Source organism: Ancylobacter lacus, assembly GCF_018390635.1.
In the GTDB taxonomy this organism is placed as follows: domain Bacteria; phylum Pseudomonadota; class Alphaproteobacteria; order Rhizobiales; family Xanthobacteraceae; genus Ancylobacter; species Ancylobacter lacus.
Genome location: NZ_JAHBGE010000007.1, coordinates 1 through 112948, shown reverse-complemented (window position 1 = coordinate 112948; position 112948 = coordinate 1). Strand labels below are relative to the sequence as shown.

The following is a 112948-nucleotide window of genomic DNA, read 5'->3' as shown; positions in this document are numbered from 1 at the left end:
TCCGCTACCGTCCTGGCGCTGAGCAGGTTGAAGTGCTGGAACACCATGCCGATCTCGCGGCGCAGCTTCAGCAGCTCGCCGCCCGTGACGGTGCCGCTGTCGCGGCCATTGACCCGGATCGCGCCGCTATCGGGTCGTTCCAGCAGGTTGATGAGCCGCACCAGGGTCGACTTGCCGGCGCCGGACGCGCCGATGATGCCGAAGATGTCGCCGCGGGGAATGTCGAGCTCGACCGCGTCCAGTGCCACATTGGCGCTTCCACGCCCCGGCGCGCCGGTGGCGTAAGACTTGGTGACGTGACGAAGCGAGATGATCGGCGGGGTCATGAGGGGCACGCATCGGTCAGGTGGTCCTCGCCGCGCCCGGCGGGGAGGGCAGCGAAGCCCGCCGGCGTCTCCCTGGGGAAGAGCGTCGGAGGGTGTTGTTATCATTGTCTATAGAAATTATATAAAACTACCGTTGTCAATGTCTCGTTCGATCGAACGCCGGCGCACGGAGCCGGCGGGGAGTAAACCGTGAGCCGCGAAATCCGTCTGAACGCCTTTGCCATGAACTGTGTCGGCCACCAGTCGCCCGGCCTGTGGCGGCACCCGCGCGACCGCTCGTCGCACTACACCGATCTATCCTACTGGCTTGATCTCGCACGCCTTCTTGAGCGCGGTCGGTTCGACGGCATTTTCCTCGCGGATGTTCTCGGCGTGTACGACGTCTTCGGTGGCTCGCCGGATGCGGCGTTGAGTAACGCGGCGCAGGTGCCGGCCAATGATCCCATGCTGCTGGTTCCCGCCATGGCGGCGGTCACGGACCATCTGGGCTTCGGCATCACCTCGACGCTGACCTATGAGCCGCCCTTTCCGTTCGCCCGCCGCCTGTCGACGCTGGATCATCTGACGAAGGGGCGGGTGGGCTGGAACATCGTCACCGGCTATCTCGACAGCGCGGCCCGCGCCGCCGGCCGCGAGCGGCAGGTCGCCCATGACGACCGCTACGACATCGCCGACGAGTACATGGAACTGGTCTACCGGCTGTGGGAGGAAAGCTGGGACGACGACGCCGTGCGCCGGGATCGTCACGCGGGGGTGTTTACCGATCCCGCCAAGGTACGGGCGATCCGCCATGCCGGCACGCATTATCGCCTCGATGCCATCCACCTCAGCGAACCCTCGCCCCAGCGCACCCCCGTGCTTTACCAGGCCGGCTCCTCGCCACGCGGGCGAAGCTTTGCCGGCCGCCATGCCGAATGTGTCTTCGTCTCCGGGCCCTCGGCGGCGGTGATCGCGCCGCGCGTGCAGGCGATCCGCGAGGCGGCGCGCGCACAGGGCCGTTCGCCCGACGCCATCAAGGTCTTCAGCATGATGACGCTGGTTCTCGGCGAGACCGACGCAGCGGCGGCGGCACGGCTCGAGGAGTACCGCACCCATGTCAGTCATGAGGGAGCGCTGGCGCTGATGTCCGGCTGGACAGGGGTGGATTTCTCGCAGCTTCCGCTCGATGCGCAGGTGCGTCATGTCGAGAGCGAGGCGGGCCGCACCGCCATGGACAACATCACCCGCGCCGACCCCGGCCGGGTCTGGACGGTGCGCGAGGTGGCTGCGCATGTCGGCATCGGCGGCATCGGCCCGGTGATCAGCGGCGGCGTCGAGCGTGTGGCGGACGCGCTGGAGGATTGGGTCGACACGACCGGCGTCGATGGGCTCAACCTCTGCTACGTCGTCATGCCCGAGAGTTTCGAGAGCGTGGTCGACCTGCTGATACCTGAGCTCACCCGCCGCGGCCGCTACAAGCCGCGCTACGCGGAAGGCACCCTGCGCGAAAAGCTGTTTGGTGCGGGAGACGCCCGCCTTGTCGCGCCGCACCCGGCGGCGTCCTTCCGTTCATCGCGGCGGTAGCGCCGCCGCGACCACATTCCAAGGGGCGCCGGCATCTCCAGCATCGTCAGCGGTTGGTTCACCCACGCGTTCGACGTGCTCGGCGCCTCGTGGCTCGATCACGACGGGCGCTACCGCCGCTCGACCGAATTCATCAAGCTCCTCGAGGGCGTCTGGATCGAGGAGGTGCGCGGGCTTGAATCCGGGACGGCGCGCCGTGCGCCGGTGCCGGCATGACCGCGCCCCGCCCGCTCGTTTCCGCCCATCTCCCGGACGGCCACGCGCCCGTCACGGCAGATACATGCCGCCATTCACATGGATGGTCTGGCCGGTGATGAAATCGCCGGTGGGCAGGGCGAGGGTGCGCACGAATTCGGCGACGTTGCGCGGGGTGCCCTCGTGGCCGACGACCAGGTGCCCGCCGCCGGGGAAGGCGCCGCCGGCCCCGGAGGTCTTCGAGCGGGCGCCGCCGATCCGGCCGGGCACCACGATGTTGGCGGTGATGCCGTGCTCGCCCAGCTCCACCGCCAGTGCCTTGGTGAAGCCGACCAGCGCCGCCTTGGCGGTGGCGACATGGACGCGGTGGAACACCCCGGCATGCGCGCTCACCCCGCCAATGGTGATGATGCGCCCGAAGCCGCCGCGGATCATCCAGGGGACCGCCGCACGGGTGACGAGGAAGGCGCCCTCGACGGTGACCGAGTAGACGGCGCGGAAGGTGGCGAGATCGAGTTCCGTGAACGGCTTCTCGCCGCGCACCGCGGCGTTGTTCACGAGAATGTCGAGGCTGCCGCTCTCGTTGACGATGCGCTCGACCAGATGCTGCGCCTCGGTCTCTACCGAAACGTCCGCCAGAAGCGCCGAGGCGCTGCCGCCCTCGGCGCGGATCTCGGCGGCGACGGCCTCGATCTCATCCCTGGAAGACCGGGCATGGACCACCACATGGGCACCCTCCCGCGCGAGGAGAAGCGCGCTCTCGCGACCGATGCGGCGCGCCGAGCCGGTGACGAGGGCCACCTTGCCGGTGAGCGGGCGCGGTGTCGGGATGGAGGTCATGCGTGGCCTTTCGCGTCAGAGGCGGAACGGGACGGTGCCGTCGCGGCGGACCTGCGCGACGAGATCGAGTTCCCACTGCAGATAGTCGCGCATCGCGTCCTCCCGCTTCTCCCGACGCTCGAACGCCTTGAGCAGGACATCTTCCGGCGGGGAGGCGAGATGCTCGGGCGTGGCTGCCAAGGGGAGGCCCGCGGCTTGCCAGCCCGTCGTTCCGCCGGCGAGCACCTTCACCGGCGTTCCCGTCGCCGCCGCGAGCTCGCGCGCCGCGAGGCGGGCGATGATCCCGTCCGGGGAGGTCAGCACGATGAGGGGTGCGGCGGGAAGGGCGGCGGCGTCCGTGCCGAAGCGCGCGCGGATGGCGAACCAGGCGCCGGGAATGTGGCCGGCCCGGTAGTGGCGGGTGGAGCCAAGATCGACCACGAGCGCGTCGCCCCGCGCCAGCAGCTCCGCCAGCGCGGCGGGCTCGATCGTCTCGGCCTCATCATCGGCCAGACCGATCACCGTCTCCGGCGCGTCGCCCACCTCGATCACGTCGAGCGGCGCCGCCTCGTCGAGCACGAATACATGGTCGAAGCCCATGCGGTGCAGCCACGCGGCGGCGGTGCGGGCGCGCACGCCGTCGGTGTCCCCGAGCACGATGCGCCCCTGCCGCACGGCGATGAAGGTGTCGGTCGCCTGGACGAGCTGCCCGCCGGGCGCGGAGAGGAAGCCGGGACGGTGGCCGGCGCGGAACTCGGCGGGGTCGCGCACATCGAAACGGTAGAGCGTGACCGTATCGCGCTCGGCCTCGAAGCGTGTCAGTGTCGCGGCATCGATGGTCGGGATGTCGTAGCGGCTGGCGAGCGTCCGTGCCGCCTGCCGGGCCCAGTCATGCGCGGGGGATGAGGGCGGCGGCGCCACGCGGTTCGCACCGCGCTCGACCTCCAGCCCGGCGAGGTGCCAGCCCTGGGTGCCGTTCTTCAGCGACACCACGGGGTTGGGCAGCCCGGCGTCGATCAGGATCTGCGCACCGATGATCGAGCGGGTGCGCCCGCCGCAATTGACCACGACCAGCGTGTCGTCCGACGGCACGCTCTCGCGCACGCGCAGCACGAGTTCCCCGCACGGGCAGTCGACCGCGCCGGGTATGGTGATCCAGCTATATTCGTCGAAAGGCCGGCTATCGAGCAGCACGATGTTCTCGCCGGCCTTGCGGCGCGCCTCGAACGCATGGGCGTCGATATGCGGGGTTTCGTAGGTGACCTCGACCACCTCGCCAAAGGCCTTGCTCGGCACATAGACGCCGGCGAACAGTTCGAATCCCGCCGCCTTCCAGGCGGAAACGCCGCCGGCCAGAATGGCAATGTCGGTATAGCCGCCAGCGGCCAGCACCCCCGCGGCGCGCGCGGCCAGCGTCTCGTCCTCATCGACCAGCACGATGGGGGTCGCGCGCCGCGGCACCAGCGGCGGCACCAGCCTTTCGAGACGGCTCAGCGGCGCGTTCGAGGCGGCGAGCAGATGGCGCTCGGCGAAGACGCCTTCCTCGCGCACATCCAGAAGGGCGATCTCGGCGCGCGCGGTCAGGCGCGCATGGAGAGTGGCGGCGTCGAGGCGCGCAAAGGCGGTGGTCATGCGTCACGCTGGGGAGTGAAGGAGGGAAGGAGCCGGCCCTGCCTGCAACAGGGCCGGCAGGCATGTCACTGGCGGTTGAAGACCGCGTCGAACTGCTCGAGGAACTTCTGCGAGGCCTCGCCGCCAATGTCCTGATCGGCGACGATGATCTTCAGCTCCGAGAGCTTGGGCAGGCCGGCCGGGATCTTCGAATCCGGGTGGGTGGGAATGTAGGAACCGGCCTCTGCCACCAGTTCCTGCCCTTCGGCGCTGGTCAGCACCTCGATCAGCAGCTTGGCGGCGTTGGGGTTCGGCCCGCCCTGGAAGATCGCCAGATAGTTCTCGTTCGTCACGACGCCCTCCTCGAGAATGTAGGGCTCGATGCTCTGGCCGCGCTCCTTGGCGGTGACGACGTTCTGCGAGGAGATCAGCGGCGAGAGGTCTCGCTCGCCCGCCACCAGCAGCCGCACCGATTCCGCATTGCCGCGGGTGAACAGGAAATCCTGCGCCGCGAAGCCCTTGATGGTGTCCCAGGTGATGATGTTGTGGGCCAGCAGGGTCTGGAACCAGGTGAGCTGCGAGGCGGCCGAGCGGGGGTCGGAGAAGACGATCTTGCCCTTCCACTTCGGGTCGAGGAAGTCGCTGATCCTCTTCGGCAGCACCGACGGATCGGGGAAGACCTTCGGATTATAGGCGGCCGAAAGCAGGGTCGCGGCGGTGGCGATGTAGTTGCCGTCGGCGTCCTTGTAATTGCCGCCGATCTTGTCGAAGTCGCGCACCTTGTAGGGCGTGAGATAGCCACGCTTCTTCCAGTCGTCGAGAATGAAGCGCTGGCTGATGAACACCACGTCGAGATTGGTGCGGCCCGCCGCCTTCTCGGCCTCGATGCTGGGAATGAGGTCCAGCGTCTGCTTCTGGAGGATGTTCAGCTTCACGTCGGGAAAGGTCTTGCGCCAGAACTCCAGCACCGCCGTGCTCGTCTCCTGCCGGTAGGAGGTGTAGAACACCACCTGGCCTTCCTTCTTCGCCGCCTCATAGAGCGGAGCGAGGCGTTCCGGCAGAGTGTCGGCCCGAGCCGAGGTCAAGGGAGCGGCGAGGGTCGCCGCGAGAGCAAGGCCCGCGGCACCCTTCAGCAGGCTGCGCTTGTCGATGATCATGGTGGTCTCTCCAAAGTCGAAGGACGTCACGCAGCCGCCGGGGAGGCGTGGGGCGTCGCGCTGGGTTTGTGGTGCTTGTGACGGCGCGCCGGGCGCGCGAGGCCGAGATGCTCGCGCAGCGTGCGGCCCTCATACTCGGTGCGGAACAGGCCGCGCCGGCGAAGCTCGGGAACGACCAGCTCGATGAAGTCGTCGAGCCCACCGGGGAGATAAGGCGGCATCACGTTGAAGCCGTCCGCTCCCTCGTTGAGGAAGCGCTCCTCCATCGCGTCGGCGACCTGTTCGGGGGTGCCGACCACCTGCCAGTGGCCGCGCGCGCCGGCCACCCTCAGGCCGAGCTGGAGGATGGACAGGCCCTCGCGTTCGGCCAGTTCCACCAGAAGGGCCTGCCGGCTCTGCGCGGCATTGGTGAGGGGAATGTTCCTCGGCAGCGGGCCGTCGAGCGGCAGATGGCGCAGCGGGACGCCGAGCCGGTGTTCGAGGATCGACAGCGCCACATCCGGGTGGATGAGGTTCTGCAGCTGCTCGAACTTCGCCGTCGCCTCGGCCTCCGTGCGGCCGACCACCGGGAAGATGCCGGGCATGATCTTCACATCGTCCGGCGAGCGGCCATGGGCGCGGGTGTGCGCCTTCACGTCGCGGTAGAAGGCCTGCGCGTCGGCCAGCGTCTGCTGGGCGGTGAACACCACCTCGGCGGACGCGGCGGCGAGGTCCTTTCCGGCCTCGGACGAGCCGGCCTGCACCAGCACCGGATAGCCCTGCGGCGCCCGCGGAATGTTGAGCGGGCCGCGCACCTTGAAGAACTCGCCCTGGTGATCGAGCGTGTAGACCTTGTCGGGGTCGAAGAAGACGCCGCTCTCCTTGTCACGCAGGAAGGCATCGTCTTCCCAGCTGTCCCAGAGCCCCTGGGCGACGGCGAGGAACTCCGCCGCGCGGCGGTAGCGCTCGTCATGGTCGAGCAGCCGGTCGCGGCCGAAATTCAGGGCTTCCGCCTCATTGGCGGAGGTGACGAGATTCCACGCCGCGCGACCGCCGCTGATATGGTCGATGGAGGCGAATTTGCGCGCGAGAATATACGGCTCGTTATAGGTGGTGGAGGCAGTGGCGACGAGGCCGATGCGCTCCGTGACGGCGGCGAGCCCGGCAAGCAGGGTGAGCGGCTCGAACTGGGCGACATAATGGGTCGAGAAGCGCGCCAGCGCCCCCCAGTCCTCGCCCCGCGCGCCCGCGCTGTCGGCGAGGAACAGCATGTCGAACTTCGCCGCCTCCGCCGCACGGGCGATCTCGGAGTAATGGCGGAAGTTCACGCCGGCATCGGCCTGCGCGTCCGGATGGCGCCAGGCGGCGGCGTGGTGGCCGGTGGGGTAGAGGAAGGCGCCGAGCGCCATCTGCTTGGTCATTGTCCTGTCCCTTGTGGCCATCAGGCGGCCGTCTGCCCGGCGGAAAGGCTCCACGGGCTCTGCTGCGCGGCGTCCCGGCCGGCGATCTGGCCGGTGACAAAGCATTCGGCGAGGTTCCCGGCGCCGAGATAGAGAAAGCCCCAGATCGAGCCGAGCTCGCCGGCCTCATAGAGGCGCGGGATCGGCGCGCCATGGGCGTTCACCACGCGCTGACGGGCGTCATGGGCGGGGCCGCCCTGGGTGTTGCTGACCACCGGCCAGAGCTCGCCGACATAGAAGGGCGGGTTCGCCACCGGAAAGAGCGAGCCGGAGGGGCGGGCATGGTCGCGGTCCTCGCCGGCCGCCACCGCCGCGTTCCACCGCGCGAGGCTGTCGGTGACGGTCGCGACATCCGCACCGATCAGGGCCGCCAGCTCCTCGACGCTGTCCGCCCGCTTCAGGAGTCCGTTGCCGACTTCCTTCAGATTGTCGTCGCTCCACTCATAGGGCTCGACCGTGCGATCGTTCAGGACGGTCTGGCCGAGGGGGTAGAGCTTGCGACCCTCCTCATCGAGCACGAGGAAGGCCGGGATGCGCGGAAAGCGCTGGGTCTGCGCGTCATACTGGTCGAGCGGGCGGTGGCCGGTGTCCTGCAGATAAGGCTGGTACTCGTTCATGAAGCGCCGGCCCTGCCGGTCGAGCACGATCCAGGACATGCGCACATCCGGCTCTTTCACACCGGGCGTCCAGTCCGGCATCTTCTTGACGCGCAGGCCATAGGGATAGGCCGGGTCGGGGTGGCGGAAGCCGTAGGACCCGTGGAAGTGCCACATGTGCCAGAGGTCGGCCCCGGCCGCCTGCGCCATGCGGATGCCGTCGCCGGTATTGCCGGTCGTGGCGACCGGCAATACCGGGCGGATCTGCCAGTATTTGCGCTGGAGCTCGGGCGAGGCCTCGAAGCCGCCGGAGGCGAGGATGACGCCGCGCCGGGCGGCGATGCGTTTCAGCGTGCCGCCGCTGCGCACCTCGGCGCCGAGCACAGTGCCGTCCGCGCCGAGGATCAGCTTCTCCGCGGCCGCGTTCAGCCGCACCTCGATGCCGCGGGCGCGGACATTGTCGTGCACCAGCTTGAACACGTTCGGCCCGCGCAGCCGGCCGCGCACCTGCGGGTATTCGGCGCGCGGGTCGAAGCCGGGGATGGAGAGCACCTCCACCGTGCCGAAGGCGTCATAGCCGGGGAAGGGGTAGTTGGCCGGGCGCCGATGCACCGCGATCTCCGCGCCATTCACCCTGGCGAGGTCGCGGAAATAGCCTTCCAGACCGGCCATGCCCTCCGCCACCGCGTCCAGCACATCGTCCGGCACGTCCGGCCCGACGGTCTCGCGCAGATAGCCGCGCGCCCCCGCCGGCTCGACGATGGTGCGGATGCCGCCGCCGGCGCAGATCGAGATCCCACCGGGATCGGGCTGCTTCTCGATCAGCAGCACGCGGGCCCCGGCATCATGCGCCGCGATGGCCGACGCGCCGCCGGCGAAGCCGAAGCCGACGACGAGGACGTCCCAGACCTCGTCGAAGCGGTCGGGAGAGGAAGAACGGGTGGTCATGGCGGCTCTCGGCTAGCTGATGGTGGCCGTCTTCCGGGCGGTGACGAGGCGGATGAAGGCAAGCATCGACAGGCTGACCCCGACGATGATCACCGCCAACGCGGCGGCGAGCTCGACCGCCCCGTCCTCGATGAACTGGAGCACCACGGTGGGCATCACCTGTGTGTCCGACTGGGCAAGGATCGCCGACATGGAAAGCTCACGCAGGCTGAGCGAGAAGACGAGCACCCAGGCGATGCCGACCGAGCCGCGCACCAGCGGGAAGGTCACGTCCTTGATGGAGCGCAGCCAGCCTGCGCCGGAGATGCGCGCGGCTTCCTCCAGATCGGTGGAGAGTTGCTGGATGCCGTTGCGCACCAGCACGAAGGCGATCGGCAGCAGCTTGCCGGCATAGGCGATGAGGATGAGCGTCAGCGTGCCGTAGAACAGGTTGACATAGCCCATCAGGATTCCCACCGCATAGGCGATGGAAGGGAAGCCATAGGCGATCATGACGAGGAAGCCGATCAGCTCCCGGCCGAAGAAACGGAAGCGTTCCACCACCCAGCCAAGCACGAGGCCGAGCGTCGCGCATACCGTCGCGGCGGCCAGCGCCAGCAGCATGGAGTGCAGGATCGAGGCGCGGGCGGCGAAGTTCTCGTCGAAGATCAGCGCGTAATGTTTGCCGACGAGGTTGGCGAGGCTGATCGGCGCGCCGAAGGAGGACAGCACGGAGAGCAGCAGCAGCGCGCCGACCGGGAGGACGGCCGTGATGAGCGCGACGACGATGCAGAAGCCGCCCGCCAGCCAGCGCCAATGGCCCAGCTTGACGATCTGCTCCGGCGTCGCCTTGCCGGTGAGGGTGCGGAAGTTCTCGGCCCGCACGGCGTATTTCTGGATCAGCAGGCTGATGGCGGTGAAGATCAGGATCGGCATCGCCACCGCCGCCGCATAGTTGAACTGCGGCGGGAATTTCAGCAGGTCGTAGATCTTGGTGGTGATGACCGAGAAATTGGCCATCGTGCCGATAGCCGCCGGCGCGCCGAAGGAGGAGAGCGCGTCGAGCATCACCAGGATGACGGCGGAGAGAATGGCTGGCCGCACCATCGGCAGGGTGATGGTGAGTGTGGTACGCCAGCGGTTGGCGCCGAGGATGCGGGCGGCCTGCTCGTGGCTGGCGTCGATGTTGTTCAGCGCCGCGTTCACCGCGAAGAACACCAGCGGGTAGACACCGACGATCTCGATGAAGACGAGGCCGGTAAAGCTCATGATGTTGAGCGGGGCGCTGCTGAAGCCGAGATAGCCGGTGGCGAGCCTGTTGAGGTAGCCGGAATTCGGTGCCGCCAGGAAGATCCACGAGATCACCGAGATGAAGGTCGGGATCACGAAGGAGATGCCGGCGGCGAGCGTCACCAGCGACTTGCCGGGCGCGTCGGTGCGGGCCACCAGCCAGGCGAGGGGAATGCCGAGCGCGCAGGCGCCCGCGGTCACGAAGAACACCAGCCAGCCGGAATTCACCGTCGCTTGCCACATGCCTCGGCGGGCAAACGCCTTCTCGAAGGTCTCGAAGGTCAGGTGGCCCTGGGCGTCGATCAGGCTGTAGCCGGTCAGCAGTGCCAGCGGGTAGGCGATCAGCGCCAAAAGGATGGCGATGGACAGGCCGATGACCAGCAACCGCACCGGCTGGAGCGCGGAAATCCGGCGCAGCAGGCGGGCATCGGCGGAGGCGCCATGCGCCGCGCGGCGGTCGGTGACGGCGGTGCCGGGGAAGCTGATCTCGCTCATGCCACCACCCACGCGCTGCCGGGGCGGGCCCAGAGCTGGGCGCGCCCGTCGGCGAAGGTGCCGCGCCGGCGCGACTGGACGCGCAACAGCGCCTCGCCGGCCGCGAGCTTCAGCTCGTAATGCTCGCCGAGAAAGGATTCGCTGAGGAACGCCGCGGCAATGGGCTGCTCGGCGCCCGGATGTTCCGCCGCCTCCAGCTCGATGTCCTGCGGCCGCAGCAGCACGGTCGCGCGCCCGCCCGTGACCGCGCCATCCAGCCAGGACCGTGGTGCCCGGCTCCAGACCCGTCCGCCGATGTCGAGCGCCACGAGAACCCGCTCGCCCGCCCGATCCACCGTGGCGATCTCGCCCTCCAGCAGGTTGGCGATGCCGATGAAGCTGCCGACGAACCGCGTCGCGGGGGTGCGGTAGACCTCCTCCGGCGTACCGATCTGCTCGATGCGACCCTTGTTCATCACAACGATGCGGTCGGCGAGAACCAGCGCCTCGTCCTGATCGTGCGTGACGTACAGCGTGGTGATGCCGAGGTTCTTCTGCAGGGCGCGCAGTTCGAACCGCATTTCCTCGCGCAGCGACGCGTCGAGATTGGACAGCGGTTCGTCGAGGAGCAGGAGCGAAGGCTTGGTGGCGAGCGCGCGGGCCAGCGCCACGCGCTGCTGCTGGCCGCCGGACAGCTCGGCCGGGAAACGATTGGCCAGCGCGCCGAGCTGCACCAGGTCGAGCACGGCGGCCACCTCGGCCCTGATCTCCGCGCGGCGCCGCCCGGCGACTTCGAGCCCATAGGCGACATTGTCGGCCACGGTCTTGTGCGGCCAGATCGCGTAGGTCTGGAACACCATGCCGAGGCGGCGCTTCTCCGGCGGCAGCGCGAAGGTCGCGCTGGAGGACAGCACGCCGTCCAGATGCACCTCGCCGCCATCGGGCTGGAGAAAGCCGGCGACCATGCGCAGCGTCGTGGTCTTGCCGCAGCCGCTGGGGCCCAACAGCACCACGCTCTCACCCGGCGCGACCTTGAGGTCGATGCCGTTGACGGCAGCGGTTGCGCCCAGGCTCTTGCGCAGATTGCGCAGTTCGAGGCGTGCCGGCGCCTGTGGCGCGGCGGCGGGCTTAGCTGCGGCGGCTTCATGGGCGAAGGCGGTGGCGGGCACGGCAGTCTCCGTCGTCTCGGGCGCGAGGCCGGTTCAGGCCGAGCGGGCGTAACGGCTCTCGGGGCGGGCCAGGCCGTAATGGTCGCGCAGGGTGCGACCGGCATAGGCGGTGCGGAACAGGCCGCGCTGGCGCAGGATCGGCACCACCTCGTCGACGAACTCGGCCAGACCCGTGGGGATCACGGCCGGCATGATGTTGAAGCCGTCGGCCGCGCGATTCTCGATCCAGAGCTGGATATGATCGGCCACCGCCTTCGGCGTGCCGGCGAGCACCTTGTGCCCTCGCCCCCCGGCGAGGCGGCGCAGGAGCTGGCGCAGCGTCGGGCGCTCACGCTCGACCAGGGTGAGGATCACCTGCGAGCGGCTCTGCGCCCCCTGCACGGTCTCGGGCCTGGGGAACGCATCGAGGGGGATTTCCTCGTCGAGCGGAAAACCGCTGAAGTCGAAGCCGTCGAAACGCTGCGAAAGGTGCTTGAGACCGACCACCGGGAGGGTCAGGTCGTTCAATGCCTCCTCATGGGCGCGCGCTTCCGCCTCGGTGGAGCCGAGGATGGGGGACAGGCCGGGCAGAACCTTGACGCTGTCGGGGTTGCGGCCGAAGGCAAGGGCGCGGCTTTTCACATCCGCGCAGAAGGCCTGCGCGTCGGCGAGATCCTGCTGCGCGGTGAAAATGGCCTCGGCGTAACGGGCCGCGAAGCTGCGCCCGCTCTCGGACGAGCCGGCCTGAACGAGCACCGGCCGGCCCTGCGGCGAGCGCGGCAGGTCGAGCGGCCCGCGCACGCGGAACTCCTCGCCGGCATGGTCGATCGGGTGGATGCGGTCCGTGTCGGCATAGACGCCCCGCGCACGGTCATGCACCCGCGCATCATCTTCCCAGCTGTCCCACAGCTTGGTCGCGACCTCGACGAATTCCGTCGCGCGCCGGTAGCGGTCGGCATGGGCGTTGCGCTGGGCGAGGCCGAAATTGCCCGCGGCTTCCGCCGACCACGAGGTGACGATGTTCCACCCGGCGCGACCCTGGCTGATGTGATCGAGCGAGGCGAACTGCCGGGCGAGGTTGTAGGGTTCGTTATAGGTCGTGGAGGCGGTGCCGATCAGTCCGATGCGTTCGGTGGAGCCGGCGAGGGCGGAGAGCAGCGTCAAGGGCTCCAGCTTGCCCTGCGCGACATGCTTCACGCTGCGTCCCAGCGCCAGCTGGTCGGCCAGGAACAGCGAATCGAACCCGCCGCGCTCGGCGATCGCCGCCGTCTCGCGATAATAGGCGATGTCGGTCAGCCGTTCGGGTTGCGTCGAGGGGTGCCGCCACGAGGCCTCGTGATGGCCGGTGGTCGGCACGAAGACGTTCAGATGGATGTCGGTGCGTGTGGTCACCGTGAGATCCTGGTCAGCGGAAACAAACGGGGCTCGGCAGCCGGAGCCTGGGAACGGCGACTGTGGCCGACCTGTTCGAGCTATCCTAGGGAAATTATTCTAATTGTCTATCGATATAATATATATTGAGGTTTGGGGCTGTTGGGCGGACATGGCAGCAGGTCTCGCCGCAACCATTCGGCGGCGTAGCGGCAGCCCGGCGAGGAGGCGAGAAAGCTGGCGACACGCACGGAAGGTATGCCCGCGACGGCAGAGGCATGCCGGAATCCGGCGGGCCGACGATGAGTGCGTCCGGCATGGAAAGGGCGCGGGGTGGGAGCCCGGCTCCGGAAAGGCGGAGGGTGGTGCGAGGCGCCCGTCTTCGGCTGACGCGGCCACTGGCCCGCCTACACCGTGCCGGCGAGGTTGACGGCCGGCACGCCGACCGTGTTGCCATACTCGGTGTTGATCGGGAGAGGTGGCCTGCGATCCTTTCAGCGCGGTGAGGCCGCTCGCTTTGACCGGTGGTCAGCCGCCGCGGGCGCGGATCACCGCGTCCGCCGCCTCGACGAAGCCGCTGCCGCCGGGCCCTTCGGTGATCCAGGCGGGAGGCGTCGGAATCTCGTGGAGATATCGGGTCACCGTGCTGACCCCGACGCTCTGGCGGAAGAAGCTGAACATCGGCGCGTCATTGGTGGAATCGCCGACATACAGCACCGCCTCATTGCTGGCGGCGATATCGAGCCCATGGGTCTGCGCGAGCACGCGGCGCGCCATGGCGAGCTTGTCATAGGCGCCGATCCAGCCGAGCACCCACAGATTATTGACCGTGGTGGTGGCGCCGGCCTTCCTCAGGCCAGCGACGAGCGCGGCGCGTTGCTCTTCGCTGTCCGGCTGTGCAAAGGCAAGGCTGGTCAGCCGGAAGGGCTGGTCCTCGGCAAATCGGGCGAAGCGCAGCCGCGCCTGCACCTCGTCTCCAATCCGCACGAGCTGGGCGGTGACCGCCGCGCGGCTGTCGGTGCCATGCCAGAAGTCGCGCACCAGGCCATGGCCTGTGGCGTCGCGCCGGAAATGCAGCCCGCCATTCTCGCCGATCACCCCGTCGACCGGCCACATGCGGGCCATCTGGTCGCACCAGCCGGCCGGCGCCGCGGTTACCGGGATGACGGTGACGCCCGCCTGTTGCAGCCGTTCCAGTGCGTCATAGGTCGCCGCACCGAGGCGGCCGTTGAAGGTCAGGGTTTCGTCCATGTCGGTGAGGACGAAGCGCACCCCGCGGAAATGGTCGGTGGCGGCACGGTCCAGTGGCTGCATTCCGGTCTCGCATGGTGTTCGTGCTGCTCAGCATGACGAAAGGCCGGGCGGGGGATGCCCGCTCGGCCCTGATTCCGCGGTGATGGTGACGACTCCATCCCCGGGCGCTCATCCGGCCTCACCAGGCGGGCAGCACGGCGCCCTTGAATCGGGTTTCGAGGAAGTCCTTCACCTCGGGCGACTGATAGGCCTTCACCAGCTTGACGATGACGGGCTTGTTCTCGTCTCCGGCGCGCACGGCGATGAAGTTGCCATAGGGATTGTTGGTGCGGCTTTCCTGCACCAGGGCGTCCTTGCGCGGGTCGAGCTTGGCGCCGAGGGCGTAGTTGGTGTTGATCACCGCGCCGTCGAGATCGGGGAGCTGCTTGGGCAGCAGCGCGGCGTCGAGCTCGCGGAACACCACCTTCTTCGGGTTGCCGGTGACGTCGAGCACGGTGGGCAGCAGGCCCTTGCCGGGCGCCAGCGTGATCAGCCCGTTCGCCGCCAGCAGGTTGAGCGCCCGCCCGCCATTGGAGGGATCGTTGGGGATGCCGATCAGGGCGCCTTCCGGCAGGTCCTTGAAGTTCTTCAGCTTCAGCGAATAGAAGCCGATCGGCTCGACGATGGTGAAGCCGGCGGGGACGATCCTGTAGCCGCGGGCGGCGATCTGGGAATCGAGATAGGGCTTGTGCTGGAAGGCGTTGGCGTCGAGATCGCCGCGCGAGAGCGCCTCGTTCGGCAGGGTATAGTCGGAGAAGGCGACGATCTGGATGACGAGGCCATCCTTTGCGGCGACCTTGCTGGCGACCTCGGCGATTTCCTCTTCATCGCCGCCGATCACGCCGAGCTTGATCGTGTCGGCGGCGTGAGCCGGCAAAAGGCCGATGGCGGCGAGCGCAGCACCGAGGGCAGCGCCCAGCAGGCGGTTGGACAGAGTCATAGGGTACTCCTCGAAGGGTGGGGCGCAGCGCGCCGGGGGAGCAGGAGAGCCATGGCGCGGGCATTAGTCTATTAAAGAAATAGAATACTAGATATGCATATTTCGCAGGCGTCGTGCGCATGGAATGTGCAGGCGCAGGCGCAGGCGCCGTGCGCCGTGGGCATGGGCGCACTGGCGCATTAGTCTATTAATTTGCTTTACAATTGGTGCGTGCCCGGCTAGAACGTTCGCGCGGGTGCCCTTGCCGCCCGCCGCGGGATTTGACACCCGGCAGCTTGCGCCGCGTCACCAATGCTAAAGCGCCACGGAGCGACGTCGTGGTCGGGCAACGCGCTTGAGGAGCTGAGCCATGACCATGTGTTGTCGACGTCTCGTACGGCCCTGACCCACCCCTTCGCGTTTTCAGGACAGTGTCCGGCGGACGGCGTCCCGCCGCGGCCGGCCCCGGGGATGAATGAGATGAGCTCCGTTTTCGATGCGGGCGCCGCGGCGCTTCCGTCTGCCGATGAACCCACCTTGGACGAGATCCTCGCCGATCCCATCGTCGCGCTGATCCTGCGCCGCGACGGTCTGACGGCCGGTGCCGTCCGCGCCAGGCTCGACCGCGAGCGCCGGCGCCTGGCGGCCCATCGCGGCGCGCCGGTGCTGCGCTGCGCCGCCTGAGGCCGCGGGCGACCAGGATTGATGCTCAGAGAATGATGCTGCACGACACCATCGCCGCGGCCCTGGATGCGCCGCTCTTCCCCGAGGCGGCCGCCGCCCCGCCTCCGGCGCTTCAGCCGGGAGCGGCGGCGGCGGAGAGGCCCGGCACGCCGGGCGCCCCCTCCGGTGGCGGCGGGGCCTCCATCGTGCTGCGCGATGTCTCCAGGGTCTTTCCCGCGCGGGGCGGCGATGCGCCGGTCGCGGCGCTGGACAGCATCTCCATCGCCATCCCGCAGGGCGAGATCTACGGGGTGATCGGCCGCTCGGGCGCGGGCAAGTCGACGCTGATCCGCACCATCAACGGGCTGGAGCGTCCCACCGGCGGCGATGTCGTGGTCGACGGCGTCGCGATCAACCGCCTGGGGGATGCGGCGCTGCGCGACCAGCGCCGGCGCATCGGCATGATCTTCCAGCACTTCAACCTGCTCTCCTCGCGCAGCGCCTTCGACAATGTGGCGCTGCCGCTGGAGCTGGCGGGCCTGTCGCGGAAGGCGATCGGCGAGAAGGTGCTGGGGCTGCTCGATCTCGTCGGGCTCGCCGACAAGAAGGACCGCTATCCCATCGAGCTCTCCGGCGGGCAGAAGCAGCGCGTGGGCATCGCCCGGGCGCTGGCGACCGACCCGCGGGTGCTGCTGTCCGACGAGGCGACCAGCGCGCTCGACCCCGAGACCACCCGCTCCATCCTGCGCCTGCTGGCCGAGGTGAATGCCCGGCTCGGCGTCACCATCGTGCTGATCACCCACGAGATGACGGTCATCAAGGAGATCTGCCACCGCGTGGGCGTGATCGAGGCGGGCCGGATCATCGAGGAGGGGCTGGTCTGCGAGGTGTTCGCCCATCCCCGCACGACCACCGCCCGCGCCTTCATCGGCAGCCTGCCCGGGCGGGAGGTTCCGCCCGCGCTGGCGGGGCGGCTGCGCGCGGACCCCGCGGGCGCCGCGCAGACCGTGCTGCGGCTCACCCTCACCGGCGCGGCGGCGGGCCAGCCGCTGGTGACCCGGCTGGCGCGCGAGCTGGGCATCGACATCTGCCTGCTCGGCGGCCAGATCGACAGCATCGGCGCGCTGCCTTTCGCGCTGCTCTATGTCGGCGTTCCCGCCGGCGCCTGGGCCGGGGGGCCGCTGCGCGCCCGGCTGGAGGCGGCCGGCGCGACCACGGAGGTGATCGGCCATGTCTGACTGGATCTCGCCCGCCATTCTCAACCTGATCGTCGGATCGACGCTCGAGACGCTCTACATGGTCGCGGTGGCGGCGCTGATCGGCACGCTCGCCGGGCTGCCGCTCGGCATCTTCCTCGCCACCAGCGGCAAGGGCGAGCTGTTCGAGGCGGTGGCGGTGAACCGCGTGCTCGGCGTGGTGGTGAACGCCACCCGCTCCACCCCGTTCATCATCCTCGTCGTCGCCATCATCCCCCTCACCAGACTCATCGCCGGCACCTCCATCGGCACGACGGCGGCCATCGTGCCGCTCGCGCTGGCGGCGACGCCCTTCATCGCCCGCATCGTCGAGGCGGCCATTCGCGAGGTCGACCAGGGGCTGGTCGAGGCCTCGCTGGCGATGGGCGCGACGCCGCTGCAGATCGTGCGGAAAGTCCTTATTCCCGAGGCGCTTCCGGGTCTCGTGCTGGGCGTCACCCTCGCCATTGTCAGCCTGCTCTCCAACTCCGCCATGGTCGGCGCGGTGGGGGGCGGCGGGCTGGGCGATCTCGGCATCCGCTACGGCTACCAGCGCTTCATGCCGGAGGTGATGCTGCTGGTCGTCGTCGTCCTCATCATCCTCGTCCAGGCCGTCCAGTCCCTCGGCGAAACGCTCGCCCGCCGCGTCAACCGCCGCGTGCGTCGGCTCTGACAGACATTCCATTGGAGAAACAGCATGTTGCTGCGTTCGTCGTTTGCGGTTGCCGTCGCCCTGGCCGCCCTGTTCGGGGGCGCTGCCTCGGCGGAGACGATCCGCATCGCCGTCACCCCCGGGCCGCACGCCCAGATCCTCGAGGCGGTGAAGCCCATCGCCGCGGCGCGGGGGCTCGACATCAAGATCATCGAGTTCTCCGACTATGTCGTGCCGAACCAGGCGCTGGATGCCGGGGAGGTCGAAGCGAACTCGTTCCAGAACCAGCCCTATCTCGACAACCAGAAGAAGGATCGCGGCTACAGGATCGAGCCGGTGGCGCTGACGGTGAACTTTCCGCTCGGCGTCTATTCCAGGAAGTGGAAGGCCTGGGATCAGGTGCCGGATGGGGCGATCGTCGCGATCCAGAACGACCCGACCAATGGCGGGCGCTCGCTGCTGCTCCTGCAGGACAAGGGCGTCATCAAGCTGAAGGACGGCGTCGGCTTCAAGCCCACCCCGCTCGACATCGTCGCCAACCCGAAGAAGCTGACATTCATCGAGCTGGAAGCCGCGCAGACGCCTCGCGCGCTGGATGATGTCGATGTGGCGGCGATCAACACCAACTACGCGGTCTCGGCCGGTCTCGATCCGGTGAAGGACCCCATCCTCAGGGAGGAGGCCAAGGGTCCCTATGTGAACCTGATCGCGGTGCGGGCGGGCGACACCGGCAAGCCGTGGGTGAAGACGCTGGTCGAGTCGTATCGCTCGCCGGAGGTGAAGGCCTTCATTCTCGACACATTCAAGGGTGCGGTCCTGCCGTCCTGGTGAGGAACGCAAGGCCACTCGCCGACGCCCCGGACGCGTTCACGCCGCGCCGGGGCGCATGTGCATGAGCGGGGACGGACATGCTGACGAACAAGGGGAAATACGGCCTCAAGGCCATGCTGTTCCTGGCGCGGCAGCCGGATGGCGCCACCGCGGCGGGACAGGATATCGCCGTCGCCAACGGCATTCCGAAGAAGTTTCTCGATGCCATCCTGCTGGAACTGCGCAATGCCGGCATGGTGCGCACCCGCAAGGGCCCCGGTGGCGGCTATGCCCTGGCAAAGCCTCTCGGCGAGATCCGGGTCGGCCACATCATCCGCGTGCTGGACGGGCCGCTGGCGCCGATCAACTGCGCCAGCAAGAGCGCCTATGTGCCCTGCGCCGACTGCCGCGATGTCGAGGGCTGTTCGGTCCGCATCACCATGACCAAGGTGCGCGACGCCATGTCCGACATTCTCGACCGCATGTCGCTCAAGGACATGATCGTCTTCGCCGAGCATCCCGACAATGATTTCATGTATCAGATCTGAGCCTTGGCGACCGGGGGGTGGCGCGGCCTGTCCATGACGGGCGGAGATCCCGGCAAGCGACACTGGAACGATCAGGGCCTCGCCCGCCAATCACCGAGGCGCGTGCCGATCATGTGCATTCTGCCCGTCCGGCACCGGCTTGCCTCACGCGATACCGTACCCCGTACCCCGTACGCCGGAGACGGCAAAGCCAACCGCCTGAGCGAGCTGAAAACCGGATAGACGTCGTGGCCACCGCCGCACAGGCGCAGGGACGGCGGCGGCCGTCGGGGCGGCCGCCGGGGTGGGAGCCGGGGTGGGTGTCAGTCGCCGATGTGCTTGTAGACGGTCGTCCGGGATATCCCGAGTCGGCGGGCCGTCGCCTGGATGTTGCCGCCGCTCTGCGCGTAGGTCTCCCGAATGCGACGGCATCTGGAACTGTCCAGTGGACTGCCGGCACACTGCGCGCAGGTCTGCGCCACCTCGCACGCGGCGTCCTCGCACGACGGCTCGGTGATGCCTCCGGCATCCGCCTCGATCAGGGCGCGCCGCAACCAGGACTGCAGTTCGCGAATGTTGCCCGGCCATGGCCGCCGTCGCAGGCGCTCCAGAACGACGTCGCTTATGGAGGCACCCGGCGCATGCCGGGCCAGCAGATGACGGACGATGGCGCTGAAATCGCTGCGCTCGCGCAGGGGCGGGATCTCGATCGAGAGCCCGTTCAGCCGGTAATACAGATCGGCGCGGAACTGCCGCGCGGCGACGGCGGCGGCGAGGTCGCGATTGGTGGCGGACACGATCTGCACATCGAGCTTCGCGGTTTTCGCGCCGCCGAGCGGGCGCACCTCCATGGTGTCGAGGAACCGCAGCAGCGCCGTTTGCGCGGTGAGCGGAATGTCGCCGACCTCGTCGAGAAACAGCGTTCCCCCGTCGGCCAGGCGGAGGAGACCCGGCGCGCCTTCGCTGCGTGCATTGGTGAAGGCGCCCCGGTCATGGCCGAACAGCTCGGCGATGAACAGCGATTCCGGCACGCCGCCGCAATTGATGGCGACGAACTCGCCGCCACGGCCACTGAGCGCGTGGACGTGGCGGGCCATCAGTTCCTTGCCGGTGCCGGTCTCGCCATGGATATGGATGGCGAGGCGATCGCCGGCGGCCGCCGATAGGCCACGCATCCGCCGCCACAGCAGCGGGTCCTCACAGACGAAATCGGCGGAAGGTGTCGCGGTCGGGGCCGGCAGGCGGCGCACCGCGGGCGCGGGGCTGGACATGACCGGCGGCGCGGCAAAGCGCCGGCACGCGATGTAGAGCATGCTGCCGGCGCGGTCGCGGACACGGGCGATGCCATGGCCGCGCAATTCGTCCACAACGCTGCCAAAGCCAGGCTCGAACAGGGCGTCGAAGGTCTGCCCGGCACCGGCATCCAGCCCGGCGAGCAGCGCGCGCGCCGCGCGGTTGATCGAGACCACCTCGCCCTCCGGCGACAGCGCGACCAGGCCGGCCGACAGGGTGTCGAGATATTCCGCGCGCGGATGCAGGGCCAGCAGCAGCACATCCGACCGGCCATTGGCGATCAGCCCGTTCTCGACCGCCGCCGCCGCCATGCGCACCAGCGCGTGGGTATGTTGCTGGCGCGCCTCGTTGGAGCTCGACGCGTCGAGCAGCCCGACCAACCGATCCTCCGGATCGAAGACCGGCACCGCCATGCAGCTGAGATGACCGTGGCAGGCGAAGAAGTGTTCCCGCCCATAGACCGCGACCGGGCCCCGCTCCACGAGGGCGAGGCCGAGCGCATTGGTGCCGCGCCCACCTTCCAGCCACACGCTGCCCGGCACGATGGAGCGCCCCGCCTCGCTCTCGGCGAAATGCGGGTCGCTCAGCGTATCGAGCAGGACACCGCCGGCATCGGCGAAGGCGATCATGAAATTCGAGCCGGCTATCTGTTGATGCAGAAGCTGCATCTGCGCCAGCGCCAGCCGACGCAGCAGCGCCTGCTCCTCACGCCGCACGCGGACCTCGGCGAAAGGAATGACGGCCTCATCGGGCCGCCGCGTGGGGTCCAGCCCGCCGGCGAGGCAACGTTCCCAGCTCCGCGCCACCTCGGGCGAGAGCGCACCGGCGGGCACGCGCTCCCCCGCTTCCAGCGCGGCGCGCGCGACCGTGGAGGGCGGGTGAGAGAGCGACCGCATGGGCACATCCTCCGTGTGTTCTTGTCGTTTTGCCGCAGGGTCGACGTAAAGCGCGTGGAAAGCAATATCCAGAAACTGGACAGTATTTGACGTACCATGTTCAGGCCGTGCACGCGTAAAACCGTTCGCAACTGCAGTAAGACGTTGGCGAGATGAAGGAATAGCGCGTGGCACGCTTGCTGCGATGGAGTCTCCGACGGCGCCGGGGCCGGTGCTGAAAAAAGGGAGGACGCCATGAAGGCGCAGGTGCTGAAAACCTACGACACGAGTCTCTCCGCCGACCTCTGGGTCGCGGAGGAGAACGTGCCCGATCCGAAGATCGTGAAATCCACCGACGTCATCGTGCGCATCGGCGGCGCCGGGGTGTGCCGCACCGACCTCCACATCATCGAGGGGGTGTGGAAGCCGCATATGGACCCCAATGGCGACCAGCTGCTGCCGCTCATCATGGGACATGAGAATGCCGGCTGGATCGAGGAGGTCGGCAAGGAGGTCGAGGGCCTGAAGAAGGGCGATCCGGTGATCGTGCACCCCAAGATCACCGGGGGCACCTGTCTCGCCTGCCGCCGCGGCTTCGACATGCACGGACCCGGCACGTTTCCCGGTCTCGACTGCGATGGCGGCTATGCCGAGTTCATCTGCACCTCGGAACGCAACATCGTGCCGCTGCCGCGCTCGCTGGCGCCGAAGGACGTGGCGCCCTACGCCGATGCCGGCCTCACCGCCTATCGCGCGGTGAAGAAGGCCACGCGGCACCTGCTGCCCGGCGAGAGCTGCGTCGTCATCGGTGCTGGCGGTCTTGGCCATATCGGCATTCAGTGCCTGAAGGCCATGTGCGCGGCCGACGTGATCGTCGTCGACAAATCGGACGCTTCGCTGGCGCTGGCGAGCAAGAGCGGCGCCGACCAGACGGTGAAGGCCGATGGCAACGAGGTCGAGGCCGTGCTGGCCCTGACGGGCGGCGTCGGCGCCGAGGCCGTCATAGACTTCGTCGGCGAGAAGGGCACCACGGCCAAGGGGCTCGCCATGACGCGCCCGATGGGCAGTTACTACATCGTCGGCTATGGCGAGGACATCAAGATCCCCACCGTCGACCTGATCATCTCCGAGCGCAACATCATCGGCAATCTGGTCGGCACCTGGGCGGAACTTACCGAGCTGATGGCGCTGGCCGATCGCGGCCTCGTCGAACTCGCGACCGCGGAATACAGGCTCGCGGATGCGAACCGGGCGCTGCACGACCTCAACGCGGGCAAGATCCACGGCCGCGCCGTGCTCGTGCCCTGACAGGGGACCGTCGGCGTCTGGTATTCCAGAAGTTATATGATGTGCGCTGCAGCATTCGTGTCGCTTAGGTAAGTAAGAATTACCGACTATTCCGCGACGCAGCATTTTCGCAAAATGAAACACTTTCCGATACGCGATTCGCAAAATAGTTCAGTTCCGTTAATCGCGACGTGACTGGCCGTCGACAAGTCGTTGAAATAGCTGTTGCGACGAATTGGCACGGCACTTGCTACATTACCATTAGAACAATGCTGACATGCCCCACGGGGCAGGCCGCGACAAGAACGAAGGGGAGAAGTCCGGGGAGGCTGCCGAGACGGCGATGAGCCGCTTCGGCGGGTCATGGGGCGGTCAGGTCAGGATCGCCGTCCCGAACCCGTTACGCCAACAGCCGAACCCGGTGCCTTGCACCTTTGCCCAGGCCTTCGACGCCCGCCGCATGCGCGACAGGCGAAGGCCCGCTCATGTCTGAAACCCGGCCGGCCGGGCCGCGCAAAGCGCTGTGCCACGTCTGACGGGAGGAAATTGACCGAGGACTCCGCTCCAGGAGAGGATGGCAAAAATGACAAGTACACTGACCCTCAACAAGATCACGGCGCAGAAGGGCATCTCCGTCGCCGAGGCCGCGAAGAAGATCGCCGATCTCGGATGGAACCCCTCCTATGTGCAGGAGGCGATGACCTTCCCGACCGACTACAAGATCACCAAGGCGCCCAAGGACCCGATGAAGCAGGTGCTTCGTTCCTACTTCCCCATGCAGGAAGAAAAGGACAACCGGGTCTATGGCGCGCTCGACGCGGCGCTGCGCGGCGACATGTTCCGCAATGTGGAGCCGCGCTGGGTGGAATGGATGAAGCTGTTCCTGGCGATCATCCCGTTCCCGGAAATCTCGGCGGCGCGCTCCATGGCCATGGTCGGCCGGCTGGCGCCCGGCGAGGACCTGCGTACCGGCTTCACCATGCAGATGGTCGACGAGTTCCGGCACTCGACGATCCAGATGAATCTGAAGAAGTGGTACATGGAGAACTACATCGACCCGGCCGGGTTCGATATCACCGAGGAGGCGTTCGGCAAGTGCTACGCCACCACCATCGGCCGCCAGTTCGGTGAAGGCTTCATCACCGGCGACGCCATCACCTCGGCGAATGTCTATCTGACCGTGGTGGCCGAGACGGCGTTCACCAACACGCTGTTCGTCGCCATGCCCTCGGAAGCCGCCCGCAACGGCGACTACGCCCTGCCGACCGTGTTCCTTTCGGTGCAGTCGGACGAGAGCCGGCATGTCGGCAATGGCCATTCGATGCTGATGTCGATGCTGAAGGAGCCGGAGAACCATCTCCTGCTGGAGCGCGACATGCGCTACGCCTTCTGGCAGAACCACGCCATCGTCGATGCCGCCATCGGCACCTTCATCGAATACGGCACCACCAACCGCGACAAGAACAAGGAGTCTTACGCGGAGATGTGGCATCGCTGGATCTTCGAGGATTACTACCGCACCTACATGCTGCCGCTGGAGAAGTACGGCATCAAGATCCACCACGACGACGTCCAGACGGCGTGGAAGCGCATCACCGAGAAGCACTATGTACACAAGATCGCGCAGTTCTTCTCGGTCGGCTGGCCGGTGAATTTCTGGCGCATCGAGGCGCAGACCGACAAGGACTTCGAGTGGTTCGAGCATAAGTATCCCGGCTGGTACGCCCAGTTCGGCGAGTATTGGAAGTGGTACGACAAGCTCTCGCACCGCGGCCAGACCAACATGCTGTTCAATACCGACACGGGCTATGTCTACCCGCACCGGTGCTGGAGCTCGATGGTGCCGTGCGTGGTGCGCGAGGACATCGTCACCGACACCATCGACGGCAAGCTGCACACCTTCGCCCATGAGCTCGACCGCTGGACGGCGGTGGAAGCCTTCGCCGGCGAATATCAGGGCCGTCCCACCCCGGCGATGGGCCGCTTCAGCGGCCGCCGCGAGTGGGAGAGCTGCTACCACGACTGGGACCTGGCCGACGCCATCCAGGATCTCGGCTTCGTGCGCACCGACGGCAAGACGCTGGTGCCGCAGCCGCATCTGCGCTTCGAGGAGAAGGAGATGTGGACGCTCGACGATGTGCGCGGGAACATCATCAAGAGCCCGCTCATCACCCTGCGCGAGATGAACCCGGAGCAGCGGGAGAAGCATCTCGCCGACTACCGCGCCGGCTTCACCATCAACCCCTGCAACTGAACATCGGGCGGGACCGGCCTCGCCGGTCCCGCTCGTCCCGATGCTCCAGAACCTAACGGGGAGGTCGCACGATGGGCGACGTCTATACCGTCCGCTTGAATCCGGTCGGCGTCGAATTTGAGGTGGAGGAGGGCGAGACTGTCCTCGACGCGGCCTTCCGGCAGGGCATCGCCTTGCCGCATGGCTGCAAGGAGGGGCGGTGCGCGGCCTGCAAATGCGTGCTGAACGAAGGTGAGGTCGAGCTGAAGCCCTACTCCACCTTCGCGCTGAACGAGATGGAGAGGGACCAGAACCACGTCCTGCTGTGCCGCACACTGGTCTATTCGGACATCGAGGTCGATCTGCTCAACTTCGACGAGGAGATCCTCTCGAAATCCATACCTGTCCGAACCTTCGGTGCGGAAGTGACGCGGGTCGGCGGCGATGCGCGCATCGCCGCCGTGTGGAACCAGCTCGACGGTGTCATGGACCCCGAGCTCGACGAGTCGATCGTCGATCTCGGCTTCGTGGAAGACGTCGTCATTGGCGCCGAGGGCCGCGTGGATGTCGCGTTCCGCCTGCCGACCTACTGGTGTTCCCCCAACTTCGCCTTCCTGATGGCGGACGATATCGGCCAGGCGGTGCGGGCATTGCCGTGGGCGCGGGAGGTTCATCCCCAGCTCAGGGACCACATGTTCGCCGAAGAGGTCAATCGCGGCGCCCATCTCGGCCTCTCCTTCGCCGAGGCGTTCCGCGCGTTCGAGGTGGGCGCCACGCTGGAGGGTCTGCGCGAGACCTTTCTGCGCAAGGCGTTCCAGCGGCGGCAGGAAGCGGTCATTCTCGGCCTGCGGCGCGCCGGCTGGTCGGATGCCGCCATCGTCACGGCGGATCTCGCGACGCTGGATCGCGCCGTGATCACCGACCCGGAAGGCCTGCGCCAGAAGCCGCGCTATTGCGAGATCCTGCTGGCGCGCGGTCTCGCCACCGGGCCGTCCGACCTTGCCTTCGTCACGCTGGAGGGCGAAGCGATTCCGGCCGCCGGCCTGCCGCTGCATCTGCGCGCCCTGCGCGCCGTCCGCATCAACATGGAGGCCAATGGCGCGCTGTGCCGTGGGCTTCTCGACGCGCGCTACGACGAGGGGCCGCGCGAGGCGATGGCTTCGTCCCGTCCGGCTTGCGGTGGCCATGGTGCGTCCGCGGGAGGCTGCGGCAGCTGCGCCCTCCAGACCGCCCCGGCGCCGGCCGCCAGGGACGCCGGCGCATCGCTGGCCATGTGAACGAGGCGGTGACGCCTCGTTCCGATCCGACCTGAACAAGCAAACAAGATGACGAGGAAACAGCCATGGCAAAGATGATCCTGCATGACGGCGAGGCGCGCCGCGCGCTCGCCCGCGGCGTTGGCAAGCTGGCGGCGGCGGTCGAGGCGACGCTCGGCCCCAAAGGCATGAACGCCATGGTCGACAGGCCGATCGGCACGCCCATCGTCTCGCGTGACGGCGTGACGATCGCTTCGGAGATCGAACTGCCCGACCGCTTCGAGAATATGGGCGCGCAGGTGGTGCGCGAGGTCTCGATGCAGACGAACGAAGTCGCCGGCGACGGCACGACCACCGCCATGGTGCTGGCCAACGGCCTCATCCAGAACGGGGTCGCGGCACTGGAGCGGGGCGTCAAACCCGTGGACCTGTGCCGGGGCATCGATACCGCCGTCGACCTTGTGGTCGAGACGCTGAAGGGCCGCGCCCGTCCCGCCTCCGAACGCTCCATGCTGGAAGCGGTAGCAACCATCGCCGCGACCGACCCGCATCTGGGAGGTCTGGTGGCGGAGGCGCTGGACCGGGTCGGCGTCGACGGTATCGTTTCCTCCGATTACGGCCTCACCATCGAGACCACGCTCGATGTCGTGGAGGGGATGTCGTTCGACCGCGGCTACATCTCCCATCACATGGTGACCGATGTGGAGAAGATGGAGGTGGTGCTCGATGAGCCCTACATCCTTCTGACCGATCTGAAGATCCGCACGCCGCAGGAAATCGCCGGCATCCGCAAGGCGGTGGCGGAGACCGGGCGTACGCTCGTCATCATCGCCGAGGAAATCGCGCCGGATGTGGTCGTCACCCTGCTGGGCGACGGCAACCGCGGCAAGGTGCTGGTGGTCAATCCGCCGGATTACGGCCACTGGCGCAAGGCGATGATGGACGATCTCGCCATCATCACCGGCGGCAGGGTCATCGCCCGCGATCTCGGCGGCCGGCTGGAGGAGGTCGGGCTGGACGAACTCGGCACCGCCCGCCAGGTCCGCGCCAGCGCCCGTGAAACCGTTATCGTGCGCGGGGGAGGCAATGCCGAGCAGGTCGCAGCCCGCCGGGCGCAGGTAGCCCGTCAGCACGAGCTTGCCCCGCCCAATATCGAGCAGGACAAGCTGAAGGAGCGCCTTGCCAAGCTCTCCGGCGGCACGGCGGTGATCTATGCCGGCGGCGTGACGCCGGTGGAGCAGAAGCGCACCATCCAGCTCATCGACGATGCGCTGAGCGCGACCCGCGCGGCGGCGGAGGAGGGTATCGTCGCGGGCGGCGGCACGGCGCTGCTGCAATGCGCGCCCGTCGTCGCGGCCCGGCTCGGCAATCTCAATGGCGATGTCGGCGAAGGTATCCGGCTGGTTCGCGAGACCCTGGCCCGCCCGGCGGCGTTCATTGCCCGCAACGCCGGCTACGATCCCGAGACGATCGTCGCCAAGCTGATGGCGGCGTCGGAGGGCGTCGGTTTCGATGCGGCGACCGGCGAGATGGCGGACATGATCGCGGCCGGCATCGTCGATCCTGTCCGTGTCACCTACACCGCGCTGCGCAACGCCGCCTCGGTCGCCACGCTGGTGCTGACCACCAACACGCTGGTCGCCGACATCACCGACTATGTCGACCCGACGGCCGGCCCTGCTCTCGGCGGCGGCGCCGAAAGGCTCGGCCGCGCATGATCATGGCCTCCCGCCGGCGGTCCCCGCCCGACCGGCGGGGCGCCTTCCCGGTGCGCCCGGGAACCCGGAGTACCGACATCAAGCCGGCCCCGTTCTGGCGAGGGCCGACACCATCGCCATCAAAGGAAACGACTATGCGGAAGTATATCGCCGAATTCATCGGCACCTTCACACTGGTGTTCTTCGGTTGCGCCACGGTCATCTTCATGCGCGAGGAGGTCGGGCTGCTCGGTGTCGCCTTTGCGTTCGGCTTGTCCGTCGTGGCCATGGCCTATGCGGTCGGGCCGATCTCCGGCGCCCATCTCAATCCCGCCGTCAGCCTTGGCGCGGTGGTGGCGGGCCGGCTGCCGATGAGCGACTTCCTGGGTTATGTCGTCGCCCAGTTCCTTGGCGGCATAGCGGCGGCAGCGGTGCTCTATGTCATTGCCTCGGGCCGTGTCGGTGGCTTCGACGCCGCCGCCAACGGATTCGCGCAGAATGGCTGGACCAAATACGGCATGCTGTCGGCCTTTCTCTTCGAGGCGACCGCGACCTTCCTGTTCCTCACCGTGATCCTCGGCGCGACCCAGCAGGGCGCTTCCGCCATCTATGCGGGTCTGGTCATCGGCCTCACTCTGGTCGCCATCCATCTCGCCGGCATCGCGGTGTCGGGCGCCTCGGTGAATCCGGCGCGTTCCTTCGGGCCGGCCTTGTTCGCCGGGCCCGCGGCCATGTCGCAGGTGTGGCTCTACTTCGTCGCGCCCTGCCTGGGCGCGGTGCTTGCCGGCGCCCTGTTCCGAATGGGTGTGACGCGGCACGCGCCCGTGCCGGCGTGACCCTGGGTCCCCCGGTCGGCGCCCGCCCTCCGGGGGTAGTCAAGTGACGCTCGATTGGAAGCGTGCTAAAATGGCGCAAACGAAACGAAGCAGATCCCAGACGCCAAAAATCGGGATTTGAATGTCGTATAAAAATAAAGGGGAGGGTGCTTTGGTGTATGTCTTCACCAAGAACGACGGACCTCGGAATGAGGACGTCGCCGCCAAGCAGATGATCGAAAAGAACTGGGGGACGATTGATCGTCTCGCCAATCAGATTTCCGGCGGCCGCTGGCAGGACATAAAGCAGGCGCGCGCTGCCAAAACCTCCGTGGCCGAATACGATCGAAAGAGCTTTGTGGGCTATGTCCCGACTGCACGCCGCGAGGCGATGCAGCCCTACATACGCATCAGCCTGAACAATCGCGTCGTCGTGGTCGATGGGGACACCAACCGGCAGGTGCTGTTCCTTGGCGAGATCCGGTACCGGCCGCACGGGCGGGTTTTCTGCCTCGCCACCCGCGCCAACGGCTTCTTCGATCCGGCGGCGGACGAGGTGCTGGAGGCGCTGGCCGATCTTGATGGGTGTGTGCTCGACGCGAGCGAGGGCGACGAGCCGTTCAAGCAGGAACTGGCACATCGCCTCGGTTTCGCCGAGCCACGGACCGCCTGAGTGACCCCCGCGGGTACGCTTCGCGGTCTTTCGCGCGCGCATATCACTCTGGGCGCGGTTACGGGGCATCGGGATGCAGACGGAAGCGCCTATGAGCAAGCCGCCGCTTGAGCGCCGTTCGCCCGCCCTTCTCTCCCGTCCGAAAGAGGGGGAGGAGGCGGCCGACTACGCCGCCGACGGAGCCGCCTACGACGCCTCGGCGACGATGAAGGCCTGGGAAAGTTTTCTCGACAGGGGGCGGGCGGTCGCGCCCGGCGGGCTGGTCCGCGGTGTCATCGAACGGTCCTGGCAGCGCAGCGCCGTATCGGGCGTCGACCCGCGTGGGCGCGGCAGCGATTTCATCGTCTCTCCCGACGAGGTGGACGGGCTGCGGCGCCACCACGGCGGCCTGCTGCAGGCGGCGGGGAAGACCTTCGAACGTCTCGCCGACATACTCGGCGAGACTGCGACCATGGTGGTCGTCACCGACAACCGCGGCGTCATCATCGACACCGCTGGCGATCCCCATATCGTCGACGCCGCCCACGACATACGTCTGGAGATCGGCGCCAACTGGGGCGAGACCGTCACCGGCACCAACGGCATCGGCACTGCGCTGGTGACCGGCAAGCCGGTCTATGTGCGCGCGGCCGAGCATTTCTGCGAAGGCGTGAAGTCCTGGACCTGCATCGGCGCCCCGATCCGCAACCCGCTCGACGGCAGCGTGATCGGCGTCGTCGATTTCTCGGGTCCGCAGGACATCTTCCGGCGCCACAACATCGCGCTGGGCGTCATGGCGGCGAGCCATATCGAGCTCGCCCTCGCCGACCAGCTGCGGATCGAGCGCATGCACCTGCTCGAACTCTGCCTGTCGCGGCTGCAAGGGGCCGGGCGCGGCGATGGCTATGTCATCCTCGACCGCCACGGCCGGGTGGTCCACCACAGTGACATGGCCGCGGCACGCTGGAGACAGATCAATCCCGGCGGCGAGCTGCGGCTCGGCGAGCAGCTGGTGGACTTCAAGGGCGGCACCTGGCCCGACAATATCGCGGACGTTCCGGGCATAGATACCCGGCGCATGGAGCCCCTGGTGCAGGACGGCACCTTCTCGGGCGCCGTCCTGCTGCTGGGGCCGGCCGGTCACCCGGCGCCGGCGGTTCGGGCGAGCGCGGGTGCGGCGCGGCTCGCACGGACGGCGGCGCGGAAGGCCATCATCGGCGAGAGCGCCGTGCTGCTCGAGGCGGTCGAGCGGGCCGAGCGGGCGGCGCAGGGGCGAAGCACGATCCTGCTGGAGGGCGAAACCGGCGTGGGCAAGGAGCTGTTCGCCAAGCTCATCCACGCGGCCGGGCTTCACACCGGCAAGGAGCCTTTCGTCACCTTCAACTGCGGTGCGGTGTCCAGGGAATTGCTGGGCGGTGAACTGTTCGGTCACGCCCCGGGCGCCTTCACCGGCGCCACCCGCGAGGGACGGGCCGGCCGTTTCGAGATCGCCGATGGCGGGGTCCTCAGCCTCGACGAGATCGGCGAGATGCCGCTCGATCTCCAGCCCTATCTGTTGCGCATTCTCGAGGAGAGCGCGGTGTACCGTCTTGGCGAGGGCCGGCCGCGGCCGATCAATGTGCGGCTCGTCGCCTCGACCAACCGCAACCTCAAGGCAGAGGCGGCGGAGGGACGTTTCCGCAAGGATCTCTATTTTCGCATCGGCGCCGTGAAGATCACCATTCCCCCGTTGCGCAACCGCCATGGCGACATCGGCCTGCTGATCCACCATTTCAACCGGCAGATCGCTGACGCCCACGGGACCGAGCCGCTGCGCTTTCGGTCGGCGGTGCTCGATCTGCTGGAGCGCTATGAGTGGCCGGGCAATGTCCGGGAACTCCGCAACCTGGTCGAGTCGATGTCGCTGATGGCGGTCGACCGTACCGTGGAGCTTCACGATCTGCCGGAAGATTTCGTCGAAGACGCCGTGCGTCTGCATGATCCGGGGGGCGGTCCGGCGGGAACGGGCGATGGCGACGACGAGGTCGCACGGATCGACGATGCCGAGCGACGGCTGATCGAGCGCACGCTCGCCGCCTCGGGTGGCAACACCTCGGTCGCCGCCGATCGGCTGGGTATCTCGCGCAGCACGCTCTATCGCAAGCTCCAGCAATACCGGGCGAGGCACTAGCCGTGGCTGTGGAAGGCGGATGGAACCGAGGGGGGCGGATCAGATGACAAAACGACCCTATAGCCCCGGCGGCGTGCCCCGCTCGACGGAGCTTGCCTCGACCATTCTCGACAAGGCGGAGCGGGACGTGGTCTTCACGCTGCGCATCCGCGGGGAGAGCCTCGACCTGCTCTCGCGTCACTTCCTGGGCTTCATCGAGCGTTCGCTGGAATCCAATGGCGTGCGCTATGGCGATCATCCGCTGCTACGGCTGTTCATCGAGACGCATGGCCGCGAGCTCACCGACTTCGTGGTGAACGGGATGGCCCTGTCGCACCAGATGGATCTCAAGGCGTTCGAGCGGTTCGGCGGGGACGCCACCCATCTGCTGCGGGCCGATGTCTGGGACAGCCTGCGCGGCTATATCGAGAGCGCCGAGCTGCATTTCATGTCCGGCCTCGGCGGCCTGAACGACATCCTCGCCGAAGTCGACGCCCATCGGCCGGACGCCGCAGGAGGCGCCGATGGCTAGGATCGCAGGGGTTCAATGCAGCTTGCCGCGCGGCCCCATGGCGTCGAGCACCCCCAACAGGCTGGCCGGGTTCTCCCGCAGGACCCTGTGCCCGGCGGCCATCAGCGCCTCGCGCGCCTCGTCCGGCAGTGCCCTCAGCGCGTCCTCGGCGATGGCGACGTCCTCACGCGCACCGCTCGCGGCCGCTTGCCGCAGCGCCTTCGTGCAGGCATGGCCGCTGCCGAGCTGGTGGTCGGCGCAGGTGGCGAGTGCGGCGAAGAGTGGCTTGCCGACGATGTCGAACATGGCGGCCATCATCATGGATAAGCGGGGCGGCATTATCCGGTCCGACAGGGTGCCATGTCCAGCCGGTCGGCATCGGGCGGAGGGGGCGTGGTGACGGACTCGCAACAACTGCGCTCCCTGCTCGGAGAGCGCCTGGAGATCGTGCAGGAGATCGCTCGCCTGAATGCGCGCCAGCTCCAGAACCGGCAGATCTTCAGCGGCTTCGAACTGGAGGTGATGCTGTGCGAGCGCGACCTGTCGCAGGCCGGGGATATGGCGGCCGTGGCGGACCGTCTCGAACGCGCCCGCGCGCAGCGCGACACGGCCGAAGCTCGGCTCGCCGAGGACGATAGCGAACTCATGGAATGGCATAGGCGGCTCGACGCCGTGGACCGCCGGATCAGCGCAAGCTGAGCCGGTTGGCCGGGCATCGCCAAGGGAGCACAAGCAATGAGCACGACGGAAGCCGAGGCATCGCCACTCTTCGCACTGCTGGCGCGGCAATGGGGTCTGGAGGTGGAGGTGCACGCCGGCGCTTTCGCCCGGGATGGCGCCAGCCTTGCCTTCGCGCTGGCGGACGGCACGCTCGCCCTCGTCTCGATGGACGATCCTGAAGCGGCTGGAACGCGCTGGCGCATGTCGATCGAGAACGGCCGCTCCACGATCTCCCCGCGCGCCCGCCCGGTGGCGGCGCCGACAAGGCTCTCGGTGGGCGAGGGGCCGTTGCGTCTGGCGGCCTTCGGTCCGTCAGGTTTCCTGGTTGGCGATGCCAACGGACGGCTGGTGCGCGTCGCGGCCGATGGCGCGCCGCGGGTGGTGGTCGAACGCGGCAGCACGGGGGTCGACGCCATAGCGCCCTCCGCTGCGGGCGACGGCACCGCCTGGGTCGCGGCGGGCGGCAGCGTCGCGCGCCACGATCCCGATGGCGACACGGCGCGGGTAATGGCGCGCTATGAGGGCATCGCGCGGGTGGTCGCGCCCTCGCCCGACAGCGGAAGGGTGGCGCTCGGCTTCGAGGCGAGCCTGTCCATCGTCGACGTGCACGACACGGCCGGCGAGCGGTTCGAGATCGAGGTCGGGCCGGTCGAGGCCCTGTCCTGGTCGCCGGACGGCCGCCGGCTGGCGGCGGGCTTGCTCGATGGCGGCATCGCCCTGATCGGTACGGCGGACCGGCGCGTGCTCCGGCTGCCGGACTATCCCGCGCCGGTGCGCACGCTCGACTGGAGCGCCGATTCCCGGCACCTCGTCACCGGCGGCGCCTTCCGCGCCATCGTCTGGACGATGGGGGAGGGCGGCGCGCGGCCCAGGACCCTCGAGACCGGCCGTTCCGGTTTCGTCGCGGTCGAGGCGGCGCGGCTGAATCCCCAGTTGCCGCTCGTCGCTGCCGGCTATGAGAACGGCATGATCGTGGTCATGGCCCTCGGCCATCGCGACGAACTGGTCGTCCGCGCCCCGGCGCCGGGCGGCCTGCGCGACCTCGGCTGGTCGTCCGACGGCGAGCACCTCGCCTTTCACACGGCTAAAGGCTGGGCGGGGGTGATCGACCTGCCCGCGCACATGTTCAAACAGATCGACAGGAGGACAGCATGACGTCGCCCGACACGACCGCCGAAAGCAAGGACAGGTTCTTCGAGGAAATCGCCGCCCTTGCCGAGCGGATGATCGCCGAGCACGGCCGCGAGTTCACCATGGGCGCCTTCGTCCTCGCCGCCCGCTTTATCGCGGAGAAGAAGGATTTTGGCGTTGCCCAGTTCAAGCCTGCGAACTGACTCCGGCGTGTCGGACCGACCCCTCGGCAGGCGGTGTCGGCAAGTCTGGAGTTTCGCCCGCCTTCGACGGGGGAGATGACGATCGACCGGGTGGTCTGTTGCCAACCCGCTTGCCGTGATCGACCATCCCGAACTCCCGGCTGCCTCGGGCGAAGCCGGGCTGCCTCGGGCGCGCCCTTCGGCGACCGCATCATGCATCTAGTGCAGCGCGGCTGCGCGACCTCGCCCGGCAGCGTGCGCACGCCGAGCAGGACGATCAGCGCGGCGACCACCAGAAGCAGGCAGGCGGCGGCAAAGGTGCCGGTCACCCCATCGACCGCGAGGATCGCACCGCCACCGGCCGCTCCTACCGAGATCGCCAACGGGACGGACGCGCCGAACAGGCCGCCGGCGGTCTCGGTCTGGTCCGGCACCGCGCGGGTGCGCCAGCTTGACCATGCGACCGGAACGCCGCCGAAGGCAAAACCCCAGAGGGCGAACAGCAGGGTATGCACCGCTGGATCCGCCTGAAGAGTGACGAGGGCGAGACCCAGCGCTGCCATCAGCAGCGGGGTGCCGAGCAGAGCCGCTTTCAGGCTACGCTCGATCAGCGTGCCAGCCGCCGGCGTGCCGAAGAAGTTCGCCAGTCCGAAGCCGATCATCCTCGGCTTCGTGCTCGGCAAGGTGATGGCGGTGAACCTGCGCAACGCGCTGGCAATTGGTGGCGGCGAACCCAGCATCCTGTTCCAGAGCCCTATCTCGCTCATTTTGTGGGCGCTGGCGATCGTCGTCGCGGTGGGGCCGTGGGCTCTGCACCGGGGGGCTCGCCGGAGCAGGTCGCCGGGCATGATCGAGGGACCGGTTCAGCCCCTGCTTCCGAGGAGCGTCGATTTCCCGACCACCGCAGAGGCCGTGCCGTGCTGCCCCGCGCGCCGGCCGAGGTTCGGAACGGGTTCACCTGCGGCGGTTCGGGCCATTCCGGCAACAGCGCCCGGCGGACATCGTGTTTGATCGGAAGGACGTAGGCCTCGGGAGTGTAACGTCGCCCGGGGCCGACCGGCGTGCCGGTCTGGCCGTCGGCGGTTCCTGCTGCGGCAATGGCGTATTGTCCACGGCGCGGGCAAGGGGCCACTCGGGTACGCGGCAGGCGGCGCGGCTATTGGTCGGCCGGGCCGCCCGCGCTATCGTTCGCCCATGGGCCTCATCCGAATTCTCTTGGTCGACGATCATCCGATTGTGCGCGAGGGCTATCGCCGCCTGCTCGGACGCCAGCCGGGGCTATCGGTGGTGACCGAGGCCGGCGATGGCGATGCGGCGCGGACCGCTTTCTCCGAGCACCGGCCGGACATCGTGCTGATGGATCTCTCCATGCCGGGCGGGGGAGGCTTTCCAGCGGTGGAGTCGATTCTCGCCGACGACCCCCAGGCGCGGATCATCATCGTTTCGATGCATCAGGGGGCCGTCTTCGCTCAGAAGGCCATGGCTGCCGGCGCGCGCGGCTTCGTCTCGAAGTCCAGCCCGCCGGACGAACTCGTCCGCGCCATCGCGACGGTGATGGGCGGGAGGCGCGCCCTTTCCACGGACGTGGCACAGGAATTCGCGCGCACGGTGGTCGAGGACGACCCGACCGCCGGCCTCACCCCGCGTGAGCGTGATATTCTTCTGATGCTGATGCGGGGCATGAATGGGCGGGCCATCGCCCGCGACCTCAACCTCTCGTCCAAGACGGTCCAGAACAACCTGTCGCACATTCGTGCCAAGCTCGGCGCGTCGGGCGATGCCGATCTGGTGCTCAAGGCGCAGCGCGCCGGCCTTGTACCCGTGCTGTGATGCGCGGCCTTCTCCCGCAGCTCGTCATGCGGGTGCTGGCCGCGGGGCTGCTCACCGTCCTCGTCGCCGCGGGGTGGGTGTTGTGGGACACGGCGAGCGCCGCGCGTCGCGACGCACAGACGACGGCCAGCCTCGTTTCCGACGCCATCGCCGCCCGGCCCAGCTTCGAAGGGCTGGCCTTCGGCGGCGTGGCACCGACGCCGGTTTTCCGCGACTGGCAGCAGTTTCCGGCCTGGAGCTTGATCGCCCCGGGCATCTGCGTCGAACTGGGGCCCCGCGACCAGCCGATACAGCGACGCTGCGGACCGTATCTGGCGGCAGCCACGCCGCCAGCCTGGTTCGTCTGGCTGGCGGATCGCGTCGGCCTGGTGCCCGTGCCGGTCGCCGTGCCGGTGCGCACCCGCTACGTCTCGGACGCCTATGTGACTGCCATTGCCGATCCCGGCGTCATCGTCACCCGTGCCTGGGCCCGCACGGGCGACCTGATGCGGGTGGCCGTCGGGATGGCCATAGGCGGCGCGGTGCTGACCGGCCTGCTCATGATCCGCCTGCTGGCGCCGTTCGGCCTGTTGTTGCGCGGCATCGAGCGGCTGCAGCGCGGCGACTTCAGTGCCCGCCTGCCGCATCTGCGGGTGGCGGAATTCGACCGGCTGAGTCGCGCCTTGAACGAAACGGCGGCTGTGCTGCAGGAGGCGCAGGCGGCGCGTGCCGAGCTGACGCGGCGGCTCTTCTCGGTGCAGGAGAATGAGCGGCGGGCGCTGGCGCGCGAGCTGCACGACGAGTTTGGCCAGTGCCTCACGGCAACCCGCGCCATGGCGGCGGTGATTGCCCAATCGGGCGAAAGCACGGCGCAGGACGGGGCTCGCATTGCCGAGATTTCCGGCCAGATGATGGACAGCCTCAGGGCCGAGCTGGCCCGGCTGCGACCGCCGGACCTCGACGATCTGGGCCTGCGCCCGGCATTGGAGCGCATGGTTGCCGACTGGCGCGCGCGCATGCCCGCGGTACGTTTCGAGCTGAAGCTCGCCGGCCCCGTCGAAGCGGTGCCGGACGACCTCGCGCTCAGCCTCTACCGCATCGCGCAGGAATGCGTGACGAATGCTGTCCGGCACGGCACCCCGACCCACATCGCCCTGCACATCGAGGTCGGCGACGCCCTGACGCTGACCGCCGCCGATGACGGCTCTCCCCGCCATGACGGCGCGATCAACAGCGGCTACGGCCTGCTCGGCATCCGCGAACGGGTCGACGCGCTCGGCGGCAGCTTTGTGCTGGTCCCGGCCGAGGATGGCATGCGCGCCGTCGCCCGCCTGCCCCTGTGACCCGGGCGATCTTCCCGGATGGGGAGGGAAACCCTCTCTGGCGGGCCACGCCGGGCTATCCCATGCTCGCCTGGAAGTCCCTGGCACGGAAAGCCCTCCGCATGAACGAGATGAGCCATCCGGTTGCGCAGCTCGGCGCCGCCGTCGCCGCCGGGCTGATAGGCCATGAAGAGCTGGTGGAACGGCTGCTGATCGCCCTTCTCGCCGGCGGCCATGTGCTGATCGAGGGGCCTCCGGGCATTGCCAAGACGCGCGCGGTCAAGCGGCTCGCCGCTCACCTTCCCGGCAGCCATGCGCGCATCCAGTGCACGCCGGACCTGCTGCCCTCGGACCTCACGGGGACGCAGGTGTTCCGCGCCGAGAGCGGCAGCTTCGATTTCGTGCCCGGCCCCCTGTTCCACGCGCTGGTGCTGGTCGACGAGATCAACCGTGCCCCGCCCAAGGTGCAGTCGGCACTGCTCGAGGCGATGGCCGAAGGCCAGGTGACGAGCGCCGGCGTCAGCCGCCCTCTGCCCGAGCCTTTCATGGTCGTCGCCACACAGAACCCGATCGAGCACGAGGGAACCTTTCCCCTTCCCGAAGCACAGATGGACCGGTTCCTGCTCCATCTCTCGCTTGGCCTTCCGCGGGCGGAGCAGGAGCGCGCCATCCTTGATCTCGTCTCTGCCGAGCGGATGGAAGTCCCTGCCTTCGTCGCCCTTCCGCTCTCGGCCGACGCCCTTCTGGTCGCGAAGGATGAGGTCGCACGGGTGCATCTGGCGCCCGCGCTGAAGGACTTCATCGTCCGGCTGGTCATGGCGTCGCGGCCCGACGGCGCGGTTGCGCAATGGGTGGAGCATCCCGTCTCGCCGCGTGGGACGCTGGCGCTGGCCGTGGCCGCTCAGGCGCGCGCCTGGCTCAGGGGGCGTGACTATGTGCTGCCGGAAGACGTCATCGCTCTCGCGCCTGACGCGCTGGCCCACCGGCTGGTACCGAGCTGGTCGGCCATCGGTGAGGGACGCACCGGGCGCACGCTCGTCGCCGATATCCTGCGGGTGGTCGAGCCATGGTGAGCCCCGCGCTCGAGGCGCCGGGAATTCGGCTCCATGCCCGCGAACTGCTGGCGCTGCGCGAGGGGACTCCAGCCGCCGGGCGAACGCAACCGGCGTCCCGTCGACCGGGTGCCGCGCCGACCCGGGCACCGGGTACGGGAATGGATCTGCGTGAGATCCGCACCTTCGCCGAGGGCGATGACGCCCGGCGCATCGACCCTTCCGCCACGGCCCGGACCGGCATTCCCCATATCCGCACCTTTCACGAGGATCGCGACGATACGCTGTTGCTGGTCGTCGACTACCGGCCGCCGATGCTGTGGGGCACCGGCACATCGCTGCGCTCGGTGCGCGCGGCTCGGCTGGCGGCACGGCGAGGATGGCAGGCGGTGGCGCGGGGAGCCTCGCTGGCAGCGATCAGCGTTACCGCCGAGGGCGTGGCCGCGGTCTCGCTGGCCGGCGGCGTCCCGCAGATGGTCCGCATCAGCCACATGCTCGCGAGCCGCCACGATCAGGCGCTCAAAAGTGGTGTCAAGGCACCTTCACTGGAAGAGGCGCTCGTCCGCGCCGCGCGCCTTTCTCCGCCCGGTGGCGACGTCCTTGTCGCCACGTCGCCCGAGGGCCTCGCGCGGGAAGACGAGCCGGCATTGGCGCGCCTCGCCCGCCGCCGTCAGGTCCGGGTCATGCTGCCGCTGGACACGATCGAGACGGCGCCTCCCGCATTTGCGCTCCCCATACAGGCCGGTGCGCTCGCTTGCCTCGCGCAGTTGCGCCCGTTCGACCGTGCGGCGCTGGCGCAGCGTCTCCGCGCGCTGAATGTCGGCCTCGAGGTGGTCGATCATGACGCAGGCTGAGCTCATCGCGGCCTTGCCGGAAGGCCGCCTGCCGCCGTCGCTGATGCAGGTGAATGCGGCCGACCTGCTGCTGCTGTTCGGCGCCGGACTGCTGCTGGCGGTGATGCTGTCGCTGCTGGCCAGCCCCTTCCTCGCGCACCGCCCGTCCCGCCGTGCGCTCATCCGCGCCACGCGGGGGATGCCGCCGCAGGAGCGGGTGCTGGCGATAGGCCGCCTTCTCGGCCATCTGCCGGCAGAACTGCGCGCCATGGCCTATGGCAGCGCACCGCCCCTTTCACCGGAAGCCATCGAGCGCATCGCACTCAAAGCGAAGTGGGCACGGCGATGATTCCATTCATGACTCTCGCTTTTCCGATGGCCCTTCTGCTGCTTCCGCTCCCCGTGCTCGCGCGCTTCCTTCCCGGCGTGCGGGCGCAGGGGGCAACCGCGCTGCGCGTCTCGCCCGGCGCGTTCGCGGCGGCGCTGCCGGCGCGCGGCGCCGAGGACCGCGGCCGACAAACGGTTCTTGTCGCTGCCTGGATCGCGCTGGTGGCGGCGCTTGCCGGTCCGCAGGTCGCGGCAACGCGCGAGCTGGTAACGGCCTCTGGCCGGGAGATCCTGCTGGCCCTCGACCTTTCCGGCAGCATGCTGAAAGAGGACTTCGTTCTCGACGGCAAGCCGCTCTCGCGGCTGGATGCGGTCAAGCGCGTCGCCACGCGCTTTGTGGCGGCGCGGCAGGGCGACCGGATCGGGCTCGTGATCTTTGGCGACCGGGCCTATGTCGCACAGCCGCCGACCTTCGACGTCGCTTCCGTGGCTCGGGCCATCGACATCGCCCAGATCGGCATTTCGGGCCGTTCCACCGCCATATCCGACGGGCTGGGGCTGGCGACGCGGCGGATCATGGGGAGCGAAGCCACCACAAAGGTCGTCGTCCTGCTCTCGGACGGTGTGGACACATCCGGCAAGGTTCCGGCGACGGAGGTCGCGCGCCTGGCGGCCAGCCATGGGGTGCGGGTCCACACCATCGCGCTTGGCCCCGCTGATCTCGAGGATCAGCCCGCGTCGCGCGATGCCGTCGACGCCGCGGCCTTGAAGGAGATCGCCGCCGTCGGCGGCGGCACCAGTTTCCGGGTGCGCAGCATGGCGGACCTTGAAGCCATGGCCGCGACGTTGGATCAACTTGAGCCGAACCCGATGAAGCGCCCACCGCTACGCTACTGGCGCCCGCTCTGGATGTGGCCCGGCGGCGCGTCGCTGGCTCTGGTGCTGCTGCTCGCCGGCTGGAGGCGGAGGTGAACGAGCTCGTTCTGCTGCGTCCATGGTGGCTCCTTGTCGTGCCGCTGCTCGTCGCTCTTGCCTTGTGGCACTGGCGGCGTGGCCCTGAGGCCGACCGGTGGGGACGGGTGATGCCGCCGGCGATGCTGAAGGCGATGCGGGAGCTGGGGCACCTGCGGGAAGGGACCCGCCGCCAGCGCATCGCCCTGCTTGCGTCGGCCGCACTGCTCGGCCTCGGCCTGAGCGGTCCCGCCGTGCCGCGGGCGGACGCGCCGGTGCTGGCGGGGAGCGGAGCCGTCCTGATCTCCCTCGACATGTCGCCGTCGGTAGCGGAAGGCCCGGCCCTCGCCGATGCGCAGGCCGCCGCCGCCGCTCTGCTGACGGCCGCGGCCGGCCGGCCGGTCGGGATGCTGCTCTATTCCGGCGAAGCGTATGAAGTGGCCGCGCCCACGGCCGACCCCGCGACGCTGGAGAGCCAGATCGCCGTGCTCGCCCGCGACACCATGCCGGACGGTGGCAGCCGGCCCGCCAGTGCGCTGGCGCTGGCGCGGCAGATGCTGCACGACAGCCGGGACGCCGATCTCGTGCTGATCTCCGATGGAGGCGGCGTTGACGGAGCCGCCCAAGCGGAGGCGGAACGTCTCGTCGGCGATGGCGTTCGGCTTTCCGTCCTCACCTTGACCGGGTCCGCCGGGGGCTCGGCCGATGCTGCGGCGCTCGAGGCGCTTGGAAGCCTCGCCGCTCCGGCCCGGGCGCCCTCGGCGGTTTTGCGCCGCCTCGCGCAGAGGGGCACGCTGGAGCGGGATCCGGCCCTCGCGACCTTGGCGTTCCTCGATCTCGGCCCCTGTCTCGCGGCGCTGGCGGGAGTGCCGCTGCTGGGCCTGTTCCGGAGGCGCGCATGAATTCGGCCGTGCGCCTGCGTCTCGCGCTCGTCGCCGTGGCGGGGCTCGCCTGCGTGCTCGCCGCCGGCCCCGCCGCCTGGGGGCGCCTTCTGCTGCGCAGCGGCGCGCCTGGCGCGGCCGCACGCGTGCTGGACGACGCGGCGACACGAGGGCTCGCACTGTACCGGGCGGGCGACTACGCCGGGGCGGACGCCGCCTTCGCCGGGGCGGGGCGCAGCCAAACCTTCAATCGCGCGCTGACGCTCGCCGCCACGGGGCGGCACGCGCTTTCGGTCGCCTATCTCGACGCCGTGCTTTTCGCCAACCCAGCCGATGACGAGGCGCGCCGGGTTCGCGATCTGGTCGACGCGATGGTGCCGAAGACGACGGGCGAGTCGACCGTGCCGGGCCGATTGCCGGGCGCGGGCGGTCTCGGCCCCGGCGCATCGACGGATACACCGATCATGGCCGGCACCCCCGATCCCGCCTGGAAGAAGCCGATCGAGGCACGCGGCTTCGCGGCCTCCGATGCGTGGCTCGAGACGCTGGCCGACGATCCCGGCGAATTCTTGCGCCTGCGTCTGCGCAAGGAGTATGAGCGGCGGGCGGGTCTCGGCCTGCTGCGGCCCGAGGAGGGTGAGAGATGGTGAGGTGGGCGAGCCTGTTCCTCCTTCTGTTCGCCGGGGACGCTTATGCGGATGGCCTGCGCCTGCTGCTGCCGGAGGGCGTGCGTCCGGTCGTCGGCGAGATGCTGCCGGTGACGCTGAGGGGCGAATACACCAGCCGGATTGCACTGGAGACGCTGACGTTCCCCGGCTCGGACAGCTACGACTGGATGCAACTGGCGCGCGACCGGTGGCGCGACGAGGAGATCGGAGGGCGCACCGTCCGGGTGTTCGAACGGCACCTCGCTCTCTTCCCGCGTCACGCCGGAACGCTCGCGATCGGGCCGGTGACGCATCACCTCACCGTGGTCGATGAGAAGAACCTGCGTGTTCCCCTCGACGTGACCGCAGCGCCGGTCACTCTTGATGTCGTCCCTTATCCCGCCGGGGGAACGCCGCTGTCGGCGCGCAACCTGACGATCAAGGACGAGCTCTCGGCCGCGCCCGGCGCGCTGCGCGACGGGGAAACCCTGGTCCGTCGTGTCACGCTGACAGCCGATGGCGCTCTGCCGCATATGCTGCCGCCGCGCCCTGTCCTTCGCGAGCCCTGGCTGATCAGCTTCGCCGCACCGGAGCAGCGCGAGATGCTGGCGACACCTAACGGCCCGGTGACGACGCTGGTTTGGGAATGGCATCTGCGCCCCAAGACCGGAGAGCCCGGGGTGCTGCCGCCCGTTTCCTTCCCGTGGTTCGACACGGCGACCCGCGAGATGCGCACGGCGGAAATCCCCGCTCTGCCCTTCGGCTATGCCAGCTTCCACGACAATCGCAGCGGCACCGTCAGGCTCCCCTCCCGGGAGGCGGCGATGGGGGTGATCGCCGTGGTGCTCGGGATCGCGGCCGGGCTCGGCCTGTGCGTCTCCGGGCTGGCTCCTCGGCACAGGGCGGACCTTCGGCGCTTGCTTCGACGTCTCTCTCCCCTCGATCCGACGCGACGGCGGCTGAAGCGCGCGGCCCGCTCCGGTGATCTCCTCGCCCTTCGCCGCGCGACCGAAGCCTATCTCCGCCGCCGCCGTGAACTCGGCCTGCCGGTGAGCGGGTGCGAGACAGCCGCGTTGGATGCCGCCCTGTATGGACGGAATGCCGGAGACGAAGAATATGACCGGTCGGCTGGAGTAGATGCCCTTCTCGCCGGGAAAGCATCGCTCGCGCTGCGGCCATAGAGGCTGAGGATCAGGGCCGCGGGATGCCGATCCCATATCCCGCCGCCGCAGGTCGCGCCGACGTGTCAGCGCGACCTCTTCATGGCGCCACGGGCAGCCGCGGTCGCCTATGGCGTGGCGGGGCGTGGAAGCCAGACGGACATGCCGGGGTCGAGTGTGTCCGTGGCGGCCGTCGGCTCGGCACGCAGGCGGAAGCTGTTGAGGTCGTGGTCGCCCACCGCCCGCGCCGCGCGCCAGGTCGCGAACTCGCCGAGCGGACGAAGTTCCGTCACCTTGGCGGGGATAGGATGGCCATCGGCAGCGGTCAGTGTCACGTCGCTGCCGACGCGGAGCGGACCGAGGGCATCCTCGCGCAGGGTGAAGCCGAACCACCGTTCGCCGCCGGGCTCGAGCGTCATCGCCGGCTTGCCGGGGACGAGGATTTCACCGGGCTCGGCGATCTGTATGCCGACCGTTCCATCCGCCGGGCTGACCAGCGTGAGTTTGCCGAGCTCCGCCTCCAGCGTGGCGAGGCCCGCCGCCGCCAGCGCGACTTTGGCCTCTGCCAGAACCCGCTCTTCCTGGGTCGGGCCGGCCTCAACCTCATCATGCCGGGCGCGCTTGAGATCGAGATCGGCCTTGGCCTTGGCGAGCGACGCGGCGTCTTCGTCGAGCTGCTGACGGCTGGAATAACCCTGGGGCGCCAGCGTGGCGGCACGGTCGTACTGAGCCTGCGCCAGCACCAGATTGGCCTGCGCGGTCTCGACCGCCTGGGCGGCGATCGCCACCTCCTCCGCGCGCACGCCTGAGAAAACGCGGTCGCGTTCGGCCCGGGCGCTGGCGAGCGCGGAGCGCGCCTCCTCGACCGAGGCCGCGAGCTCCGGATTGCTCAGCACGGCCAGCACGTTCCCGGCCTTCACCTTCTGACCGGGAGCCACGGTGAGCGAAGCGAGCCGGCCGGTCGTCTCCGGCGCGATGCGGATTTCGGTCTGGCGCACCATGCCGATCGCCGGCGGCGGCGCGCCGGTGTGGCCCCCGGCAAGGAGGGCCGCGCTGGCCATCGTCCCGGCGATTGCAGCCACGATGACACGTCGGCGTGCCGCGCTCATCGGCTCCTCCCGGCAGTAGAAAGGCGGGTCGCGAGAACCGCGAGAAGGGCATAGACCGCGGCGAGCACCCAGAGCCGATGCCAGTCGTGCGCGACGTCGGCGAGCGAGGCACCCATCTGGTTGAGCCGCACCAGCCCGTCGATCCCGGAGGTGCTCGGCAGGGCAAAGCTGACCCGCCTCAACAGCTCGGGTATCGCCTCGGGCGGCCAGGCAACGCCGACCAGGAAGAACAGCGGCAGGCTGAAGGCGATGATCATCAGCAGCGCGGTCTCGCGCCGGGGGAACCAGGCGCCGACGAACTGGCCGAGGAAACTGACCGACAGGATGAACGGTACCGCCAGCGCCAGCATATCGAGCAGCCGCCCCTCGGCCGAGAAGCCGTAGAGCCGCGGCAGGACGATGAGGTAGAGCGCGAAGCCGGGCAGCGCGAGCATGAGATGGGCGAGCGCCTGTCCAATCACCGCCGCCATGCCGCCCCGCCGCCGGCGGGCGGCGGCGCCGCCGCGCTCATAGGTGATGCCGCCTACCGTCGCGGCGCCGAGCAGCAGGGTCTGCTGCAGGATCAGCACGAAGGCTGCCGGCACCACATAGCTGCCATAGCCGCCGGTCGGGTTGAACAGCGGCTGGCTGAGTATCTCCACCGGCGAGGTTGAGCTCAGCGAGGCCCGATAAAGGCTGCCATCGCTGCGGGCGCCGCGCGAGATCAGGTCGGCGCCCACCGTGCCGGCCGATTCCAGAAGGCCTTGCAGCGTACGGTTGTAGAGCAGGAAGTAGGCCGAATCGACGAAGGCCGGCAGTCGCGCCTCGTCGCCCTTGAGGATGTCGCGCTCGGTGCCGGCGGGAATGGAGAGGATGCCGAACACCTCGCGCCGTCCGAGCGCCGCCTGCGCCTCGGCGAGCGTGGTCGGCCTGAGAGCCACCTCCACCGCCTCATGCGCGTTCAGCGTCTCGATAAGTCTGCGGCTCACCTCGCTGCCGTCATCGTCGACCACGGCGATCGGGATGTCGCGGATCAGTTGGCCGACATAGGGCTGAGGATAGAGCGCGCCATAGAGGATCGGGCCGACCACGACGAGGCTGAACACGCCGCGGTCGCGCAGAACGCGGCCATATTCGGCGGCGAAGGCGGAGCTCACCCCGCTGCGTGCGGCGGGCTCTTCCGGCTCCTCACGTACCGGCGGCGCCGGCACCCGCGCGATGGCGCGCAGCCGCAGCCAGCCGAGGCCGAAATAGACCAGCGCGAGGCTCGACAGCACCGTGAAGGGTCGCGCGGAATCCGCCACCGGCACGCCGCGCGCGGCCTGATCGAACAGGACCTGTATGTACCAGCGCAGCGGCAGCAGCGCGCCCCAACCCTGCGCGAACGGGCTCATGGCGAGCACCGGAAAGCCGACGCCGGCAAAGCCGAAGGCGGGCGAGCAGACGATACTGGTGAGCGACAATCCCGTCGCCAGGTTGCGGGTGACGAGCTGGAACAGTGCGCCCACCGAGAGGTAGGCGATGATCAGCAGCACGCCGGCCGCGCCGACCATGAGCGCGTCGCCGCGGAACGGCACGCCGTAAAGGCCGTGGATGATGAACAGACCCACCACCGCCATGACAGCGTAGATGGCGAAATAGGGCGCCAGCTTGCCGGTGAGCGCCAGCACCGGGCTGCCGCCGGCGCTGGCCAGCCACGCGTCCTTGCTGCGTGAGGAGAATTCCGAGCCGACGGCATAGCCGCCGGTGAGTGCGACAAGCACGTGCAGCACGGTGGGCAGGATGGCGCGCAGCAGGAACTGGGCGTAGTTGAGGGCGGGATTGCTGAGCACATATTGTTCGACCACCAGCGGGCCGGGTGTCGCGGCCGCCGTGGATGCCGAGCGGCCGGCGAGCTCCTTCGCCGCAGCGGAGACGGCGGCCTGCAATGCATTGCCGGCGATATTGCCGGGCGAGAAATACTGCTTGTTGTAGAAGATCACCACCTGCGGCCGCCGGCCGCCCATCACATCGCGCTCGAGGTTGCGCGGCAGATAAACCGTGGCAATGGCGTTGCCGGCGCGGACCGCGTGCATGGCGCCGTCAAGATCGGTCGAGCGCTCCGCCACCTCGACCCCCGGCGCCGACTGGATCGCCTGCACGAAGAGGGTCGAGGTCGGCGTGCGGTCCTCGTCGACCACATCGACCCGCAGATTGCGCACCACGGCATTGCTGAAGGTGGCCGTGAGCAGCGTGAAGGCGAGCAGCGGCACGACGAGAACGAGGATCACAGCCACCTTGTCGCGCCAGATCCAGGCGACCTCGCGCGCGGCGACCGCGACGAAGCCGGGCGGCGTCATCGGCCTGCCCCTGGCCATTCGGCATAGACGCTCATGCCGGGCCGCAGCCCCGGCAGGGGCTCGACGGGATAGGCGCGCACCTCGAAGGTCCGCAAATCGAAGTCGCCGGTTGCCCGGGTCGCCCGCCAGCCGGCGTATTCGCCGCGTGTCGCGATGGTACGCACCGCCACGGTGACCTTCCGGTCGCCGAGCGCGGGAAGGCGGGCATCGAAGCGGTCGCCGGCTTTCAGGCCCTTTACCAGGTCCTCACGCAGATCGAAGCGCAGCCAGACATCGCCGAGATCGACCAGCGTCAGGAGAGGCACGCCGGGCGAGACATATTCGCCGGGCTCGATGCCGATCTGGTAGACCTGCGCCGCGCCGGGGGCCTTCACGGTCAACTCGGCCACCTGTGCCCGCAATGTCTCGATAGCCGATGCCGCCTTGGCGACGCTGGCCCTGGCAACGCCGCGCTCTTCCGCCGTGTAGCCGGCCGTTGCCTCATCATAGGAGAGCTTCGCCTGCTCCAGGCTGCGATTGGCGACGTCGAGCGAGGCCGTCACCTCGTCGAGCTTCTGCACCGAGGCGAAGCCGCGCTGGGTCAGCTCCCTGGTCCGGTCATAGGTCTGCTGCGCCAGCCTGGCGTTGGCGTCCGCCGAAGCGATCGCGGCCTTGCGCGCCGCCACCACCTCAGCCCGTGTGCCGACCTCGATGCGGGCAAGGTCGGCGACAGCAACGGCCTTCGCGGCCTTCGCCTCGGTAAGCTTCGCCAATAGTTGCGGATTGTCGATGGTGATCAGCACCTGCCCGGCGGCGACCGTGTCTCCGCGCTCGACCGGGCGCGTGGCGATGCGTCCATCCACCCGCGCCGCCACGTCGATCCGCGTGGCATCCGCCTCCCCCTGCACAATGAGAGGCTGCGGCTGGACCAGAAACCACAAGGACAGCCCGACGATGGAAGCGACGCTCACCGCGACGATACCCGTCGCCAGGCCGGCGCCGGCAGGCGGTGGGGTGGGCGGAACCGGCGTTGCCGAACTGTCAGGCCGAAGAGGATCGGCAGTCATCTTGTGCTGTCCTCAGATGAGTTCACAGGCGCGGCGCGCACATTCTTTCACGGATCGTCCCGCGGACGTCCGTCCTGAAGGGCTATTCGTAAATTTCTCCCGCGAAACAAGATTTTATATTCTATTGATATTTATATTGAGCATCGTACAGATAACATCTTGTTTTAATGGCTACTTTTCAACGAATGACCGCAGCATCTTCCATATGTGCTGAATATGATGGAATGAATACATCATTCTTCATAAGAATTGCAATATAAAATAATTGAATATTTGCTCCGAATGAAGGCAATTCTATCATAGATCGAGCAATATCTGAAAAGACGTCGACGTTTCGATGTGCATGGGCCCGATAAGGAGTCGGGGCCGGCCATTCTCGTCGAGGGGCGCCCCCCGATCACGGCATCCTCGCAGCTGAAGGGTGCCGCGCGGGCATATCGAGGCCGGTCCCGGGTTCTGTCGACGATCAGCCGGCGGTGCCGCCTGCCGGCGTTGCCGAACCCGGCGGGCTCGTTCTAGTGTCGCGTCGTCAGCGACATTGAAGATGGCATGTCCAAACAATCCAAGGGCGCGCAAACAGAGCGGGATTTGGCTCTGCCGAACGGGGGGCCGATCGCGCCGTTCGTCGGCCAGACGGACGAGGCGTGGATCGCCGTCATCCAGAAGATGGACGAGACCTACGCCGAACTCGTCGCCCAGCAGGTCGCGCTCGAGCGGAAGAACGCCGAGCTCGAGGAAGCGCAGATCTTCATTGCCGGGCTGATGTCGTCCATGACCGACGTGCTGATCGCCTGCGACCTCGCAGGCCGGATCGAGCAGGTGAACCTGGCCGCCGAGCGTGCCTTTCAGCGCCCGCTGAGCGATCTGAGCCGGCTCGCTCTGCGCGACCTGCTGGCGGCGGATTCGCCTACCTCGTTCGATGACATCCGCGCCATCATCGACCGGCGCGAGCGCATCAGTGACCGCGAACTGACCTTCTCCACGCCGGCCGGCGCACTCCCGGTCTCGGTGAACGGCGCGGTGCGTTTCGATGCGCGCGGCCGGCCGGTGGGCATCGTGCTGGTCGGCCGGCCGATCGGCGAACTGCGCAAGGCCTATAGCGACCTCGCCTCCGCGCATGACCGGCTGAAGCAGGCGCAGCAACAGCTCATCCATTCCGAGAAGATGGCCTCGCTCGGCCGCCTCGTCGCCGGTGTTGCCCATGAGCTGAACAACCCGATCTCCTTCGTCTACGGCAATGCCCACACGCTGCAGCGCTACAGCGACCGGCTGACCGCCTATCTCGCCGCGGTGCATGCCGGCCGGCCCGCTCCGGCGCTGGCCGAACTGCGCGCGGAACTGAAGATCGACAAGACGCTCGCCGATATCGGCGGCACGCTGGACGGCATGCTGGAAGGCGCCGAGCGCGTGCGCGACATCGTCGCGGACCTGCGGCGCTTCTCGTCGGAGCAACGGCCGTCGGCCGATGCCTTCGATATCGCCCCGCTCGCGCGCTCGGCGCTCGACTGGGTGGTCAAGGGGCAGTCGCCGGAGATCGAGGCGCGGATCGACATCCCGGACGGGCTCGCCGCCATCGGCCATTCCGGTCAGATCCACCAGGTGATGATGAACCTGGTGCAGAACGCGCTCGATGCCATGGAGGGCCAGCCGCGCCGCCGGCTCGACATAACGGGCCGCGCGGCGGACGGGCATATCGTGCTGAGCCTGCGCGACACGGGATCGGGCATCGCCGCCGACATGGCTTCGCGCATCTTCGACCCGTTCTTCACCACCAAGCCGGTTGGCAAGGGCACCGGGCTTGGCCTGTCGATAAGCTACCGCATCGTGCAGGAGCATGGCGGCACGCTGGAGGCGGGGAACCATCCCGAAGGCGGGGCGGTCATGACGCTGACCCTGCCGGCGGCGCAGGGAGGGTAGGCCGATGTCGGACGGTTTCAACGTGCTGTGGATTCAGTCGGGCGGCTGCGGCGGCTGCACCATGTCGATGCTGTGCGCCGAGGCGCCCGACCTCGCGACCACGCTGGAAAGCGCCGACATCAGAATGCTCTGGCACCCGACGCTCTCCGAAGAGACGGGAGCGGAGGCGCTTGCGGTGTTCGAGCGCGTCCTTGCCGGCGACATCCGGCTCGATGCGCTGTGCGTCGAGGGGGCGATGCTGCGGGGGCCGAACAATAGCGGACGCTTCCATATCCTCGCCGGCACCGGCGTCCCGACCATCGACTGGGTGCGTCGTCTGGCCGCCGTGGCGCACAACGTCGTCGCGGTCGGCACCTGCGCCGCCTATGGCGGCGTCACCGCCGCCGGCATCAATCCGACCGATGCCTGCGGGCTGCAATATGACGGGCGTCGCGAGGGCGGGGCGCTGGGCGCCGCGTATCGCTCGCGTTCCGGCATGCCGGTCATCAATGTCGCCGGCTGTCCGACGCACCCGAACTGGGTGACGGAGACGCTGATGCTGCTCGCCAGCGGCCTGCTGGATGCGGGCGATCTCGATGTCTACCGGCGTCCGCGGTTCTACGCCGACCACCTCGTCCATCATGGCTGCCCGCGCAACGAGTACTACGAGTACAAGGCGAGCGCGGAGAAGATGTCCGATCTCGGCTGCATGATGGAGCATCTCGGCTGCCTCGGCACCCAGGCCCACGGCGACTGCAACACGCGGCTGTGGAACGGGGAGGGCTCCTGCACACGCGGCGGCTACGCCTGCATCAACTGTACCGCGCCGGAATTCGAGGAGCCGGGCCACGCCTTCGTCGAGACGCCGAAGATCGCCGGCATCCCTGTCGGCCTGCCCACCGACATGCCGAAGGCCTGGTTCGTCGCGCTGTCCTCGCTGGCCAAGGCGGCCACACCCGAGCGGTTGCGGCTGAACGCGACCAGCGACCATGTGGTGGTGCCGCCGGCCGTGCGCGACATCAAGCGCCGATGAGCGCGAACAGCGCGCCGGAGGGCACGACCCGCCTCGTCGTCGGTCCGTTCAACCGGGTCGAGGGCGACCTGGAAGTGCGGCTGGAGGCGGCGCAAGGCAGGGTCGAGGCGGCCTTCGTGTCCTCGCCGCTGTTCCGCGGCTTCGAGCGCCTGTTGGAAGGACGTGATCCGCGCGACGCGCTGGTGATCGCCCCGCGCATCTGCGGCATCTGCTCGGTATCGCAATCGCATGCGGCCGCGCTGGCGCTGGCCGGCGTGCAGGGGCTGGCGCCGACCGAAAACGGGCGGGTGGCGACCAACCTGCTGGTCGCGACCGAGAATGTCGCGGACCACCTCAGCCATTTCCACGTCTTCTTCATGCCGGACTTCGCCCGCGCGCTCTATGCCGACCGGCCATGGTTTCCGCGCGCCGAGGCGCGCTTCAAGGCGGCGCGGGGCACGGCGGTGCGCGCGGCCCTGGAGACCCGCACGACGCTGCTGCACATTCTGGGCCTGCTCGCCGGACGCTGGCCGCACACGCTGGCGATCCAGCCCGGCGGGGTGACGCGCGGGGCGGATTCGCGGGACAAGATGCGGCTCGCGGCGACGCTGCGGGCGGTGCGTGGCGCCCTGGAGGAGCGGCTCTTCGGCGCGAAGCTGGAGCGTGTCGCCGAGCTGGACTCCGTCGCCGCGCTTGAGCGCTGGCGCGCAACGGGGCCGGAGGGCGACTTTCGGCTGTTCCTCGAGATCGCCGCGGACCTCGCGCTGGACAGTCTCGGCCGCGCCTATGACCGTTATCTCAGCTATGGCGCCTATCCCGGCACGGAAGCCCCCCTCTACGCGCGCGGCATCTTCACCGGGGAGGGGCTGGGGGACGTGGACACCTCGGCCATTGCGGAGGATCACACCAACGCGCGGATGGAGGGTCGCACGCGGCCGCATCATCCCTTCGACGGCTCGACCTTTCCCGATGCCGAGGACGACACCGGTTACAGCTGGTGCAAGGCGCCGCGGCTCGGCGGCCTTCCGTTCGAGACCGGCGCCGTCGCCCGGCAGATCGTCGACGGCCATCCGCTGATCCGCGACATGGTGCGGCGCGCCGGAGGCAGCGTACAGGCGCGGGTGGTGGCCCGGCTGGTGGAGACGGCGCGAACCTTGATCGCCATGGAAGGCTGGGTCCATGCCCTGCGGCCCGGCGAACGCTGGTGCGCACAAGGGTCCATGCCGGGCCACGGCCGCGCGGCGGGCCTCACCGAGGCCGCCCGCGGCGCGCTGGGCCATTGGCTGCGGGTGGAGAATGGCCGCATCGCCGGCTATCAGATCATCGCGCCGACCACCTGGAATTTCTCCCCGCGCGACGCGGCCGGGGTGCCGGGGCCGCTCGAACTCGCGCTGGTCGGCGCGCCGATCCGGCCGGGCGAGTCGACGCCGGTGGCGGTGCAGCACATCGTGCGCTCCTTCGATCCCTGCATGGTCTGCACGGTGCATTGAGCGACGACATGCCCACCGAGGAGATCATCGTCCGCGGCGTCGTGCAGGGCGTGGGTTTTCGTCCCTTCGTGTGGCGGCTGGCGCAGCGCCTTGGAATTGACGGCGCGGTCAGCAATCGCGGTGATGCCGTCGTCATCGTGGCGTCGGGCACACCGGCGGCGCTGGAGGCGCTGGTCCACGCGCTGAGGGCGGAAGCCCCGCCGCTCGCACAGGTTGACAGCGTCAGCCGCGAGATCGTCCGGCCTTTCGCGGGGCACGGCTTTGCCATAGCCGCGAGCGCTCCGGGCACGGTGTCCGTCGGCGTGGTGGCGGATATCGCGACCTGCCCCGCCTGCCTCGCCGAGATGCGCGATCCTGACGCCCGCCGCCATCGCTACGCCTTCACCAACTGCACCGATTGCGGACCGCGCTTCTCCATCGTCGAGGGGCTGCCCTATGATCGCGCCACCACCACCATGCGCGGTTTCGCGATGTGTCCGGACTGCCGGGCGGAATACGAAAACCCCGCCGACCGGCGTTTCCACGCCCAGCCCATCGCCTGTCCCGCCTGCGGGCCTCGCCTCGTGCCGGACGGTGACGACGATCCCATTCTCGCCGCGGCGGCCCGGCTGGAGCGTGGTGAGATTCTCGCCATCAAGGGCATTGGCGGTTTTCACATAGCCTGCGACGCCACCAACGCGGCAAGCGTGGCGGAGCTGCGCGCCCGCAAGTCCCGTCCCGCAAAGCCGCTGGCCGTCATGGTCCGCGATCGCGCCATGCTGGAGGCGCTGTGCGAGGTGAGCGCGGCCGAGCATGCCGCCCTTGCCCGGCCCTCCGCTCCCATCGTGCTGCTGCGGATGCACCCTGGTGCCGCGATCGCGCCCTCGGTCGCCCCCGGCCAGAACCGGCTCGGCGCGATGCTGCCCTATACGCCGCTGCATCACCGGCTGATGGAGGCCATGGGCCGGCCGCTGGTCATGACGAGCGGCAACCGTTCCAGCGAGCCGCAGATCTTTCGCGACGCTGACGCCTTGTCCGGCCTGGCGGGCATCGTCGACGCCTTCCTCACCCATGACCGTCCCATCGCTCGGCGGCTCGATGACAGCGTCGTGCAGGTCGCTGCCGGCCGTCTGCAGGTGATGCGACGCGGACGCGGACTGGCGCCTGTCCCTCGTGATCTGCCGTCCGGCTTCGCCAGCGCCCCGCCCGTGCTGGCGATGGGTGGCGACCTGAAGAGCGCCATATGCCTCACCCTCGGCGGGAAGTCGCTGCTCTCCCATCATCTCGGCGATCTTGAGGAGCCGGCGACGCAGGACGAGTTCGAACGGGCACTGGCCGATCACGCGGCCCTGTTTGCGCACCAGCCCGCCGCCATCGCCATCGACCTGCACCCCGGCTACCGCCCCAGCCGGATCGGTGCGGAGATGGCCGCCGAGCGGGGCCTGCCGCTGATCGCCATCCAGCACCATCACGCCCATATCGCCGCGACCATGGCGGAGCACGGTTGGCCGCTCGACGGCGGCCGCGTGATCGGGGTGGCGCTCGACGGGCTGGGGCTCGGCGAGGACGGCGCGATCTGGGGCGCGGAAATCCTGCTCTGCGACTATCGCGGCAGCCGGCGGCTCGCGGGCCTGCAGCCGATCCCGCTGGCCGGGGGAGACGCGGCGAGCCGTGAGCCGTGGCGCGTGCTGCTGGCCCATCTCGATGCCGTGCTCGGCCCGGACGAAACGCCCGGCGACCTGTTCGAGGGGCTTCCCGCCGCGACGCTGCGTATCATGATCGCGCGTGGCCTGAACGCGCCGCTGGCGAGTTCCGCCGGCCGGCTGTTCGACGCCATGGCGGCGCTGCTCGGCCTCGCGCCGGCGCGGCTCGGCTTCGAGGGGCAAGCGGCGATGGCGCTGCAGGCGGCGGCGGAGACGGCGCCGGATCCGCAGCCGCCCTATCCCTTCGCTACGCGGACGAGGAACGGCCTGATCGCGATCGATCCCGCGCCGATGTGGCGGGCGGCCTTGGCCGACCGGGCGGCGGGCACGGACGTCGCGCTGATCGCCCGGCGCTTTCACGAGGGCGTGGCAGCGGTCTTCGTCAACCTCGCGGCGTCGCTGGCGGCGGAACATGGAGTCCGCGCGGCCGCGCTCTCCGGCGGCGTGTTCCAGAACACGCTGCTGCTCGAAAGTGTCGCCGCGGGGCTCGCGCGTGGCGGCCTGGAGGTCCTGCTCCCCGAACAGGTGCCGGCCAATGATGGCGGGCTCGCCTTCGGTCAGGCGGCGGTCGCGGCGGCGCGGCTCCTGCCGGTCTGAACGGGCGGAAAGCAGCTTTCCGCCTGCATTGGAAAGCGCATGTCCGGCTTCCGGCCGCGGCTCCCTTAATTTCGATCAAGTCATTGTTTTTATTGTATTTTTAGTGATGGCACGAGCGTTGCTGGACATCTTCTCCAGCCGGCCGCCTCGACGCGCCCGGCCTTCGACAATCTGGAGGGAGGTCGCATGCAAGGGCTCGAAACATTCTACGAGGTGATGCGGCGGCAGGGCATCACCCGCCGCTCGTTCCTGAAGTACTGTTCGCTCACCGCCGCCGCGCTGGGGCTGGGGCCGGAATTCGTGCCGCAGATCGCCCATGCCATGGAGACCAAGCCGCGCACGCCGGTGCTGTGGCTGCACGGGCTGGAATGCACCTGCTGCTCGGAGAGCTTCATCCGCTCGGCGCATCCGCTGGCGAAGGATGTCGTTCTGTCGATGATCTCGCTCGACTACGACGACACGCTGATGGCCTCCGCTGGCCACCAGGCGGAAGCGATCCTCCATGAGGTGATGGAGACGTACAAGGGCAACTACATCCTCGCGGTGGAGGGAAATCCGCCGCTGAACGAAGACGGCATGTTCTGCATCGTCGGCGGCAAGCCCTTCCTCGACCAGCTGCGCTTCGTGGCGAAGGACGCCAAGGCGATCATCTCCTGGGGCTCCTGTGCCTCGCATGGCTGCGTGCAGGCGGCGCGGCCGAACCCGACGCGGGCGACGCCCGTGCACGAGGTCATCACCGACAAGCCGATCATCAAGGTGCCGGGCTGTCCGCCCATCGCGGAGGTGATGACCGGTGTCATCACCTACATGCTGACCTTCGACCGCATTCCCGAACTCGACCGGCAGGGCCGGCCGAAGATGTTCTATTCCCAGCGCATTCACGACAAATGCTACCGCCGGCCTCATTTCGACGCCGGGCAGTTTGTCGAGGCCTTCGACGACGAGGGCGCGCGCAAGGGCTACTGCCTCTACAAGGTGGGCTGCAAGGGACCGACCACCTACAATGCCTGCTCCACCGTCCGCTGGAACGACGGCACGTCCTTCCCGATCCAGGCCGGCCATGGCTGCATCGGCTGTTCGGAAGACGGCTTCTGGGACCGAGGCTCCTGGTATGCGCGCCTCACCGACCTGCATGGGGTCGGCTTCGGCATCGAGGCCAATGCCGACAAGGTCGGCCTGACCGCCGCCGGTGTGGTCGGTGGCGCGGTTGCGGTGCATGCCGCGATCAGCGCGCTCAAGCGCGCCCAGCACAAGGAAGATAACGGCTCCAACGGTTCGAGCCGCACGGGAGACGCGGCATGACCCTCCAGACACCGAACGGCTTCAGCCTCGACACCTCCGGCAAGCGCATCGTGGTGGACCCTGTGACCCGCATTGAGGGGCACATGCGATGCGAGGTGAATGTCGATTCCAACAACGTCATCCGCAATGCCGTCTCCACCGGCACCATGTGGCGCGGACTGGAAGTGATCCTGAAAGGACGGGACCCACGCGACGCCTGGGCCTTCGTCGAGCGCATCTGCGGCGTCTGTACCGGCTGCCACGCCCTGGCCTCGGTGCGCGCTGTGGAGGACGCGCTGGACATCAAGATCCCCTACAATGCCCACCTGATCCGCGAGATCATGGCGAAGGTGCTGCAATGGCACGACCATGTCGTGCATTTCTACCACCTGCATGCGCTCGACTGGGTGAACCCGGTCAATGCGCTGAAGGCCGATCCGAAGGCGACCTCGCAGCTTCAGCAGATGGTCGGGCCGGATCATCCGATGTCGAGCCCCGGTTATTTCCGCGACATCCAGAACCGCCTGAAGAAATTCGTCGAGAGCGGCCAGCTCGGCCTGTTCAAGAACGGCTACTGGGACAACCCGGCCTACAAGCTGCCGCCCGAGGCGGACCTGATGGCGGTGGCGCATTATCTGGAGGCACTCGATTTCCAGAAGGAGATCGTGAAGGTCCACACCATCTTCGGCGGCAAGAACCCCCACCCGAACTACATGGTGGGCGGCGTTCCCTGCGCCATCAACATGGACGGCAACATGGCAGCGGGTGCTCCGCTGAACATGGAGCGGCTGAACTTCGTCCATCAGCGCCTGACCGAGGCCTATGCGTTCTCCAAGAACGTCTATGTGCCGGACGTCATCGCCATCGCCTCCTTCTACAAGGACTGGCTCTATGGCGGCGGGCTCTCGGCCACCAATGTCATGGACTACGGCGATTACGAGCTGGTGCCGGGCGACAAGAAGACCGACCAGCTGCCGGGCGGCGTGATCCTCAACGGCAATTGGGACGAGGTTCTTCCCATCGATCCGCGCGATCCCGAGCAGGTGCAGGAATTCGTGGCCCATAGCTGGTACAGCTATGGCGACGAAACCCGGGGGCTGCATCCCTGGGACGGTGTCACCGAGCCGAAATTCCAGCTTGGCCCGAAGACGGTCGGTACAAGGACGGATATCCGCGAACTGGACGAGGCGGCGAAATACTCCTGGATCAAGGCGCCGCGCTGGCGGGGCCATGCGGTGGAGGTGGGCCCGCTCGCGCGCTACATCCTCGCCTGGGGCCACAACGTCACCTTCGTGAAGGACCAGATCAACGACGCGGTCGGTCGGTTCAACACGCTTGCAGGCACGAGTCTTACGCCCAAGCAGGCTCTGCCCTCGACCATCGGCCGCACGCTCGCCCGCGCGCTCGAGGCGCATTATTGCGCCAAGATGATGCTGGACGATTTCGAACGACTGATCGGCAATATCAAGGCCGGCGACAGCTCCACCGCCAATGTCGAGAAATGGGACCCGGCCACCTGGCCGAAGGAGGCCAAGGGCGTCGGCACCGTGGCGGCGCCGCGTGGCGGCAATGCGCACTGGATCAAGATCCGGGACGGGCGGATCGAGAATTACCAGTGCGTCGTTCCCACCACCTGGAACGGAGGACCGCGCGACCCGCAGGGCAATATCGGCGCCTTCGAGGCCTCGCTCATGAACACACCGATGGAGCGCCCGGAAGAGCCGGTCGAGATCCTGCGCACGCTGCATTCCTTCGATCCGTGCCTTGCCTGCTCGACGCATGTGATCGCGCCGGGCGGCGAGGAAATGGCGCGCGTGACGGTGCGTTGAGGAGGGATGCGACATGGCCAGCCTCGACCACACGCCCGCTGACGCCGGCGCCGAACGGCCCAGCCGGGTGACCGCCGTCTATGTCTATGAAGCGCCGGTGCGCCTCTGGCACTGGATCAACGCGCTCGCCATCACCGTTCTCACCGTCACCGGCTATCTGATCGGCACGCCGCTGCCGACGATGTCGGGCGAGCCGAGCGCGCATTATGTGATGGGAACGATCCGCTTCCTGCACTTCGCCGCCGGCTACATCTTCGCCGTCGGCTTCATCTTCCGAATCTACTGGGCCTTCGTCGGCAATCACCACGCGCGGCAGCTGTTCGTGCTGCCCTTCTGGCGCCGCTCCTTCTGGGCGGGGCTGATCGACGAGGCCGAGTGGTATCTGTTCATGAAGAGCCGGCCGAAGAAGTATATCGGCCACAACCCGCTGGCGCAGTTCGCCATGTTCTGGGCGATCGGCCTCGGGTCGGTGTTCATGATCGTGACCGGCTTCGCGCTCTATTCGGAAGGCGCCGGGCCGGGAAGCTGGCAGGACCACCTCTTCGGCTGGGTGATCCCGCTGATGGGGGGCAGCATGGCGCTGCACACCTGGCATCATCTGGGCATGTGGGCCATCGTGATCTTCGTGATGATCCATGTCTACGCGGCGATCCGCGAGGACATCATGTCCCGGCAGTCCATGGTGTCGACCATGATCTCGGGCACGCGCACCTTCAAGGATGACGACCCGGACTAGTCCGGTCCGGCGCGCGGGGTGGCGTGCGGTCGCGATGCAGCCCCGTGCTTATCGAAATCCGGCGGGAGCCGTCCGCCGGAAGGAGGTCCGGTTCTCGTGACCGCGGCCGGCCAGGGGGAGTGGCCGTATGGGGCGCGACGTCGGTCGCGCCCCTTTTTTATGTGATAAGAACCTATCCGTTTTAGCGGCCAAATGGACACTATCTTTCCAGCCGTCCGGAGACGCGCAAGGTCGCTGTGTGGATTCCATTATATTTATCAATGAGATGACAATCTATCGCCATCTGGCACGAGACTTGATCTAAGAACAGTTCGAAACGAAGCGGCAGCAGACCGCTCGGCGAATATGTCAGGGAAGAACGTGCCAGGAGGGCGTCGCATGAGCGACGAACGCATTCTCGTGCTCGGGATCGGCAACATCTTGTGGGCCGATGAAGGCTTCGGCGTCCGCGTGGTCGAGGAGCTGGAGGCCCGCTACGAACTGCCTGATCATGTCAGGGCCCTCGATGGCGGCACGCAGGGGCTCTACCTCCTGCCTTATCTGGAGGAGGCCGATGCCGTCATCATCGTCGATGCCATCGACTACGGCCTGCTGCCCGCATCGCTGAAGCTGCTGCGCGACGAGGAGGTGCCCGCCATACTCGGCGCCCGCAAGGTGAGCCTGCACCAGACCGGCTTCCAGGAGGTGCTGGCGCTGCTGCGGTTCCGCGGCTGCGCGCCGTCCCGGCTGTGGCTGGTCGGCGTTCAGCCCGAGCGGCTCGACGATTATGGCGGCGGCCTCACGGAGGCCATCGCGGCGCAGGTGGAGCCGGCGCTGGCGCTGGTGATCGACCTGCTCACCACCGAATTCGGGGTGACGGTGGGCCGGCGCCGTTTTGCAGCCGGTTTCACCGCGCCGGCCATCAGCCGCGCGAAATATGAGGCCGAACGACCGGCGGCCGAGGAGGCGTGCCGCATCGGCGATGCCCGCGTCCTCGCCGGCTGGCGATAGGAGCGGCGCCATGTGCCTGGGAATTCCCATGGAGATCGTCAGCCGGGATGGCCATGCCGCGCTGTGCCGGGTGGATGGGGAGGTTCACCTCATCGATCTCTCGCTGCTGCCGGAGGCGCGGCCGGGCGACCATGTCCTGACCTTCCTCGGCACGGGCCGCCGGCTGCTCGATGCGCAGGAAGCGCGCCTCATCGCCCACGCGCTGGAGGCCGTCGCTGCGGCGATGAACGGCCTGCCGGCGGACATTGAGCACGCCTTCGCCGACCTCATCGGCCGCGAGCCGGCCCTGCCCGCCCATCTGCGCCCACTTCTTCCGCCCCGCTCGCCCGCCCGCCTGGAGTCCGACGCATGACCTCCGAAACGCTCCACCCGCTGGTCGCCCGCCTGACCACCGCGCATGGCTACCCCCTTCTCGACAGCGAGGAAGAGGCGGCGGCCCGGCTTCCGGCCGGCGACAGCCTGCTGTTCCTGCCGGCCCACGGAAAGGGGCACATGGAGACGCCGGACATTGCCGCCGTGCTGCCCGAGCTGGTCGGCGCGCTGGCCGGCTCATCCGGCATGGCCGGCGCCGTCGCCGGACCGGCCTATGAAAAGCTGCTGCGCGAGCAGCTCGGCGGCATCGCGCTTCCCGCCATCGTCGTGGTGCGAGGTGGCCATCCACTCGGCTCGCTGTCGCGCATGCGGGACTGGGACGAGTTCCTCGAGCGCCTCACCGCCATTCTCACCCGCCCCGCCGCCGCCAGCCATTGAGGTCCGCCATGTCGTCCATTCCCTTCGCGACGATGCCGCCGATCGGCTACGGGCCGGGCAGCCAGCCGGACGACGGTGTCGACGGGCTCGCCTATCTGCCCATGCCCTCCGGCATGCGCGTTTTCGAAGCGCATCTGCCCGAGATCGAAGACCCCGCACGCGTCGCGGCGGCGCTGGCGACGCTGGAGGATGTCCGCGCGGCGCTGGCGGGCTGGATGGCGGGGGGCTCGACCACGGTGAGCGTTGGCCATCTCGACCCCGCCAACCGGGCCCTCGTCGACGAGACGCTCGGCGAGGGCGAGGTCGCCATCGTGGTTGAGGCTCCCGGCGAGCGCATCGAGATACAGGAGGCGACCTGCGCGGGCGTCTGGCGCGTGCGGGCAATCACGGCGGGGGCCGGCAAGGAGCCGGCCGTGCGCGAGCGCATCGAAGTCGCCGCCTTCCCGCGCGGGGCCCTGCTGCGGGCCTTTCCGCGGGAATGGCCGGTGGATCTCGATCCGGCGAGCCTGGCGCGGCCGGGTGTGGTCAATGCCCCCGCCATCCTGACGGAGATCGTCCACAAGAGCCGTGAGCACGGCGCGGACAGGATGCCCCATGTGGTCAATCTCAGCCTGCTGCCGCACACACCGGAAGACCTCGCGCTGATCGAGTCCTGTCTGGGACGGGGCGGCATCACCATCCTGTCCCGCGGCTACGGCAATTGCCGGATCGAGGCCACCGCCACCGCCCGCGTCTGGCGGGTGCGCTATTACAACTCTGCCGACACGCTGATCCTCGATACGTTCGAAGTCACGGAGGTGCCCGAGGTGGCCTGCGCCGCCGCCGAGGACATCGCCGACTCAGCGGCGCGCCTTGCCGACATTCTCGCGGCGCTGCGCTAGGAGCCTGTCATGCTCACCCGGCGTTTCGAAGGTTCGTTCCTCGGCGACACCGCCCGGCTTCCCCCCGGCGCGGTGCTGGAATGCAAGATCTGCTGGCACGTCTACGACCCGGCGGAGGGCTGCGAGCACTGGCAGGTGCCGCCGGGCACCGCCTTTGCCGATCTTCCCGAGGACTGGCGCTGCCCCCGCTGCGACGGTGCGCGCGACCAGTTCATGGTGATCGACGCGCGCGGTGGGGTCGGCTTCTCCGGTCATGTCGTCGCCCCCGAGCCGGATGCCGCCGCACAGCGGCTGAACGCGCTGGCGGCCGAGCTGCCAAAGCGGCTGGAGGCGGCATTCCGGGAAATCCACATCGGCCAGATGCGCGGCGTGCCCCTCCTCAACGAGACGCTGGAGGTCAAGGCCGTCGGCTTCCGGGTTCACGAGGGCCGGGTGCTCGGCATGCTCATCACCCCCTGGTTCATGAACATCGTGCTCGCGCCCGGACCCGGGGAGGACTGGTCGGCACTGGTACCCGGGACGAAGGAACGGATCGCCTTTCCCTCCGGCGATTACGAGTTCGTCGGCGCCAACCGGCCGGAGACCGGACCCTACCGGGCGTGCTCGCTGTTCTCGCCGATGTTCGATTTCACCTCGATGCTGCAGGCGACCGAGACCGCCCGCGCCGCGCTCGCCGCTCTGTTCGACCCGGCCAACCGGGAGGAGGGGGACCGTTCCGGCGATATCCGCCGGGCGCGCGAAGAGGCCATACGTGGGCAGGCTCAACCCGACGCCATCGCTCCCGGTGCCGGGGCGCCCCGCGGAGAGGTGGGCGGCGTTGCCGCGCGCTCCGACGCCCCCACGCGGCGCGCGCTCATCTTCGGTGTCGGGCTCGCTTCCGATGGCGCGGCCACGCGGGAGAGCGCGGGCTCATGATCGGGACCCTCGATATCGCGCTGGATTCCGGTGGCCACCGTCCGGTGTGGCGGGCGACGGTCAAGCAGGCGTCGAATCCGGTCGTGTGGCTGGTCGGGCGGCCGGCGGACGAGGCGGCTATGCTCATCCCGCGCGTGTTCAACCTCTGCGCGAGCGCCCATGCGGAGGCGGCGCGCCGTGCGCTCGGGCTGCCGCCCGGTCCGGACGCGGACGCGTCCGCCCGCCAGGAGCGGCTGCGCGACCATGCGGTGGCCGTGTTCTGCGACTGGCCGGTCCTCCTCGGCGGCGCGGCGGATCGCGAGGCCCTCAAGGGCCTGGCGGGGGGCTTGCCGGATACGATGCGGGCCTTGCGGCGGCACCTTCTGGGCGACGAAACCGATCTGGTGGGTGGTGGCGTGCGGACACTGGAGCGTTGGCTGAGCCAAGGTGCTACCCCCACGGCGCGCCTGCTCGCCCGGCTGCATGGCCTGCTCGATCCCGCCTGGGGGCGGGCCGAGCTGCCGGTGCCGGAGCCTGCCGACATCGTCGCGTCGCTGGAGACCGGCCGCGCGCCCGAGCCGCGCGAGACCACGGCGGCCGACCTGTGGCGGGGCACGCCGCTTTTTTCGGAGTTGACGGCGCGCGAGGGCATGAGCCTGTTCGTGCGGATGCTGGCGCGCCTGATAGACCTTGTCGCCTGCCTCGATGCCACGGGGGCACTACCGGGTGCGTGCCCCCGTGTGCCGGCCGCCGGTATCGGCCTTGTGCGTGCCGCCCGCGGGCTGCTGGCGCACCGGGCGACGGTCAGCGCCGGTGTCGTGACCGACTACCGCGTCCTCTCCCCCAGCGCCTGGAACCTCGCGGAAGGCGGCTTGCTGGGGCGCATGCTCGCGGCCCTGCCGCTCGGCGACCGAAACCCTATGCTGGCGCGGCTCGTCCTCACCTGCGTCAATCCGTGTGTGCCGGTGCGGCTGCGTGCGGGAGCGGCGGAGGTGATGGCCCATGCATGAGATGGCGCTGTGCGAAAGTCTGCTCGACTCGCTGCGGGAGGCCGCTCGCGAGCATGGCTTCACCCGGGTGACCAAGGTGCGGCTTGCGGTCGGTGCCTTCGCCGGGGTGGAGGTCGAGGCGCTTCGCTTCGGTTTCGACGTGGTTATGCGGGGCTCACTGGCCGACGGCGCGGAACTCGACATCCTCGGCGAGCCGGGCACCGCCTGGTGTTTTGACTGCGGAACCACCGTCGAGCTTGCCGACCGGCTGGCTCCCTGTCCGGGCTGCGGAGGGGAGAGGCTGCGAGCGAATGGCGGTACCGACATGCGGATCAGGAATCTGGAGGTGGTTTGATGTGCGTCTCATGCGGCTGCGGATCCCACGATGTCACCATATCCGGCGCGCATGGCGAGCATCGCCACCATGCGCATGGCCACGATCATTCCCACGTCCACGGTGACGAGCATCATCATCACGGCGAAGGCGCCGGGACCGATGCCACGCGCACGGTCGAGATCGAGCGCGGCATCCTGGCCAAGAATGACGCCTACGCCGCGCGCAATCGCGCCCGCCTGAACGCCGGCGGCATCGTCGCGCTCAATCTTCTGGCAGGGCCGGGTGCCGGGAAGACGACGTTGCTGGTCGAGACATTGCGTATCCTCGGTGCGCGCGTGCCGGCCGCCGTGATCGAGGGCGACCAGCAGACCGCCAACGACGCCGAGCGCATCCGCGCCACCGGCACGCCCGCCGTGCAGATCAACACCGGCAAGGGCTGCCATCTCGACGCGCACATGGTCGGGCATGCGCTGGACGAACTGCCCCTGCCGCCCGGCGGCCTGCTGTTCATCGAGAATGTCGGCAACCTCGTCTGCCCCGCCGCCTTCGATCTCGGCGAGGAGGTGCGGGTGACGCTGCTCTCGGTCACCGAAGGTGAAGACAAGCCGCTGAAATACCCGGATATCTTCCAATCGGCCGATCTCGTCCTGCTCACCAAGACGGACCTGCTGCCCCATCTCGACGTCGACATCGACGCGATGGAGCGCAACATCGCGCGGATCAATCCCGTGGCGCCGGTCCTCCATGTCAGCACCAAGACGGGCGGCATCGGCCTCGCCGCCTGGCTCGGCTGGCTCGGCGACATCCGGCGCCGGCGGCTCGACGGCCTCGCGGCGGCTGCGGAAAGCCGGGCCAAATCCCTGCGCGCCGCGGCGGAGGCACTGCCGTGAGCCAGACGCTTCCCGGCATTCTCGTCGTCGACGACGAGCCGCGGTCGGCCGAAGTGATCGCCCGCGTGCTCGGCGAGGATTTCGTTGTCCACACCGCCCTGCGGGCTTCCGGTGCGCTGGAGATTCTCGAAAAGGAGTGGATTCAGGTCATCTTCTGCGACCAGCGCATGCCCGAGCGATCAGGGGTCGACCTGCTCACCGAGGTTCGCCGGCGCTGGCCGGACGTCGTACGCATCATCGTCACCGGCTACACCGACCCGCAGGACATGATCGGCGCCATCAACGAGGCTGGAATCTACCAGTTCATCACCAAGCCGTGGCACCCCGACCAGCTCCTGCTGGCGGCGCAGGGAGCCGCACGGCTCTACCATCTCCAGCGCGAACACGACCGGCTTTCGCTGGAGCTCAAGCTCGCCGTGCCCGCGGCCGAAGTCCGCTTCGCCGAGCAGCACGAACGCGTGCTGCGCAGCTATCATTTCGATGCGCTGGTGCGCGCGCCGGGCAGCCCGCTGGACGAGGTCTGCCGCCGGGCTGCGCAGGTCGCGGCCTTCGACATACCGGTATTGGTGCTGGGAGAGACGGGCACCGGCAAGGAATTGCTGGCTCGCGCCATCCATTATTCGAGCCTGCGCTCCGAGCGTCCGTTCTTCGCGGTGAACTGCGGCGCCATCCCGGACGAACTGCTCGAATCCGAACTGTTCGGTCACCGGAAGGGCTCCTTCACCGGCGCTTATGCCAACCGCATCGGCCTGCTCGATCAGGCCGATGGCGGCACCGTCCTGCTCGATGAGATCGGCGACGTCTCGCCCGCTTTCCAGGTCAAGCTGCTGCGCTTCCTGCAAGAGGGGGAGATCCGGCCGGTCGGCGCCAACGAGACCAGGCGCGTCGATGTCCGCGTGGTCGCCGCCACGCACCGCGACCTCGCCGCCGAGGTGAAGGCCGGCCGCTTCCGGGAGGATCTGTATTACCGGTTGTCCGCCATGGTGCTGACGCTGCCGCCGCTGCGCGAGCGCCGGGGCGACCTGCCGGTGCTCGCCCTGCGTCTCCTCGACAGCCTGTCGGGCACACATGGGAAGCGCACCAAAGGCTTCACCGAGGAAGCGCTGGCGTGCATCAAGGCCTATGACTGGCCCGGCAACGTGCGCGAACTGCAGAACGAGCTCACCCGCATGCTGGTGCTGGGGGGCGGCGAGCGGCTGGGAGCCGACCTTCTGTCGCCTCATGTGCTGCGCGGAGCCTCGGCCTCCGCCGCCGAGACAGCGCCGTCCGATCTCGCGATCCGCGACACCGGTCCGCTCAAGGACCGCATCGAGCGGATGGAGGCCTTGATCCTGATGGAAACGTTGCTGCGCTGCCGCTGGAACAAGAGCCGCGCGGCCGAAGAACTCGGCCTGTCCCGCGTCGGGCTGCGCGCCAAGCTCGACCGTTACGGCATTGCCCGCGACGGCACTTTCGGCCGCAGCCACTAAGGAGAAACCGTCATGTGTCTCGGTATTCCCGGCCGCATCGTCGCCATCGTCGACGAGGACGCCATGCTCGCCAGCGTCGATGTCTCCGGCGTGCGACGTACCGTCGACGTGGTCTGCGTCGCCGAACCCGGGCGAAGCCTCGATGCGCTGGTCGGCGCGTGGGTGCTGGTCCATGTCGGCTTCGCGATGAGCGTCATCGACGAGGAAGAGGCCGCCGCCACGCTCAAGGTGCTCACCGAGATCGGCGAAGCGGAGGGCGAGATCGAGGCGATGCGCACCAGCAGCGCCGAACCCTTCCATCCATCCCTCGCGCCGCGCGCGCAGTGATAGGGAGTCCCGGCATGCGTTACGTCGATGAATTCCGCGACCCCGCTCTGGCGCGCGGCCTGATTCGCGAGATCGAGACCCTCGCCGCGCGCATGGAGCGCGGTCGCGACCGACCCTTCTCGATCATGGAAGTCTGCGGCGGGCATACCCACGCCATCTTCCGTTACGGGCTCGAGGGCCTGTTGCCGGACATCATCGAGTTCGTGCACGGTCCGGGCTGTCCGGTCTGCGTCCTGCCCATGGGGCGCGTCGACGACTGCGTGACCATCGCCGAGCGCCCGAACGTGATCTTCGCCACCTTCGGCGACGCGATGCGCGTGCCGGGTTCGCGCAAGAGCCTGCTCGCCGCCAAGGCGGACGGCGCCGATGTCCGCATGGTCTATTCGCCTCTGGACGCGCTGGCGCTCGCCCGGCGAAATCCCGATCGTGAGGTGGTGTTCTTCGGTCTCGGCTTTGAGACGACCATGCCGTCGACCGCGCTCACCGTGCTCCGCGCGGCGCGCGAGGGCATCGCCAATTTCTCGATCTTCTGCAACCACATAACCATCATTCCGACCCTGCGCTCTCTCCTGGAGATGCCCAATCTCGGCATAGACGGGTTCATCGGTCCGGGCCACGTCTCCATGGTCATCGGCATCGAACCCTACCGCTTCATTGCCGAGGAGTTTCTCAAGCCGATGGTGGTGGCCGGTTTCGAGCCAATCGATCTGCTGCAGTCGCTGCTCATGGTGCTGCGCCAGCTCGACGAGGGCCGGGCGGCCATTGAGAACCAGTATGCCCGGGTGGTGCCGGACGCGGGCAATCCGCGGGCGATGGGCGCGGTGGACGAGGTTTACGAACTGCGCCCGACTTTCGAATGGCGCGGACTGGGCTCCATCGCGCATTCCGGCGTGCGGCTGCGCGAGGCCTATGCCTCGTTCGATGCCGAGCGGCGCTTCGCGATGTCGGAGATCCAGGTCGCCGATCCCGAATCCTGCCGCTGCGGCGAGGTGCTGACCGGGCAGTTGAAGCCGTGGGCATGCCCGATGTTCGGCACCGCCTGCACGCCGGAGACGCCGCTTGGCGCCCTGATGGTGTCGTCGGAAGGTGCGTGCGCGGCCTATTACCAGTATGGCGGCCTGCGCCAGCCGCAGCTGGAGGGCGCAGCATGAACCCCGTTGTCCCGCGGCCGTTCCGGGCGCCACGCCGCACCCTGCCGAAAAGCGTCACGCTGGCGCATGGCGGTGGCGGCAGCGCAATGCGCGACCTCATCGACGAGGTGTTCATCGACACCTTCAACGCCACCGGCGGCGCACCCGAGGACCAGGCCCGCTTCGACCTTGCCGGGCTGATGGCGAAGGGCGACCGGCTCGCCTTCACCACCGACGGATTCGTCGTCGATCCGCTGTTCTTCCCCGGCGGTGACATCGGCAAGCTCGCGGTCTGCGGCACGATCAACGACCTCGCCGTCGGGGCCGCCCGGCCCGTCGCGCTGTCCTGCGCGGTCATCATCGAGGAAGGTCTGCCCCTCGACACCCTGTGGGCGGTGGCCCGCTCCATGGCTGACACGGCCCATGCGGCGGGCGTGCCCATCGTCACCGGCGACACCAAGGTCGTGGCGCGCGGTGCCTGCGACAAGCTCTTCATCACCACCACCGGCATCGGTGTGATCCGCGCCGGTATGGAGGTGGGTATAGGCCGGGCGAGGCCGGGCGACGTCGTCCTGGTCAACGGCCAGCTCGGCGACCATGGCGCGGCGATACTCAATGCCCGCGGCGATCTCGCGCTTGACGCGGAAATCCGGAGCGACTGCGCGGCGCTGCACGACCTGATCGACACGCTCGTCACCGCGGCGCCCGGCGTGCGCACGCTGCGTGATGCCACCCGGGGTGGTGTTGCGGCGGTGCTCAACGAACTGGCGTCGGCGAGCGGCGTCGGCGTGTGCATCCGCGAACTCGACACGCCGATCCGCAGCGACGTGCAGGGCTTCTGCGAGATTCTCGGCCTCGATCCGCTCTATCTCGCCAATGAGGGCAAGATCGTCGCCATCGTGCCGCCAGAGCAGGCCGAGGCGGCGCTCCGCGCGCTGCGCGGGCATCCGCTCGGGCGCGACGCGGCAAAAATCGGCACCGTGACCGATGGCCGGCCGGGGCGCGTCGTCATGGAAACCCGCTTCGGCGGCGAGCGCATCGTCGACATGCTGGTCGGGGACCAGCTTCCGCGCATCTGTTGATCCAGAATAAACTCCAGGAGGAACACCCATGGGCATTTACCGCCGCCGCGTCGCAACCTTTGCCGCCGCGCTCCCCTTCGTCGTCCTCAGCCCGGCGCTTGCCCTCGCGCATACGGGGGTTGGGGTGACGCATGGCTTCGTGCATGGCTTCACTCATCCCATCATGGGGCTCGATCACGTCATGGCCATGGTGACGGTCGGTATTTTTGCCTGGCAGATGGGCGGCCGGGCGCTCTGGGCGGTGCCAGCGGCCTTCCTCGGCGTGATGGCGCTCGGCGGAGCCATCGGAGCGATGGGTATCGACATCCCCTTGGTCGAACTCGGCATCGCGCTGTCGGTCGTTGTGCTCGGCGCCGCGGTCGCGCTCGACATCCGGGCGCCGCTGGTGCTCGCCACAGCGCTGGTCGGCTTCTTTGCCCTGTTCCACGGGCATGCCCATGGCGCGGAGATTCCGAAAAATGCGGGCGGCCTCGCCTATGGCGCCGGCTTCATGCTCGCCACCGCTGCCCTGCTCCTCGGTGGCCTCTGCACCGGCTTGGTCCTCGACCGGGCGGCGGAGGTGCGGGGGCGGGTGTGGACCCGCGCCCTCGGCGCGGTCGCCTGCCTGATCGGCGTGGGCCTCGTGGCGGGGACCATGTGATTTGGCGGCGGCACCGGCCTCGCCGACGGTCGGCGACATCCTGAGCAAAGTCCGCTGTCCTCTCGTCGAGGTGGGGGTCGACGAGCCTCTCGAGTCGATCGCCTGCCTGCTCGCCTTCTGCGGCCTCGATGCGGTTCTGCTGGTGCGCTCCTGCGGCGGGGCCGAACGGGTCGTCTCGACGCGACACCTGATCGATTCGTTCTCGGCGGTCGAGCGGGCAGGCACGCCGGCCCCCGATCTGCTGCGATGCAGCCCCGACGATCCCGTCTTCTGCATCGCCGGAACGATGCTTCACGGCGATCACGACGCCCTCGTCGTTGAAAAGGATGGCAAGAGGCTCGCGCTCATCACGGTCGAGAATCTGGCGGAATATCTGATGATGAGAGGTGACGTTTCGGAATGATCGGGCCGGCGCATCGACAGATGCACGTTGCGGCAACCACGACGCGAAAAGTGGCGCCGGCCTGAGAAAGTGACTAGATTAGTGATCACAAAATAGCTTACCCCTGTTCATGACGTAGGCACGAAAGCGCAGGGCGCCTGTCGAAACGCATGACCGAACAGCTCGTTTTTGAGAAGATGGAGAGGGACCCGCTGCATGAGCGGGTCCATCGCGAACTGCGTGCCGCCATCATCGCCGCTCGGTTCGAGCCCGGCCAGAAGCTGACGGTGCGTGCCATCTCGTCGGCCTTCGGGGTCAGCACCATGCCGGTGCGCGCCGCTTTCGCCCGGCTCGCCGCGGAGAAGGCCGTCACCGCGCTCGCAAATGGAACGATCTCCATTCCGCTGCTGACACGCGAGCAGTTCGACGAGTTGATCGAGCTGCGCATGCTGCTCGAAGGCATCGCCACCGAAAAGGCCGCGCGTGTCATCTCCGGCGAGGAGATCGAGGCGCTTCAGCAGATCGCCGGCGAACTGCACGAGGCGGCCCAGGCGAACGATGCCGACGCCTATTTGCGCCTTAATCAGCAGTTCAAGTTCACCGTCTTCAAGGCGGCGCGGGCGCCGGCACTGGAAGACCTGATCGAGCGGCTGTGGCTGCAGATCGGGCCCTTCATGCGCCATTACGCGGCCGATATTCGCGGCCAGCTCGACACCGACCGGTATGACGCGGTGATCGCCGCGCTGCGCCGGGCGGATGGCCGGACGGCCCGTGCCGCGATGGAGGAAGATGTCGCCGGCGGCGCCGCCTTCCTCAAGCGCGTGGCGGTGTTTGCCGAGACATCGGCGGAGCCGCCGGCCGGCAAGTGAGCCGGCCGGCGCGCTGCGCCGGGTCAGCCTTCCGGCAGGTATGACGTCTTGGTCTGGGTGAAGAAGTCGCGCGCGGCGCGGCCCTGCTCCTTCGGCCCGTAGCCGGAGGCCTTCGCGCCGCCGAACGGCACATGGTAATCCACGCCCGCCGTTGGCAGGTTCAGCATGGTCATGCCGGCCTTCACGTTGCGGCGAAAATGGTGGGCGTATTTCATCGTCGTCGTGCAGATGCCGGCGGAAAGGCCATAGGCGGTGTCGTTGGCGACCTCGAGCGCTTCTTCATAGTCCTTCACCCGGATCACCGACGCCACCGGGCCGAACACTTCCTCCCGGTTGATGCGCATGTCGCGATGGGTGTCGGCGAAGAGCGCGGGCGACAGGTAGAAGCCCTCGGTCGCGCGGTTGAGCCGCTCACCACCAACGACCAGCCGCGCCCCCTCGGCGCGCGCAATGTCGATGTAGGACATGTCCTTGGCGAGCTGGCGTTCGTCGATCACGGGGCCGACCTGGGTGCTGGCCTCCAGCGCGTGGCCGACCTTCAGGCCACGCACGCGTTCTGCCACCGCGGCGACGAAGCGGTCATGCACCCCCTCGGTGACGATGAGCCGGCTCGAGGCCGTGCAGCGTTGGCCGGTCTGGTAGAACGCACCGTTCACGGCACATTCGACCGCGATGTCGAACGGGGCGTCGTCGAGCACCACGAGCGGGTTCTTGCCGCCCAGCTCGAGCTGCACTTTCGCGCCGTTGCCCACCGCATGGGCTGCCACCTTGCGGCCGGTAGCGGTCGAGCCGGTGAAGCTGATGCCGTTGATCTCCGGCGAGGTGGCCAGCGCTTCGCCGACATCGGCGGCGCCAATGACCAGGTTGACCAGCCCGGCGGGAAGCCCCGCCTGTTCCATGATCTCGAACAGGGCCACGGCGCTCGCCGGTACAAGCTCGGAAGGCTTCAGCACCACCGCATTGCCGTAGGCGATCGCCGGCGCGATCTTGTTGGCCGGAACGGAGGAGGGATAGTTCCAGGGCGTGATCAGCCCGACCACTCCGATGGGCTCCGGCATCACCTCCACCTCGACGCCGGCCCGGATCGAGGGCAGTCGTTCGCCGGCAAGGCGAAGCACCTCGCCCGCGTAGAACTTGAAGAGCTGGCCGGCACGCGTCACCTCGCCAATGCCGTCGGCGAGCGGCTTGCCTTCCTCGCGCGACAGCAGCCGCCCGAGCACCTCGCGGCGGGCCAGAATCGCGGTGCCGATGGCATCCAGCGCCTCGCTGCGGGCCTGCAGCGTCATGGCTCCCCAGACCGGAATCGCGGACCGCGCGGCCGCGATCGCGTCGCCGACCTGGGCGGGCGTCGCGAGGGAGAACTGGTCGATCACATCGGAAACGTCCGACGGATTCACGTTCTGCAGGGCGCCGGATCCCTCGACCCACGCCCCGCCGATGAAATTGCGCTGCACGTTCAGCTTCCCTTCATTGCGAGATCAGTGATCACACTTTATAGTGCTCCGCGACCTGCTTCAACACGCCGTCCAGTCGGAGAGCCTGCGCATGAGCCTCGAACCGCACCACAACATGTCACTGGAAGAGATGGACAAGCGCAGCCTGTTCCATCCCTTCACCAGCATCGGCGATCATCTCGCCAATGGCCCGCGCATCATGAGCTCGGCGACTGGCGTGCATGTCACCGACAGCAAGGGGCGGCGCTATCTCGACGCCGCCGCGGGGCTCTGGTGCGTGAATGTCGGCTATGGTCGCCAGGAGATCGTCGAGGCGATGACGCGGCAGGCCGAGGCGCTGCCGTTCTTCCATTCGTTCACCTCGATGGCGAACGAGCCGTCGATCCGCCTCGCCGACCGCGTGCTGCGCTGGGCGCCGGACCATATGAGTAAGGTTTTCTTCGGCAATTCAGGTTCGGATGCCAACGACACCAACATAAAGCTCGTCTGGTACTACAATAATATGCGAGGAAAGCCGGCAAAGAAGAAGATCATCTCCCGCAACCGTGCCTATCACGGCGTCACCATCGGCGCTGGAAGCCTCACCGGGTTGCCCTATTGCCACCAGTTCTTTGATCTTCCGCTGCCGCAGATCCTGCGCACGCATTCGGTCGACCAGTATCGCGAAAAGCCCGATGGCATGAGCGAGGCGGAATTCACCGCCTATCTCGCCAGCGAGCTGGAAGCTCTCATCCTCAAGGAGGGACCGGACAACGTCGCCGCCTTCATTGCCGAGCCCGTGATGGGCACGGGCGGCGTTCTCGTCCCGCCGGCAGGCTACTTCCCGGCGCTTCAGGACGTTCTTGACCGCTACGACGTGCTGATGATCGCGGATGAGGTGATCTGCGGCTTCGGCCGCCTCGGAGCGCCGTTCGGCACGACCCATTTCGGCATCCGGCCCGACATCATGACCATGGCCAAGGGGCTATCCTCCGGTTACCAGCCCATTTCGGCAAGCGTCATATCGAATCGCATGTGGGACGTGCTGAAGGAGACCTCGGGTGAGGTCGCCTCCTTCGCCCACGGCTTCACCTATTCCGCCCATCCGATTGCCGCTGCGGCCGCGCTCGCCAATCTCGACATCGTCGAGCGCGAAGATCTCGTCGGCAATGCCGCGAAGGCGGGCGCGGAGCTGAAAGACGCGCTCCGCAAGCGGCTCGGCGATCACCCCATGGTCGGCGACATCCGCGGCGTCGGGCTGATGCTCGGCATCGAGATGGTGGCCGATCGCGCCAGCAAGCGGCCCTTCGACCTGTCGCTCAAGGTCGGCGCCCGTATCGTGGCCAAGGCCTATGAGCAGGGCGTGATCGTTCGCCCGCTGGGCAACCTCATCGCCATGTCGCCGCCGCTCACTCTGTCCAGCGCACATATCGAGGAGCTGGTCACGGGTCTCGGTCGCGCGGTCGACATCGTGGCGGACGAGCTGGCGCGCGAGGGTGCGTTCTCCCGCAAGCACTGAACGGCTGCGCCTGCCCCGTCGAGGCGAAGGCCCCGGACACAACTGTCCGGGGCCTTTTTGCAGCGGTCTTCAGGGGAGCGGACCGGCCGGCGGCCGCCCTGCCTTCAGTGCAGTTCGAGGCGATAATTGCCGTCGCTGTCGGCCGTAGCGTTCCAGCGCGGCAGCACCATGATCGTCGTCGTCGGTTCCTCGATCACGGCGGGACCCGTCACCCGCGCGCCGGCCCCGAGATCGGCGCCGCCATAGACCGGGCAATCGATGATGCCGCCGGCATCGCGCACATAGACGCGCCGGTGCGCCTTCGGGAGCGGCGCTCCCTGTTGCGCGGGGCGGACGACACGCACCGGCCGTTCCGGCGCGAGCCCGATCGCCCGCACCTTCCAGGTGGTGAACTCCACCACGTCGGTCTCGGCCTTCACCGAATAGATGCGCTCATGCATGGCGTGGAAGGCTGCCACCATGCGCGGGAGATCCGCCGCGTTCAGCCCCGCCGCCGGCAGGTCGAAGGGCACCTCGATCTCCCAGGACTGGTACCGATAGCGTCCGAGATAGACGGTCGCGAAGCGCTGGCGCTCCGCCGGTATGCCCGCCTCGGTCAGGAAGGCGCGTCCGCGCGCGGTGAGGCGTGCAACCGCCTCGTTGATGCGCGCGGGATCGAAGGCGGCCGAGGAGGTCAGCGCCGTCGCCTGCTCCTCCCAGCGTATATCGGAGATGAGGCCGCCATAGGCGGAAAGCCCGGCGGCAAAGCGCGGGACCATCATCCGGCCGATGCCGAGCTCCTGGGCGATCTCGCAGATGTGCGCCGCCGTCGCGCCGCCGCCGACCACCATGAAGCTGTCGCGCGGGTCGATACCCTCCTTCACCGTCATGTCCTCGATGGCGCCGACCATGATGTTGTTGCTCGTCGTGTAGATGGCATAGGCGGCCTCCTCGAGCGACACCCCCAGCCCGTCGGCGATCTCGCCGACCACCCGTTCCGCGGCCGCCCGATCGAGCTTCATCCGTCCCCCGAGGAAATAATCCGGGTCGAGAATGCCAAGCACGACATTGGCGTCGGTGACGGTGGGACGCTGCCCCCCGCGCCCGTAGCAGGCGGGGCCGGGGCGTGCTCCCGCGCTGTGCGGCCCGACATGGAGCATGCGGCCCGCGTCGATGGAGGCAATGGAGCCGCCGCCGGCGCCGACCGAGCGCACGTCGATCTTGGGAATCCCCAGAATATCGTCGCCAATCATCGCCTCCTGCGAGACGATGAAATGCCCGTCGCGGATCGCCGAGACGTCGAAGGTGGTGCCACCCATGTCGACGACGATAACATTCGGCTCCGGCGTGAGCTGCTGGGCGGCAACCGGTGCCAGCGTCGGGCCCGACATGACCGAGAAGATCGGCCGCGCGATGAGATCGTCCGGTGGCATCATGCCGCCGACGCAGTTGGCGAGCAGCAGCTCATCGCGGAAGCCCGCAGCCTCCAGCGCACCCGTGAGCTTCGTCACATAGTCGCTGACGATGGGCAGCAGCGAAGCGTCGATGACGGTGGAGATCGCACGGCGATATTCGCGCCCGATCGGGTTGAGCTCGTGGCTCAGCGTGACGGGCACGCCGGGCCAGACCTCCTGGATGATCTCCCGCGCGCGCCGCTCGTGGCTGCCGTCGATGATCGACCAGAGGAAGCAGATGCCGATCGCCTTTACCCCCTGCGCCTTCAGCCGTAGGGCTGCCGCCCGCACGTCATCCTCGTTCAAGGGCTCGATCACCTCGCCGCGCGCGCTGATGCGGCCCCGGATCTCGGCGGTGTCGGCGGGCAGGACATAGGGGTCGGGGAAGTCGAGCCGCCAGTTGAAGACGGGCTTTCGCACCGCCTCGCGCAGGGTGAGTATGTCCGGGTGGCCGGCATTGCACAGGAAGCCGGTGCGGGCGACCTTGCGCTCCACCAGCGCGTTGGTCGAGACGGTCGAGCCGTGCACGATGCGGCCGGTCTGGCCAAGGAAGTCGGCGAGGCCCAGCCCGAAATGCTCCGCCGCCAGCTTCAGGGCGTTCATGAAGCCGGTCTCGAAGTCCGGCGGCGTCGACGATGCCTTGAAGATGTGGAGCTCGCCCTGCGCGTCCTCGACGATGCAGTCGGTGAAGGTGCCGCCAATGTCGATGGCGATGGAAAAACTCATCGTAGGTTCCGCCGGAATGGTCAGTAGGAGGAAGAGCGGTTGGCGCGACGTTCGGTCGTGGCGGCCTCGTCGAGTTCCCACCCGCCGATGGTCTGGCTCGGGCGCACGATGACGCCATAGACCTCCTCGGCACGGTCGGGCGAAACCCAGCCTCGGCGGACCGAGCGCAGCACCCTTTCCGGTGCGCGCGTATAGGGGTCGCCATAGCCGCCGCCGCCGCAGGCCCGGAACAGGACCGCCTCGTCAGCGCCGATGGTGACGTCGCCGAAGGTCACAAGCTGCGCGACACGGCCATCGCGATGCCGATGCCAGTTGCCGGAGGTCGCCGCGTCACCGCCCCCGCGCACGCCGCGCGCGGGAGTAATGTCGCCGTCGCTGCCCCAGTAGACGGTCATCGAGCCGACCAGCGGGCGGTAGGTGCCGGCGATGCCGGGAGCGCCGTCGAATTCGCCGGCTCCGCCGGAATCGACCGCAACGCGGCGCTCCTCCACCAGCATCGGGTACATGGCTTCGTTGATCTCGACGGAATCGACCGCCATCTGGCCGCCGTCGCAGCCCGCCCCCGACAGCAGCCAGCCGTCATAGCCGGAAAGGCCGGCGCTGCCGCCATAGCCGAGGAAAATCTGGTTCACATAAGGCTGTCCGCCGGTGGCGGGATCCCCCTGCGTCGGGTCGGTGCCGGAAATGACCGCCTCGCCGAGCGCCTGCGAATAGGCGAACTCGCCCATTCCGTGCGGTTCGCCGATCTGCGAGAAGCAGCTCGCCACCGCCGTGATCAGGCGGCTGGTGAGGTTGGTCGTGGCAACGGAGGTGCCGACCGGGTAGGCGGGCCGCCCCAGCGCGCTGCCGTCCTTCAGCAGGATGCGAATCCGCGAGGCGCTGCCCTGATTGTGCGGCAGGTCGGGGTCGAGATTGTAGAACACGCCGATGCGGCAGGCGGCCAGCGCCGTCGCCTCGGTGAGGTTGAGCCCGCCGGGTACGCAGTCCACATTGTCGGTGGCGTCGACGGTAATCACGGCCTCGTCCGGGTCGATGCTCAGCGTGACGCGTACGGGAATGCCGTCTTCGGCGACGTTGGGAACCGGGTCGTGGCGGGTCTCGAAGCGCCACGTGCCCTTCGGCAGCGAGCGCACTTCGGCGATCATCCGCCGCTCGCCATAGGCCATCCATTCCTCGATGAACGCCTTCACCGTGGCGCGGCCATAGCGGTCGCACAGTTCCTTGAGCCGCCTCTCGCCAACCCGGCAGGCGCCGACCTGGGCCTGGTAGTCGCCGTACCAGAGGTCGGAGACGCGAATCTTCATCCGGCACATGCGGATGATGTCCGCCTTGTCCCTGAAGCCCTCCTGGATGCGCACGCAGGGAAGGTGGATGCCTTCCTCATAGATGGTCCTGGCTTCCGGCAGGTAGGTCGTCGGGATTGGCGCGCCGATATCGGCATGGTGGGCCCGGGCCAGCGTCCAGAACAGCGGTTCGCCATCGCAGAACACCGGCACGCACAGCGTCATGTCCGCGTGATGCGTATTGCCGGTGTAGGGGCAGTTGTTGATGAAGGCGTCGCCTTCCCGGATGTCGTCGAAGAACTCGGTGATCGGCTTGGTCGCCAGGTCGAGCGCCGTGATGTGAATGGGGATGCAGTCTTCCACCGACAGCAGCCGGTGGTCATAGGTGAGCAGGCCGCAGGAAAAGTCGCGGGCGTTCTTGATCACCGCGGAGCGGCTTGACCTCATCAGGGTCGCGTTCATCTCGCGCACGATGGCGGAGAGGCGCGACGAGAGTACCGAAAGCAGGAAAGGCTCGATGGCCGTGACAGCCTCGCCCGTCACGCCGTCGCCGGGCGTTTTTCTCGTCGCCATGCAGATCCCTCTTATTGCTTTTTGCGATCAGTGATCACAGAATAGCTTTATGCTAAGCGAAGTGATGCGGCGGCTCAAGCTCCGAACGATCGTTCGTCGTGCCTGCTCCGGCGGCAGCGGAGCGCCGCCAAACCGTGAGGTCCTCTCCTTGTTCGGAAGCGCCCATGCCCAGCCGTGCCGATAAAGCAAACGACGCGCCGGCGCTGGAGATCATCCGCGCCTCGCGCCATTTCGGCAGCGTCAGGGGACTTGACGACGTTACGGTCACTGCCGCGCGAGGCGAGTTCCTCACCATTCTCGGGCAGAGCGGCTCGGGCAAGACCACGCTCCTGCGCATCATCGCCGGGCTCGACCATCCGACCTCAGTCGCCGCGCTCCGCATCGGCGGCAAGGACGTGCTCGGGCTGCCGCCGCATAAGCGCAACGTCACCACCGTCTTCCAGCATTACGGCCTGTTCCCGCATATGAGCGTCGGGCAGAACGTGGAATACGGGCTGAAGCTGCGGGGCGTCGGCGCCAGCGAGCGCCGGAGCCGGGCCGAGGCGGCGCTGGCAACGGTGCGGCTGACCGGCAAATACGATCGGCGCATCCACCAGCTTTCCGGCGGCGAGCGCCAGCGGGTCGCCCTGGCCCGCTCCATCCTGACCGAACCGGATGTGTTGCTGCTGGATGAACCGCTCGGTGCGCTCGACGAGCGGCTGCGGCTCGACATGCAGATCGAGCTGGTCGAGCTGCAGCGCCGCCTCGGCATGACCTTCGTCTTCATCACCCACAGCCAGGAAGAGGCGCTCACCATGAGCGACCGGGTCATCCTGATGAGGGGCGGGCGCATCGCGCAGGAAGGCACGCCGCGCGATCTGTTTGAGCGGCCCTGCTCGCGTTTCGCCGGCTCCTTCATGGGGGTGGAGAACATCATCGGCGGCACGGTCGCCAGCTTTGCGGATGGCATGGCCGGGATCGCCACGCCCGCCGGCATCTTCCACGGCCTCTGGACGGGTGCTGCCGCACCGCATGTCGGCCAGTCCGCGGCGCTGCTGCTGCGTGCCGAAAAGCTGCGCCTCGGCGCGACCGCGTCAGCCGACGGCTTCGAGGGGCGGATCACCGCCCGGATCTACAAGGGCAAATACATCGACGTCTCGATGGATACCCCTGTCGGCCCGATTCACGCCCGCGCCTGGACCGATGACGATCTCGCCTCCGAGACCGTGCGGATCGGTTGGTCCGCCGGCGATGCCAGATGCGTCCCCGCAGAGGGATGACCACCACAACACCTTCCAGAACCAGGATAAAGCCAGATGAACGGGCATAACCTCGCCACGCCGTCGAGCCGGCCGGGCCTCAGCCGCCGTGCCGTCCTCAAGGCCGCAGCCGCCGGCGCCGCCGTGCTCGCCGCCCCGGGGCTGATCCGGCAGGCGCGGGCCGCCACGCCCACCGTGCGGATCATGGGCGTCGAGACCGCGGCACTCACCGACTGGTCGGCCTTCGAAAAGGAGACCGGCCTCACGGTCGAGTTCACCGGCATCAACTCCGATCCCGGTATCTTCCGCCAGGAAGTGGTGGCCAATGCTGCCGGCGAGCGCATCGACATCTTTCTGATGGATGGCGGCATCGAGGACGAGCTCGGCACCAAGGGCTTCTTCGCCCCCATCGACACCGCCAAGGTCAAGGGCTGGGGCGAGGCGCCGGCTGCGGTGATGAACTCGCCGCTGGCGCAGGGACCGGATGGCCAGCAGTTCGGCATGCCGGTGGTGATGAACGCGGATTCCTTCGCCTATTACCCCGAGGCGATCGACGAGAAGGAGCCGCTCTCCTACGCCCTGCTGTTCGAGAGCGACACGACGCTCGGCAAGGTGGCGCTGGAGAACACCTGGCTCACCTCCCTGCCGATGGCCGCCACCTATCTGAAGGTCACCGGCCGGCAGACGATCGCCGATCCCTCCAACATGACGCCGGCGGAGGCGAAGGCCGTCGTCGACTTCCTGGTCGCGCGCAAGAAGGCCGGCCAGTTCCGGGCGCTCTGGTCGACCTTCGAGGAATCGATCGATCTGATGGCCCGCAAGGAGGTGGTCGCGATCAACTGCTGGGAGCCGGCGGTGAAAGAGCTGCACAAGCAGGGCAAGGACGTCCGCTACGCCTTCACGAGGGAAGGCTACAACAAGTGGATGATCTGCGCGTATGTGCCCAAGGAGGCCGCCACCGGCGCGCGCGCCGACATCGTCGCCAAGGCGCTTTCCGGCTTCCTCGGTGGCGCCTATGCCGCGCAGATCGCCGTGCTGCGCGGTTACGCGACGGCCAATGCCAAGGCGGGCCTCGCCTATGCCGAGACCCAGAAGATGCCGGCAGAGGACATCGAGTCGATCAAGGCCAACATCGCCAAGATCGAGAAGAAGTTCGCGGCCCCGCTGTTCTGGCAGAACGCCGCGCCGGCCAACCTTCAGGCCATCGAGGCCGAATGGGAGCGCTTCCGCCAGGCCTGAAGCCGGATCGGCGATCCCTGAACCGTTGCGCGGGTGGCGGCATCGCCGCCCGCGCGCTCCTGTCGCTTCACCCTTGCCATCCGCGGGCCGATGCTGCGCACCACCCTGATCCTCTTCATCGCCGTGTGGGCGGTCTTCGTCGTGGTGCCGGTGGCGCTGCTGGCGGTGTGGTCCTTCCTCGAAATGAAGGACTACAGCTTCTCCCCCGGGCTGAGCACCGCCGCCTATGCCGCCGTGTTCGATTCCGGCCGCTATGAGGTGACGCTGCGCACCCTGCGCATTGCCGGCCTCGTCACCGCGATCGAGCTCGGCCTCGCGCTGCCTTTCGCCCTGTGGCTGGCCAAGGCTGTACGCTCTTCCCTGCTCAAGGCGATGGTGCTGGCCCTGCTGACCGTGCCGTTCTTCGTCAGCCTCGCCTCCCGCACCATCGTCTGGCGCTCGGTGCTCTCGCGCAGCGGCCTCGTGAACACGGCGCTCCTGCATTTCGGCATCATCGAGCAGCCGATCGACTGGCTGCTGTTTTCCGAGTTCTCGGTTCATCTCGGCCTTCTCGCGCCCTCCTTCCCGACCATGGTGCTGCCGATCTTCCTGTCCATCTCGCTGATCGACGACGAACTGATCGAGGCGGCGCGCGATCTCGGGGCGCCGCCGGCGAAGGTGCTGGGCGACGTCATCCTGCCGTTGGCCCTGCCCGGCATCATCGCCGGCCTGATCTTCACCTTCGTGCCGCTGCTGGGCGAGACGGTGGTGCCACAGCTTCTCGGCGGGGGCCGGGTATCGATGCTCGGCGCCTCCATCACCAGCCTGCTCCAGGTACTGAACTATCCCGTAGCCGCCGCGCTCTCGACGCTGGTGCTCGGCATCCTTGCGGCGCTGTTCCTAGCGCTGCGTCTCATTGGCGGGGGCTCCATCGCCGCCGTGTTCGAGGGGATGAAGCGATGAGCACGTCCGGCACCATCGGCCGCAGGGCGGAGGCCATGCCGCCCGAGGTTCGTCCCGTGCGCGTGCGCGCCGGCCAGATGGAGCGTCGTCTCGGCCGGCTTGCCGCGCTCGGCGGCTTCGGCATGATCGCGCTCACCTATGCGCCGATGCTCTGGCTGGGCATCATGTCGGTCAGCGCCGATCCGCTCGGCGGGATGCCAGGCCCCTTCACCCTGGAGTGGTACGACCGGCTGTTCACCGACCAGAGATGGGTCGGTCCGATGCTGGCCAGCATGGGCTGTGGCGCGGTGGTCGGGCTTGCCTGCGCCGCCTCGGGGCTGCTGGTGGCGCGTACCCTGCCGCAGCTCCGGGCGCGCGGCGCCCTTCTCGTCGCCTTTCTGGCGCCGCTGTTTATTCCTGGCGTGCTGCTGGGGGCAGGGCTCTTTCTCTATCTGCGCGTGTTTCTGGGACTGCGGCTGGGCTGGTGGTCGGTCTTCCTCGCCCATTTCGTCTGGGCCTATCCGTTCGCCCTGCTGGCGCTGCTGGTGACGACCACGCGCTTCGACGCGCGATTGAACGATGCCGCCGCCGATCTCGGGGCCGGTCCCTGGCGGCGCTTCGTCGATGTCGAGTTTCCTCTGATCATGCCGGGCGTGGTGTCGGCGGCGCTGTTCGGCTTCCTGCTGTCGTTCAACGAGCTGGCGCGGACCATCCTGCTGCGCGGAACGGCGACGACGCTGCCGCTGTTCGAATGGGCCCAGGCCACCTCGCACTCGTCCAACGTGCCGCTGATCTTCGCGTTGGCCACTCTCGTCCTGCTCGCCAGCCTGGTGCTGATCGGTGTGTCGTTCTGGCTGCTGTTCGGACGCGAAGCCGGGAAATAGACCCGGACCGGGGTCATCGCGCCCGCGCGGCCACCGGCGCCCACCATTGCGCCCGCCGGCGCACGCGTGCCGGCATGGGTACGTCCAGCCCGCGCGACGGCCGCCAGTGCCCCTTAATTGTGCGCCCTCCATTCTGCACAACGGTGATGCGACCGGCGCCGTTCCCTGTCGCCTATCTGATGCGCGAGGTCGGATACATCACTTCGATACGCAGGCCGGCGTGTATCAGTGTGGAAGCTGCACATCGCCGGACAGGACGCCATGCCCGCCCAAGAGACCGTCTGGATCGTTCTGAAAGATGGCTGCCGCCTGGCCGCGCGGCTCTGGTTGCCGGACAATGGCGGTCCGGTGCCGGCGGTTCTCGAATATCTCCCCTATCGCCGTCGTGACCGCCATCGCGGCGACGACGCCATCCTGCATCCCGGCCTTGCGGCAACGGGCTACGCGGCACTGCGGGTCGACATGCGCGGGGCCGGCGATTCCGACGGTACGATGGACGATGAATACACCGCGCAGGAATGGGCCGACGTCAACGAGGTGATCGCCTGGATCACGGCGCAGCCCTGGTGCTCCGGCGCGGTCGGTCTCATCGGCCTGTCCTGGAGCGCGTTCAATGCGCTCCAGATCGCCGCCACCCGCCCGCCGGCGCTGAAAGCCATCGTCACCGTCTGCGGTTCCGACGATCGCTTCGCCGACGACATGCACTATATGGGCGGCGCGCTGCTGAACGATAATCTGCAATACGGCTCCACCCTGTTCACCTGGCTGGCGCCGCCGCCGGACCCGGACATCGTCGGCGCGCGCTGGCGCGAGATGTGGCACGCCCGCATGCAGGCGATCAGCGAGCCGCCGGCCGCGCGCTGGATGCGCCATTCCAGCCGCGACGCCTATTGGCAGTCGGGCTCGGTCTGCGAGGACTATGCGCGCATCGACGTCCCGGTCCTCGCCGTTGGGGGATGGGCGGATGGCTACACCAATGCGGTGCATCGCCTGCTCTCGAACCTCCCCGGTCCGCGCAAAGGCGTGATCGGCCCCGGCGCCCACGCCTATTCCCATGTGGCGACGCCGGGTCCCGGGTTCGATTTCATCAGCCTCGCCGTCCGCTGGTTCGACCGCTGGCTCAAGGGCATCGGCAACGGAATCGACGCCGAACCGATGCTCACCGCCTGGATGCAGGAGCACGAGCCGCCAAAGCCGCAATATGACGTGCGGGCCGGGCGCTGGGTCGCCGAGGCCGAATGGCCGAGCGCCAATATTGCCCGGCGCGAGCTGCATCTCTCGGATGCCGGCCTCGCCGCAGCGGCCACTCCCGTCGCCGTGACGGTGAGCTCGCCGTGCACCGTCGGCCTCGCCTCGGGCGAATGGTGTCCCTATGGCTGGGGCCCGGACATGCCGCTCGACCAGCGCGAGGACGATGCCGGGTCCGCCTGTTTCGACTCCCGGCCGCTCGATGCGGCGATCGAAATGCTCGGCCGCCCCGAGGTCAGGCTGACGCTCAGCGTCGACCAGCCGGAGGCGATCCTTGCCCTTCGCCTCACGGCGGTGGCGCCCGATGGCACCAGCACCCGCATCACCTATGGCCTCATCAACCTCGCCCATCGCGAGGGCTTCGCGGCCGGCACGCCGCTGGTGCGGGGCGAGACCTTCGAGGTCACGGTGCCGCTGAAAGTGGTCGGCTATCGCGTGCCGGCCGGACAGAAGCTGCGGCTGGCGGTGTCGACGCACTACTGGCCGCTCGCCATGCCATTGCCGGTCGCCGCGACGGTGACGCTGCGGGCGGGTTCGCTGGTCCTGCCGGTCCGCCGTGGCGACGCGGTATCGCCGCCCGATCTGGGAGCCGCCTGGTCGCCGCCGCCGCTGGAGGTGGAGGTGATCGAGCCGCCGGCGCGCGGAAGGCTGAGCGTTCTCCACGACGTCGCCACCGGGGACGCCACGGTCGAGGTGGTGCGCAATCTCGGCGCCATCCGCATCGCCGAGACCGGGCTGGAGCTGCGCGCGCTCGGCAGCGAGACCTATACGACGCGGCGCGACCAGCCCTCCGCCGCCGTCTCCGCCGCCCGCCGCAAGGCGGAGTTCATCCGCGGCGACTGGCACGTGCGGATCGAGACCCGCAGCACGCTGACCGCGACGGCTACCGGATGGCGTCTCCACGCCGAATATGACGCCTTCGAACACGGCGCGCGGGTCTTTGCCCGCCAGTGGACGATCGAGACACCCCGCGCCGGCGCCCCGGCGAGCGGGGAGCCGGCAGGCGCGGCACAATGAGCCTCCTGGACTTTCTCGCGACCCGCTGGGAGGACATTCTCGCCGTCTCATGGTGGCATCTGCGATTGTCGCTGATGGCGGTGGCGCTGGCCCTGGGCATCGGCCTGCCGCTCGGCATTCTCAGCCATATGAGCCGGCTCGCCGCCGCCGTGGTGCTGAACGCGGTGAGCGTCATCTACACCGTGCCGACGCTGGCACTGTTCGGCCTGATGATCCCGTTGCTCGGCATCGGCATCCTCCCGGCCATCGTCGCGGTGGTGCTCTATTCGCTGCTGCCGGTGGTGCAGAACACCTATACCGGCCTTTCCACCATCGACCCGAACCTGCGCGAGGTCGCCATCGGCATTGGCATGGGCCGGTTCACCCGGCTTTTCCGGGTCGAGCTGCCGCTTGCGCTGCCGGTCATCTTCGCCGGGCTTCGGGTCGCGGTGGTCAACGCCATCGGCATGGTGACGCTTGCCTCGCTGATCGCCGCCGGCGGGCTCGGCGACTTCATCTTCCGCGGCATTTCCATCATGTCGTGGAACCTCGTGCTGGCCGGCAGCGTCCCTGTCCTGGTGATGGCGCTCGGCGCCGATTACCTGCTCAAGCTCACCGAGCAGCGCCTTTCCCGCGCCCGCCAGGGAATCGCGCCATGAGCTTTGCCGACTACATCGACATCTTCGGCGACAACATCCTGCATCTGCTGGAACAGCACGTCATCCTGTTCGCCATCGCGCTCGCCGCCGCCATCGCGATCGGGGTGACGCTCGGCCTGCTGGTCTACCGCTTCAAGACCCTCGACACGCTGATCGTGCCGGTCGTCAACGTGCTGCAGGCCTGCCCGGAGATCGTGCTGCTGGCGCTCGCCATTCCGTTCCTCGGCATCGGTATTTCCGGCGCGCTCATCCCGCTCTTCGTCAAGGGCGTGCTGCCGATCCTGCGCAACACGGCAAGCGGCTTCGCGTCCATCGACCCCCGCCTGCTGGAAGCGGCGCGAGGCATGGGCATGAGCCCCGCGCAGATCCTGCTGCGGGTCGAGGTGCCGGCGGTGCTGCCCGTCGTCATCGCGGGCGTGCGCATCTCGGCGGTGATGCTGGTCTCGGTGCTGACGCTCACCGCCTACATCGGCGTCGACAGCCTCGGCACGCTGATCCTGCAGGGCATTTCCCGCATGGACGCGACGCCCCTGCTCATCGGCTCCGGCCTGACCGCGCTGCTCGCCATCACCGTCAACTACCTGCTGTTCGGGCTGGAGCGTCTCGCCAGCCGGCGCGTATCATAGGAGGCGTGCCGATGGCGCTCCGGGTCGACTTCCGCGATGTCACCAAGGCCTTTCCCGGCACACCTCCGGCGGTGGACCGGCTGTCGCTGACGGTGGAGGCCGGCACCATCCTTGCGCTGGTGGGACCCTCGGGCTGCGGCAAGACCACCACCCTGAAGATGGTCAACCGGCTGATCGAGCCGTCCGGCGGCGACATCGTGCTGGGCGACGCCCCGGTCTCGCAGATGCCGGTGAAGGACCTGCGGCGGATGATCGGCTACGTCATCCAGTATGTCGGGCTGTTCCCGCATATGAGCGTGGCGGAGAACATCGCCATCGTGCCCAGGCTGCTGGGCTGGAACCGGGCACGCATCGACGCGCGTGTCGACGAGCTGCTGACCCTGGTCGGGCTGGCTCCGGAGACCCACCGCGACCGCTACCCGCGCAGTCTCTCCGGCGGCCAGCAGCAGCGGGTCGGCGTCGCCCGGGCGCTTGCCGCCGACCCGCCGGTGCTGCTGATGGACGAACCCTTCGGTGCGCTGGACCCGATCACCCGCGTACGGGTGCAGGACGAACTGCTGTCGATCCAGCGCAAGGTGCGCAAGACCATCCTCATCGTCACCCACGACATGGACGAGGCGATCCGCCTCGGCGACAAAGTGGCGGTGATGCGGGCGGGCCGGCTGGTCCAGCACGCCTCGCCGGTCGACATCCTGCGCCATCCCAGGGACGCTTTCGTTGCCGAGCTGATCGGCCACGACCGGCTGGTGAAGCTGCTTTCGACGCTGTCCGTCGGCTCGGTGATGAGCGCGGACGCCGCGCCCGCGGACGTGCCGGCGGTCGCACGGACGGCGTCGCTGGAGGCGGCTTTCCTGCGCATGCTCGACACCGGCCGCGACGTTCTCGCGGTTGAAGGCGGCGGCAGCCTGCATATCCGCGATCTCCTGTGCGCCAGCACGGGGTGAGCACCATGGCGCCCCGGAACGCCCCCTTCGAGGTCGCCTGCGAGCGGCATGTGTGGATTCCCATGCCGGACGGCATCCGGCTCGCCGCCCGGTTGTGGCGGCCGGCCGGTGTCGACGGGCCGGTGCCGGCGATCGTCGAATACATTCCCTACCGCAAGTCCGACGGCATGGCGGCGCGGGATGCCCGCGTCCACCCTTTCTTCGCCGCCCACGGCTATGCCGCGCTTCGGATCGACCTGCGGGGTTCCGGCGATTCCGAGGGGCTGCTGGCCGACGAATACACGCCGCAGGAACAGGCGGACGCACTCGCCGCGCTCGAATGGATCGCCGCCCAGCCCTGGTGCGATGGCCATATCGGCATGATGGGCATTTCCTGGGGCGGCTTCAACGCGCTGCAGGTCGCGGCGCTGCGCCCGCCCCAGCTCAAGGCGATCATCACCGTCGGCTCGACCGATGATCGCTATGCCGACGATGTCCATTACATGGGCGGCTGCCCGCTGAGCGCCAATCTCACCTGGTCGCAAACCTTCTTCGCCGACCTCTCCCGCCCGCCGGACCCCGAGGTCGTGGGGGAGCGCTGGCGCGCGATGTGGCTGGAGCGGGTCGACAACGCCGCGCTGCTCATAGCCGAGTGGACCCGCCATCCCCTGCGCGATGCCTATTGGCGCCATGGCTCGGTGTGCGAGGACTACGCGCGCATCGAGGTGCCGGTGCTGGCCGTTGGCGGCTGGGCGGATTCCTACAGCAATGCCGTGCCGCGGCTCATCTCCGGCCTGCCCGGCCTGCGCCGTGGCCTCATCGGCCCATGGGGGCACGATTACCCCCATCTCGCCGTCCCCGGCCCCCGGATCGATTTTCTCGGTGAATGCCTGCGCTGGTGGGACCGATGGCTGAAGGGCCGCGAAACCGGCGTCGATCACGACCCGCTGCTGCGGGTCTGGCTGCAGGACGAACTGCCGGCCGACGCCTCCCATGCCGAACGGCCGGGACAATGGGTGGGCTTTGCCACATGGCCCTCACCGGATGTCGCGACCGACTCGCTCTATCTCGGCGGCGGCGGCCTGCACGCGGCACCGCCGCAGGCCGCCGAGCTCCGCCATCTGAGCCCGCTCGACGCCGGTTTCGGGGCCGGCGAGTGGTGTGCCTATGGCCTTGCCGCCGACCAGCCCACCGACCAGCTCGAGGACGATGCCCGCGCGCTCTGCTTCGACACCGGCCCGCTCGCCGCTGACCTCGCGGTGATCGGGCAGCCGGTGCTGCACCTTGAACTGGCAGCGGACCGGCCGCGGGCCATGGTGGCGGTGCGGCTGAACGACGTCGCGCCGGACGGCAGCTCGGCGCGGGTGAGCTACGGCCTCATCAACCTGAACCACAGCGCGGGGCATGACCGCTTCGCGGCACTCGTACCGGGGCAGTGCTATTGCGTGGCTGTCCCGCTCTGCGACATCGCCCATCGCTTCAAGGCCGGCCATCGCCTCCGCGTCGCCGTCTCCACCTCCTATTGGCCGACCGCCTGGCCGGCGCCGGAGGCGGCGACGCTGAGCCTGTTCGCCGGCGCCAGCCGCCTCGCCCTGCCGGTCTGGCATCCCGGCGCGCAGTCGCGACGGCTGCCCGATATGGACCCGCCGGTGCTGCCGCCGGCCGAGCCGCGCACCACGCTGCGCGAGGGCCGATTCCGCCGCGAACTCGCGAGCGACCTCGTCTCCGGCATCCGCCGCATGCAGGTGCACCTCGACTATGGCGAGGAGCGCATCGAGCCGAGCGGCATGGTGATCGGCCGGATCAATGACGAGACCTATGAGGTCGTGGCCGGCGACCCGCTCTCCGCCCGCATCGCGACCGGCTGGACCATGACCATGGCGCGCGGCGACTGGTCGGTCCGCACCGAGAGCCTCGCCCATATGTCCGGCGATGCCGACAGCTTCCGCATTACCGCGAGGCTCGACCTCTTCGAGGGCGAGGTCCTCGCCAGGACAAGAACCTGGGACGTCACGATCCCACGGGAAGGCACCCGCAACCCCGACGCGGCCAACGTCGTCGCACATCCAGAGGAACAGAACGCATGAACCGCCTCTTCACCCGCCGCGCCGTCTGCGCCGTCGCCGCGGCCACGCTCGCTCTCACAGCCGCGGCGACGCCCCGCGCCCAGGCCGAGGCGCCGATCAAGATCGGCTGGCCCAACATCACCGAGCAGGCCATGCTCGGCGTCATGGCGGCGCTGGTGATCGAGAAGAAGCTCGGCCTGCCGGTGGAGCGCTTCCCCAATCTCGGCGGCACGGGCATTGCCCAGCAGGCGATCATCTCCGGCGCGATCGACGTGCTGCCGGACTACACCGGCGACGCGCTGGCCAATGTGCTGAAGCTGGACCCGATCACCGACCCGAAGAAGGCCTATGAGGTCGTCCGCGACGGCTACAAGGACAAGTACAAGATTACCTGGCTCGCCCCCACCAGCTTCAACAACACCTACGCGCTGGCCCTGAAGGGGGACAAGGCCAAGGAGCTGAACATCAAGACGATTTCCGACCTCGCCGCGCAGGCGCCGAAGTGGACGCTCGGCTCCTCCGTCGAGTTCGCGGCCCGCCCGCTCGACGGCTATCCCGGCATGAGCAAGCATTACGGCTTCAAGTTCGGCGCGATCAAGCCAATGGAGATCGGCCTGATGTACACGGCGGTGGATTCGGGCTCCGTCGACGTCATCGTCGCCTTCGCCACCGATGCCCGCATCGGCAAGATCGGGCTCGCCGTGCTCGACGACGACAAGCTGTTCTTCCCTGCCTACAACGCGGCCATCACCGTGCGCGACGATGTGCTGGCAAAGCACCCGGAAATCGGCCCCGCCATCGAGGCGGTGACCAACTCGCTCGATACCGAAACGCAGATCAAGCTGAACGGACAGGCGGACATTGACGGGCTGGACATCGAGAAGGTCGCCGAGATGTACCTGAAGGAAAAGGGCTTCATTCCGAAGTAAGGCGCGGCGAACCGTCAACGGACCACACCGGCACATGGCGGGCCGGGGCTTTGGGCCCCGGCCCTGCCGCGCGAAGGACACCCCATGACCGACAGCCTGCGCATCGCCATCGCCCAGAGCGGGCCCCCGCCGGAGAGCCATGACGAGGCGCTCGTGCTGCTCGAGCGCGCGGTGGTCGGGGTTGGCGGCGCCGATCTCATCGTGCTGCCGGAACTCGCCCTGTGCGGCTATGGCGTGCCCGAGCGGGTGCGTCGCCTCGCGGTGGCGCAGGACTCCCCGTTCATCGCCCGGGTGCGCGAACGTGCCCGGCGCACGGCGACCGGCTTCATCCTGGGCTATGCCGAAGAGGCGGGCGGGAGCCTCTACAATGCGGCTCTCGCCATCGGCCCGGACGGCGCCATCCGCGGCAATTATCGCAAGGTGAATCTCTGGGGCGCCTACGAAAAGAGCCAGTTCGCCCCCGGCACGCCTTCGCCGGTCATGGCCTGGGGTGCGCTCCGGCTGGGTCTGCTGATCTGCTACGACCTCGAATTCGCCGAAGCGGCGCGCGACCTCGTGCTGCGCGGCGCGGATACGCTCGTCGTCCTCAGCGCCACCAGCCATCCCTACCGGATCGTTCCCGAGGTGCTGGTGCCGGCCCGAGGTTATGAGAATGGCTGCCACGTCGTCTTCGCCAATGCCGTGGGACCGGACGCGGGGGTGGACTTCATCGGCATGAGCCGCATCACGGCGCCCGACGGCTGCGTTCTCGCGGCCGCCACCTCGGAGGGGGCGGAGCTGATCGCGGCCGATGTGAGCCGCGCCACGGTCGAGGCCTGGCGGGCCGGCCATGATTATCTCGCCGACCGCCGGCCGGACATCTACCGTCTGGGCTAGGCTGCGCGTCCTGTCGGCGGTGCCGGGGCGCGCCGGCAATTGCTTCCGCGCCGGTGCCGGCCTGCGGCCGCCCGGCCAACGTCATCGTGCCCCTTCGGTGGCATGAGAAGGCCAGCCAAGGGTTCTCGAGGTGGCCGCCCGAAACGCACCGTGCCCGATGTCGCATTCCTGATGGCGCGGGTCGCAAAGACGAGGGTGCGGGGCGGGTCGGTGGCGCAAGGATTGCGGCATGCCGCGTCGCGGGAACGTCGGGATACGTTTCCCAAGCCGGGGCTGGGTCTATCAAGGCGACATCATGCACGTCCAGAATTTCATCCACGATCTCAGCTATGCCGACCTCCCCGCGCCCGTCGCCGCGCTCGCGCGGCGCTGCCTGCTCGATCTGATCGGCGTTGCCGCCAGCGGCCGGCGCACCGATCTGGCGCGGATCGTCACCAATCATGCCGCGCGCCAGTTCGGCGCGGGGGAGGGCGGCAGCGTCCGCATGATCTTCGACGGGCGGCGTGTGTCGCCGGCCGGCGCGGCCTATGCGGGGGCGTCGCTGATCGATTCGTTCGACGCCCATGACGGCCACGCGCTGACCAAGGGCCATGCCGGTGTCGCTGTCCTTCCGGCGCTCCTTGCCTTCTGGGAAGCGGAAAATCTGGCGCTCGACGACCGCGAGGTGCTCACATCGCTGGTCATCGGCTATGAGATCGCCACCCGTGCCGGCATCGCCCTGCATGCCAGCGCCTGCGACTACCATACGTCCGGGGCGTGGAACGCGCTGGCCTGCGCCGCGCTCGGCGCCCGGCTGCTGAAGCTCTCCCCGGCGCAGACCCGGGAAGCGCTCGGCACGGCCGAGTATCACGGCCCGCGCAGCCAGATGATGCGCTGCATCGACCACCCCACCATGCTGAAGGACGGCTCCGGCTGGGGCGCGCTGGCCGGCGTTTCGGCGGCCTATCTCGCTGCGGACGGCTTCACCGGCGCGCCCGCGCTGACTCTGGAAGCCCCGCAGCAGCAGGCGCTGTGGGCCGATCTCGGCAGCCGCTGGTACATTCTTGAACAGTATTTCAAGCCGTACCCGGTCTGCCGCTGGGCGCAGCCGGCGGTGGAGGCGGCGCGCCGGCTGATGGCCGCGCATGGCCTCACCGGCGCCGACATCGCCGAGGTCGAGGTGCGCAGTTTCGCCGAGGCGGTGCGCCTTGCCTCGGCCCGACCGGCCACGACCGAGGAAGCCCAGTACAGCCTGCCCTTCCCGCTGGCGGCGATGATCCTGCGCGGGCGGCTCGGGGCCGACGAGATCACCGGCGCCGGGCTGACCGATGACGCGGTGCGGAACCTGTCCGCGTCCATCCGGCTCGTCGAGGACCCGGCCATCTGCGCCCGCTTTCCCGCCGAACGCTTCGCCGTGGTCTCGCTCGGCACCCGCGACGGCCGCCACTTCACCTCGGAATGGACGCAGGCCGAGGGCGGACCGGCAAATCCGCTGAGCGACGGGGACATCTCGGCCAAGTTCCAGGCCCTGGCCGGCCAGCTTGGCGCCAACCGGCGGCAGGCGATCGAAACGCTGGTCGCCGGCATGGGCGGCGGCGCTCCGGCGGCGGACCTCGCCGAGCTGGTGCTGGCGCCGGTCGGAGCGGCCGAATGAATGCCGGTCGGGGCGGCGTCGACCTCCGCTCGGTTGCCGGTAAGGAACTCAGCATCGACGGCCACGCGCAGCTGCTCGTCATCGGCGCGGGCCCCGCGGGCCTTGCCGCTGCGCTGGAGGGCGCCGGGCGCGGTCTCTCGGTCATGCTGGTCGACGAGAACCCGGTGCCGTTCGAGACGATGGGCGAGAGCGTGCCGCTGCATTTTGGCGGCCGGGCCGGCGGGGTGGTGCGCAACCGCAACGCCATGATGGAGGCCATGCTCGACAGCGCGCCGGGCCTCGCCGCCGCCTTCGATCTGGGGGTGGAGGTGCGTCTCGGCACCGCCTGCTGGGGGCTCTACGCCAACGGCACCAATCTCGGCTGGATGCCCGCCCCGCTTGCCGGCCTCGCCGATGAGGCGAACGGCACGTATCTGGTCAGCTTCGACCGGGCCATCGTCGCCACCGGCCGGCGGGACATGGGGCTCGCCTTCCCCGGCTGGGAGACCCCGGGGGTGATGGGCGCGACGGCCGCCGTGCGGCTTGCCGCGCGCTATGGCGCGCTCGAAGGCCGGCGCGCGGTGGTGCTGGGCACCACGGCGGAAGCGCTGCTGGCCGCGCTCGACCTGCACGCCCATGGCCTCGCGGTGGCGGCGGTGATCGAGCAGGCGCCGGCGCCGGTCGGGCCGGCCGATCTGCTGGAGCAGGTGAGCGCCGCCGGCGCCGCGCTCATCTGCAGCGAGACGGTGCGCGCGATCGAGAGTGACCTGAATGGCGTCACCGCCGTGCGTACCGGCACGCAGACGCTGCCCTGCGACCTCGTGGTGCTCGGCGTCGGCGCGGTGCCGATGGTCGATCTGCTCGATGCGGCCGGCTGCCGGCTCGGCTTCGATGCCGCCCGCAGCGGCTACGTTCCCGTGCTGGACGGGCAGGCGCGCACCAGCGTCGCCGTCATTCAGGCGGTCGGCGACTGTGCCGGGCTCTGGCCGTCTAAGAGCCGGAATGCCGGCATCGCCGAAGCCGAGGCCCGCCATGCGGCGGCGTGCGCCGCGGCCACCCTCGGAATGCCGGGCGATGCGGTGGCGGCCCCGCCGGCGCCGGGGCCCGCCCCTTACGACCTCGGCGCCTACCGGAAGGACTGGGTGCGTGCCAGCGTGATCGAGGCGGCGGGCGAGCCCTATGTCTGCCAGTGCGAGGAGGTCACCGCGCGCGAGATCCTCGAGCTGCGCCCCCCGCGCTATCTCGACTGGAACAGCGCCGACAACCGCCGCCGCAGCCTTGAAAGCCTGCTCGGCGAGGGTCCGCCGCACCCCGACCAGATCAAGCGCCTCACCCGCGCCGGCATGGGCTCCTGCCAGGGCCGCCGTTGCCGCGAGCAGATACAGGCGCTGCTCGCCCTGCAGGCGGCGGTGCCGCTCGACGCCGTTCCCCTTGCCGGCTATCGCGCGCCCGTCCGTCCGCTGCCGCTCAAGGCCGCCGCGCCGCGCAACGAGGCGCCGGCCTTCGGCGAGCAGTGGGATTCCTGGTTCGGCATGCCCCGCCAGTGGGTGCCGTTCTGGGATGTCGAGGGGGAGTACACCGTGGCCGGCCTCGCCGTGGAAAAGCCTCATGCCAGCGAATGACCACGCGCCGTCCGATACCGTGAGGGGAGCCGCCGTCATCGTGGTCGGCGGCGGCGTCACCGGGCTTTCCGCCGCCTGGTGGCTGGCGCGCGCCGGCGTCGATGTGCTGGTGGTCGAGAAGGGGCTGGTCGGCTGGGAGGCATCGGGGCGCAATGGCGGGGGCTGCTCGCACCACCATTCGCCCCTCTTCGCCGAGGAGCAGCGGCTCTGGCCGCTGATGGATCAGCTTCTCGGCTATCCCACCGAGTTCCAGCCCAACCGGGTGCGCATCGCTCTGAACGAGAGGCAGCTGGCGCTCTACAGCCGGGCGGTGGTCAATGCCCGCCACCAGGGTTTCCGCATTGATGAGCTCGAGGCGCGGCAGGTGCGCGATCTGGTGCCTCTGGCCGGCGACAACGTCTTTGCCGGCCACTACTACCACTTCGGCGGCCACGCCAACCCGCACCGTACCGTGCAGGCCTACGCCTGGGCTCTGCAGGACCTCGGCGGCAGGGTGCTGCAGCACACGGCGGTCACCGGCTTCGCCACCGAAGGCGGCCAGGTGGTGGCCGTCGAGACGGCGAGGGGCCGCCTCGGCTGCGACCATCTCGTGCTGGCCGCCGGCCCGCAGACCGGGCGCCTTGCGGAAATGCTCGGCGTGAACCTGCCGCTCAAGGTCGCGCGCGCCGAGATGATCGTCACCGAGGCGCTGCCGCTGATGCCGCTCGGCGGCGTCGATGGCAACGGGCTCTACGGACGGCAGACCCTGCGCGGCAATCTCGCCTATGGCGGGGGGCCGCATGAGTGGGTGGAGACGGAGGAAATGCCCGGCGGCCCGCGCCCCGCGACGCCGCTGATGCAGAACATCGCCAAGCGGGTGGCCGAGCTGCTGCCGCTTGCCGGCCATGCCCGGATCATCCGTTCCTGGGCCGGGCTGATCGAGAACACGCCGGACGGCCGGCCGGTGATCGACCGCCCGGAAGGATGGGACAACCTCACCCTCGCCACCCTTTCCGGCGTGGGCTTCGGCCTGTCGCCGGCGAGCGGACGGGCCATCCAGCAGCTGGTGACCGACGGCGCCTGTTCCTTCGCCGATCTGTCGACCCTGCGCCTGTCGCGTTTCGCCCGGCTGGAACCGGATTGGGCGGCGCTGCAGGGGTGGCAATCGGCGGCCATGGCGTCCTGAAGGCAGGGCAAGCGTGGCCCCGGTGTCGGATTAATTGCCTTGGTGACGGTTTCGCGGCATTCTGGGCGCCTCCTTTCCGCAGCCGGGGCGCGCATGTTCTATGACGAGGCGGCCGAGCCTCTGACCTTCAGCTTCCTGCTGATCGAGAACCTGTCGCTGATGAGCCTGTCCTCGGCCATCGAGCCGCTGCGATCGGCCAACCGGCTGATCGGGCGCGAGGCGTTCCGCTGGCGGCTGTGCAGCATCGACGGCGAGCCGGTGGTCGCCTCCAACGGCATTCGGCTCGACGCGCTCCCGGTGGCGCAGGCGCTGGAGGGCGCCCACGCCATCTTCGTCTGCGGCGGCATGCGCATCGCCCCGGACGACGTGACGCGCTATCTCGCCGTGCTGCGGGGAGCGGCCCGGCGCGGCATCGCGGTGGGTTCGCTCTCCACCGGCAGCTATCTCCTCGCCTGGGCCGGCCTGCTCGATGGCTATCGCTGCACCATCCATTGGGAGAACGGTGCCGCTTTCGAGGAGGATTTCCCGAAGGTGATCGCCACCGGCAAGATCTATGAGATCGACCGTGACCGCATGACCTGCTCGGGCGGCACGGCGGCCATGGACATGATGCTGCACGTCATCGCCGACCGTACCGATCCCGACCTTGCCCAGCGCGTGGCAAACCAGTTTCACCACGAGCGCATCCGCGACGCCAATGACGAGCAGCGTGGCGGCCGGCTCCGCCGCGTCGGCAGCCTTCCCGCACCCCTGCAGCGCACGGTGCAGACCATGCAGCGCCATCTCGAAACGCCGGTCAGCGTGGCCGAGCTGGCAGAGGTGGCGGGTTTGAGCCCGCGCCAGCTGGAGCGGCTGTTCAACCAGCATCTCGGCATGACGCCGGCACGCTACTATCTCTCGCTGCGGGTGGACCGGGCGCGCGAACTGCTCATCTACACCAACCAGCCCATACTGGAGATCGCGGTCGCCGTCGGCTTCGCCTCCACCTCGCATCTCGGCCAGTGGTTCAGGCGCCTGTACGGCATGCGGCCCCGCGAGCTGCGGGCGCGGGCCGGACAGCGGCAGCCCGGGCCGGGGCCGGCAGCCGGAGGCCCGGCGGATTTCCTCCCGCCCCCGGCCGGCAGCGATGTCGGCACCCTGTCGCCCGCTGTCGCATTCGGGACGGACCTGCCGCGCGAACCATAGGATACTGGCCTATCGCAGGTCGGGAGCCGGAAATGGGCGCGAGCGAAAAGGTGGCGGAGCTGATGGCGCAGTACCGGGCGGGCTTCAGCCTGCCGGGGCCGCTCTATTACGATGCCGAGGTGTTCGAGGCGGAGATGAAGGCCGTCTTCGGCACGCAATGGCTGTTCGCCTGCAACGAGTGCGAGGTGAAGGAGCCGGGCGATTACCTCACGCTGGAGATCGGCCGCAACTCCATCATCATCGTCCGCGACGACGATGGCGCGGTGCAGGCGTTCCACAACACATGCCGCCATCGCGGCTCGCGTATCTGCCAGGAGCACAAGGGCACGGTCGGCCGGCTGGTGTGCCCCTATCACCAATGGACCTACGATCTCGATGGCGCGCTGCTCTCCGCCACCCAGATGCCCGAGGATTTCGACCCCCGCCATTATGCGCTGAAGCCGGTGCATGCGGCGAATGTGGCCGGGCTCATCTATATCTGCCTCGCGGAAAATCCGCCCGATCTCGAGACTTTCAAGCAGACGGTGACGCCCTACATCGCGCCGCACCAGCCGGCGCGCACCAAGGTGGCGTTCGAGTCGGTGCTGGTCGAGCGGGCGAACTGGAAGCTCGTCATCGAGAACAACCGCGAATGCTATCATTGCGCCGGCAATCATCCGGAACTTCTGGTCTCTCTGGTCGAGGCGGCGCTGCCTGACGATACCCGCACCCACTGGTTCGGCGAGCTGATGGCGCGCAAGGCGCAGGAATGGGATGCCCTTGGCCTGCCGCATCGTCCGGCGGCGGGCGGCATCGAGTTCCGCTGCATCCGCCTGCCCTTCAACGAGGGCGTGGCCTCGATGACGCTGGACGGCGAGCCGGCCTGCAGCAAGCTGGTGGGCGACCTCACCGAACGCGATCTCGGCTCGGTGCGCATGTTCCACGTGCCGAACAACTGGAACCACTTCCTCTCCGACCACATCATTCATTTCCGCGTGCTGCCGCGCGGGCCGATGGAGACCGAAGTCCGCACCACCTGGCTGGTGCATGAGGACGCGGTCGAGGGCAGGGACTACGACGTCGCCCGGCTGAAGGAGGTGTGGGAGATCACCAACCAGCAGGATCAGCAGCTCGCCGAGCAGAATTTCCTCGGCGTGCAGTCCGACGCCTATGAGCCCGGGCCTTATTCGCCCACCGGCGAATTCATGATCCTCGACTTCAACCGTTGGTACATGTCGGCCATGGCGGCCTGTCGCTCGCCCGGCGCGCCGGGGTTGCGCGTGGCGGCGGAATAGGGCGCGCGGCCGGCGCGTCGTCCGTGTCGCGCGTCGGCTGGCGGCTCCGGTGGGGCCGGTCCCCGCCCGGACATGGTGCCGCCCGCCGGATTGAGCCGCCGCGAGGCGGGGCAGAGGCGGCCGCGCCGCCTTGTCCATTGCAGCGCAACCGAAGCCGTTTAAATGCGTGCAGGTGCACAAACACCCTTGCCACGGCCAATTATATATTTAAACTATAGACAATACGATTAATTCGGATCGCTCCCATGCCTGATGCCCTCGCCCCCTATCTCGATGAACCCGTCCGCTTTGCGTACTGGGTATCGAATCTCTCCGGCGGCCAGGTGGTCAGCCAGATCGAGCAGCGCACGAGCTGGGATTTCGACTACAACGTGAAGCTCGCCCGCGCCGCGGAGAAGGCCGGCTTCGACTTCGCCCTCTCGGCCACGCGCTTCGTCGGCGGCTACCGGGCCGACGGGCAGCACGAGGCCAGCACCTTCGCCATGTCGCTGCTCAACGCGACGGAGCGGCTCAATGTCATCGTCGCCATCATGACCGGGTTCTGGCACCCGGCCGTGGTCGCGAAGATCGGCGCCACCGCCGACCACATCTCCAAGGGGCGCTGGCATCTCAACATCGTCAGCGGCTGGTTCAAGCACGAGTTCGACGTGCTCGGCGTGCCGTGGCTCGATCACGACGAGCGCTACCGCCGTTCGACCGAGTTCATCAAGGTGCTCAAGGGCATCTGGACCGAGGACGAGCTCACCTTCCACGGCGACTACTACAATATCGACCGCTGGCACCTGAACCCCAAGCCAACCTTCAAGCCCCACCCGCTGATCTTCCAGGGCGGCTCCTCCACCGCCGCCCGCCGCATGGCGGCCGAGCATTCCGACTGGTACTTCACCAATGGCGGCTCGGTGGAGGAGCTGCGCTCGCAGGCGCTGCAGGTGAAGACCGGCGCCGCCGGCTTCGGGCGGCGGCTGCGCGTGGGCGCCAACGCCTTCATCATCGCCCGCGACACCGAGGCCGAGGCGCGCGAGGTCCATGCGGAAATCCTCGCAAAGGCCGATCCCGCCGCCGTCGCCGGCTTCGCCGAGGCGGTGAAGCAGGCCGGGCAGGCGACCCGGGATGGCGTCGGCAACTGGGCGAAATCCACCGCCGCCGACCTCGTCCAGCCCAATGACGGCTTCAAGACCAACCTGATCGGATCGCCCGAGCAGGTCGCCCTCCGCATCCTCGAGCTGAAGCGCAACGGCATCGACCTCGTCCTCGCCGGCTTCCTGCACTTCCACGAGGAGGTCGACTATTTCGGCCGCCGGGTCCTGCCGCTGGTGCGTGAGCTTGAAGCCGAGGCGGCGCGCCGTGCGCCGGTGCTGGCATGACAGCGCCCCGCCCGCTCGTTCCCGGCCATCTCCCGGACGGCCAGATGACCCGCCTCGCGCCGCACAACCTGCCCGCCGCCGATCCTTCGGCGCCCCTTCGCGGGGCGGAGGTCGGCGAGACGATCCGCGAGCATGCCGCCCGCACGCCGGGGCGTCCGGCCTTCCTGCACAAGCGGCATGGGCGCTGGCTCAGCTTCTCCTGGGCCTATGTCCGGCAGGAGGTCGCCCGTCTGGAAGCGGTGCTGCGCGCCCAGACCGCCACGCGGGCCGGCAGCGACATCCGGCTGGCGGTGAGCGGAGCCTATGACCCCGATCTCGTGATCCTCGCGCTGGCGGCGCTCGCCGCGGGCGGCAGGGTGCATGCCGTCGATCCCGCCCTCGCCGGCGAGGATCTGGCCCGCATCCTGGCCGTCGTCGCCCCGACGCAGGCTTTCGTGCAGGGCCGCCGCGCCATCGGCGCCTGGCTCGATGTGCGGCCCGGCGCGAGCCGGCCGCTGCCGCTCTTCGTCGCCCGGCCCTTCGTCGCCGGCAACGAGACCTGGACCATCGTTCCGCTGCGCGATCCCGCCGACGACCTCGCTGCGGCGACCCCGCGGCGCCCGGAGCGGCCCGAGGGCGTCGTCTGGGTGGACGAGGGCACCCAGTGGCAGGGCGGGCTCGGCAGCCTCCTCGATGTGCTGCTGGACGAGGGCCGCACCGTCGCCTTTCCCGAAACCGTCGCCTCGGCGCTTCGGGATCGGCGCGAGCTCCAGCCCACCGCGCTTCTGCTGTCCGCGGCGCGCAGGGCACGCCTCGGTGAGGAGGATCGCGCCCGTCGCGGCGCGGAGGGCAGCACGCTGCGGCGGCTGACGGACTGGGCGGAGCGGTCCTCCGGCCTCCTCGCCCACGCGGTCAACCGTCGTCGCCTCGCCGTGCTGGGGCTTGGCGGCCTCGACATTCCCCACACCCACGCCGCTCCGAACGCCGCCGTCGGGCGCGCGGCCGATGCGACGGCCTAGGACGTCCGACGATGAGCATCCCCGCGACCCACGCCGCCAGCCCCAGCGCGCCGCCGCTCCTCGACGTGCGCGGCGTGTCGCTGTCCTTCAAGGGTGTGAAGGCGATCTCGGATCTCTCCTTCTCGGTCGCCCGTGGTGAAATCTGCGCGCTGATCGGCCCCAACGGCGCGGGCAAGAGCTCCCTGCTCAACGTGCTGAACGGCGTCTATGTCGCCGACGCCGGCGAGGTGGTGTTCCAGGGCGAGCATTTCCGGCAGATCGAGCCGATCGACGCGGCCCGGCGGGGCATCGCCCGCACCTTCCAGAACAACGCGCTGTTCAGGAAGATGAGCACGCTCGACAATGTGCTCACCGGCCTCGCCCGCCACACCCGTTCCGGCCTGCTCTCCCAGGCCCTCCGCCTGCCAGGGGCCCGGCGGGAGGAGGCCCGGCTGCGCGAGAAGGCCGAGGCCATTCTCGATTTCCTCGACCTCCAGGCCTATCGCGACTTCACCGTCGGCAGCCTCGCCTACGGCATCCAGAAGCGCATCGAGCTTGCCCGTGCGCTGGTCTCCTCACCCACGCTCCTGCTGCTGGATGAGCCACTGGCCGGCATGAACGCCCGCGAAAAGGCCGAGATGAGCGCCTTCGTGCGCGACATCAACCGCGACCTCGGCATCACCGTCGTGCTGATCGAGCACGATGTCGGCATCGTCCTCAGCCTCTCCGACCACGTCGTCGTCCTCGATTACGGACGCAAGATCGGCGACGGCGCGCCCGACGCGGTGAAGTCCGACGCCGCCGTCATCTCCGCCTATCTCGGCGCGGTCCATTGAGCCCCTCATGAACCTCTTCCTCGAAACCCTGATCGGCGGCCTGCTGGCGGGCACGATGTACTCGCTGGTCGCGATCGGCTTCGTGCTGATCTACAAGGCCAGCGGCGTGTTCAACTTCGCGCAGGGCTCCATCCTGCTCTTCGCCGCCCTCACCTTCGTCACGCTGCTGGAGAAGGGGCTGCCCTTCGTGGCCGCGCTGGCGGTGACCATCGCCATCCTCATTCTGGGCGCCATCGTCATCGAGCGCACGGTGCTGCGCCCGCTCGCCAACCGCAGCCCGATGACGCTGTTCATGGCGACGCTCGGCCTGTCCTATGTGGTGGAGGGCGCCGCCCAGGGGATCATGGGCGCACAGGTCCATGCGCTCGACCTCGGCATCGAGGACGTGCCGATCTTCCTGGGCGACGTGCTCATCAGCCAGTTCGACCTCGTGGCGGCGACGACGGCGGTGGCGCTGGCGCTGATCCTGGCGCTTCTGTTCAACAACACCCGCATCGGCATCTCGCTGCGCGCGGTGGCTGACGACACCCGCGCCGCGCTGTCGGTCGGCATCAACCTCAACCGGATCTGGCAGATCGTCTGGGCGGTCGCCGGCATCGTCGGGCTGGTGGCGGGCATGCTGTGGGGCGCCCGGCAGGGCATCCAGTTCTCGCTGTCGCTGGTGGTGCTGAAGGCGCTGCCGGTGCTCATCATCGGCGGCTTCACCTCGATCGGCGGCGCCATCGCCGGCGGGCTGATCGTCGGCGCCGCGGAGAACCTCGCCGAGACCTATGTCGGCCCGTATATCGGCGGCGGCATCACGCCGTGGTTCCCCTATTTCCTCGCCATCGCCTTCCTCTACATCCGCCCCGCCGGCCTGTTCGGCGAGCGGGCGCTGGAACGGGTGTGACCCATGAGCCAGACCCTTTCGAACCCGCCGCTTGTGAGCCGGGGCGTCGCCCCCGTCACCCGCCTCGCGCCTGTCGCCCTGCCCGGGCCCCGCCTCGGCCTCGGCCTTCCCGCCCTGCTGCTGCTCGCCTTCGGGGTCGTGCCGCAGCTCGGCGGCGAGTATTGGCTGGGCGCCATTCTGGTGCCCTTCCTCATCCTCTCGCTGGCGGGCCTCGGCCTGAACCTGCTCACCGGCTATGCCGGGCAGACCTCGCTCGGCTCGGGCGGCTTCATGGCCGTCGGGGCCTTCGCCACCTTCGGCTTCGTGGTCCATGGCGGGTTGCCGCTGCCCCTTGCGATCTTCCTGGCGGGGCTGGTCACCGCCGGCGCGGGACTGGTGTTCGGCCTGCCCAGCGACCGCATCAAGGGCTTCTACCTCATGGTGAGCAGCCTCGCCGCGCAGTTCTTCTTCGAGTGGCTGTTCCAGAAATTCCCGTGGTTCTACAATTACGGCTCGTCCGGAACCATCACGCTGCCACGGCTGGAGCTGTTCGGCTTCGATATCGGCTCGGCGCAGGGGCGCTACTACGTCACGCTGTCGACCGTCGTGCTGCTCACTTGGATCGCGGTCAGTCTCACGCGCAGCCAGATCGGGCGCAACTGGATGGCGGTGCGCGACATGGACACCGCGGCCGCGGTCATCGGCATCCCGGTCTACCGCTCCAAGGTGGTCGCCTTCGCCGTCTCCTCCTTCTATCTCGGCATCGCCGGGGCGCTGTGGGCCTTTCTCTATCTCGGCTCGGCCAGCGTGCAGAGCTTCGGCATCTCCCGCTCGTTCCAGGTGCTGTTCATCATCATCATCGGCGGCATGGGTTCGATCGCCGGCAACTTCATCGGCGCGGCCTTCATCAGCCTGCTGCCGCTGGCGATCGACCACATCGCGCAAGGCTTCTTCGCCGGCCATGTCGACGCCGGCCTGCTGCAGAACATCCAGAAGGCGATCTTCGGCCTCCTCATCATCGGCTTCCTCATCAAGGAGCCGGACGGGCTGGCGCGCCTGCTGCGCACCCTCGGGGAGCGGCTTTCCAACTGGCCGCTCCGCTTCTGAACCCTGACAGGACGTGACGCTCTCGGGACGCGAACACGCTCCGCCCCACGCACCGATCCTCTACTGGAGAACACGATGAAACGCCTCCTCCTGACAGCGCTGCTGGCCGCGTCCGTCGCGACCACCGCGCTGGTCCCGCCCTCGGCCTTCGCCGACAGCAAGGAACAGTATGTCCCGCTGCCGACCTACCGGGTCGGTCCCTATGCCTCCTCCGGCACGCTCTGGTGGGCCGGCACGCTCGACTATTTCCGCTACATCAACGAGGTGGAAGGCGGCGTGAACGGGGTGAAGCTCAAGGTCGAGGAATTCGAGACCGAGTGGAGCCCGGACCGCACCGTCGAGGTCTATGAGCGCGTGAAGAACGGCAAGGACGGCGCGCCCGTCGCCTTCTTCTTCACCCACGGCACCCCGGCCTCCTATGCGCTGATCGAGAAGGGCGCGGCGGACAAGATCCCGCTCATCGACCCCGCGGGCGGGCGCACCGAGTCGACCGACGGCACCGTCTTTCCCTATGCCTTCCCGCTGCTCTTCAACTATTTCAGCCAGGCCTCGGTCGGCATCAACTACATCGCCCAGAAGGAGGGCGGCTTCGACAAGCTGAAGGGCAAGAAGATCGTCACGGTCTACCACGACAGCGCCTATGGCCGCGAGACGCAGGCGGCGGTGGAGCTTCTCGCCAAGAAGTACGGCTTCGAGAATTACCAGATTCCGGTCGCCGATCCCGGCAACGAGCAGTCGCCGCAGTGGCGCCAGGTCCGCGAGATCAAGCCGGACTGGGTGTTCCTGCGCACCTGGGGCGTCTCGACCCCGGTCGCGATCAAGACCGCCCAGCGCTTCGGCATTCCCGCCGACCACATCATCGGCGACGTCTGGGCCGGCTCGGAAGCCGACGTGATCCCCGCCGGCGCCGCCGCCAAGGGGTATCAGGCGCTCGCGCCCTACCCGGGCGGGGCCAGCTTCGAGATCCATGACCGCCTGCGCAAGACCATTCTCGACACCGGCAAGAGCGACCTGAAGGACAAGAAGTTCTTCGGCGCGGTCTATTACAATATCGGCCTCATCAACGCGGTTCTGGCGGTGGAGGCGTTGCGCGCGGGCCAGGCCAAGTTCGGCAACAAGCCGCTCAATGGCGAGGAAGGCCGCTGGGGCTTCGAGCATCTCACCATCGACGATGCCCGCCTGAAGCAGATCGGCTTCTATGGCCTGCTGCAGCCGATCAAGCTCACCCCCTCCGATCATGAAGGCGGCGGCGCCGCGCGCATCCAGCAGTGGGACGGCGAGAAGTGGGTGCTGGTCACCGACTGGATCCAGGCCGACCGCGACACGCTGCGCCCGCTGATCGAGGCGAAGTCCGCCGCCTATGCCAAGGAGCACAACATCACCCCGCGCAGCCCGACAGCGGAAAACTGACGGGCCCGCAACGGACCGGCGGAGGGCAACGGCGCCCTCCGCCGGTCTGCGAACACCACGGCGCCATTGAACTGACGGCGAACAGGGTCTGATCCGCCATGACACACTTTCACACCGCGCGCCGCACCGCGGCCGGCCTTGTGCGCGCCCTGTCCCTCGCGGCCGGCCTTCTGGCCGCCGTGTCCAGCGCGGCGCTGGCCGTCGACACGACGCCCGGGCCGGATTCCGACAAGCAGTTCCTGCCCATCGCCAGCTTCCGCGTCGGTCCCTATGCCGGCGCCGGCGTGCAGATCTGGGCGGGGCGCATCGACTATTACCGCTATCTCAACGAGGTCGAGGGCGGCATCAACGGGGTGAAGATCGTCTGGCAGGAATGCGAGACGGAATGGACCGCCGAGAAGGGCATCGAGTGCTATGAGCGCTTCAAGCATGGCCTGAACGGCGCGCCCGTTGCGGTCTATCTGCCGAACGGGGCTCCGGCGGCCTATGCGCTGACCGACCGTGCGGCCGAGGACAAGCTGGCGCTGATCACCCTGGCCTATGGGCGCACCGAGGCGACCGACGGGCGGGTCTTCCCCTACATCTTCCCGGTGATGCTGACCTTCTACAGCGAGGCTTCGGTTTTCATCAATTACGTGGCGCAGCGCGAAGGCGGGCTCGACAAGCTCAAGGGCAAGAAGATCGCCACCGTCTATCACGACAGCGCCTATGGCCGCGAAACGCTGGAGCCGCTGGCCCTTCTGGCCAAAACCTATGGCTTCGAGAACATCCAGATTCCCGTTCCCGACCCCGGCAATGAGCAGTCCTCGCAGTGGCGCCAGGTCCGCGAGGCCAAACCCGACTGGGTGTTCCTGCGCACCTGGGGCGTCTCCACCCCCGTCGCCATCAAGACGGCGGCCCGCTTCGGCGTCCCGGTCGATCACATCGTCGGCGATGTGTGGGCGAGTTCCGAGGAGGATGTGCTGCCGGCGGGCGAGGCCGCCAAGGGTTATCTGGCGCTGACGCCCTATCCCGGCGGCACCGGCTTCGACATCCACCAGCGGCTGAAGAAATACATCGTCGACACCGGGAAGAGCGACCTGCGCGACACCTCGAAATTCGGCAGCGTCTATTACAATTCCGGCCTGGTCGACGCCGTCATCACCACGGAGGTCGTGCGCACGGCGCAGCAGAAGTTCGGCAATCGCCCGATCACCGGCGAAGAGGGCCAGTGGGCGCTGGAGCATCTCCGGCTGGACAACGCCCGGCTGAAGGAGAACGGCTTCTACGGCCTCGTGCAGCAGGTTCAACTGACCCCGGCCGATCATGAAGGCGGCGGTGCGGCCCGCGTCCAGCAATGGGACGGCACGAAATGGACGCCGGTCAGCGACTGGGTTCAGGCCGACCGCGCCCTGCTGCGCCCGCTCATCGACGCCAAATCCGACGCCTATGCGAAGGAGAAGGGCATCACCCCGCGCGATCTCGGCGCGGAACAGTGAACCGCTCGGCCGGGCGGGGCGACCCGTCCGGCTGTCTCTCCTCCCGATCAGGATAGATCCATGGTCAGCGAGAGCCCATCCAGAAACACCCCATCCGTTCCACTGATCGAGGTCGAGGGAATCGAGGTCGTCTATGACGGCGCCATTCTCGCTCTTGCCGATGTCTCGCTGACGATCGGGCGCGGCGAGATCGTCGCCCTGCTCGGCGCCAACGGGGCGGGCAAGAGCACGACGCTGAAGGCCATATCGGGCCTCGTCGTGGCGGATCGCGCCCTGATCACGCGCGGCACGGTGCGGTTCGGCGGCGAGGAGATTGGCGGCATCGCGCCGAACCTTCTCGCCCAGCGCGGCATCGTGCACGTGCTGGAGGGACGGCACGTGTTTGGCCACCTCACGGTGGAGGAGAACCTGCGCACCGGCACCTTCCTGCGGCGTCCCGGGCGGGCCGAGACCGAGCGCGATCTCGAGGAGATTTACGGCTGGTTTCCGCGGCTCAAGACCAAGCGGCGCACGCCGGCCGGCCTCACCTCCGGTGGCGAGCAGCAGATGCTGGCGATCGGCCGCGCCCTGCTGACCCGGCCGGAACTCGTCCTGCTGGACGAGCCGTCGATGGGCCTCGCGCCGATCATCGTCGACGAGATCTTCGAGATCGTCGCCGCCCTGAACCGGCAGAAGGGCACCACCTTCCTCGTCGCCGAGCAGAACATCGCGGTGTCGCTGCGCCATGCCCATCGTGGCTATGTGCTGGATGGCGGCAAGGTGGTGCTCGCCGCCACCGCCGCCGAGCTGCGGCAGCGCGAGGATCTGCACGAAATCTATCTCGGTCTCGCGAGCGCCTGAGGGATCTGCCCTCATCCCACATCCGCGCCGCGAGAGTGGCCGCCACGTTGCACATGACATCCCGGCCGGGGCCGCCGGGATGTTTTCGCGTATACGCCGTCGGGGCGCGGGCGCGGTGCCCTCCGTCTCACCAGGCGGGCAACACGGGGCCCTCGAATCGGGTGTCGAGGACGTCCTTCACCTCGGGCGATGGATGGGCCTTCACCAGCTTGGCGATGACCGGCTTGTTCTCGTCTCCGGCGCCGTGCGCCGTGGGCATGGGCGCACTGGCGCATTAGTCTATTAATTTGCTTTACAATTGGTGCGTGCCCGGCTAGAACGTTCGCGCGGGTGCCCTTGCCGCCCGCCGCGGGATTTGACACCCGGCAGCTTGCGCCGCGTCACCAATGCTAAAGCGCCACGGAGCGACGTCGTGGTCGGGCAACGCGCTTGAGGAGCTGAGCCATGACCATGTGTTGTCGACGTCTCGTACGGCCCTGACCCACCCCTTCGCGTTTTCAGGACAGTGTCCGGCGGACGGCGTCCCGCCGCGGCCGGCCCCGGGGATGAATGAGATGAGCTCCGTTTTCGATGCGGGCGCCGCGGCGCTTCCGTCTGCCGATGAACCCACCTTGGACGAGATCCTCGCCGATCCCATCGTCGCGCTGATCCTGCGCCGCGACGGTCTGACGGCCGGTGCCGTCCGCGCCAGGCTCGACCGCGAGCGCCGGCGCCTGGCGGCCCATCGCGGCGCGCCGGTGCTGCGCTGCGCCGCCTGAGGCCGCGGGCGACCAGGATTGATGCTCAGAGAATGATGCTGCACGACACCATCGCCGCGGCCCTGGATGCGCCGCTCTTCCCCGAGGCGGCCGCCGCCCCGCCTCCGGCGCTTCAGCCGGGAGCGGCGGCGGCGGAGAGGCCCGGCACGCCGGGCGCCCCCTCCGGTGGCGGCGGGGCCTCCATCGTGCTGCGCGATGTCTCCAGGGTCTTTCCCGCGCGGGGCGGCGATGCGCCGGTCGCGGCGCTGGACAGCATCTCCATCGCCATCCCGCAGGGCGAGATCTACGGGGTGATCGGCCGCTCGGGCGCGGGCAAGTCGACGCTGATCCGCACCATCAACGGGCTGGAGCGTCCCACCGGCGGCGATGTCGTGGTCGACGGCGTCGCGATCAACCGCCTGGGGGATGCGGCGCTGCGCGACCAGCGCCGGCGCATCGGCATGATCTTCCAGCACTTCAACCTGCTCTCCTCGCGCAGCGCCTTCGACAATGTGGCGCTGCCGCTGGAGCTGGCGGGCCTGTCGCGGAAGGCGATCGGCGAGAAGGTGCTGGGGCTGCTCGATCTCGTCGGGCTCGCCGACAAGAAGGACCGCTATCCCATCGAGCTCTCCGGCGGGCAGAAGCAGCGCGTGGGCATCGCCCGGGCGCTGGCGACCGACCCGCGGGTGCTGCTGTCCGACGAGGCGACCAGCGCGCTCGACCCCGAGACCACCCGCTCCATCCTGCGCCTGCTGGCCGAGGTGAATGCCCGGCTCGGCGTCACCATCGTGCTGATCACCCACGAGATGACGGTCATCAAGGAGATCTGCCACCGCGTGGGCGTGATCGAGGCGGGCCGGATCATCGAGGAGGGGCTGGTCTGCGAGGTGTTCGCCCATCCCCGCACGACCACCGCCCGCGCCTTCATCGGCAGCCTGCCCGGGCGGGAGGTTCCGCCCGCGCTGGCGGGGCGGCTGCGCGCGGACCCCGCGGGCGCCGCGCAGACCGTGCTGCGGCTCACCCTCACCGGCGCGGCGGCGGGCCAGCCGCTGGTGACCCGGCTGGCGCGCGAGCTGGGCATCGACATCTGCCTGCTCGGCGGCCAGATCGACAGCATCGGCGCGCTGCCTTTCGCGCTGCTCTATGTCGGCGTTCCCGCCGGCGCCTGGGCCGGGGGGCCGCTGCGCGCCCGGCTGGAGGCGGCCGGCGCGACCACGGAGGTGATCGGCCATGTCTGACTGGATCTCGCCCGCCATTCTCAACCTGATCGTCGGATCGACGCTCGAGACGCTCTACATGGTCGCGGTGGCGGCGCTGATCGGCACGCTCGCCGGGCTGCCGCTCGGCATCTTCCTCGCCACCAGCGGCAAGGGCGAGCTGTTCGAGGCGGTGGCGGTGAACCGCGTGCTCGGCGTGGTGGTGAACGCCACCCGCTCCACCCCGTTCATCATCCTCGTCGTCGCCATCATCCCCCTCACCAGACTCATCGCCGGCACCTCCATCGGCACGACGGCGGCCATCGTGCCGCTCGCGCTGGCGGCGACGCCCTTCATCGCCCGCATCGTCGAGGCGGCCATTCGCGAGGTCGACCAGGGGCTGGTCGAGGCCTCGCTGGCGATGGGCGCGACGCCGCTGCAGATCGTGCGGAAAGTCCTTATTCCCGAGGCGCTTCCGGGTCTCGTGCTGGGCGTCACCCTCGCCATTGTCAGCCTGCTCTCCAACTCCGCCATGGTCGGCGCGGTGGGGGGCGGCGGGCTGGGCGATCTCGGCATCCGCTACGGCTACCAGCGCTTCATGCCGGAGGTGATGCTGCTGGTCGTCGTCGTCCTCATCATCCTCGTCCAGGCCGTCCAGTCCCTCGGCGAAACGCTCGCCCGCCGCGTCAACCGCCGCGTGCGTCGGCTCTGACAGACATTCCATTGGAGAAACAGCATGTTGCTGCGTTCGTCGTTTGCGGTTGCCGTCGCCCTGGCCGCCCTGTTCGGGGGCGCTGCCTCGGCGGAGACGATCCGCATCGCCGTCACCCCCGGGCCGCACGCCCAGATCCTCGAGGCGGTGAAGCCCATCGCCGCGGCGCGGGGGCTCGACATCAAGATCATCGAGTTCTCCGACTATGTCGTGCCGAACCAGGCGCTGGATGCCGGGGAGGTCGAAGCGAACTCGTTCCAGAACCAGCCCTATCTCGACAACCAGAAGAAGGATCGCGGCTACAGGATCGAGCCGGTGGCGCTGACGGTGAACTTTCCGCTCGGCGTCTATTCCAGGAAGTGGAAGGCCTGGGATCAGGTGCCGGATGGGGCGATCGTCGCGATCCAGAACGACCCGACCAATGGCGGGCGCTCGCTGCTGCTCCTGCAGGACAAGGGCGTCATCAAGCTGAAGGACGGCGTCGGCTTCAAGCCCACCCCGCTCGACATCGTCGCCAACCCGAAGAAGCTGACATTCATCGAGCTGGAAGCCGCGCAGACGCCTCGCGCGCTGGATGATGTCGATGTGGCGGCGATCAACACCAACTACGCGGTCTCGGCCGGTCTCGATCCGGTGAAGGACCCCATCCTCAGGGAGGAGGCCAAGGGTCCCTATGTGAACCTGATCGCGGTGCGGGCGGGCGACACCGGCAAGCCGTGGGTGAAGACGCTGGTCGAGTCGTATCGCTCGCCGGAGGTGAAGGCCTTCATTCTCGACACATTCAAGGGTGCGGTCCTGCCGTCCTGGTGAGGAACGCAAGGCCACTCGCCGACGCCCCGGACGCGTTCACGCCGCGCCGGGGCGCATGTGCATGAGCGGGGACGGACATGCTGACGAACAAGGGGAAATACGGCCTCAAGGCCATGCTGTTCCTGGCGCGGCAGCCGGATGGCGCCACCGCGGCGGGACAGGATATCGCCGTCGCCAACGGCATTCCGAAGAAGTTTCTCGATGCCATCCTGCTGGAACTGCGCAATGCCGGCATGGTGCGCACCCGCAAGGGCCCCGGCGGCGGCTATGCCCTGGCAAAGCCTCTCGGCGAGATCCGGGTCGGCCACATCATCCGCGTGCTGGACGGGCCGCTGGCGCCGATCAACTGCGCCAGCAAGAGCGCCTATGTGCCCTGCGCCGACTGCCGCGATGTCGAGGGCTGTTCGGTCCGCATCACCATGACCAAGGTGCGCGACGCCATGTCCGACATTCTCGACCGCATGTCGCTCAAGGACATGATCGTCTTCGCCGAACATCCAGACAGCGATTTCATGTATCAGATCTGAGCCTTGGCGACCGGGGGGTGGCGCGGCCCCTCTAGCTCCGGCCCGCCCATCCCACCAGCACCCGCTCGGCCAGCCGTACAACCAGCTCCAGTGCGAAGGCCACACCGGCGATGACGAGGATTCCCGCCAGCACGACGTCGGTCGCCAGGAAATTGGCGGCGGACTGGATCATGAAGCCGACGCCGCGGGTCGCGGCCACCAGCTCGGCGGCCACGAGCGTGGACCAACCCGCTCCCAGGGCGATGCGGGTGCCGGTGAGGATGGACGGCAGGGTCGAGGGCAGTACGACGAAGCGCAGCACCTGCTGCGGGGTGGCGCCGAGCGCGCGGGCCACGTTCACCCGGTTGCGATCGACCGCGCGCACGCCGGCCGCGGTCGCGAGGATCACCGGCGGCAGCATGGCGAGGGCGATGACCAGAACCTTCGCGGTCTCGCCGATACCCGCCCAGATGATGACCAGCGGCAGATAGGCCAGCGGCGGGATCGGGCGCAGGAACTCGACGATGGGGTCGAGAATGCCCCGCCCGATCGTGCTGAGGCCGATGGCGAGGCCCGCCGGGACGCCGATCGCGAGCGCGGCGGCCAGCGCGGCGAAGACGCGCAGCAGGCTGGCGCCGAGATGCTGTGCCAGCGTCGCGTCGACAAAGCCTTCATTCACAAGCCTTAGCAGCCGTTCGGCCACCGCCAGCGGCGAGGGCAGGAACAGCGGCGGTACCAGCCCGAGGCCGGTGACGACACCCCACACAGCGAGGAATCCGGCGAGGGTGGCAAGCGAGATGGCGACGCGCGGGGGAATGGCCGGCCAGGTCGGCGCCGGCCCGGCGGCGGCCCCGGGCGTCTCCCCGCCTACGCCAGCCTCGCCGCCGCGCTGCCGGGGCACGCCTTCGGACGGGACCAGCAGGGGCAGCGAGATGTCGGCGACCGGCACGGGGTCGAACAGGCGGGCCTGCGGCGAGCTCATGGCGTCACTCCGGTGAAGATCACCGCGCGCAGCCTTTCCCGCGCGGTGGAAAATTCGGGCAAGGATTTGATTTTGCTGCCGGTTTCCAATGCCTTGCGGGCAAAGGGAACCGGCTCGTCGAACACGATGCGGCCCGGCGGGCCGGCGAGCACCACGATCCGCGAGCCGAGATAGAGGGCTTCGTCGAGGCTGTGGGTGACGAACAGGATGGTCTTGCCGGTGCGCCGCCAGACCTCGAGCACAAGATCCTGCATCTGCTCGCGGGTGAGCGCGTCGAGCGCGCCAAGCGGTTCATCCATCAGTAGAATTTCGGGATCGGCAACCAGCGCGCGGGCCAGGCTCACGCGCTGGCGCTGGCCGCCGGAGAGCTGCCAGGTGGCGTGGTCGCCCTTACCGGCGAGCCCGACCAGCGCGAGCGCCTCCTCGGCCCTTTTTCGCCGTTCTTTCAAGGGGATGGAGCGAAGCCGCAGGCCGAAGCCGACATTGTCGCGGGCGTTGAGCCAGGGGTAGAGCGCGTCGGTCTGCAGCACCACCCCGCGGTCGGGGCCGGGCCCCGTCACATGGCGACGATCCACCCGGATTTCGCCTTCGGTCGGTGGGGAAAAGCCGGCTATGGCATTGAGAAGCGTCGATTTTCCACAGCCGGAGGCGCCGAGCAGCACCACCAGCTCGCCGGCGGGAACGCCAAGCTCGATGCCGCGCAGCACCTCGACCTCACCCCCGCGGGGCTGCGGAAAACGGACGCCGAGACGGTGGATGGTCAGTTTCATGAGGTGACCAGTGAGGCCGATCAAACCCATCGGCGGAAAGAAAAGGGTCCGGCATCGACACCCGTGAGGGAGCGCATGCCGGACCGTCAGGTTCGTCGCGGCCTTGCGACCGCGACGCTCGGGAACGGGAGCCGGCCGGTCAGTTCACCTTGGCCGCCTGTTCGGCGGGCACGCGGCTGACATAGGGGCCGTAATCCTTGAGCACGGCGTCGATGCGCCCCTGCTCCTTCAGGAAGGCCGCGGTCTGGACGAGCGCCTCGACCGTGCCGCCGCCGAGCAGGGCACTGGAGAGCTGGTCGGCCAGCAGCGGATACTGGTTGCCCTTGAGCAGTTCGGGAATTTCCTCGGGCTTGGCGCCGGTCAGCTTGGCGATGGCGAGCACCTGCGGCGAGCTGGCGGTCCAGGCTGCGCCGTTCTTGGCGTAATCGGCGTAGGAATCCGCCGTCACCTTCACGAAGTCGGCGACGAGCTCGGGATGCGCCTTGGCGAAGTCCTTGCGCACGATCCAGGCGTCGAAGGTGGGGGCGCCCCATTTGGCGACCTCCGCCGAGGAGGTGAAGACCTTGCCGGTCTCCTTGATCTTGCCGAGCGCGGGATCCCAGACATAGGCGGCGTCGATGTCGCCGCGGGCGAAGGCCGCGGCGATCTCCGGCGGGCGCAGGTTCAGGATCTCGACGCTCTTGGGGTCGACGCCCCAGTGCTTGAAGGCGGCGAGCAGCGAGTAATGGGTGGTCGAGACGAAGGGCACCGCGACCTTCTTGCCCTTGAAATCCTCCGGCTTGGTGATGCCGGCGCCGTTGCGCACCACCAGCGCCTCGGCGTCGCCGAGCAGGGCGGCGACATAGATGGTCTCGATCGGCACCTCGCGGCTGGCGGCGGCGGCGAGCGGCGAGGAGCCGACATAGCCGATCTGGATCGCGCCGGAGGCGATGGCGGCGATCACGTCGGCGCCGCTGTCGAACTTGCGCCAGTCGATGCTCGACTTGGTGGCGGCCTCGTAGGCGCCGCTGGCCTGGGCGACCTTCGCCGGGTCGGCCCCGGTCTGGTAGCCGATGGTGATGTCGGCGGCGAAGGCGGGGGACAGCGAGGCCTGGCCGGCGATGAAGAGGCCAAAGGCAGCCGTGGCGGCGAGCAGGCCGCGGCGGGAAAGACGGGACATTGGATTTTCCGTGAACAGGCTGCCGCTGCGCGCGCGGAAACGCGGCGTTGGGGCCGATTGCGATGTGCGGGCGATGGGTGTGCCGGCAGCCCGGCGGGCGGTCAGCGGCGTCGACAGGTCCAGGTCATAGGCGCCCCCTTGCTCCACGACGCCGGGCCGGGCGGCCCCTGCGGGGGCGGTGCCCCAGCGTCGGTAATGCATCTGAGCAGAGGCGGCGGAGGCGGTCAAGCAGAAATCTATCTTTTTAATAGATTTATCCGGTGTGTTTCGTCGGGGGCCGGAGGCGCGCCTTGAGACCCGGGAGAGGCGAAAGGTCCCGCCGCTGGGCGCCCTTTTCGCCGGCAGGGCTTGGGCGCCGCAACGCCCCGCGGCGCCCATCGCCGTCCCGTTGCCTTTGACGCGGGGCGGGAAAAGCGGCCCGTGGGATGCACTTCCGGCGGCTGTCGACCCGCCGGCGCCGTCCTGCCCAGCGCTTTTCGGCCCCACGCCGGGTGGACCGGCTGATGTCCGGGGCCATGCTGCCTTTCTGGCCCTGGCGCCTTTTGGTCGTACCGCCGGCAGCCGGTGGACAAGCCCGGGCCGGCCGCCGAAGATTACCGCACCACGTCGGGACCGCCCGCGTGGTGCGTGCCACTGCGGCCGGGTCGCCTCGCGAGCGGAGGCGCCGCGGCCGGACGTTCGGGAGCCTGCAGGATGGCTGCAACCACCAGGCAGCGATGGTTCGCGGTGTTCGCCGGCAGCGGCGCGCTCGGCATGATCATGATCGACGCCACCGGCACGGCCGTCGCGCTTCCCTCCATCCAGCGCGACCTGATGCTGAGCCACGGCGCCCAGCAATGGATCATCACGCTCTATGCGCTGACCGTCGCCGCCACCATTGCCACCGGCGGCCGCCTTGCCGATGTCTATGGCCGGGAGCGCACCATCGTCGCCGGGGTCGTGCTGTTCGCCTCCGGCTCGCTGCTCAGCGGCCTGTCCGTCAGCCTGCCGATGCTGCTGTGCGGCCGGGCGCTCGAAGGGCTGGGCAACGTGCTGATGGCGCCGGCCGCCGCGCTGCTGGCGACCGAGGCCTTCGGTCCCGAGCGGCGCGGCCAGTCCATGGGCATCTATAGCGGCCTCGGCGGCCTCGCCATGGTGCTGGGGCCCATCATCTGCGGCGTGCTGGTGCAGCTTGGCGGCTGGCGCTGGGCCTTTTTCGTCAACCTGCCGCTCGCCGCCGCCACGCTGCTGATGCTGCGCGCCGCCGGCCCGGCGGCGGCCAGCCCGCGCGGCGGCAGCTTCCGGCCCGAGGCTGTGTGAAAACCCCTGATTATGCTAGGTTGAGGCACTGCTTCGGAGGTGC

104 protein-coding genes (1 of these 104 cut by a window edge) are annotated in these 112948 nt (G+C 68.6%); 80 read left to right on the top strand and 24 right to left on the bottom strand.

The features are described 5' to 3' along the window. On the bottom strand, window positions 1–326 hold the 5' end (the start) of the coding sequence (locus KHC27_RS01350; protein WP_213334095.1) for a methionine ABC transporter ATP-binding protein. 751 nt of this gene lie to the left of the window's left edge; 326 of the gene's 1077 nt are visible here — the first part of the coding sequence; the start codon lies at window positions 324–326; its stop codon lies off the left edge, out of view. A 189-nt stretch (window positions 327–515) separates the two neighbouring features. Here KHC27_RS01350 and KHC27_RS01345 point away from each other — a divergent pair, with 189 nt between their 5' ends. Together KHC27_RS01345 and KHC27_RS01340 are read left to right on the top strand one after the other, a co-directional pair. Then, complete coding sequence (locus KHC27_RS01345) at window positions 516–1889, top strand: LLM class flavin-dependent oxidoreductase (protein ID WP_213334092.1); 1374 nt, start codon at window positions 516–518, stop codon at window positions 1887–1889. Between the two features lie 75 nt (window positions 1890–1964). After that, complete coding sequence (locus KHC27_RS01340) at window positions 1965–2105, top strand: hypothetical protein (protein ID WP_246518654.1); 141 nt, start codon at window positions 1965–1967, stop codon at window positions 2103–2105. A 51-nt stretch (window positions 2106–2156) separates the two neighbouring features. Here KHC27_RS01340 and KHC27_RS01335 read toward each other — a convergent pair whose 3' ends face one another. The 10 genes from KHC27_RS01335 to KHC27_RS01290 all read right to left on the bottom strand — a co-directional run bounded on the left by KHC27_RS01335 (window position 2157) and on the right by KHC27_RS01290 (window position 15149). Next, window positions 2157–2924: an SDR family NAD(P)-dependent oxidoreductase gene (locus KHC27_RS01335; protein ID WP_213334089.1), complete on the bottom strand. Its 768-nt coding sequence runs from the start codon at window positions 2922–2924 to the stop codon at window positions 2157–2159. Window positions 2925–2939: 15 nt separating this feature from the next. Continuing rightward, on the bottom strand, window positions 2940–4535 hold the full coding sequence (locus KHC27_RS01330) for a rhodanese-like domain-containing protein (protein WP_213334087.1): 1596 nt from the start codon (window positions 4533–4535) through the stop codon (window positions 2940–2942). A 65-nt stretch (window positions 4536–4600) separates the two neighbouring features. Continuing rightward, a complete protein-coding gene (locus KHC27_RS01325; protein WP_213334086.1) occupies window positions 4601–5671 on the bottom strand; it encodes an ABC transporter substrate-binding protein in 1071 nt (356 codons plus the stop codon). Window positions 5672–5697: 26 nt separating this feature from the next. After that, complete coding sequence (locus tag KHC27_RS01320) at window positions 5698–7071, bottom strand: LLM class flavin-dependent oxidoreductase (RefSeq protein WP_213334084.1); 1374 nt, start codon at window positions 7069–7071, stop codon at window positions 5698–5700. 20 nt (window positions 7072–7091) lie between these two features. Further along, window positions 7092–8654 (bottom strand): FAD-dependent oxidoreductase, encoded by a 1563-nt coding sequence (locus KHC27_RS01315; protein WP_213334082.1) that lies wholly within the window; start codon window positions 8652–8654, stop codon window positions 7092–7094. Between the two features lie 12 nt (window positions 8655–8666). Next, entirely contained in the window at window positions 8667–10418 is a 1752-nt protein-coding gene (locus KHC27_RS01310; protein WP_213334080.1) for an ABC transporter permease, read from the bottom strand. Next, window positions 10415–11566: an ABC transporter ATP-binding protein gene (locus KHC27_RS01305; RefSeq protein WP_213334078.1), complete on the bottom strand. Its 1152-nt coding sequence runs from the start codon at window positions 11564–11566 to the stop codon at window positions 10415–10417. Before KHC27_RS01305 ends, KHC27_RS01310 begins: the two co-directional genes overlap by 4 nt. 33 nt (window positions 11567–11599) lie before the next feature. Beyond that, entirely contained in the window at window positions 11600–12937 is a 1338-nt protein-coding gene (locus KHC27_RS01300; RefSeq protein WP_213334075.1) for an LLM class flavin-dependent oxidoreductase, read from the bottom strand. 507 nt (window positions 12938–13444) lie between these two features. Next, entirely contained in the window at window positions 13445–14230 is a 786-nt protein-coding gene (locus KHC27_RS01295) for an HAD-IIB family hydrolase (RefSeq protein ID WP_213334072.1), read from the bottom strand. Window positions 14231–14348: 118 nt separating this feature from the next. Further along, entirely contained in the window at window positions 14349–15149 is an 801-nt protein-coding gene (locus KHC27_RS01290) for a MetQ/NlpA family ABC transporter substrate-binding protein (RefSeq protein ID WP_213334069.1), read from the bottom strand. Window positions 15150–15665: 516 nt separating this feature from the next. On the opposite strand from KHC27_RS01290, the gene KHC27_RS01285 reads away from it, so the two are divergent. The 5 genes from KHC27_RS01285 (at window position 15666) to KHC27_RS01265 (ending at window position 19036) form a co-directional block, all read left to right on the top strand. After that, window positions 15666–15812 (top strand): hypothetical protein, encoded by a 147-nt coding sequence (locus KHC27_RS01285; RefSeq protein ID WP_246518638.1) that lies wholly within the window; start codon window positions 15666–15668, stop codon window positions 15810–15812. A 32-nt stretch (window positions 15813–15844) separates the two neighbouring features. Then, entirely contained in the window at window positions 15845–17029 is a 1185-nt protein-coding gene (locus tag KHC27_RS01280) for a methionine ABC transporter ATP-binding protein (RefSeq protein WP_213333944.1), read from the top strand. A gap of 4 nt (window positions 17030–17033) precedes the next feature. Then, entirely contained in the window at window positions 17034–17699 is a 666-nt protein-coding gene (locus tag KHC27_RS01275; RefSeq protein WP_213334111.1) for a methionine ABC transporter permease, read from the top strand. A gap of 24 nt (window positions 17700–17723) precedes the next feature. After that, window positions 17724–18509, top strand: a complete 786-nt coding sequence (locus tag KHC27_RS01270) for a MetQ/NlpA family ABC transporter substrate-binding protein (RefSeq protein ID WP_213333943.1) — start codon at window positions 17724–17726, stop codon at window positions 18507–18509. Between the two features lie 77 nt (window positions 18510–18586). Continuing rightward, window positions 18587–19036: an RrF2 family transcriptional regulator gene (locus KHC27_RS01265; protein ID WP_213334067.1), complete on the top strand. Its 450-nt coding sequence runs from the start codon at window positions 18587–18589 to the stop codon at window positions 19034–19036. A gap of 302 nt (window positions 19037–19338) precedes the next feature. Here KHC27_RS01265 and KHC27_RS01260 read toward each other — a convergent pair whose 3' ends face one another. Continuing rightward, entirely contained in the window at window positions 19339–21378 is a 2040-nt protein-coding gene (locus KHC27_RS01260; protein ID WP_213334065.1) for a sigma-54-dependent Fis family transcriptional regulator, read from the bottom strand. Window positions 21379–21438: 60 nt separating this feature from the next. Between KHC27_RS01260 and KHC27_RS01255 the strand changes: the two genes are divergently transcribed. The 8 genes from KHC27_RS01255 (at window position 21439) to KHC27_RS01220 (ending at window position 31804) form a co-directional block, all read left to right on the top strand. Further along, window positions 21439–22491, top strand: coding sequence for an NAD(P)-dependent alcohol dehydrogenase (locus KHC27_RS01255; RefSeq protein ID WP_213334063.1), 1053 nt, complete (start codon window positions 21439–21441; stop codon window positions 22489–22491). A gap of 562 nt (window positions 22492–23053) precedes the next feature. Then, window positions 23054–24724 carry an aromatic/alkene/methane monooxygenase hydroxylase/oxygenase subunit alpha gene (locus tag KHC27_RS01250; RefSeq protein WP_213334061.1) on the top strand — a complete coding sequence of 557 codons (1671 nt, stop codon included), beginning with the start codon at window positions 23054–23056 and terminating at the stop codon, window positions 24722–24724. Between the two features lie 71 nt (window positions 24725–24795). Further along, on the top strand, window positions 24796–25980 hold the full coding sequence (locus KHC27_RS01245) for a 2Fe-2S iron-sulfur cluster-binding protein (RefSeq protein WP_246518652.1): 1185 nt from the start codon (window positions 24796–24798) through the stop codon (window positions 25978–25980). A 65-nt stretch (window positions 25981–26045) separates the two neighbouring features. Then, a complete protein-coding gene (groEL, locus tag KHC27_RS01240; protein ID WP_213334059.1) occupies window positions 26046–27677 on the top strand; it encodes a molecular chaperone GroEL in 1632 nt (543 codons plus the stop codon). Window positions 27678–27811: 134 nt separating this feature from the next. Further along, the gene (locus KHC27_RS01235; RefSeq protein WP_213334057.1) at window positions 27812–28492 is read left to right on the top strand and encodes an aquaporin; all 681 of its coding nucleotides are present in this window, start codon (window positions 27812–27814) and stop codon (window positions 28490–28492) included. 154 nt (window positions 28493–28646) lie between these two features. Next, window positions 28647–29144 carry a hypothetical protein gene (locus KHC27_RS01230; protein WP_213334055.1) on the top strand — a complete coding sequence of 166 codons (498 nt, stop codon included), beginning with the start codon at window positions 28647–28649 and terminating at the stop codon, window positions 29142–29144. Window positions 29145–29235: 91 nt separating this feature from the next. Further along, window positions 29236–31293, top strand: coding sequence for a sigma-54-dependent Fis family transcriptional regulator (locus KHC27_RS01225; RefSeq protein ID WP_246518650.1), 2058 nt, complete (start codon window positions 29236–29238; stop codon window positions 31291–31293). Window positions 31294–31336: 43 nt separating this feature from the next. Then, window positions 31337–31804 carry a hypothetical protein gene (locus KHC27_RS01220; RefSeq protein WP_213334050.1) on the top strand — a complete coding sequence of 156 codons (468 nt, stop codon included), beginning with the start codon at window positions 31337–31339 and terminating at the stop codon, window positions 31802–31804. Window positions 31805–31816: 12 nt separating this feature from the next. Here the strand turns inward: KHC27_RS01220 and KHC27_RS01215 are convergent, their stop codons facing one another. Further along, complete coding sequence (locus KHC27_RS01215) at window positions 31817–32089, bottom strand: hypothetical protein (RefSeq protein WP_213334048.1); 273 nt, start codon at window positions 32087–32089, stop codon at window positions 31817–31819. Between the two features lie 87 nt (window positions 32090–32176). On the opposite strand from KHC27_RS01215, the gene KHC27_RS01210 reads away from it, so the two are divergent. Then, window positions 32177–32482, top strand: coding sequence for a hypothetical protein (locus tag KHC27_RS01210; RefSeq protein ID WP_213334046.1), 306 nt, complete (start codon window positions 32177–32179; stop codon window positions 32480–32482). A gap of 36 nt (window positions 32483–32518) precedes the next feature. Further along, window positions 32519–33658 carry a WD40 repeat domain-containing protein gene (locus KHC27_RS01205; RefSeq protein WP_213334044.1) on the top strand — a complete coding sequence of 380 codons (1140 nt, stop codon included), beginning with the start codon at window positions 32519–32521 and terminating at the stop codon, window positions 33656–33658. Here KHC27_RS01205 and KHC27_RS21445 read toward each other — a convergent pair. Next, window positions 33630–34478, bottom strand: a complete 849-nt coding sequence (locus KHC27_RS21445; protein WP_246518648.1) for an MFS transporter — start codon at window positions 34476–34478, stop codon at window positions 33630–33632. The two genes, KHC27_RS01205 and KHC27_RS21445, sit on opposite strands and share 29 nt — an antisense overlap. On the opposite strand from KHC27_RS21445, the gene KHC27_RS01190 reads away from it, so the two are divergent. From KHC27_RS01190 to KHC27_RS01145, 10 genes are all read left to right on the top strand, one after another. Further along, on the top strand, window positions 34444–34827 hold the full coding sequence (locus tag KHC27_RS01190; RefSeq protein WP_213334040.1) for a hypothetical protein: 384 nt from the start codon (window positions 34444–34446) through the stop codon (window positions 34825–34827). The genes KHC27_RS21445 and KHC27_RS01190 overlap by 35 nt on opposite strands. 183 nt (window positions 34828–35010) lie before the next feature. Further along, the gene (locus KHC27_RS01185; RefSeq protein ID WP_213334037.1) at window positions 35011–35646 is read left to right on the top strand and encodes a response regulator; all 636 of its coding nucleotides are present in this window, start codon (window positions 35011–35013) and stop codon (window positions 35644–35646) included. A gap of 26 nt (window positions 35647–35672) precedes the next feature. Further along, the gene (locus tag KHC27_RS01180) at window positions 35673–36968 is read left to right on the top strand and encodes a histidine kinase (protein WP_246518646.1); all 1296 of its coding nucleotides are present in this window, start codon (window positions 35673–35675) and stop codon (window positions 36966–36968) included. A 101-nt stretch (window positions 36969–37069) separates the two neighbouring features. Beyond that, window positions 37070–38020, top strand: a complete 951-nt coding sequence (locus tag KHC27_RS01175; RefSeq protein ID WP_213334034.1) for an AAA family ATPase — start codon at window positions 37070–37072, stop codon at window positions 38018–38020. A 140-nt stretch (window positions 38021–38160) separates the two neighbouring features. Further along, window positions 38161–38853, top strand: coding sequence for a DUF58 domain-containing protein (locus tag KHC27_RS01170; RefSeq protein ID WP_246518644.1), 693 nt, complete (start codon window positions 38161–38163; stop codon window positions 38851–38853). Beyond that, a complete protein-coding gene (locus KHC27_RS01165; RefSeq protein ID WP_213334029.1) occupies window positions 38840–39181 on the top strand; it encodes a hypothetical protein in 342 nt (113 codons plus the stop codon). The genes KHC27_RS01170 and KHC27_RS01165 overlap by 14 nt, the downstream gene beginning before the upstream one ends. An 8-nt stretch (window positions 39182–39189) precedes the next feature. Continuing rightward, window positions 39190–40131 (top strand): VWA domain-containing protein, encoded by a 942-nt coding sequence (locus KHC27_RS01160; RefSeq protein WP_213334027.1) that lies wholly within the window; start codon window positions 39190–39192, stop codon window positions 40129–40131. Beyond that, window positions 40128–41012 (top strand): VWA domain-containing protein, encoded by an 885-nt coding sequence (locus KHC27_RS01155; protein ID WP_213334026.1) that lies wholly within the window; start codon window positions 40128–40130, stop codon window positions 41010–41012. Before KHC27_RS01160 ends, KHC27_RS01155 begins: the two co-directional genes overlap by 4 nt. Then, the gene (locus tag KHC27_RS01150; protein WP_213334025.1) at window positions 41009–41641 is read left to right on the top strand and encodes a hypothetical protein; all 633 of its coding nucleotides are present in this window, start codon (window positions 41009–41011) and stop codon (window positions 41639–41641) included. The genes KHC27_RS01155 and KHC27_RS01150 overlap by 4 nt, the downstream gene beginning before the upstream one ends. Then, window positions 41635–42819: a BatD family protein gene (locus tag KHC27_RS01145; RefSeq protein ID WP_213334024.1), complete on the top strand. Its 1185-nt coding sequence runs from the start codon at window positions 41635–41637 to the stop codon at window positions 42817–42819. The genes KHC27_RS01150 and KHC27_RS01145 overlap by 7 nt, the downstream gene beginning before the upstream one ends. 107 nt (window positions 42820–42926) lie before the next feature. Here KHC27_RS01145 and KHC27_RS01140 read toward each other — a convergent pair whose 3' ends face one another. From KHC27_RS01140 to KHC27_RS01130, 3 genes are read right to left on the bottom strand one after another with little or no spacing between them, the layout of a single operon-like run. After that, window positions 42927–43907: an HlyD family secretion protein gene (locus tag KHC27_RS01140; protein ID WP_213334023.1), complete on the bottom strand. Its 981-nt coding sequence runs from the start codon at window positions 43905–43907 to the stop codon at window positions 42927–42929. Beyond that, on the bottom strand, window positions 43904–46225 hold the full coding sequence (locus tag KHC27_RS01135) for an ABC transporter permease (RefSeq protein WP_246518642.1): 2322 nt from the start codon (window positions 46223–46225) through the stop codon (window positions 43904–43906). The genes KHC27_RS01140 and KHC27_RS01135 overlap by 4 nt, the downstream gene beginning before the upstream one ends. Beyond that, window positions 46222–47271, bottom strand: a complete 1050-nt coding sequence (locus KHC27_RS01130) for an HlyD family secretion protein (protein ID WP_213334021.1) — start codon at window positions 47269–47271, stop codon at window positions 46222–46224. The genes KHC27_RS01135 and KHC27_RS01130 overlap by 4 nt, the downstream gene beginning before the upstream one ends. A 549-nt stretch (window positions 47272–47820) precedes the next feature. Between KHC27_RS01130 and KHC27_RS01125 the strand changes: the two genes are divergently transcribed. The 22 genes from KHC27_RS01125 (at window position 47821) to KHC27_RS01020 (ending at window position 69424) form a co-directional block, all read left to right on the top strand. Further along, window positions 47821–49188: a sensor histidine kinase gene (locus tag KHC27_RS01125; protein ID WP_213334019.1), complete on the top strand. Its 1368-nt coding sequence runs from the start codon at window positions 47821–47823 to the stop codon at window positions 49186–49188. A gap of 4 nt (window positions 49189–49192) precedes the next feature. Further along, window positions 49193–50200 carry an NADH-quinone oxidoreductase subunit B family protein gene (locus KHC27_RS01120; protein WP_213334018.1) on the top strand — a complete coding sequence of 336 codons (1008 nt, stop codon included), beginning with the start codon at window positions 49193–49195 and terminating at the stop codon, window positions 50198–50200. After that, entirely contained in the window at window positions 50197–51669 is a 1473-nt protein-coding gene (locus KHC27_RS01115; RefSeq protein WP_213334017.1) for a nickel-dependent hydrogenase large subunit, read from the top strand. Before KHC27_RS01120 ends, KHC27_RS01115 begins: the two co-directional genes overlap by 4 nt. Before the next feature lie 8 nt (window positions 51670–51677). After that, a complete protein-coding gene (hypF, locus tag KHC27_RS01110; protein WP_213334016.1) occupies window positions 51678–53948 on the top strand; it encodes a carbamoyltransferase HypF in 2271 nt (756 codons plus the stop codon). Between the two features lie 186 nt (window positions 53949–54134). After that, window positions 54135–55250, top strand: a complete 1116-nt coding sequence (locus tag KHC27_RS01105) for a hydrogenase small subunit (protein WP_213334015.1) — start codon at window positions 54135–54137, stop codon at window positions 55248–55250. Beyond that, the gene (locus tag KHC27_RS01100; protein WP_213334014.1) at window positions 55247–57058 is read left to right on the top strand and encodes a nickel-dependent hydrogenase large subunit; all 1812 of its coding nucleotides are present in this window, start codon (window positions 55247–55249) and stop codon (window positions 57056–57058) included. Before KHC27_RS01105 ends, KHC27_RS01100 begins: the two co-directional genes overlap by 4 nt. Before the next feature lie 13 nt (window positions 57059–57071). Next, complete coding sequence (gene cybH, locus KHC27_RS01095) at window positions 57072–57794, top strand: Ni/Fe-hydrogenase, b-type cytochrome subunit (protein ID WP_213334013.1); 723 nt, start codon at window positions 57072–57074, stop codon at window positions 57792–57794. A 378-nt stretch (window positions 57795–58172) separates the two neighbouring features. After that, a complete protein-coding gene (locus KHC27_RS01090; protein ID WP_213334011.1) occupies window positions 58173–58784 on the top strand; it encodes a HyaD/HybD family hydrogenase maturation endopeptidase in 612 nt (203 codons plus the stop codon). A gap of 10 nt (window positions 58785–58794) precedes the next feature. Further along, on the top strand, window positions 58795–59136 hold the full coding sequence (locus KHC27_RS01085; protein ID WP_213334009.1) for a HypC/HybG/HupF family hydrogenase formation chaperone: 342 nt from the start codon (window positions 58795–58797) through the stop codon (window positions 59134–59136). Next, window positions 59133–59534 carry a thioredoxin domain-containing protein gene (locus KHC27_RS01080; RefSeq protein ID WP_213334007.1) on the top strand — a complete coding sequence of 134 codons (402 nt, stop codon included), beginning with the start codon at window positions 59133–59135 and terminating at the stop codon, window positions 59532–59534. Before KHC27_RS01085 ends, KHC27_RS01080 begins: the two co-directional genes overlap by 4 nt. 8 nt (window positions 59535–59542) lie before the next feature. Further along, a complete protein-coding gene (locus tag KHC27_RS01075; RefSeq protein WP_213334005.1) occupies window positions 59543–60415 on the top strand; it encodes a hydrogenase expression/formation protein in 873 nt (290 codons plus the stop codon). 9 nt (window positions 60416–60424) lie between these two features. Then, window positions 60425–61330: a [NiFe]-hydrogenase assembly chaperone HybE gene (gene hybE / locus KHC27_RS01070; protein WP_213334003.1), complete on the top strand. Its 906-nt coding sequence runs from the start codon at window positions 60425–60427 to the stop codon at window positions 61328–61330. Beyond that, window positions 61327–62319 (top strand): hypothetical protein, encoded by a 993-nt coding sequence (locus tag KHC27_RS01065; RefSeq protein WP_213334001.1) that lies wholly within the window; start codon window positions 61327–61329, stop codon window positions 62317–62319. Before hybE ends, KHC27_RS01065 begins: the two co-directional genes overlap by 4 nt. Continuing rightward, on the top strand, window positions 62312–62653 hold the full coding sequence (gene hypA / locus KHC27_RS01060; protein WP_213333997.1) for a hydrogenase maturation nickel metallochaperone HypA: 342 nt from the start codon (window positions 62312–62314) through the stop codon (window positions 62651–62653). The genes KHC27_RS01065 and hypA overlap by 8 nt, the downstream gene beginning before the upstream one ends. Beyond that, the gene (hypB, locus tag KHC27_RS01055; RefSeq protein WP_213333995.1) at window positions 62653–63525 is read left to right on the top strand and encodes a hydrogenase nickel incorporation protein HypB; all 873 of its coding nucleotides are present in this window, start codon (window positions 62653–62655) and stop codon (window positions 63523–63525) included. Before hypA ends, hypB begins: the two co-directional genes overlap by 1 nt. Beyond that, the gene (locus tag KHC27_RS01050) at window positions 63522–64994 is read left to right on the top strand and encodes a sigma-54-dependent transcriptional regulator (RefSeq protein ID WP_213333994.1); all 1473 of its coding nucleotides are present in this window, start codon (window positions 63522–63524) and stop codon (window positions 64992–64994) included. Before hypB ends, KHC27_RS01050 begins: the two co-directional genes overlap by 4 nt. Before the next feature lie 12 nt (window positions 64995–65006). Further along, a complete protein-coding gene (locus KHC27_RS01045; protein ID WP_213333993.1) occupies window positions 65007–65321 on the top strand; it encodes a HypC/HybG/HupF family hydrogenase formation chaperone in 315 nt (104 codons plus the stop codon). A gap of 14 nt (window positions 65322–65335) precedes the next feature. Next, a complete protein-coding gene (gene hypD / locus KHC27_RS01040; RefSeq protein ID WP_213333992.1) occupies window positions 65336–66472 on the top strand; it encodes a hydrogenase formation protein HypD in 1137 nt (378 codons plus the stop codon). Further along, on the top strand, window positions 66469–67533 hold the full coding sequence (gene hypE, locus KHC27_RS01035; RefSeq protein ID WP_213333990.1) for a hydrogenase expression/formation protein HypE: 1065 nt from the start codon (window positions 66469–66471) through the stop codon (window positions 67531–67533). The genes hypD and hypE overlap by 4 nt, the downstream gene beginning before the upstream one ends. Window positions 67534–67561: 28 nt before the next feature. Further along, window positions 67562–68173: a HupE/UreJ family protein gene (locus KHC27_RS01030; protein WP_213333988.1), complete on the top strand. Its 612-nt coding sequence runs from the start codon at window positions 67562–67564 to the stop codon at window positions 68171–68173. Window position 68174: 1 nt separating this feature from the next. Then, window positions 68175–68576 carry a CBS domain-containing protein gene (locus KHC27_RS01025; protein ID WP_213333986.1) on the top strand — a complete coding sequence of 134 codons (402 nt, stop codon included), beginning with the start codon at window positions 68175–68177 and terminating at the stop codon, window positions 68574–68576. A gap of 149 nt (window positions 68577–68725) precedes the next feature. Further along, a complete protein-coding gene (locus KHC27_RS01020) occupies window positions 68726–69424 on the top strand; it encodes a GntR family transcriptional regulator (RefSeq protein ID WP_213333984.1) in 699 nt (232 codons plus the stop codon). 23 nt (window positions 69425–69447) lie between these two features. Here KHC27_RS01020 and KHC27_RS01015 read toward each other — a convergent pair whose 3' ends face one another. Then, entirely contained in the window at window positions 69448–70878 is a 1431-nt protein-coding gene (locus KHC27_RS01015; protein ID WP_425514848.1) for an aldehyde dehydrogenase family protein, read from the bottom strand. Between the two features lie 91 nt (window positions 70879–70969). Here KHC27_RS01015 and KHC27_RS01010 point away from each other — a divergent pair, with 91 nt between their 5' ends. After that, entirely contained in the window at window positions 70970–72376 is a 1407-nt protein-coding gene (locus tag KHC27_RS01010; RefSeq protein ID WP_213333982.1) for an aminotransferase, read from the top strand. Between the two features lie 104 nt (window positions 72377–72480). On the opposite strand, the gene KHC27_RS01005 is transcribed toward KHC27_RS01010, so the two are convergent. Continuing rightward, a complete protein-coding gene (locus KHC27_RS01005; RefSeq protein ID WP_213333980.1) occupies window positions 72481–74535 on the bottom strand; it encodes a hydantoinase/oxoprolinase family protein in 2055 nt (684 codons plus the stop codon). Between the two features lie 20 nt (window positions 74536–74555). Next, the gene (locus tag KHC27_RS01000) at window positions 74556–76391 is read right to left on the bottom strand and encodes a hydantoinase B/oxoprolinase family protein (protein WP_213333978.1); all 1836 of its coding nucleotides are present in this window, start codon (window positions 76389–76391) and stop codon (window positions 74556–74558) included. A 164-nt stretch (window positions 76392–76555) separates the two neighbouring features. Here KHC27_RS01000 and KHC27_RS00995 point away from each other — a divergent pair, with 164 nt between their 5' ends. From KHC27_RS00995 to KHC27_RS00880, 24 genes are all read left to right on the top strand, one after another. Then, window positions 76556–77650 (top strand): ABC transporter ATP-binding protein, encoded by a 1095-nt coding sequence (locus KHC27_RS00995; protein WP_213333976.1) that lies wholly within the window; start codon window positions 76556–76558, stop codon window positions 77648–77650. 36 nt (window positions 77651–77686) lie between these two features. Next, complete coding sequence (locus tag KHC27_RS00990; RefSeq protein WP_213333974.1) at window positions 77687–78868, top strand: ABC transporter substrate-binding protein; 1182 nt, start codon at window positions 77687–77689, stop codon at window positions 78866–78868. A 90-nt stretch (window positions 78869–78958) separates the two neighbouring features. Next, a complete protein-coding gene (locus KHC27_RS00985) occupies window positions 78959–79810 on the top strand; it encodes an ABC transporter permease (protein WP_213333972.1) in 852 nt (283 codons plus the stop codon). Further along, entirely contained in the window at window positions 79807–80673 is an 867-nt protein-coding gene (locus KHC27_RS00980; protein WP_213333970.1) for an ABC transporter permease, read from the top strand. The genes KHC27_RS00985 and KHC27_RS00980 overlap by 4 nt, the downstream gene beginning before the upstream one ends. Before the next feature lie 261 nt (window positions 80674–80934). Beyond that, complete coding sequence (locus KHC27_RS00975; protein WP_213333969.1) at window positions 80935–82938, top strand: CocE/NonD family hydrolase; 2004 nt, start codon at window positions 80935–80937, stop codon at window positions 82936–82938. Continuing rightward, window positions 82935–83576, top strand: coding sequence for an ABC transporter permease (locus KHC27_RS00970; protein WP_213333968.1), 642 nt, complete (start codon window positions 82935–82937; stop codon window positions 83574–83576). Before KHC27_RS00975 ends, KHC27_RS00970 begins: the two co-directional genes overlap by 4 nt. Beyond that, window positions 83573–84202, top strand: a complete 630-nt coding sequence (locus KHC27_RS00965) for an ABC transporter permease (protein ID WP_213333967.1) — start codon at window positions 83573–83575, stop codon at window positions 84200–84202. Before KHC27_RS00970 ends, KHC27_RS00965 begins: the two co-directional genes overlap by 4 nt. Before the next feature lie 11 nt (window positions 84203–84213). Continuing rightward, a complete protein-coding gene (locus KHC27_RS00960; RefSeq protein WP_213333966.1) occupies window positions 84214–85146 on the top strand; it encodes an ABC transporter ATP-binding protein in 933 nt (310 codons plus the stop codon). Between the two features lie 5 nt (window positions 85147–85151). After that, window positions 85152–87212: a CocE/NonD family hydrolase gene (locus tag KHC27_RS00955; RefSeq protein ID WP_213333965.1), complete on the top strand. Its 2061-nt coding sequence runs from the start codon at window positions 85152–85154 to the stop codon at window positions 87210–87212. After that, the gene (locus KHC27_RS00950; RefSeq protein WP_213333963.1) at window positions 87209–88120 is read left to right on the top strand and encodes an ABC transporter substrate-binding protein; all 912 of its coding nucleotides are present in this window, start codon (window positions 87209–87211) and stop codon (window positions 88118–88120) included. Before KHC27_RS00955 ends, KHC27_RS00950 begins: the two co-directional genes overlap by 4 nt. Window positions 88121–88204: 84 nt before the next feature. Further along, window positions 88205–88996: a nitrilase-related carbon-nitrogen hydrolase gene (locus KHC27_RS00945; RefSeq protein ID WP_213333962.1), complete on the top strand. Its 792-nt coding sequence runs from the start codon at window positions 88205–88207 to the stop codon at window positions 88994–88996. A gap of 229 nt (window positions 88997–89225) precedes the next feature. Continuing rightward, window positions 89226–90629 carry an MmgE/PrpD family protein gene (locus KHC27_RS00940; protein ID WP_213333961.1) on the top strand — a complete coding sequence of 468 codons (1404 nt, stop codon included), beginning with the start codon at window positions 89226–89228 and terminating at the stop codon, window positions 90627–90629. Then, the gene (locus KHC27_RS00935; protein WP_213333960.1) at window positions 90626–92230 is read left to right on the top strand and encodes an FAD/NAD(P)-dependent oxidoreductase; all 1605 of its coding nucleotides are present in this window, start codon (window positions 90626–90628) and stop codon (window positions 92228–92230) included. The genes KHC27_RS00940 and KHC27_RS00935 overlap by 4 nt, the downstream gene beginning before the upstream one ends. Then, entirely contained in the window at window positions 92217–93395 is a 1179-nt protein-coding gene (locus KHC27_RS00930; RefSeq protein ID WP_213333959.1) for an NAD(P)/FAD-dependent oxidoreductase, read from the top strand. The genes KHC27_RS00935 and KHC27_RS00930 overlap by 14 nt, the downstream gene beginning before the upstream one ends. A gap of 93 nt (window positions 93396–93488) precedes the next feature. Then, window positions 93489–94580: a GlxA family transcriptional regulator gene (locus KHC27_RS00925; protein ID WP_213333958.1), complete on the top strand. Its 1092-nt coding sequence runs from the start codon at window positions 93489–93491 to the stop codon at window positions 94578–94580. 32 nt (window positions 94581–94612) lie between these two features. Further along, the gene (locus tag KHC27_RS00920; RefSeq protein WP_213333957.1) at window positions 94613–95854 is read left to right on the top strand and encodes an aromatic ring-hydroxylating oxygenase subunit alpha; all 1242 of its coding nucleotides are present in this window, start codon (window positions 94613–94615) and stop codon (window positions 95852–95854) included. A gap of 245 nt (window positions 95855–96099) precedes the next feature. Further along, window positions 96100–97218, top strand: a complete 1119-nt coding sequence (gene sfnG / locus KHC27_RS00915; protein WP_213333955.1) for a dimethylsulfone monooxygenase SfnG — start codon at window positions 96100–96102, stop codon at window positions 97216–97218. Beyond that, a complete protein-coding gene (locus KHC27_RS00910; protein WP_246518640.1) occupies window positions 97215–98216 on the top strand; it encodes an AMP-binding protein in 1002 nt (333 codons plus the stop codon). The genes sfnG and KHC27_RS00910 overlap by 4 nt, the downstream gene beginning before the upstream one ends. Window positions 98217–98227: 11 nt before the next feature. Further along, window positions 98228–99031: an ABC transporter ATP-binding protein gene (locus KHC27_RS00905; protein ID WP_213333953.1), complete on the top strand. Its 804-nt coding sequence runs from the start codon at window positions 98228–98230 to the stop codon at window positions 99029–99031. Window positions 99032–99038: 7 nt separating this feature from the next. Beyond that, entirely contained in the window at window positions 99039–99920 is an 882-nt protein-coding gene (locus tag KHC27_RS00900; protein ID WP_213333951.1) for a branched-chain amino acid ABC transporter permease, read from the top strand. 3 nt (window positions 99921–99923) lie between these two features. Then, on the top strand, window positions 99924–101006 hold the full coding sequence (locus KHC27_RS00895) for a branched-chain amino acid ABC transporter permease (protein WP_213333949.1): 1083 nt from the start codon (window positions 99924–99926) through the stop codon (window positions 101004–101006). A gap of 75 nt (window positions 101007–101081) precedes the next feature. Next, a complete protein-coding gene (locus KHC27_RS00890) occupies window positions 101082–102416 on the top strand; it encodes an ABC transporter substrate-binding protein (RefSeq protein ID WP_213333947.1) in 1335 nt (444 codons plus the stop codon). A gap of 98 nt (window positions 102417–102514) precedes the next feature. Next, a complete protein-coding gene (locus KHC27_RS00885; RefSeq protein ID WP_213333946.1) occupies window positions 102515–103894 on the top strand; it encodes an ABC transporter substrate-binding protein in 1380 nt (459 codons plus the stop codon). Window positions 103895–103954: 60 nt separating this feature from the next. Then, complete coding sequence (locus KHC27_RS00880; protein WP_213333945.1) at window positions 103955–104734, top strand: ABC transporter ATP-binding protein; 780 nt, start codon at window positions 103955–103957, stop codon at window positions 104732–104734. Between the two features lie 127 nt (window positions 104735–104861). Here KHC27_RS00880 and KHC27_RS21805 read toward each other — a convergent pair whose 3' ends face one another. Next, entirely contained in the window at window positions 104862–104993 is a 132-nt protein-coding gene (locus tag KHC27_RS21805; RefSeq protein ID WP_281416943.1) for a hypothetical protein, read from the bottom strand. Window positions 104994–105345: 352 nt separating this feature from the next. Here KHC27_RS21805 and KHC27_RS00870 point away from each other — a divergent pair, with 352 nt between their 5' ends. The 5 genes from KHC27_RS00870 (at window position 105346) to KHC27_RS00850 (ending at window position 108716) form a co-directional block, all read left to right on the top strand. Next, window positions 105346–105492, top strand: a complete 147-nt coding sequence (locus KHC27_RS00870) for a hypothetical protein (RefSeq protein ID WP_246518638.1) — start codon at window positions 105346–105348, stop codon at window positions 105490–105492. A gap of 32 nt (window positions 105493–105524) precedes the next feature. Further along, window positions 105525–106709, top strand: a complete 1185-nt coding sequence (locus tag KHC27_RS00865; protein WP_213333944.1) for a methionine ABC transporter ATP-binding protein — start codon at window positions 105525–105527, stop codon at window positions 106707–106709. 4 nt (window positions 106710–106713) lie between these two features. After that, the gene (locus tag KHC27_RS00860; RefSeq protein ID WP_213334111.1) at window positions 106714–107379 is read left to right on the top strand and encodes a methionine ABC transporter permease; all 666 of its coding nucleotides are present in this window, start codon (window positions 106714–106716) and stop codon (window positions 107377–107379) included. 24 nt (window positions 107380–107403) lie between these two features. Further along, on the top strand, window positions 107404–108189 hold the full coding sequence (locus tag KHC27_RS00855; RefSeq protein WP_213333943.1) for a MetQ/NlpA family ABC transporter substrate-binding protein: 786 nt from the start codon (window positions 107404–107406) through the stop codon (window positions 108187–108189). Window positions 108190–108266: 77 nt separating this feature from the next. Beyond that, window positions 108267–108716, top strand: a complete 450-nt coding sequence (locus KHC27_RS00850) for an RrF2 family transcriptional regulator (protein ID WP_213333942.1) — start codon at window positions 108267–108269, stop codon at window positions 108714–108716. Between the two features lie 31 nt (window positions 108717–108747). On the opposite strand, the gene KHC27_RS00845 is transcribed toward KHC27_RS00850, so the two are convergent. The 3 genes from KHC27_RS00845 to tauA form a co-directional block, all read right to left on the bottom strand. Next, the gene (locus KHC27_RS00845) at window positions 108748–109677 is read right to left on the bottom strand and encodes an ABC transporter permease subunit (protein ID WP_213333940.1); all 930 of its coding nucleotides are present in this window, start codon (window positions 109675–109677) and stop codon (window positions 108748–108750) included. After that, window positions 109674–110447 (bottom strand): taurine ABC transporter ATP-binding protein, encoded by a 774-nt coding sequence (locus tag KHC27_RS00840; protein WP_213334108.1) that lies wholly within the window; start codon window positions 110445–110447, stop codon window positions 109674–109676. Before KHC27_RS00840 ends, KHC27_RS00845 begins: the two co-directional genes overlap by 4 nt. A 139-nt stretch (window positions 110448–110586) precedes the next feature. Next, a complete protein-coding gene (tauA, locus tag KHC27_RS00835) occupies window positions 110587–111606 on the bottom strand; it encodes a taurine ABC transporter substrate-binding protein (RefSeq protein ID WP_213333939.1) in 1020 nt (339 codons plus the stop codon). Between the two features lie 693 nt (window positions 111607–112299). Here tauA and KHC27_RS00830 point away from each other — a divergent pair. Continuing rightward, window positions 112300–112905 (top strand): MFS transporter, encoded by a 606-nt coding sequence (locus KHC27_RS00830; protein ID WP_213333938.1) that lies wholly within the window; start codon window positions 112300–112302, stop codon window positions 112903–112905. Window positions 112906–112948 lie beyond the last annotated feature (43 nt).

What these genes read in the sequence shown, in the direction of transcription:
- KHC27_RS00985 (WP_213333972.1), top strand. Translation starts at nt 78,959, where the DNA reads ATGCTGCGCACCACCCTGATCCTCTTCATCGCCGTGTGGGCGGTCTTC.
- KHC27_RS01010 (WP_213333982.1), top strand. Translation starts at nt 70,970, where the DNA reads ATGAGCCTCGAACCGCACCACAACATGTCACTGGAAGAGATGGACAAG.
- KHC27_RS01140 (WP_213334023.1), bottom strand. Translation starts at nt 43,907, where the DNA reads ATGAGCGCGGCACGCCGACGTGTCATCGTGGCTGCAATCGCCGGGACG.
- KHC27_RS00950 (WP_213333963.1), top strand. Translation starts at nt 87,209, where the DNA reads ATGAACCGCCTCTTCACCCGCCGCGCCGTCTGCGCCGTCGCCGCGGCC.
- KHC27_RS00900 (WP_213333951.1), top strand. Translation starts at nt 99,039, where the DNA reads ATGAACCTCTTCCTCGAAACCCTGATCGGCGGCCTGCTGGCGGGCACG.
- KHC27_RS01120 (WP_213334018.1), top strand. Translation starts at nt 49,193, where the DNA reads ATGTCGGACGGTTTCAACGTGCTGTGGATTCAGTCGGGCGGCTGCGGC.
- KHC27_RS01205 (WP_213334044.1), top strand. Translation starts at nt 32,519, where the DNA reads ATGAGCACGACGGAAGCCGAGGCATCGCCACTCTTCGCACTGCTGGCG.
- KHC27_RS00960 (WP_213333966.1), top strand. Translation starts at nt 84,214, where the DNA reads ATGGCGCTCCGGGTCGACTTCCGCGATGTCACCAAGGCCTTTCCCGGC.
- KHC27_RS01135 (WP_246518642.1), bottom strand. Translation starts at nt 46,225, where the DNA reads ATGACGCCGCCCGGCTTCGTCGCGGTCGCCGCGCGCGAGGTCGCCTGG.
- KHC27_RS01265 (WP_213334067.1), top strand. Translation starts at nt 18,587, where the DNA reads ATGCTGACGAACAAGGGGAAATACGGCCTCAAGGCCATGCTGTTCCTG.
- KHC27_RS01295 (WP_213334072.1), bottom strand. Translation starts at nt 14,230, where the DNA reads ATGCAGCCACTGGACCGTGCCGCCACCGACCATTTCCGCGGGGTGCGC.
- KHC27_RS01115 (WP_213334017.1), top strand. Translation starts at nt 50,197, where the DNA reads ATGAGCGCGAACAGCGCGCCGGAGGGCACGACCCGCCTCGTCGTCGGT.
- KHC27_RS00880 (WP_213333945.1), top strand. Translation starts at nt 103,955, where the DNA reads ATGGTCAGCGAGAGCCCATCCAGAAACACCCCATCCGTTCCACTGATC.
- KHC27_RS00925 (WP_213333958.1), top strand. Translation starts at nt 93,489, where the DNA reads ATGTTCTATGACGAGGCGGCCGAGCCTCTGACCTTCAGCTTCCTGCTG.
- KHC27_RS01185 (WP_213334037.1), top strand. Translation starts at nt 35,011, where the DNA reads ATGGGCCTCATCCGAATTCTCTTGGTCGACGATCATCCGATTGTGCGC.
- KHC27_RS00850 (WP_213333942.1), top strand. Translation starts at nt 108,267, where the DNA reads ATGCTGACGAACAAGGGGAAATACGGCCTCAAGGCCATGCTGTTCCTG.
- hybE (WP_213334003.1), top strand. Translation starts at nt 60,425, where the DNA reads ATGCTCACCCGGCGTTTCGAAGGTTCGTTCCTCGGCGACACCGCCCGG.
- KHC27_RS21445 (WP_246518648.1), bottom strand. Translation starts at nt 34,478, where the DNA reads ATGATCGGCTTCGGACTGGCGAACTTCTTCGGCACGCCGGCGGCTGGC.
- KHC27_RS01325 (WP_213334086.1), bottom strand. Translation starts at nt 5,671, where the DNA reads ATGATCATCGACAAGCGCAGCCTGCTGAAGGGTGCCGCGGGCCTTGCT.
- KHC27_RS01030 (WP_213333988.1), top strand. Translation starts at nt 67,562, where the DNA reads ATGGGCATTTACCGCCGCCGCGTCGCAACCTTTGCCGCCGCGCTCCCC.
- KHC27_RS00995 (WP_213333976.1), top strand. Translation starts at nt 76,556, where the DNA reads ATGCCCAGCCGTGCCGATAAAGCAAACGACGCGCCGGCGCTGGAGATC.
- KHC27_RS00935 (WP_213333960.1), top strand. Translation starts at nt 90,626, where the DNA reads ATGAATGCCGGTCGGGGCGGCGTCGACCTCCGCTCGGTTGCCGGTAAG.
- KHC27_RS00990 (WP_213333974.1), top strand. Translation starts at nt 77,687, where the DNA reads ATGAACGGGCATAACCTCGCCACGCCGTCGAGCCGGCCGGGCCTCAGC.
- hypA (WP_213333997.1), top strand. Translation starts at nt 62,312, where the DNA reads ATGCATGAGATGGCGCTGTGCGAAAGTCTGCTCGACTCGCTGCGGGAG.
- KHC27_RS01310 (WP_213334080.1), bottom strand. Translation starts at nt 10,418, where the DNA reads ATGAGCGAGATCAGCTTCCCCGGCACCGCCGTCACCGACCGCCGCGCG.
- KHC27_RS01000 (WP_213333978.1), bottom strand. Translation starts at nt 76,391, where the DNA reads ATGGCGACGAGAAAAACGCCCGGCGACGGCGTGACGGGCGAGGCTGTC.
- tauA (WP_213333939.1), bottom strand. Translation starts at nt 111,606, where the DNA reads ATGTCCCGTCTTTCCCGCCGCGGCCTGCTCGCCGCCACGGCTGCCTTT.
- KHC27_RS01160 (WP_213334027.1), top strand. Translation starts at nt 39,190, where the DNA reads ATGACTCTCGCTTTTCCGATGGCCCTTCTGCTGCTTCCGCTCCCCGTG.
- KHC27_RS00970 (WP_213333968.1), top strand. Translation starts at nt 82,935, where the DNA reads ATGAGCCTCCTGGACTTTCTCGCGACCCGCTGGGAGGACATTCTCGCC.
- KHC27_RS00855 (WP_213333943.1), top strand. Translation starts at nt 107,404, where the DNA reads ATGTTGCTGCGTTCGTCGTTTGCGGTTGCCGTCGCCCTGGCCGCCCTG.
- hypB (WP_213333995.1), top strand. Translation starts at nt 62,653, where the DNA reads ATGTGCGTCTCATGCGGCTGCGGATCCCACGATGTCACCATATCCGGC.
- KHC27_RS01180 (WP_246518646.1), top strand. Translation starts at nt 35,673, where the DNA reads ATGCGGGTGCTGGCCGCGGGGCTGCTCACCGTCCTCGTCGCCGCGGGG.
- KHC27_RS01125 (WP_213334019.1), top strand. Translation starts at nt 47,821, where the DNA reads ATGTCCAAACAATCCAAGGGCGCGCAAACAGAGCGGGATTTGGCTCTG.
- KHC27_RS01130 (WP_213334021.1), bottom strand. Translation starts at nt 47,271, where the DNA reads ATGACTGCCGATCCTCTTCGGCCTGACAGTTCGGCAACGCCGGTTCCG.
- KHC27_RS01315 (WP_213334082.1), bottom strand. Translation starts at nt 8,654, where the DNA reads ATGACCACCCGTTCTTCCTCTCCCGACCGCTTCGACGAGGTCTGGGAC.
- KHC27_RS01065 (WP_213334001.1), top strand. Translation starts at nt 61,327, where the DNA reads ATGATCGGGACCCTCGATATCGCGCTGGATTCCGGTGGCCACCGTCCG.
- KHC27_RS00945 (WP_213333962.1), top strand. Translation starts at nt 88,205, where the DNA reads ATGACCGACAGCCTGCGCATCGCCATCGCCCAGAGCGGGCCCCCGCCG.
- KHC27_RS00940 (WP_213333961.1), top strand. Translation starts at nt 89,226, where the DNA reads ATGCCGCGTCGCGGGAACGTCGGGATACGTTTCCCAAGCCGGGGCTGG.
- KHC27_RS01145 (WP_213334024.1), top strand. Translation starts at nt 41,635, where the DNA reads ATGGTGAGGTGGGCGAGCCTGTTCCTCCTTCTGTTCGCCGGGGACGCT.
- KHC27_RS01020 (WP_213333984.1), top strand. Translation starts at nt 68,726, where the DNA reads ATGACCGAACAGCTCGTTTTTGAGAAGATGGAGAGGGACCCGCTGCAT.
- KHC27_RS01005 (WP_213333980.1), bottom strand. Translation starts at nt 74,535, where the DNA reads ATGAGTTTTTCCATCGCCATCGACATTGGCGGCACCTTCACCGACTGC.
- KHC27_RS00930 (WP_213333959.1), top strand. Translation starts at nt 92,217, where the DNA reads ATGCCAGCGAATGACCACGCGCCGTCCGATACCGTGAGGGGAGCCGCC.
- KHC27_RS00905 (WP_213333953.1), top strand. Translation starts at nt 98,228, where the DNA reads ATGAGCATCCCCGCGACCCACGCCGCCAGCCCCAGCGCGCCGCCGCTC.
- KHC27_RS01245 (WP_246518652.1), top strand. Translation starts at nt 24,796, where the DNA reads ATGGGCGACGTCTATACCGTCCGCTTGAATCCGGTCGGCGTCGAATTT.
- KHC27_RS01045 (WP_213333993.1), top strand. Translation starts at nt 65,007, where the DNA reads ATGTGTCTCGGTATTCCCGGCCGCATCGTCGCCATCGTCGACGAGGAC.
- KHC27_RS01215 (WP_213334048.1), bottom strand. Translation starts at nt 32,089, where the DNA reads ATGTTCGACATCGTCGGCAAGCCACTCTTCGCCGCACTCGCCACCTGC.
- KHC27_RS01335 (WP_213334089.1), bottom strand. Translation starts at nt 2,924, where the DNA reads ATGACCTCCATCCCGACACCGCGCCCGCTCACCGGCAAGGTGGCCCTC.
- KHC27_RS01165 (WP_213334029.1), top strand. Translation starts at nt 38,840, where the DNA reads ATGACGCAGGCTGAGCTCATCGCGGCCTTGCCGGAAGGCCGCCTGCCG.
- KHC27_RS00830 (WP_213333938.1), top strand. Translation starts at nt 112,300, where the DNA reads ATGGCTGCAACCACCAGGCAGCGATGGTTCGCGGTGTTCGCCGGCAGC.
- cybH (WP_213334013.1), top strand. Translation starts at nt 57,072, where the DNA reads ATGGCCAGCCTCGACCACACGCCCGCTGACGCCGGCGCCGAACGGCCC.
- KHC27_RS00975 (WP_213333969.1), top strand. Translation starts at nt 80,935, where the DNA reads ATGCCCGCCCAAGAGACCGTCTGGATCGTTCTGAAAGATGGCTGCCGC.
- KHC27_RS01330 (WP_213334087.1), bottom strand. Translation starts at nt 4,535, where the DNA reads ATGACCACCGCCTTTGCGCGCCTCGACGCCGCCACTCTCCATGCGCGC.
- KHC27_RS01290 (WP_213334069.1), bottom strand. Translation starts at nt 15,149, where the DNA reads ATGACTCTGTCCAACCGCCTGCTGGGCGCTGCCCTCGGTGCTGCGCTC.
- KHC27_RS01220 (WP_213334050.1), top strand. Translation starts at nt 31,337, where the DNA reads ATGACAAAACGACCCTATAGCCCCGGCGGCGTGCCCCGCTCGACGGAG.
- KHC27_RS00965 (WP_213333967.1), top strand. Translation starts at nt 83,573, where the DNA reads ATGAGCTTTGCCGACTACATCGACATCTTCGGCGACAACATCCTGCAT.
- KHC27_RS00895 (WP_213333949.1), top strand. Translation starts at nt 99,924, where the DNA reads ATGAGCCAGACCCTTTCGAACCCGCCGCTTGTGAGCCGGGGCGTCGCC.
- groEL (WP_213334059.1), top strand. Translation starts at nt 26,046, where the DNA reads ATGGCAAAGATGATCCTGCATGACGGCGAGGCGCGCCGCGCGCTCGCC.
- KHC27_RS01175 (WP_213334034.1), top strand. Translation starts at nt 37,070, where the DNA reads ATGAACGAGATGAGCCATCCGGTTGCGCAGCTCGGCGCCGCCGTCGCC.
- KHC27_RS00845 (WP_213333940.1), bottom strand. Translation starts at nt 109,677, where the DNA reads ATGAGCTCGCCGCAGGCCCGCCTGTTCGACCCCGTGCCGGTCGCCGAC.
- KHC27_RS00920 (WP_213333957.1), top strand. Translation starts at nt 94,613, where the DNA reads ATGGGCGCGAGCGAAAAGGTGGCGGAGCTGATGGCGCAGTACCGGGCG.
- KHC27_RS01080 (WP_213334007.1), top strand. Translation starts at nt 59,133, where the DNA reads ATGACCTCCGAAACGCTCCACCCGCTGGTCGCCCGCCTGACCACCGCG.
- KHC27_RS00840 (WP_213334108.1), bottom strand. Translation starts at nt 110,447, where the DNA reads ATGAAACTGACCATCCACCGTCTCGGCGTCCGTTTTCCGCAGCCCCGC.
- KHC27_RS01150 (WP_213334025.1), top strand. Translation starts at nt 41,009, where the DNA reads ATGAATTCGGCCGTGCGCCTGCGTCTCGCGCTCGTCGCCGTGGCGGGG.
- KHC27_RS01255 (WP_213334063.1), top strand. Translation starts at nt 21,439, where the DNA reads ATGAAGGCGCAGGTGCTGAAAACCTACGACACGAGTCTCTCCGCCGAC.
- KHC27_RS00865 (WP_213333944.1), top strand. Translation starts at nt 105,525, where the DNA reads ATGATGCTGCACGACACCATCGCCGCGGCCCTGGATGCGCCGCTCTTC.
- KHC27_RS01320 (WP_213334084.1), bottom strand. Translation starts at nt 7,071, where the DNA reads ATGACCAAGCAGATGGCGCTCGGCGCCTTCCTCTACCCCACCGGCCAC.
- KHC27_RS01100 (WP_213334014.1), top strand. Translation starts at nt 55,247, where the DNA reads ATGACCCTCCAGACACCGAACGGCTTCAGCCTCGACACCTCCGGCAAG.
- KHC27_RS01250 (WP_213334061.1), top strand. Translation starts at nt 23,054, where the DNA reads ATGACAAGTACACTGACCCTCAACAAGATCACGGCGCAGAAGGGCATC.
- KHC27_RS01270 (WP_213333943.1), top strand. Translation starts at nt 17,724, where the DNA reads ATGTTGCTGCGTTCGTCGTTTGCGGTTGCCGTCGCCCTGGCCGCCCTG.
- hypF (WP_213334016.1), top strand. Translation starts at nt 51,678, where the DNA reads ATGCCCACCGAGGAGATCATCGTCCGCGGCGTCGTGCAGGGCGTGGGT.
- KHC27_RS01235 (WP_213334057.1), top strand. Translation starts at nt 27,812, where the DNA reads ATGCGGAAGTATATCGCCGAATTCATCGGCACCTTCACACTGGTGTTC.
- KHC27_RS01225 (WP_246518650.1), top strand. Translation starts at nt 29,236, where the DNA reads ATGAGCAAGCCGCCGCTTGAGCGCCGTTCGCCCGCCCTTCTCTCCCGT.
- KHC27_RS00910 (WP_246518640.1), top strand. Translation starts at nt 97,215, where the DNA reads ATGACAGCGCCCCGCCCGCTCGTTCCCGGCCATCTCCCGGACGGCCAG.
- KHC27_RS00980 (WP_213333970.1), top strand. Translation starts at nt 79,807, where the DNA reads ATGAGCACGTCCGGCACCATCGGCCGCAGGGCGGAGGCCATGCCGCCC.
- KHC27_RS01170 (WP_246518644.1), top strand. Translation starts at nt 38,161, where the DNA reads ATGGATCTGCGTGAGATCCGCACCTTCGCCGAGGGCGATGACGCCCGG.
- KHC27_RS01105 (WP_213334015.1), top strand. Translation starts at nt 54,135, where the DNA reads ATGCAAGGGCTCGAAACATTCTACGAGGTGATGCGGCGGCAGGGCATC.
- hypD (WP_213333992.1), top strand. Translation starts at nt 65,336, where the DNA reads ATGCGTTACGTCGATGAATTCCGCGACCCCGCTCTGGCGCGCGGCCTG.
- sfnG (WP_213333955.1), top strand. Translation starts at nt 96,100, where the DNA reads ATGCCTGATGCCCTCGCCCCCTATCTCGATGAACCCGTCCGCTTTGCG.
- KHC27_RS01075 (WP_213334005.1), top strand. Translation starts at nt 59,543, where the DNA reads ATGTCGTCCATTCCCTTCGCGACGATGCCGCCGATCGGCTACGGGCCG.
- KHC27_RS00890 (WP_213333947.1), top strand. Translation starts at nt 101,082, where the DNA reads ATGAAACGCCTCCTCCTGACAGCGCTGCTGGCCGCGTCCGTCGCGACC.
- KHC27_RS01280 (WP_213333944.1), top strand. Translation starts at nt 15,845, where the DNA reads ATGATGCTGCACGACACCATCGCCGCGGCCCTGGATGCGCCGCTCTTC.
- hypE (WP_213333990.1), top strand. Translation starts at nt 66,469, where the DNA reads ATGAACCCCGTTGTCCCGCGGCCGTTCCGGGCGCCACGCCGCACCCTG.
- KHC27_RS21805 (WP_281416943.1), bottom strand. Translation starts at nt 104,993, where the DNA reads ATGCCCACGGCGCACGGCGCCGGAGACGAGAACAAGCCGGTCATCGCC.
- KHC27_RS00885 (WP_213333946.1), top strand. Translation starts at nt 102,515, where the DNA reads ATGACACACTTTCACACCGCGCGCCGCACCGCGGCCGGCCTTGTGCGC.
- KHC27_RS00955 (WP_213333965.1), top strand. Translation starts at nt 85,152, where the DNA reads ATGGCGCCCCGGAACGCCCCCTTCGAGGTCGCCTGCGAGCGGCATGTG.
- KHC27_RS01090 (WP_213334011.1), top strand. Translation starts at nt 58,173, where the DNA reads ATGAGCGACGAACGCATTCTCGTGCTCGGGATCGGCAACATCTTGTGG.
- KHC27_RS01085 (WP_213334009.1), top strand. Translation starts at nt 58,795, where the DNA reads ATGTGCCTGGGAATTCCCATGGAGATCGTCAGCCGGGATGGCCATGCC.